The sequence below is a fragment of the Pseudarthrobacter sp. rb genome (genome assembly GCF_056389225.1).
Genome location: NZ_JBWJAR010000001.1, coordinates 113010 through 224537, shown reverse-complemented (window position 1 = coordinate 224537; position 111528 = coordinate 113010). Strand labels below are relative to the sequence as shown.

At 67.0% G+C, this 111528-nt stretch carries 104 protein-coding genes, 2 pseudogenes and 1 riboswitch (2 of these 107 running past the window's edge); of the genes and pseudogenes, 46 read left to right on the top strand and 60 right to left on the bottom strand.

What is annotated here, in order from left to right; translation table 11 throughout:
- The 9 genes from ACWRN3_RS00970 to glyA form a co-directional block, all read right to left on the bottom strand.
- Positions 1–509, bottom strand: partial view of a 2'-5' RNA ligase family protein gene (locus ACWRN3_RS00970; RefSeq protein ID WP_255174838.1) — the 5' portion only. Its footprint begins 196 nt before the window's first position; the window shows 509 of its 705 coding nt (coding positions 1–509); its start codon is at positions 507–509; its stop codon lies off the left edge, out of view.
- Between the two features lie 4 nt (positions 510–513).
- Positions 514–1557, bottom strand: a complete 1044-nt coding sequence (gene trpS / locus ACWRN3_RS00965; RefSeq protein ID WP_255174837.1) for a tryptophan--tRNA ligase — start codon at positions 1555–1557, stop codon at positions 514–516.
- 16 nt (positions 1558–1573) lie between these two features.
- Positions 1574–2407, bottom strand: coding sequence for an exodeoxyribonuclease III (locus tag ACWRN3_RS00960; RefSeq protein ID WP_324644541.1), 834 nt, complete (start codon positions 2405–2407; stop codon positions 1574–1576).
- A gap of 10 nt (positions 2408–2417) precedes the next feature.
- On the bottom strand, positions 2418–2981 hold the full coding sequence (locus tag ACWRN3_RS00955) for a hypothetical protein (RefSeq protein ID WP_255174835.1): 564 nt from the start codon (positions 2979–2981) through the stop codon (positions 2418–2420).
- 75 nt (positions 2982–3056) lie between these two features.
- On the bottom strand, positions 3057–3389 hold the full coding sequence (locus ACWRN3_RS00950; protein ID WP_476739638.1) for an SHOCT domain-containing protein: 333 nt from the start codon (positions 3387–3389) through the stop codon (positions 3057–3059).
- 151 nt (positions 3390–3540) lie between these two features.
- Positions 3541–4206 carry a response regulator gene (locus ACWRN3_RS00945; RefSeq protein WP_476739637.1) on the bottom strand — a complete coding sequence of 222 codons (666 nt, stop codon included), beginning with the start codon at positions 4204–4206 and terminating at the stop codon, positions 3541–3543.
- A complete protein-coding gene (locus ACWRN3_RS00940) occupies positions 4203–5339 on the bottom strand; it encodes a sensor histidine kinase (RefSeq protein ID WP_476739636.1) in 1137 nt (378 codons plus the stop codon). Before ACWRN3_RS00940 ends, ACWRN3_RS00945 begins: the two co-directional genes overlap by 4 nt.
- Positions 5340–5522: 183 nt before the next feature.
- Positions 5523–6425, bottom strand: coding sequence for a bifunctional methylenetetrahydrofolate dehydrogenase/methenyltetrahydrofolate cyclohydrolase (locus tag ACWRN3_RS00935; RefSeq protein ID WP_324644537.1), 903 nt, complete (start codon positions 6423–6425; stop codon positions 5523–5525).
- A gap of 3 nt (positions 6426–6428) precedes the next feature.
- Positions 6429–7727, bottom strand: coding sequence for a serine hydroxymethyltransferase (gene glyA / locus ACWRN3_RS00930; protein WP_159632581.1), 1299 nt, complete (start codon positions 7725–7727; stop codon positions 6429–6431).
- 147 nt (positions 7728–7874) lie between these two features.
- A riboswitch (ZMP/ZTP riboswitch) is annotated at positions 7875–7960 on the bottom strand.
- Positions 7961–8003: 43 nt separating this feature from the next.
- Between glyA and purU the strand changes: the two genes are divergently transcribed.
- Both purU and ACWRN3_RS00920 read left to right on the top strand, forming a co-directional pair.
- A complete protein-coding gene (purU, locus tag ACWRN3_RS00925; RefSeq protein WP_159632582.1) occupies positions 8004–8864 on the top strand; it encodes a formyltetrahydrofolate deformylase in 861 nt (286 codons plus the stop codon).
- Positions 8865–8904: 40 nt separating this feature from the next.
- Positions 8905–9426, top strand: a complete 522-nt coding sequence (locus ACWRN3_RS00920; RefSeq protein ID WP_476739635.1) for a gamma carbonic anhydrase family protein — start codon at positions 8905–8907, stop codon at positions 9424–9426.
- On the opposite strand, the gene ACWRN3_RS00915 is transcribed toward ACWRN3_RS00920, so the two are convergent.
- Both ACWRN3_RS00915 and ACWRN3_RS00910 read right to left on the bottom strand, forming a co-directional pair.
- Complete coding sequence (locus ACWRN3_RS00915; protein ID WP_255174830.1) at positions 9423–11159, bottom strand: flavin monoamine oxidase family protein; 1737 nt, start codon at positions 11157–11159, stop codon at positions 9423–9425. The genes ACWRN3_RS00920 and ACWRN3_RS00915 overlap by 4 nt on opposite strands.
- Positions 11156–12585: pseudogene (locus tag ACWRN3_RS00910) on the bottom strand (amino acid permease). Before ACWRN3_RS00910 ends, ACWRN3_RS00915 begins: the two are co-directional and overlap by 4 nt.
- A gap of 284 nt (positions 12586–12869) precedes the next feature.
- Between ACWRN3_RS00910 and ACWRN3_RS00905 the strand changes: the two are divergent.
- Positions 12870–14486 (top strand): PucR family transcriptional regulator, encoded by a 1617-nt coding sequence (locus ACWRN3_RS00905; protein ID WP_255174828.1) that lies wholly within the window; start codon positions 12870–12872, stop codon positions 14484–14486.
- A 10-nt stretch (positions 14487–14496) separates the two neighbouring features.
- On the opposite strand, the gene ACWRN3_RS00900 is transcribed toward ACWRN3_RS00905, so the two are convergent.
- Entirely contained in the window at positions 14497–15357 is an 861-nt protein-coding gene (locus ACWRN3_RS00900) for a nitrilase-related carbon-nitrogen hydrolase (RefSeq protein WP_324645226.1), read from the bottom strand.
- Between the two features lie 235 nt (positions 15358–15592).
- Here ACWRN3_RS00900 and ACWRN3_RS00895 point away from each other — a divergent pair, with 235 nt between their 5' ends.
- The 11 genes from ACWRN3_RS00895 (at position 15593) to ACWRN3_RS00845 (ending at position 29367) form a co-directional block, all read left to right on the top strand.
- On the top strand, positions 15593–16783 hold the full coding sequence (locus ACWRN3_RS00895; RefSeq protein WP_324644533.1) for an ROK family transcriptional regulator: 1191 nt from the start codon (positions 15593–15595) through the stop codon (positions 16781–16783).
- A 131-nt stretch (positions 16784–16914) separates the two neighbouring features.
- Positions 16915–18471 (top strand): multiple monosaccharide ABC transporter ATP-binding protein, encoded by a 1557-nt coding sequence (gene mmsA / locus ACWRN3_RS00890; RefSeq protein WP_255174827.1) that lies wholly within the window; start codon positions 16915–16917, stop codon positions 18469–18471.
- A gap of 45 nt (positions 18472–18516) precedes the next feature.
- On the top strand, positions 18517–19803 hold the full coding sequence (gene mmsB / locus ACWRN3_RS00885; RefSeq protein ID WP_476739634.1) for a multiple monosaccharide ABC transporter permease: 1287 nt from the start codon (positions 18517–18519) through the stop codon (positions 19801–19803).
- Between the two features lie 49 nt (positions 19804–19852).
- Positions 19853–20950, top strand: a complete 1098-nt coding sequence (locus tag ACWRN3_RS00880) for a substrate-binding domain-containing protein (RefSeq protein WP_476739633.1) — start codon at positions 19853–19855, stop codon at positions 20948–20950.
- A gap of 196 nt (positions 20951–21146) precedes the next feature.
- Positions 21147–22571 (top strand): ABC transporter permease, encoded by a 1425-nt coding sequence (locus ACWRN3_RS00875; RefSeq protein ID WP_476739632.1) that lies wholly within the window; start codon positions 21147–21149, stop codon positions 22569–22571.
- A 2-nt stretch (positions 22572–22573) separates the two neighbouring features.
- On the top strand, positions 22574–23281 hold the full coding sequence (locus ACWRN3_RS00870) for an ABC transporter ATP-binding protein (RefSeq protein WP_476739631.1): 708 nt from the start codon (positions 22574–22576) through the stop codon (positions 23279–23281).
- 144 nt (positions 23282–23425) lie between these two features.
- Entirely contained in the window at positions 23426–24496 is a 1071-nt protein-coding gene (locus ACWRN3_RS00865; RefSeq protein ID WP_476739630.1) for a Gfo/Idh/MocA family protein, read from the top strand.
- A gap of 207 nt (positions 24497–24703) precedes the next feature.
- On the top strand, positions 24704–25663 hold the full coding sequence (locus ACWRN3_RS00860; protein ID WP_476739629.1) for a hypothetical protein: 960 nt from the start codon (positions 24704–24706) through the stop codon (positions 25661–25663).
- Positions 25664–25753: 90 nt separating this feature from the next.
- The gene (locus ACWRN3_RS00855; RefSeq protein ID WP_476739628.1) at positions 25754–27268 is read left to right on the top strand and encodes a beta strand repeat-containing protein; all 1515 of its coding nucleotides are present in this window, start codon (positions 25754–25756) and stop codon (positions 27266–27268) included.
- A gap of 282 nt (positions 27269–27550) precedes the next feature.
- Positions 27551–28849 carry a serine/threonine-protein kinase gene (locus ACWRN3_RS00850; RefSeq protein WP_476739627.1) on the top strand — a complete coding sequence of 433 codons (1299 nt, stop codon included), beginning with the start codon at positions 27551–27553 and terminating at the stop codon, positions 28847–28849.
- Positions 28846–29367 (top strand): hypothetical protein, encoded by a 522-nt coding sequence (locus ACWRN3_RS00845; protein ID WP_476739626.1) that lies wholly within the window; start codon positions 28846–28848, stop codon positions 29365–29367. The genes ACWRN3_RS00850 and ACWRN3_RS00845 overlap by 4 nt, the downstream gene beginning before the upstream one ends.
- Before the next feature lie 87 nt (positions 29368–29454).
- On the opposite strand, the gene ACWRN3_RS00840 is transcribed toward ACWRN3_RS00845, so the two are convergent.
- Positions 29455–31674, bottom strand: coding sequence for an NADP-dependent isocitrate dehydrogenase (locus ACWRN3_RS00840; protein ID WP_476739625.1), 2220 nt, complete (start codon positions 31672–31674; stop codon positions 29455–29457).
- Positions 31675–32002: 328 nt separating this feature from the next.
- Between ACWRN3_RS00840 and ACWRN3_RS00835 the strand changes: the two genes are divergently transcribed.
- Together ACWRN3_RS00835 and ACWRN3_RS00830 are read left to right on the top strand one after the other, a co-directional pair.
- Positions 32003–32971, top strand: coding sequence for a trypsin-like serine peptidase (locus tag ACWRN3_RS00835; protein WP_476739624.1), 969 nt, complete (start codon positions 32003–32005; stop codon positions 32969–32971).
- Complete coding sequence (locus ACWRN3_RS00830) at positions 32955–33128, top strand: hypothetical protein (protein WP_324644519.1); 174 nt, start codon at positions 32955–32957, stop codon at positions 33126–33128. Before ACWRN3_RS00835 ends, ACWRN3_RS00830 begins: the two co-directional genes overlap by 17 nt.
- A gap of 121 nt (positions 33129–33249) precedes the next feature.
- Here the strand turns inward: ACWRN3_RS00830 and purH are convergent, their stop codons facing one another.
- On the bottom strand, positions 33250–34935 hold the full coding sequence (gene purH, locus ACWRN3_RS00825; protein WP_476739623.1) for a bifunctional phosphoribosylaminoimidazolecarboxamide formyltransferase/IMP cyclohydrolase: 1686 nt from the start codon (positions 34933–34935) through the stop codon (positions 33250–33252).
- 142 nt (positions 34936–35077) lie between these two features.
- Here purH and ACWRN3_RS00820 point away from each other — a divergent pair, with 142 nt between their 5' ends.
- Positions 35078–36430: an MFS transporter gene (locus ACWRN3_RS00820; RefSeq protein WP_255174813.1), complete on the top strand. Its 1353-nt coding sequence runs from the start codon at positions 35078–35080 to the stop codon at positions 36428–36430.
- A 7-nt stretch (positions 36431–36437) separates the two neighbouring features.
- Here the strand turns inward: ACWRN3_RS00820 and purN are convergent, their stop codons facing one another.
- Complete coding sequence (purN, locus tag ACWRN3_RS00815; RefSeq protein ID WP_255174812.1) at positions 36438–37019, bottom strand: phosphoribosylglycinamide formyltransferase; 582 nt, start codon at positions 37017–37019, stop codon at positions 36438–36440.
- 39 nt (positions 37020–37058) lie between these two features.
- On the opposite strand from purN, the gene ACWRN3_RS00810 reads away from it, so the two are divergent.
- A complete protein-coding gene (locus tag ACWRN3_RS00810; protein WP_476739622.1) occupies positions 37059–37490 on the top strand; it encodes a hypothetical protein in 432 nt (143 codons plus the stop codon).
- Between the two features lie 13 nt (positions 37491–37503).
- Here the strand turns inward: ACWRN3_RS00810 and ACWRN3_RS00805 are convergent, their stop codons facing one another.
- Together ACWRN3_RS00805 and ACWRN3_RS00800 are read right to left on the bottom strand one after the other, a co-directional pair.
- The gene (locus tag ACWRN3_RS00805; RefSeq protein ID WP_476739621.1) at positions 37504–38820 is read right to left on the bottom strand and encodes a cell division protein PerM; all 1317 of its coding nucleotides are present in this window, start codon (positions 38818–38820) and stop codon (positions 37504–37506) included.
- A gap of 438 nt (positions 38821–39258) precedes the next feature.
- Positions 39259–40116, bottom strand: a complete 858-nt coding sequence (locus ACWRN3_RS00800; protein WP_255174809.1) for a DUF2382 domain-containing protein — start codon at positions 40114–40116, stop codon at positions 39259–39261.
- Positions 40117–40374: 258 nt separating this feature from the next.
- On the opposite strand from ACWRN3_RS00800, the gene ACWRN3_RS00795 reads away from it, so the two are divergent.
- Entirely contained in the window at positions 40375–41529 is a 1155-nt protein-coding gene (locus ACWRN3_RS00795; protein ID WP_476739620.1) for a glycosyltransferase family 4 protein, read from the top strand.
- Entirely contained in the window at positions 41526–42890 is a 1365-nt protein-coding gene (locus ACWRN3_RS00790) for a UDP-glucose dehydrogenase family protein (RefSeq protein ID WP_476739619.1), read from the top strand. Before ACWRN3_RS00795 ends, ACWRN3_RS00790 begins: the two co-directional genes overlap by 4 nt.
- Positions 42891–42893: 3 nt before the next feature.
- Here ACWRN3_RS00790 and ACWRN3_RS00785 read toward each other — a convergent pair whose 3' ends face one another.
- Positions 42894–43757: an HAD hydrolase family protein gene (locus tag ACWRN3_RS00785; RefSeq protein ID WP_476739618.1), complete on the bottom strand. Its 864-nt coding sequence runs from the start codon at positions 43755–43757 to the stop codon at positions 42894–42896.
- A gap of 199 nt (positions 43758–43956) precedes the next feature.
- Between ACWRN3_RS00785 and ACWRN3_RS00780 the strand changes: the two genes are divergently transcribed.
- Together ACWRN3_RS00780 and ACWRN3_RS00775 are read left to right on the top strand one after the other, a co-directional pair.
- Complete coding sequence (locus ACWRN3_RS00780; protein WP_043452229.1) at positions 43957–44226, top strand: GlsB/YeaQ/YmgE family stress response membrane protein; 270 nt, start codon at positions 43957–43959, stop codon at positions 44224–44226.
- Between the two features lie 212 nt (positions 44227–44438).
- Positions 44439–46514, top strand: coding sequence for a putative bifunctional diguanylate cyclase/phosphodiesterase (locus tag ACWRN3_RS00775; RefSeq protein WP_476739617.1), 2076 nt, complete (start codon positions 44439–44441; stop codon positions 46512–46514).
- A 16-nt stretch (positions 46515–46530) separates the two neighbouring features.
- Here ACWRN3_RS00775 and ACWRN3_RS00770 read toward each other — a convergent pair whose 3' ends face one another.
- Complete coding sequence (locus ACWRN3_RS00770) at positions 46531–46926, bottom strand: hypothetical protein (protein WP_255174804.1); 396 nt, start codon at positions 46924–46926, stop codon at positions 46531–46533.
- Between the two features lie 222 nt (positions 46927–47148).
- Here ACWRN3_RS00770 and ACWRN3_RS00765 point away from each other — a divergent pair, with 222 nt between their 5' ends.
- Positions 47149–47703, top strand: a complete 555-nt coding sequence (locus ACWRN3_RS00765; protein WP_255174803.1) for a dihydrofolate reductase family protein — start codon at positions 47149–47151, stop codon at positions 47701–47703.
- Here ACWRN3_RS00765 and ACWRN3_RS00760 read toward each other — a convergent pair.
- Together ACWRN3_RS00760 and mmuM are read right to left on the bottom strand one after the other, a co-directional pair.
- The gene (locus ACWRN3_RS00760; RefSeq protein ID WP_324644517.1) at positions 47700–48047 is read right to left on the bottom strand and encodes a DUF3846 domain-containing protein; all 348 of its coding nucleotides are present in this window, start codon (positions 48045–48047) and stop codon (positions 47700–47702) included. The two genes, ACWRN3_RS00765 and ACWRN3_RS00760, sit on opposite strands and share 4 nt — an antisense overlap.
- Before the next feature lie 55 nt (positions 48048–48102).
- Positions 48103–49059: a homocysteine S-methyltransferase gene (gene mmuM / locus ACWRN3_RS00755; protein ID WP_255174801.1), complete on the bottom strand. Its 957-nt coding sequence runs from the start codon at positions 49057–49059 to the stop codon at positions 48103–48105.
- A gap of 100 nt (positions 49060–49159) precedes the next feature.
- On the opposite strand from mmuM, the gene ACWRN3_RS00750 reads away from it, so the two are divergent.
- Positions 49160–49921, top strand: a complete 762-nt coding sequence (locus tag ACWRN3_RS00750; protein WP_476739616.1) for an IclR family transcriptional regulator — start codon at positions 49160–49162, stop codon at positions 49919–49921.
- A 3-nt stretch (positions 49922–49924) separates the two neighbouring features.
- Here the strand turns inward: ACWRN3_RS00750 and ACWRN3_RS00745 are convergent, their stop codons facing one another.
- Entirely contained in the window at positions 49925–50686 is a 762-nt protein-coding gene (locus tag ACWRN3_RS00745) for an IclR family transcriptional regulator (protein ID WP_476739615.1), read from the bottom strand.
- A 95-nt stretch (positions 50687–50781) separates the two neighbouring features.
- On the bottom strand, positions 50782–52218 hold the full coding sequence (locus ACWRN3_RS00740) for an amino acid permease (RefSeq protein WP_476739614.1): 1437 nt from the start codon (positions 52216–52218) through the stop codon (positions 50782–50784).
- Between the two features lie 209 nt (positions 52219–52427).
- On the opposite strand from ACWRN3_RS00740, the gene rlmC reads away from it, so the two are divergent.
- Entirely contained in the window at positions 52428–53555 is a 1128-nt protein-coding gene (gene rlmC, locus ACWRN3_RS00735; RefSeq protein WP_476739613.1) for a 23S rRNA (uracil(747)-C(5))-methyltransferase RlmC, read from the top strand.
- A gap of 21 nt (positions 53556–53576) precedes the next feature.
- On the opposite strand, the gene ACWRN3_RS00730 is transcribed toward rlmC, so the two are convergent.
- Together ACWRN3_RS00730 and ACWRN3_RS00725 are read right to left on the bottom strand one after the other, a co-directional pair.
- Positions 53577–54197: an FMN-binding negative transcriptional regulator gene (locus ACWRN3_RS00730; protein WP_324644510.1), complete on the bottom strand. Its 621-nt coding sequence runs from the start codon at positions 54195–54197 to the stop codon at positions 53577–53579.
- A 20-nt stretch (positions 54198–54217) separates the two neighbouring features.
- Complete coding sequence (locus tag ACWRN3_RS00725) at positions 54218–55144, bottom strand: DMT family transporter (protein ID WP_476739612.1); 927 nt, start codon at positions 55142–55144, stop codon at positions 54218–54220.
- On the opposite strand from ACWRN3_RS00725, the gene ACWRN3_RS00720 reads away from it, so the two are divergent.
- The gene (locus ACWRN3_RS00720; protein ID WP_476739611.1) at positions 55143–56570 is read left to right on the top strand and encodes an aminotransferase-like domain-containing protein; all 1428 of its coding nucleotides are present in this window, start codon (positions 55143–55145) and stop codon (positions 56568–56570) included. The genes ACWRN3_RS00725 and ACWRN3_RS00720 overlap by 2 nt on opposite strands.
- Positions 56571–56660: 90 nt before the next feature.
- Positions 56661–57458, top strand: a complete 798-nt coding sequence (locus ACWRN3_RS00715; protein WP_476739610.1) for a hypothetical protein — start codon at positions 56661–56663, stop codon at positions 57456–57458.
- An 8-nt stretch (positions 57459–57466) separates the two neighbouring features.
- On the opposite strand, the gene ACWRN3_RS00710 is transcribed toward ACWRN3_RS00715, so the two are convergent.
- The 3 genes from ACWRN3_RS00710 to ACWRN3_RS00700 form a co-directional block, all read right to left on the bottom strand.
- Positions 57467–58273 carry an SDR family NAD(P)-dependent oxidoreductase gene (locus ACWRN3_RS00710; protein WP_476739808.1) on the bottom strand — a complete coding sequence of 269 codons (807 nt, stop codon included), beginning with the start codon at positions 58271–58273 and terminating at the stop codon, positions 57467–57469.
- A gap of 137 nt (positions 58274–58410) precedes the next feature.
- The gene (locus tag ACWRN3_RS00705) at positions 58411–59814 is read right to left on the bottom strand and encodes a GntP family permease (protein WP_476739609.1); all 1404 of its coding nucleotides are present in this window, start codon (positions 59812–59814) and stop codon (positions 58411–58413) included.
- A 36-nt stretch (positions 59815–59850) separates the two neighbouring features.
- A complete protein-coding gene (locus ACWRN3_RS00700) occupies positions 59851–60396 on the bottom strand; it encodes a gluconokinase (protein ID WP_476739608.1) in 546 nt (181 codons plus the stop codon).
- Positions 60397–60586: 190 nt separating this feature from the next.
- Here ACWRN3_RS00700 and ACWRN3_RS00695 point away from each other — a divergent pair, with 190 nt between their 5' ends.
- The gene (locus ACWRN3_RS00695) at positions 60587–61321 is read left to right on the top strand and encodes a FadR/GntR family transcriptional regulator (protein WP_476739607.1); all 735 of its coding nucleotides are present in this window, start codon (positions 60587–60589) and stop codon (positions 61319–61321) included.
- A 67-nt stretch (positions 61322–61388) separates the two neighbouring features.
- Here ACWRN3_RS00695 and ACWRN3_RS00690 read toward each other — a convergent pair whose 3' ends face one another.
- From ACWRN3_RS00690 to ACWRN3_RS00665, 6 genes are all read right to left on the bottom strand, one after another.
- Positions 61389–62342: a plastocyanin/azurin family copper-binding protein gene (locus ACWRN3_RS00690; RefSeq protein WP_324644501.1), complete on the bottom strand. Its 954-nt coding sequence runs from the start codon at positions 62340–62342 to the stop codon at positions 61389–61391.
- Positions 62343–62750: 408 nt separating this feature from the next.
- Entirely contained in the window at positions 62751–62954 is a 204-nt protein-coding gene (locus ACWRN3_RS00685; protein ID WP_015936345.1) for a cold-shock protein, read from the bottom strand.
- 203 nt (positions 62955–63157) lie between these two features.
- Positions 63158–63505: a PRC-barrel domain-containing protein gene (locus ACWRN3_RS00680; RefSeq protein ID WP_324644499.1), complete on the bottom strand. Its 348-nt coding sequence runs from the start codon at positions 63503–63505 to the stop codon at positions 63158–63160.
- Positions 63492–63902, bottom strand: a complete 411-nt coding sequence (locus ACWRN3_RS00675; RefSeq protein ID WP_255174784.1) for a hypothetical protein — start codon at positions 63900–63902, stop codon at positions 63492–63494. Before ACWRN3_RS00675 ends, ACWRN3_RS00680 begins: the two co-directional genes overlap by 14 nt.
- A complete protein-coding gene (locus ACWRN3_RS00670) occupies positions 63899–65125 on the bottom strand; it encodes an Nramp family divalent metal transporter (protein WP_476739606.1) in 1227 nt (408 codons plus the stop codon). The genes ACWRN3_RS00675 and ACWRN3_RS00670 overlap by 4 nt, the downstream gene beginning before the upstream one ends.
- Before the next feature lie 10 nt (positions 65126–65135).
- The gene (locus tag ACWRN3_RS00665) at positions 65136–65624 is read right to left on the bottom strand and encodes a hypothetical protein (RefSeq protein WP_255174783.1); all 489 of its coding nucleotides are present in this window, start codon (positions 65622–65624) and stop codon (positions 65136–65138) included.
- Between the two features lie 233 nt (positions 65625–65857).
- On the opposite strand from ACWRN3_RS00665, the gene ACWRN3_RS00660 reads away from it, so the two are divergent.
- The 4 genes from ACWRN3_RS00660 to ACWRN3_RS00645 all read left to right on the top strand — a co-directional run bounded on the left by ACWRN3_RS00660 (position 65858) and on the right by ACWRN3_RS00645 (position 69228).
- Complete coding sequence (locus ACWRN3_RS00660) at positions 65858–66268, top strand: TfoX/Sxy family protein (RefSeq protein WP_476739605.1); 411 nt, start codon at positions 65858–65860, stop codon at positions 66266–66268.
- 84 nt (positions 66269–66352) lie between these two features.
- Positions 66353–67117 carry an alpha/beta fold hydrolase gene (locus tag ACWRN3_RS00655; RefSeq protein WP_476739604.1) on the top strand — a complete coding sequence of 255 codons (765 nt, stop codon included), beginning with the start codon at positions 66353–66355 and terminating at the stop codon, positions 67115–67117.
- Positions 67118–67216: 99 nt separating this feature from the next.
- A complete protein-coding gene (locus tag ACWRN3_RS00650) occupies positions 67217–68125 on the top strand; it encodes an SRPBCC family protein (RefSeq protein ID WP_476739603.1) in 909 nt (302 codons plus the stop codon).
- Between the two features lie 20 nt (positions 68126–68145).
- Entirely contained in the window at positions 68146–69228 is a 1083-nt protein-coding gene (locus ACWRN3_RS00645; protein ID WP_476739602.1) for a tellurite resistance/C4-dicarboxylate transporter family protein, read from the top strand.
- A gap of 25 nt (positions 69229–69253) precedes the next feature.
- Here the strand turns inward: ACWRN3_RS00645 and ACWRN3_RS00640 are convergent, their stop codons facing one another.
- Complete coding sequence (locus ACWRN3_RS00640) at positions 69254–69955, bottom strand: hypothetical protein (protein WP_324644491.1); 702 nt, start codon at positions 69953–69955, stop codon at positions 69254–69256.
- Between the two features lie 312 nt (positions 69956–70267).
- Here ACWRN3_RS00640 and ACWRN3_RS00635 point away from each other — a divergent pair, with 312 nt between their 5' ends.
- The 3 genes from ACWRN3_RS00635 to ACWRN3_RS00625 all read left to right on the top strand — a co-directional run bounded on the left by ACWRN3_RS00635 (position 70268) and on the right by ACWRN3_RS00625 (position 71930).
- Positions 70268–70807 (top strand): hypothetical protein, encoded by a 540-nt coding sequence (locus ACWRN3_RS00635; protein WP_324644489.1) that lies wholly within the window; start codon positions 70268–70270, stop codon positions 70805–70807.
- A gap of 23 nt (positions 70808–70830) precedes the next feature.
- The gene (locus tag ACWRN3_RS00630; RefSeq protein WP_324644488.1) at positions 70831–71154 is read left to right on the top strand and encodes a hypothetical protein; all 324 of its coding nucleotides are present in this window, start codon (positions 70831–70833) and stop codon (positions 71152–71154) included.
- An 89-nt stretch (positions 71155–71243) separates the two neighbouring features.
- On the top strand, positions 71244–71930 hold the full coding sequence (locus ACWRN3_RS00625; RefSeq protein ID WP_476739601.1) for a response regulator: 687 nt from the start codon (positions 71244–71246) through the stop codon (positions 71928–71930).
- A 74-nt stretch (positions 71931–72004) separates the two neighbouring features.
- On the opposite strand, the gene ACWRN3_RS00620 is transcribed toward ACWRN3_RS00625, so the two are convergent.
- The 5 genes from ACWRN3_RS00620 to ACWRN3_RS00600 form a co-directional block, all read right to left on the bottom strand.
- Entirely contained in the window at positions 72005–73684 is a 1680-nt protein-coding gene (locus ACWRN3_RS00620) for a GAF domain-containing sensor histidine kinase (protein ID WP_476739600.1), read from the bottom strand.
- Between the two features lie 115 nt (positions 73685–73799).
- Entirely contained in the window at positions 73800–76526 is a 2727-nt protein-coding gene (gene mgtA, locus ACWRN3_RS00615) for a magnesium-translocating P-type ATPase (protein ID WP_476739599.1), read from the bottom strand.
- Positions 76527–76617: 91 nt separating this feature from the next.
- Complete coding sequence (locus ACWRN3_RS00610) at positions 76618–77259, bottom strand: class I SAM-dependent methyltransferase (RefSeq protein ID WP_476739598.1); 642 nt, start codon at positions 77257–77259, stop codon at positions 76618–76620.
- The gene (locus ACWRN3_RS00605) at positions 77256–77936 is read right to left on the bottom strand and encodes a CPBP family intramembrane glutamic endopeptidase (RefSeq protein ID WP_476739597.1); all 681 of its coding nucleotides are present in this window, start codon (positions 77934–77936) and stop codon (positions 77256–77258) included. The genes ACWRN3_RS00610 and ACWRN3_RS00605 overlap by 4 nt, the downstream gene beginning before the upstream one ends.
- Entirely contained in the window at positions 77936–78652 is a 717-nt protein-coding gene (locus ACWRN3_RS00600) for a hypothetical protein (protein ID WP_476739596.1), read from the bottom strand. The genes ACWRN3_RS00605 and ACWRN3_RS00600 overlap by 1 nt, the downstream gene beginning before the upstream one ends.
- Before the next feature lie 290 nt (positions 78653–78942).
- On the opposite strand from ACWRN3_RS00600, the gene ACWRN3_RS00595 reads away from it, so the two are divergent.
- Positions 78943–79398, top strand: coding sequence for a hypothetical protein (locus tag ACWRN3_RS00595; protein WP_476739595.1), 456 nt, complete (start codon positions 78943–78945; stop codon positions 79396–79398).
- Positions 79399–79482: 84 nt separating this feature from the next.
- Here ACWRN3_RS00595 and ACWRN3_RS00590 read toward each other — a convergent pair whose 3' ends face one another.
- Both ACWRN3_RS00590 and ACWRN3_RS00585 read right to left on the bottom strand, forming a co-directional pair.
- On the bottom strand, positions 79483–80538 hold the full coding sequence (locus ACWRN3_RS00590) for a 2,3-butanediol dehydrogenase (protein ID WP_476739594.1): 1056 nt from the start codon (positions 80536–80538) through the stop codon (positions 79483–79485).
- A 24-nt stretch (positions 80539–80562) separates the two neighbouring features.
- On the bottom strand, positions 80563–82353 hold the full coding sequence (locus tag ACWRN3_RS00585) for an NAD(P)-binding domain-containing protein (protein ID WP_476739593.1): 1791 nt from the start codon (positions 82351–82353) through the stop codon (positions 80563–80565).
- Between the two features lie 142 nt (positions 82354–82495).
- Between ACWRN3_RS00585 and ACWRN3_RS00580 the strand changes: the two genes are divergently transcribed.
- Positions 82496–83785: a GAF domain-containing protein gene (locus ACWRN3_RS00580; RefSeq protein WP_476739592.1), complete on the top strand. Its 1290-nt coding sequence runs from the start codon at positions 82496–82498 to the stop codon at positions 83783–83785.
- 33 nt (positions 83786–83818) lie between these two features.
- On the opposite strand, the gene ACWRN3_RS00575 is transcribed toward ACWRN3_RS00580, so the two are convergent.
- Positions 83819–84601, bottom strand: coding sequence for an SDR family oxidoreductase (locus ACWRN3_RS00575; protein WP_476739591.1), 783 nt, complete (start codon positions 84599–84601; stop codon positions 83819–83821).
- 188 nt (positions 84602–84789) lie between these two features.
- On the opposite strand from ACWRN3_RS00575, the pseudogene ACWRN3_RS00570 reads away from it, so the two are divergent.
- A pseudogene (locus tag ACWRN3_RS00570) lies at positions 84790–86380 on the top strand (alkaline phosphatase D family protein).
- 28 nt (positions 86381–86408) lie between these two features.
- Here ACWRN3_RS00570 and ACWRN3_RS00565 read toward each other — a convergent pair.
- Positions 86409–87677, bottom strand: a complete 1269-nt coding sequence (locus tag ACWRN3_RS00565; RefSeq protein ID WP_476739590.1) for a S8 family serine peptidase — start codon at positions 87675–87677, stop codon at positions 86409–86411.
- A gap of 189 nt (positions 87678–87866) precedes the next feature.
- On the opposite strand from ACWRN3_RS00565, the gene ACWRN3_RS00560 reads away from it, so the two are divergent.
- Complete coding sequence (locus tag ACWRN3_RS00560; protein ID WP_476739589.1) at positions 87867–88592, top strand: hemerythrin domain-containing protein; 726 nt, start codon at positions 87867–87869, stop codon at positions 88590–88592.
- A 299-nt stretch (positions 88593–88891) separates the two neighbouring features.
- The gene (locus ACWRN3_RS00555; protein WP_476739588.1) at positions 88892–90136 is read left to right on the top strand and encodes a hypothetical protein; all 1245 of its coding nucleotides are present in this window, start codon (positions 88892–88894) and stop codon (positions 90134–90136) included.
- 65 nt (positions 90137–90201) lie between these two features.
- Here ACWRN3_RS00555 and ACWRN3_RS00550 read toward each other — a convergent pair whose 3' ends face one another.
- Positions 90202–91476 carry a S8 family serine peptidase gene (locus ACWRN3_RS00550; RefSeq protein WP_476739587.1) on the bottom strand — a complete coding sequence of 425 codons (1275 nt, stop codon included), beginning with the start codon at positions 91474–91476 and terminating at the stop codon, positions 90202–90204.
- Between the two features lie 220 nt (positions 91477–91696).
- On the opposite strand from ACWRN3_RS00550, the gene ACWRN3_RS00545 reads away from it, so the two are divergent.
- Positions 91697–92917: an MFS transporter gene (locus tag ACWRN3_RS00545; protein WP_476739586.1), complete on the top strand. Its 1221-nt coding sequence runs from the start codon at positions 91697–91699 to the stop codon at positions 92915–92917.
- A gap of 87 nt (positions 92918–93004) precedes the next feature.
- Here the strand turns inward: ACWRN3_RS00545 and ACWRN3_RS00540 are convergent, their stop codons facing one another.
- The 10 genes from ACWRN3_RS00540 to ACWRN3_RS00495 all read right to left on the bottom strand — a co-directional run bounded on the left by ACWRN3_RS00540 (position 93005) and on the right by ACWRN3_RS00495 (position 103217).
- A complete protein-coding gene (locus ACWRN3_RS00540; RefSeq protein WP_324644469.1) occupies positions 93005–93847 on the bottom strand; it encodes an esterase/lipase family protein in 843 nt (280 codons plus the stop codon).
- Positions 93848–94242: 395 nt separating this feature from the next.
- Positions 94243–94917 (bottom strand): SDR family NAD(P)-dependent oxidoreductase, encoded by a 675-nt coding sequence (locus tag ACWRN3_RS00535; protein ID WP_476739585.1) that lies wholly within the window; start codon positions 94915–94917, stop codon positions 94243–94245.
- Positions 94914–96155 (bottom strand): sialidase family protein, encoded by a 1242-nt coding sequence (locus ACWRN3_RS00530; protein ID WP_476739584.1) that lies wholly within the window; start codon positions 96153–96155, stop codon positions 94914–94916. The genes ACWRN3_RS00535 and ACWRN3_RS00530 overlap by 4 nt, the downstream gene beginning before the upstream one ends.
- A gap of 2 nt (positions 96156–96157) precedes the next feature.
- Complete coding sequence (locus tag ACWRN3_RS00525) at positions 96158–96952, bottom strand: HpcH/HpaI aldolase family protein (protein ID WP_324644466.1); 795 nt, start codon at positions 96950–96952, stop codon at positions 96158–96160.
- Between the two features lie 51 nt (positions 96953–97003).
- On the bottom strand, positions 97004–97993 hold the full coding sequence (locus ACWRN3_RS00520) for an aldo/keto reductase (RefSeq protein WP_476739583.1): 990 nt from the start codon (positions 97991–97993) through the stop codon (positions 97004–97006).
- A gap of 44 nt (positions 97994–98037) precedes the next feature.
- A complete protein-coding gene (locus ACWRN3_RS00515) occupies positions 98038–98865 on the bottom strand; it encodes an ATP-binding cassette domain-containing protein (RefSeq protein WP_324644464.1) in 828 nt (275 codons plus the stop codon).
- Positions 98862–99776 carry an ABC transporter ATP-binding protein gene (locus tag ACWRN3_RS00510; protein ID WP_476739582.1) on the bottom strand — a complete coding sequence of 305 codons (915 nt, stop codon included), beginning with the start codon at positions 99774–99776 and terminating at the stop codon, positions 98862–98864. The genes ACWRN3_RS00515 and ACWRN3_RS00510 overlap by 4 nt, the downstream gene beginning before the upstream one ends.
- Position 99777: 1 nt before the next feature.
- Complete coding sequence (locus ACWRN3_RS00505) at positions 99778–100707, bottom strand: ABC transporter permease (RefSeq protein WP_324644462.1); 930 nt, start codon at positions 100705–100707, stop codon at positions 99778–99780.
- Entirely contained in the window at positions 100704–101639 is a 936-nt protein-coding gene (locus tag ACWRN3_RS00500) for an ABC transporter permease (protein ID WP_476739581.1), read from the bottom strand. The genes ACWRN3_RS00505 and ACWRN3_RS00500 overlap by 4 nt, the downstream gene beginning before the upstream one ends.
- A 3-nt stretch (positions 101640–101642) precedes the next feature.
- Complete coding sequence (locus ACWRN3_RS00495; RefSeq protein ID WP_476739580.1) at positions 101643–103217, bottom strand: ABC transporter substrate-binding protein; 1575 nt, start codon at positions 103215–103217, stop codon at positions 101643–101645.
- 191 nt (positions 103218–103408) lie between these two features.
- Between ACWRN3_RS00495 and pdxA the strand changes: the two genes are divergently transcribed.
- The 4 genes from pdxA to ACWRN3_RS00475 all read left to right on the top strand — a co-directional run bounded on the left by pdxA (position 103409) and on the right by ACWRN3_RS00475 (position 107795).
- Complete coding sequence (pdxA, locus tag ACWRN3_RS00490) at positions 103409–105778, top strand: 4-hydroxythreonine-4-phosphate dehydrogenase PdxA (protein WP_476739579.1); 2370 nt, start codon at positions 103409–103411, stop codon at positions 105776–105778.
- A 76-nt stretch (positions 105779–105854) separates the two neighbouring features.
- A complete protein-coding gene (locus ACWRN3_RS00485; protein ID WP_476739578.1) occupies positions 105855–106628 on the top strand; it encodes a DeoR/GlpR family DNA-binding transcription regulator in 774 nt (257 codons plus the stop codon).
- Positions 106629–106802: 174 nt separating this feature from the next.
- On the top strand, positions 106803–107309 hold the full coding sequence (locus ACWRN3_RS00480) for a hypothetical protein (protein WP_476739577.1): 507 nt from the start codon (positions 106803–106805) through the stop codon (positions 107307–107309).
- 183 nt (positions 107310–107492) lie between these two features.
- Complete coding sequence (locus ACWRN3_RS00475) at positions 107493–107795, top strand: YciI-like protein (RefSeq protein ID WP_324644456.1); 303 nt, start codon at positions 107493–107495, stop codon at positions 107793–107795.
- Between the two features lie 25 nt (positions 107796–107820).
- Here the strand turns inward: ACWRN3_RS00475 and ACWRN3_RS00470 are convergent, their stop codons facing one another.
- The 4 genes from ACWRN3_RS00470 to ACWRN3_RS00455 form a co-directional block, all read right to left on the bottom strand.
- Positions 107821–108300 carry a nucleoside deaminase gene (locus tag ACWRN3_RS00470; protein ID WP_476739576.1) on the bottom strand — a complete coding sequence of 160 codons (480 nt, stop codon included), beginning with the start codon at positions 108298–108300 and terminating at the stop codon, positions 107821–107823.
- A gap of 83 nt (positions 108301–108383) precedes the next feature.
- Positions 108384–108674: a hypothetical protein gene (locus tag ACWRN3_RS00465; protein ID WP_476739575.1), complete on the bottom strand. Its 291-nt coding sequence runs from the start codon at positions 108672–108674 to the stop codon at positions 108384–108386.
- Between the two features lie 92 nt (positions 108675–108766).
- On the bottom strand, positions 108767–109348 hold the full coding sequence (locus ACWRN3_RS00460) for an SRPBCC family protein (protein ID WP_476739574.1): 582 nt from the start codon (positions 109346–109348) through the stop codon (positions 108767–108769).
- A 20-nt stretch (positions 109349–109368) separates the two neighbouring features.
- Positions 109369–110106, bottom strand: coding sequence for a mycothiol-dependent nitroreductase Rv2466c family protein (locus ACWRN3_RS00455; RefSeq protein WP_476739573.1), 738 nt, complete (start codon positions 110104–110106; stop codon positions 109369–109371).
- Positions 110107–110488: 382 nt separating this feature from the next.
- Here ACWRN3_RS00455 and ACWRN3_RS00450 point away from each other — a divergent pair, with 382 nt between their 5' ends.
- Complete coding sequence (locus tag ACWRN3_RS00450; protein ID WP_324644447.1) at positions 110489–110902, top strand: HNH endonuclease; 414 nt, start codon at positions 110489–110491, stop codon at positions 110900–110902.
- Here ACWRN3_RS00450 and ACWRN3_RS00445 read toward each other — a convergent pair.
- A protein-coding gene (locus tag ACWRN3_RS00445) for a class I SAM-dependent methyltransferase (protein WP_476739572.1) crosses the window boundary here: on the bottom strand, positions 110899–111528 show its 3' portion. Its footprint extends 219 nt past the window's final position; the window shows 630 of its 849 coding nt (coding positions 220–849); the start codon falls outside the window, past its right edge; the stop codon is at positions 110899–110901. The genes ACWRN3_RS00450 and ACWRN3_RS00445 overlap by 4 nt on opposite strands.

The window sequence follows — 111528 nt, the reverse complement described above, 5'->3', positions numbered from 1 at the left end:
TCAGGGGCGACATCATGGGCGATGGTGACGTGGGGATGGTAGGCAAAGGGCAGTTCGCGGTGAAGGGGACCCTGCTGCAGCTTGCGGTGCAGGTCCACGCACTCCTCGAAGCCGTCCTCCACGTTGATGAACACCACCGGCGAAACCGGCCGGAAAGTTCCGGTTCCGGCGATGGTCACCATGAAGGGGCTCTGCCAGCGGGCCACCTCGCGGACATGCCGGAGCGTGGCCTCCCAGTCCTGGGTGGGAGTAGTGGTGACCAGCGTGATGTGCGCGGGCACCACCCCGGCCAGGGGATCGCCAAAGGACGCGCGCCAGCGCTGCAGTTCGTCAGCTATCTCGGCGGGGAAGCCCAGGATGACGCCCACACTGATTTCGTCGCTGCGGGCAACTTCATGGTCCGTTGCCGCGTTGTGGCCGGACTGGTCTTCGAAGCGGTCGGCCAGGGACCGCTCCGCCTGGCCGGCGGAGAAGGCACCTCCCCTGGCGGTGACGTTTCTCGAAGACATGGCGCTAGCGGACTCCTGCGAGGCTGAGGGACGGCAGGAAACCCATGCGCTGGTACACCTGGCCCAACGTGACAGAGGCAATTTCCCGGGCCCGTTCCGCACCGAGGGCCAGCAGCCGGTCAAGCTCGGCGGGATCAGCCATCAACTCGTTGGTCCGGTTTCGGAGCGGAGTGATGAAGTCCACCACCACCTCCGCAAGGTCCACCTTGAGGTGGCCGTACATCTTCCCCTGGTACTCGGCTTCGAGCTCCGCCACCGACTTCCCGGTCAGGGAAGAGTAGATGGTCAGCAGGTTGGAGACGCCGGGCTTCTCCTCGGCGTCGAAGCGGATGTCCGTGCCTGCGTCCGTCACTGCCGACTTAATGCGTTTGGCGGCGATCTTGGGATCCTCCAGCAACTGGATGGCACCGTTGGGGGACTCCCCCGTCTTGGACATCTTGGCGCTGGGGTTCTGGAGGTCGTAGATCTTGGCGCTTTCCTTGACGATTGTCGCCTCGGGAACCGTGAACGTGTGGCCAAACCGGGTGTTGAAACGTTGCGCGAGGTTCCGGGTCAGTTCCAGGTGCTGCCGCTGGTCCTCGCCCACCGGCACCAGATCGCTCTGGTACAGGAGGATATCCGCAGCCATCAGCGTGGGGTAGGCGAAAAGGCCCAGCGTTGCGGCGTCAGCGCCCGACTTCTGGGTCTTGTCCTTGAACTGCGTCATCCGGGACGCCTCACCGAAACCGGTGATGCAGTTCAGCGCCCAGGCAAGCTGTGCGTGCTCCGGGACATGGGACTGGACAAAGAAGATGCTCTTGTCCGGGTCGATGCCGGCGGCGATGTACTGCGCCGCCACAATGCGGGTGCGCTTGGCCAGTTCGGCGGGATCGAAATCCACCGTGATGGCATGCAGGTCCGGGATGAAGAAGACGGCGTCGTATTCCGCCTGCATGTCCACCCAATTGCGCACGGCGCCGATGTAATTGCCCAGGTGCAGGGAATCCGCAGTGGGCTTGGCGCCGGAAAGGATGCGCTTCTTGGCAGTGGAGGAAGTCTGGGTGGTCATGGAAAGACTTTCGGGCTTAGAGCTGGTAGTCCACTACCAGCGGGGCGTGATCGGAGAAGCGGGTATCCCACGAGGCAGCACGGTCAACAACGGCCGAAATGGCGGACGCTGCCAGTCCGGGGGTGGCCATGTGGTAGTCGATGCGCCACCCGGTGTCGTTGTCGAACGCCTTGCCGCGCCAGGACCACCACGTGTACGGCCCGTCGACGTCGCCGGCAAGGTTCCGGTGGACGTCATGCCAGCCGATTTCCTCACCAAAGAAACGGTCGAAGTAGGCGCGTTCCTCCGGCAGGTGGCCGGCCTTCTTGAGGTTGCCCTTGGAGTTCCTGATGTCCCGGGGCGTGTGGGCGACGTTCAGGTCCCCCACCACCAGCGCGTGGTCGCTGTGCTTGGTCAGCTCCGGAAGCCGCGTGCTCATGACGTCAAGGAAGCGGTACTTGTCGTCCTGCTTGGGAGTCCCTACCTCGCCGGAGTGCACGTAGGCGCTGGCAACGGTGAGCTGGACGGGGTTCCCCGCAGCGTCAGGTATGCGGAAATCAGCCTCCACCCAGCGCCCGGCCGTGGCGAAGTAGTCATCCCCAATGCCGTTCCTGGTTTCGAGCGGCTCCTGGCGGGAGGCGATGGCGACGCCGGCACGGCCTTTTGCTTCCGCCTCGGCGTGCAGGATATGCCAGCCTTCCCCGAGCAGCTCCCGGACGACGGCGTCAGGGGCGCGCACTTCCTGCAGGCAGAGGATGTCCACTTCGCGCGGCTCCAGCCACGCCGCCATGCCGTTTTTGTAGGCAGCCCGGAGGCCGTTGACGTTGACTGATGCGATGCGAAGGTGGTCCTTGTTCAATGCCGAGCTCACCCGCTCCACTCTAGTCGATGATGGTTCCGGTCACCGGCTCTCCGCTGCCGCCGGAGGACTTGATCATGTCCCGGGCATTGGTGGCCGTGATCTCGATGGTCTCGAGCGCGCGGTTGATGGTGTCCTGGTTGGCGGCGGCGCCCTTGGCCCGTTCCTCTTCCACTACGCGGATCTGTACCTGGACGATTTTGAAGGAGTGGTCCAGTTTCAGGTCGCGCACTTCGTCGGCCTCGGTGCGTTCGTACACCACCCGGGTGCCCCCATGATCGGCCGATGCCTGCACCGGGGCGCGGCCGGTTGCGGTGTGGAAGGCGCTTTGTGCCTCGGACAGCTTGGCACCGGCTTTTTTGGCGGCCCGTTGGATGCTGAAGACCACGAAGGCGGCCAGTGCCAGCCAGAACGCGGCGATGACGGCAACAACCCAGCCCACGACGTCGTTCTGGTTGGCGGCGAAGATGACGGCCACAATGAACGCCGTCACCAGGACCATCAGGCCGGGCCCGCTGATCCGGAACATCGAAAAACCGGCCCTGGCGGGTTTGGCGGATGACGAGGAGCTGCCCAAAGTTCGCATGGAGCTATTGTCTCAAACGCCGGCCTGTGCTTCGGCCGCCTTCCACCGCCGGCGAACAGCTCCGGGCGGGCCCGGTCACTTCTGCCGCCGGTCCCCGCTGCGCAGGACCTCCATCCGTTGCCGGTACTCGGTCTCGTCAACCTCGCCCCGGGCATAGCGCTCACGCAGCACTCCTTCGGCCCCCTGGGCGGCTGCCCAGTGCTGGTTGCGGCGCCAGGTCCTGCGGGCCACGAAGATGAACAGCGCGATGACCAGGATCCAGAAGAGCGGGAACAACAGGAACCAGGGGGAAAAGGCACCGTGCCAGGGTCCATAGACGACCGTATCGGCCGGCACCTGCGCAGCCGCGGACAGGGCCGCAGTGGACAGTGCGGTGGTGGACAGTGCGGTGGTCAGTGAAGCCAACATTTTTTGTTCTCCAGACTCTCTTAACCGGCCGGGGATCCGGCCTTGTATCGAGTCTCGTTGCCGCACCCCGGCCGGGGCGTCCGGCGGCGGGAGTCACCTGCACCGGGCCGCGTACTCCCCGGGGAGTCCCGCTGCTGCTTCCCGTACGGACTCAGCCTGCCCAGCCGGGCCGGACCAGGCCGGATTCGTAGGCCAGCACCACCAGCTGCGCCCTGTCCCTGACCATCAGCTTCACCATGATCCGCGACACATGCGTCTTGGCCGTGAGCGGAGTGATGAACAGGCGACCGGCGATTTCCGCATTGTTCAAACCCTCCCCCACAAGCTGGAGGACTTCCCGCTCCCGGTCGGTGATGCGGTCCAGTGCCACCGGCGGTTCGGCGGCGCGGGAGTGCCGCGCCAGCTGGGCCATGATCCGCCGCGTCACTGAGGGCGACAGCAGCGCATCGCCGTCGTGCACAATGCGGACTGCACGCAGCAGCTCGGCCGGTTCAGTGTCCTTGACCAGGAAACCGGCAGCCCCTGCCCGCACCGCCTCGGCGATGTAGTCATCCAGCTCGAAGGTGGTGAGTATGACCACCCGGGTACTTGGCAGCGCCGAGTCGGAGAGGATCTGCCGTGTTGCCTCCAGGCCGTCACCGTCCGGCATGCGGATATCCATCAGGACCACGTCGGGATGCCACTGGCGGGCCAGCCGCACCGCGTCGCGCCCGGTCCCGCATTCGGCCACGACCGTCATGTCGGCTTCGGCGTCCAGCAGCGCCCGGAAGCCCGCGCGGATCAGGTTCTGGTCATCGGCCAGCAGGATGCTGATCATCCTGGTTCCTGCCCTGCACCGGCGGCCAGAGGGAGGACCGCGCGGACCCGCCAGCCCGTACCGGACTGCGCCGGCCCCAGCTCAAGCCTGCCGCCCAAAGCTGCAACCCGCTCCCGCATGCCGGTGATGCCGTTACCTTCGGGCGCCGTGCCGGCCCCGGCGCCGTCGTCGTCAATGGCAACCAGCAACTCCCCTTTCGCCGCGTGGATGGTGATCTGGGCTGTCCGCGCTCCGGAATGCCGGACCACATTGGTCAGGGCTTCCTGCACAATCCGGTACGCCGCTTCCTGCACTGCATCGGGAACGTGTTCCAGATGCGCGCCGGTCTGGAGCCGGACATCGAGCCCGGCCCGCCGCGCGTTGTCAACGATTTCCGGGACCCGGCCCAGGCTGGGCCGGCTGGTGGGGCTCAACGGCGCATCTTCCCGGAGCACGCCCAGCAGCTGGCGGACTTCAGCCAGTGATTCCCGGCTCGCTGCCTTGATGGTTTCCAGGGCAGGGCGGAGCTGCGCTGGATCCTTCTCGCCCAGGTGCAGCGCCACCGAGGCCCGGACATTGATCAGGGACAGCGAATGGGCCACCACGTCATGGATGTCCCGTGCCAGGGCAAGCCGGTATTCGTCGCGGGCAGCCTGCTCCGCCGCGGCCTCCTGGCGGCGCCGTTCGGCCACCCGTTCGCCGCGGAACCGCACCCCTTCCCCGATCAGGACCAGGATGGCCAGCCATGAGGACCCGGCGAAGGCGCGGACGAACGCCGCTTCATCGCCGCTGCGCGCGGCGGCAAAAAACAATGCCAGGATTCCCGCCGCGGCCCCGGACCATGCCACAGCGCGCTTTCCGGCCGCCGCCGTCAGGATCAGTGCCATCGCAAAGGACAGGACCACCGGGCCCCACGCGTAGCCCAGTGCAAGGTAGGCCGCGGTGGCCCCGGCGGCAACGGGCAGCATCACCAGCGGCGCGCGCCGGCGGAAAGCCAGCGCGGCCGGCCCCAGCAGCAGCAATGCCAGCGCCAGGGGGTCCAGCGGCGCGTGTCCGGGCTGCCGCACCGACGCGAACGCCGACCCCGCCACCTGGATCACGGCGACCACCACCACGATGACGGCGGTGGGTGGTCCCCTGAAACGGCGCTGCATGGTCCGAGCCTATTCCCGCAGGCTGCGAAAGTCGTCAGATGGGCGGCGTAGCGTCCGTACTCCCCCAGGAGTAGGTGCACGGCCTCGCAGGGCTTACCCAGCGCTGCGCTTAAACGGCCGACGGCGGCCCGGTACCTTCCATGCGAAAGGTACCGTGCCGCCGTCGAGCGCTTTGGGCCGGGACTACTCCCCGACGCCTGCTGCGCGTTCCGCAGCCTCCACCACATTGGTCATCAGCAGCGCCACCGTCATGGGGCCCACCCCGCCCGGGTTCGGCGAAATCCAGCCCGCCACCTCGGCGGCGGCGGGATCGATGTCGCCATAGACGCGGCTCTTACCGGTCTCCGGATCGGTCTCGCGGGTGACGCCGACGTCCAGCAGTGCAGCGCCCGGCTTCACGTCCGTGGCCTTGACGATGTGCTTCACGCCCGCTGCACCCACAATGACGTCCGCCTGCCGCAGCAGGTCCGACAGGTTGGTGGTGCCGGTGTGGGTCAGGGTCACGGTGGCGTTGACGTCCCGCCGCGTGAGCAGCAGGCCGATCGAGCGGCCGATCGTGACGCCGCGGCCCACCACTACAACGTGCTTGCCGGCCAGGCTGTACCCGTTGCGCTCCAGCAGCTCGATGACACCCCGCGGGGTGCACGGCAGCGGCGTGGTGATCTTGTTGTTGACGTTCAACACCAGCCGGCCAAGGTTGGTGGGGTGCAGCCCGTCCGCGTCCTTGGCCGGGTCGATCCGCTCCAGGATGGCGTCTGTGTCCAGATGCTTGGGCAGCGGCAACTGCACGATGTACCCGTGGCAGGAGGGGTCTGCATTGAGTTCATCAATGAGGGCCTCCACCTGTTCCTGGGTGGCGTCCGCCGGGAGCTCGCGCTGGATGGAGTTCATGCCGATCTGCACCGACTGCTTGTGCTTCATGGAGACATACAGCTGCGAGGCAGGGTCAGCGCCCACCAGCACAGTGGCGATGCCCGGAGTGACGCCCTTGGCCTTGAGTGCGGCCACGCGTTCGGTCAGCTCGGCCTTGATGGCAGCGGCGGTGGCCTTGCCGTCAAGGATCTGTGCGGTTGTGGTTTCAGTCATTGCTTACCACTGCTCGTGCTGCGGGTAGAGCGGGAAGTCGGCCGCCAGCTTGTCCACGCGGGCCTGGAGTGCCTCGACGTCGGCGCTGCTGCCTGCCTTGAGGGCGGTAGCGATGATCTCGGCAACCTCGGTGAACTCGTTGGCACCGAAGCCGCGGGTGGCCAGGGCCGGGGTGCCGATGCGCAGGCCGGAGGTGACCATCGGCGGGCGCGGATCGAACGGCACGGCGTTGCGGTTGACGGTGATGCCGACGGAGTGCAGGAGGTCCTCGGCCTGCTGGCCGTCCAGCTGCGAGTTGCGCAGGTCAACCAGCACCAGGTGCACGTCCGTGCCACCGGTGAGGACGGAGACGCCGGCTTCGGCGACATCGGCCTGGTTCAGGCGGTCGGCGATGATCCTGGCGCCTTCCAGGACGCGCTCCTGGCGCTCCTTGAATTCCTGGGTGCCGGCGATCTTGAAGGCCACGGCCTTGGCAGCGATGACGTGCATCAGCGGGCCGCCCTGCTGGCCGGGGAAGACGCTGGAGTTCAGCTTCTTGGCCCACTGTTCCTTCGCAAGGATCACGCCCGAGCGGGGACCGGCCAGGGTCTTGTGCACGGTGGAGGTGACGACGTCGGAGTGCGGCACCGGGCTGGGGTGCAGCCCGGCTGCCACCAGGCCGGCGAAGTGGGCCATGTCGGTCCAGAGGAGCGCACCCACTTCATCGGCGATGGAGCGGAAGGCGGCGAAGTCAAGGTGGCGCGGGTAGGCGGACCAGCCGGCAATGATCACCTGGGGCTTTTCGGCGATGGCCTGCTCGCGGAGCTTGTCCATGTCGATCCGGAAGTTGTCTTCCTCCACCTGGTAGGCAGCCACGTTGTACAGCTTGCCGGAGAAGTTCAGCTTCATGCCGTGGGTCAGGTGGCCGCCGTGGGCCAGGGACAGGCCCAGGATCTTGTCGCCGGGAGTGATCATGGCGGAGAGCGCGGCGGCGTTGGCCTGCGCACCGGAGTGCGGCTGGACGTTGGCGAACTCGGCGCCGAACAGGGCCTTAACCCGGTCGATGGCCAGCTGCTCTGCAACGTCGACGTATTCGCAGCCACCGTAGTAGCGGCGGCCCGGGTAGCCCTCGGCGTACTTGTTGGTCAGGACCGAGCCCTGGGCCTCCATCACGGCGCGGGGCGCGAAGTTCTCGGAAGCAATCATTTCCAGGGTGCCGCGCTGGCGGCCCAGCTCCTGGTCAAGGACTGCGGCGATTTCGGGGTCAAGCTCAGCCAGCGGCTGGTTGCTGACGGCTGTGGTTGAGGTGGCTGTAGTAGTCACGAAGAACTCCTGGCTAGGGATACGGGCACTGCTTAGGTCAGGCTACCGGCTGGCGCGCTTTCGCACCGCGTTGATGACAGGGCGTGAAAGCCCGAACATGGTGCTGCTGTGCTGACGCAGGGGCAACCCCAATTCCGGCAAGACATGACCCTCGGCCCAGGCGTACGATCCGTGGTCTTCGTGATTGCCGCTCCCTGGTGGTTAGCCACCCAACGCCAGTTGCGACCCTTCCAGCCTACCAAAACCGGCACCCGCGGCGCGGGTAGGCTATTACGCGTGAATCAAGAGCAGCTGAACCAAGCGTACGTCGTCACCCTGTCCTGCCCGGACCGCCCCGGAATCGTGCACGCCGTGGCCGGAGCCCTGCTGGTGGCAGGGTGCAACATCATGGACTCGCAGCAGTACGGCAGCCCTTCCACCGGCAACTTCTTCATGCGCGTGGAAGTGACCACTGCGGCACCCAAGTCCGAGCTGCGGGCGGCGCTGGAGCCGGTGGCGGAAGCGTTCTCCATGCAGTGGAACCTCGACACCGTCGGCGACAAGGTGCGCACCCTGGTGATGGCCAGCACCTCGGCCCACTGCCTCAACGACCTGCTCTTCCAGCAGCGTTCCGGCACTCTTCCCATTGAAATCCCCGCCATTGTCTCCAACCACCAGGACCTGGCAGGGCTCGCCGAGTTCTACGGCATCCCGTTCCACTACATCCCCGTGACCAGGGACACCAAGGTCCAGGCCGAGGACAAGCTCCGCGCCCTCATCGCCGAGCACGACATCCAGCTGACCGTCCTGGCCCGCTACATGCAGATCCTCTCCGACGAGCTCTGCACCGACCTGACCGGCAAGGCCATCAACATCCACCATTCGTTCCTGCCGTCCTTCAAGGGTGCCAAGCCGTACCACCAGGCGCATGCCCGCGGCGTGAAGCTGATCGGAGCCACGGCACACTATGTGACCGCGGCCCTGGACGAGGGGCCGATCATCGAGCAGGAAGTCATCCGCGTGGACCATGCGCGCACGCCCGAGCAGTTCGTGCAGATGGGCCGGGACGTGGAGGGCCGCACGCTGGTGCAGGCCGTGCAGTGGCATGCCGAGCACCGGGTGCTGCTGGACGGCAACCGTACGGTGGTCTTCAACTAGGTCGCAGCGGTTGGGTGGAGGGGTGGCTTAGGGTGAAGCCATGGCTCCTCTCTACCCTTTCGCCGGCAATTCCCCGGCTGTCCATGATTCAGCGTTCGTGGCCCCGTCGGCCTCGATCATCGGCAATGCCACCCTGGGCCCGGACGCCAGCGCCTTCTACGGCGTCTCCGTCCGCGCCGACACAGCGGCCATCACCGTGGGCGCCGGAAGCAACCTGCAGGACAATGTGGTGCTGCACGCCGACCCCGGCTTCCCCTGCACGGTGGGCCAGCGGGTCAGCGTGGGGCATGCCGCCGTCGTGCATGGCTGCACGGTGGAGGACGACTGCCTGATCGGCATGGGCGCCACCATCCTCAACGGTGCCGTGATCGGCGCCGGCTCGCTGGTTGCGGCCGGCGCCGTGGTGCTGGAAGGAACAGTGGTTCCGCCCCGCTCGCTGGTGGCGGGCGTGCCCGCCAAGGTGCGCCGCGAACTCACGGATGAAGAGTTCGACGGCGTCCGCGCCAACGCGGCGCGCTACGTGGAGCTCTCGGCGAAACACCGCGAGCTCCACGCTGGCTAGTCGAGGCTGATTGGCCCGAACTGGTCCAGCAGGTCGCCCGGACCAGGGTTGCCCGGTGCCGATGACCCTCCCAGGTGTTTCACCACGCCCCACACCGCGTTCAGCCCGGTGGTCACGGCGCCCTCGGCCCAGCCGGCGGTGAAGGAGACGTCGTCGCCCGCCAGGAAAATGCCGCGCTGGGATTCCGGCAGCCTGTCCTGCTTGAAGTGCGTGAACAGCCGCTGCTGGTAGCGGTAATGCCCGGGCAGGTTCGCCTTGAAGGCGCCCATGAAGTTGGGGTCCGCCTCCCAGGACACGGTGATGGGCTGGCCCACGATGTGGCTGGCGATGTCAACGGTGGGGTAGATCTGCTCCAGCGAGTGCAGCATCAGCTCCACCCGCTCGTCGGCGTCCAGGGCCAGCCACTTAAGGGCGTCGTCATTCCAGGTGTAGGAGAGCAGGATGACGGCGGGCTGGTCCGGACCGTTGTCCAGCAGGTAGGTGGCCCGGTTGAGCCTGTCGGTCAGGGTCATCGACAGGGCCTCATGGCCCGTTGCGGGATCGATGTCCTTCCAGAAGGGCCGGTCCACCATGACGAAGGTCTTGGAGGACTGCATGTAGTGCGATTTCTCCATCGCGGTCCACAGTTCGGCGGGGAACAAGGCTTCCTCGGTGTGGATGCGGGTGGACAGCAGCCATGACTGGCAGGTGGTCACCACGGCCGGGTAGCTGGCCTCGCGGCCCCACCGTTCACGCACCCGCAGGTTTCCGTCCGGGTCCCGGCTGATCTTTCCGACCGCGCCGCGGGGCGAGCCGGAGTGCAGCGAGGCCAGGGAGGTGCCGGCGGGCCAGTGCACCATGTCCGACGGCGCGTGCTGCCACAGTGCCTCGGGCAGCCTCTGCGCTCCCCCGCGGATGAGCCGGTGCTGGTCGTCGGCATCCGTGTAGACCACGCGCAGGATTTCCAGGATGGAGTTGGGGAAATCGGTATCCCAGCCGCCGGTGCCAAACCCCACCTGGCCAAACGCCTCCCGGTGTGCGAACCCTGCCTTCTTAAAGGACTCGCTCGCGGCGATGAACCCGTAGAAGGTCTGCTCGTCCATGAGCGGGAGCAGTTCGTTCCAGAGTTCCTTGATCCTGGCCATGTTCCGGGCCTTGATGGCATCCTGCATCTCCGCGAACCTGGCGCCGTCGTTGACTGCGGCTTTCCAGGCGTCGGCCACTTCGCGGAAGAACGGCGGAAGGTCGCTTGGCTTTTCCGCGTAGTACTTCTTGCCTGCCAGTTCGATCACCGTGCTGGAAGTGGCCTCGGCAAGGGGGTTGGGGAAGTCCTGGGTCTCCAGGCCCAGCAGGTCCACGTAGTGGTAGAAAGCCTTGCCCGAGACTGGGAACCGCATCCCCCCGAGGTCAGCCACCACGCCGGGCGCTGCCGGGAAGTTGGCCGTGCGGAGCCGCCCGCCGATCTGGTCCGCTTCATAGACCACAGGCCGCAGCCCGAGTTTCATCAGTTCATAGGCGGTGACCAGCCCGGAAAGCCCGGCGCCGATCACGGCCACTTCCGTGCCGTACAGCTCCGGCGGGACTGCGCCCAGTCCGTCCGGGTGGTCGAGGTAGTGGTCGTAGCTGAACGGGAAATCGGGGTTCAACATAGTGATGGGCGCTGCCTGTCCCCCCGCGTCCCGCCCTGCCGCATCCGCCGGCGGCGTGGACGTGCTCGAGGGGTCGAAGGCGGGCAGTTCGGTGGCGATGGTCATGATTGTTCTGCTTTCACAGGTTCCTGCTGGGGGCCTTGGCGGTCAGTTCACGGTAGTCGAGCTCGCTCAGGGCCGCTACCTTGGAGTTCCGGCGTCCATAGCCGAAGTAGATGGCGATACCGACGAGCATCCAGGCACCAAACACAACCCAGGTATCGGCGCCGAGGTTGGCCATCAGGTAGGCGCACATCAGCGTGCCCAGCACGGGGGTGGCAGGGTACAGCGGCACCCGGAAGCTGCGCTTCAAGTCCGGGCGGTTGCGGCGCAGGTAGATAACGGCCACGTTGACCAGCGCGAACGCGAACAGGGTTCCGATGCTGGTGGCGTCGGCCAGGGCGCCGAGCGGCACCAGCCCTGCGGTGAGGGCGACGGCGGTGCCCACGATCAGGGTACCGGCGGCCGGGGTGCCGGTGCGGGGTGAGACGCGGCTGAAGACCGGGGGAACCAGTCCATCCCGGGACATCGACATGAGGATGCGGGTCTGCCCGTACAGGACGGTGAGCACGATGCTGGCAATGGCCAGGACGGCGCCCACCGAGAAGACCAGCGCAATCCACGGCTGGTGCGTGGTCTCCTCAAGGATCTGGACCAGGGCGGCTTCGGTTCCGTCGAACCAGCCCCACGGGCGGGCGCCGATGGCGGCAACGGCCACCAGGACGTAGATGCTGGTGACGATCACCATGGACAGCAGGATGGCGCGGGGCAGGTCGCGCTTGGGGTTCCTGGCTTCCTCGCCGGCCGTGGAGGCGGCATCAAACCCAATATAGGAGAAGAACACCCTGGAAGCGGCGGCGGATACGCCTGCGGCCCCCATGGGCATGAGCGGCTCGAAGTTTCCTGCGTTGAAGGCGGTAAAAGCCACGGCGCAGAAGAACAGCAGGATGCCTACTTTGACGACGACGATGGCCGTGTTGATCCAGGCGCTTTCCCGAGCCCCGCGGACCAGCAGGACGGTGGCGAGCACGACGATGGCCACCGCCGGGACGTTCACCAGGCCGCCGTCGCCGGGAGGCTGCGACATCGCGTCGGGCAGCACCTGCCCGAACACGGCAAGCGTTTCGTTGACGTACTGGCCCGCGCCCACGGCCACGGCGGCCACGGAAACGGCGTATTCAAGGACAAGGCACCATCCGCAGATCCAGGCCATGCCCTCTCCCATGGTGGCGTAGGAATAGGAGTAGCTCGACCCTGCGGCCGGAACCAGGCCGGCCATCTCGGCGTACGACACCGCGGAGAGCAGCGCGGCCAGGCCGGCGATGATGAATGAAATCCAGATGGCCGGCCCGGCCAGCGGAACCGATTCGCCGAGGATCACCAGGATGCCCGTCCCCAGGGTGGCACCCACGCTGATCATCGTCAGGTGCAGAACGCCGAAGCTGCGCACCAGGCCGGTTCCCGCACCGGCACCTTCGGCTTCGCTGACCATTTGGCCTATCGGTTTACGCCGGAGCAACTGGGCCCGGAGGCCAGGCCGTCCGACGCTTGGCGCAATGGGTTTTTCGGTGGTCACAGGCACAGTCACCGTTGACGTCCCTTCAGAGTAGTTGTCGGTTTCCCCTCACCAACATTGGCATGTGAGCCAACTCTCAACCCGGTGCAAAATGACTTATAGTGATCCACCGTGAGACTTTATGCACAAACACAGCGGATCCTGCAATACGGCGCCTGCGGCCCCCGGGTGCGCCGGCTGCCGGAAGCCGGCCGACGCCGGTGCTAGCCACGACCGCTGAACCCGCGGAGTCCGGACGGCTGAGCTTCGTCACCCTCCAGCAGTTCCTTGACCAGCTGCCGCCGCTGCTGAAAACGCTCCACGACGGCGGCAGCGGCGGCCGTCTCCTGCGGTGGGTTGAACCCAGCGAACTGGAGGACCCCACACCCTACCTGCCCGAGGGTGAGTTCCTGCTCACCGCCGGGCTTCCCTTCCTGGGCGACGGCGGCACGCCGGCCAGGGTGGATGGGTATGTCCAGCGGCTGGTGGAGGCCAAGGTGGCGGCCCTCGGGTTCGGGATCAGGCCCTACTTCGATGCCGTCCCGGACGTGGTGCTGGACGCGTGCCGGCGGCACAACCTCACCCTGTTCGAGGTGCCTGAGTCGCTTCCGTTCGCGGCGATCGGCCTCCAGTTCTCACAGCTCCTGGAGACCGACAATGCCCGGGTTTTCCGACAGCTGGCGGAGACCAACCGGCAACTCATGCGGGCTGTCCTCTCACCCAGACCGGAGCATGAGCTGCTGGCCGCCCTGGTCCAGCGCGTGCCCGTATGGGCGGTCATGGTGGGGGCGGACGGCCGGGTCCGGGCACGCGGCACCAGTGCCGGCGGCAGCACCGCCGTCGAACTTTCCCTGCTCGAACCCATGCTGGAACGGCTGCTGTCCGGCCGCGGCCCGCGGGTGGAGATGGACGGCTTTGACCTGCCGGGCTCGGCGCTGGTGGTGGGCCACCCGCTGCGCAGCACCAAGGACGCCAATCTTGGTGCCCTTGTTCTGGGCTCCGACGTTCCGCTGACCCCTGCGCAGAACAACGTGGTCCAGTCCGCGGTCGGGTTGCTCGAGCTGCTGGTGCGGCAACGGACCAGCGGGTCACTGGCCCCGAGCCAGCTGGCCACCGCCGTCCTGCTGCACCCCGAAAGCCTCACCACGGGCGGCACCAAGCATGTAAACGGGCTCAAGGACCTGATGGCGCAGAGCCTTTCCTCCACCCGGTCCGCGCCCATGCGGGTTGTGCAGGGCATCAACGTGGAAGCACCCCATTGGCCGGCCGGTGACGGCCCGGTCCGGGAGCTGCTGCAGTGGCGCCGGATGCTCGACACAAAACTGGTGGAGATCACTGACTACGGGTTCGCCGCCGTGACCCGGCTCAGGGTGGATGATGCCCTGCTTGCCGATGTGGAGAAGCTCGGGTGGCGCCTGGTGGTCGGCGAACCGACCGAGCTCACGGACTTGCCCGCCGCCTACCAGCGCGCTACCTCCCTGCGCAGCCAGGTCCAGAGGAGCGGAGTGAGCATCCGGGCCGATGAGGTGTCCTGGTCGGTCACCGGACTGTTGGGCCGTGACGCCGGGACACTGCTGGCCCAACGCCTCCTGCGGCCGGTCCTGGCGCTGGAGCCGGACCGGCGCCATCCGCTGCTGGCAGTCCTCCGCGGCTGGCTCAGCGAGAACGGCAGCTGGGACGCGTCCGCCAAGCTGCTGGGCCTGCACCGGAACAGCGTACGGCGGCAGATCGGCGTCCTGGGTGAACTGCTCGAGATGGACCTGAACCAGGCACAGGTGCGGGCAGAGCTGTGGATTGCGCTGCAGTATGCAGACAACCTGGCAGGCAGGGCGGACTGACGGGCAGCGGCTACTCGCCGCTGCCCCCCGGGTGGCCCGGTTCCCGCAGTAGAGCTTCCTCCCACTCCCGGTACAGTCCGGGCCGGCGTTCCCGCAGGTACGGGACCTCATTGCGTGCTGCCCGGACGGCCTCCGCGCCCACCTCGGCAAACAGCAGCGCCGGGGCGTCGCCGGCCTCGGCGAGGAGCGTCCCGTCGGGCCCCGCCACCACGCTTCCGCCACCAAAGGCGTAGGCGTCCTCGGTTCCGCAGTGGTTGGCATACGCCACAGTGAGCTGGCTTTCCAGCGCACGGGCGCGGACAAGCACCTGCGGCACTGCCTCGAAGCCGGCCGACAATGCGGTGGGCACCAGGACCAGCTCGGCGCCCCGGGAAGCAGCCGCCCGTGCGGCCTCCGGGAACTCGATGTCGTAGCAGATCAGCAGTGAGGTACGGATGCCGTGGAAATCCACGACGGCGGGAGGTTCCCCGGCTGCGACAAATGCCTCGCGTTCCTCACCGCCAAAGAGGTGCACCTTGGCGTAGTTGAGGATCTCCACGCCGTAGGCGTCCACCAGGGTGGCTGAGATGTGCCATCCGGCCGCACCGGCGGACTTCGGTTCGGCGCCCACCGGGGCGGGCAGGCTGTAGACGAGCGCGATCCTGTTCCGGCGCGCAATGTCCGCCAGGCGTCCGCGGATGGCGGGGAGGGCCGCCGGATCCAGTTCGCTGCGCAGCCGCAGCGGGGCGTAGCCCACGGGAAACAGTTCCGGCGTGAGCAGCACGTGGGCGCCGGCCTGCGCGGCCCGGCGGGCGGCATCGTCCACGATGCGCAGGTTTGCCCCAATATCCAGGACCACCGCGTTCGCCTGCAGGACGGAGAGCAGCATCATTACCACCTTCTTCATGCCCGTCCACGGGAACGTGGCTGGGCTGGACTGTTTCCGCCTACCAGCCTAGCCAGCCGCAGACGGTGGATGACGGGTCGTTTGGACCCACCCGCACGCAGGCCGGGACGGAATGCACGGGGATTCGGTCGGAGCCCTGCGTACCGTTGCCAACTGCGTCCGCCGGAGTCATGCGTTAACTTCTTGACTACAAGCGCAGCGGTAGGGCAATCTTCTTAGCATGTCCGCAACTACGCGCTCAACGAGGAGCAAACCTAAAAATCCCGGATCGCAGTCCGCCCTGCGGCAGCTGAACCAACAGCGGATTATCGAGACCCTGATGGGCGGCCCGTCCACCCAGGCGGAACTGGCCCGGCAGACGGGGCTGTCCACCGCCACGGTCTCCAACATCGTCAAGATCATGCTCAATTCGGGCCTGGCATCCACCGAGCCGATCACCAGTTCCGGGCGGCGGGCACTGAACGTGCGGCTGAACAGCAACGGCGCCGTGGCCGTGGGCATCGACTTCGGCCGGCGGCACCTGCGGGTGGTCCTCGCCTCGCTCAGCTACCACGTCATCGCCGAAGAATCGATAATGCTCCCCCTGGGCCACCAGGCGGATGACGGTATCCAGGCCGCGGTGGCGGTGCTGGAGAAACTGTTGCGGGAAAGCGGGGTGGAGCGCTCCTCGGTAGTGGGCGCCGGCGTCGGCATTCCGGGCCCCATCGACCGCCGGACCGGGACGGTGGCCCAGGGCGCAATCCTTCCCGAATGGGTGGGCATCAACATCCTCCAGCACCTTGAGGAAACCTTGAGAATTCCCGTGTTTGTTGACAATGACGCCAACCTTGGCGCCTGGTCCGAGGTGACGTGGGGGCAGCACTCCGGGGTCAGCAACCTGATGTTCATGAAAATCGGATCGGGCATCGGCGCCGGCCTGATCCTCAACGGCGCCCCCTACTACGGCAACGTGGGAATCACCGGCGAAATAGGGCACGCGACCATCCATGAGCAGGGCCTGGTGTGCCGTTGCGGCAACCGCGGCTGCCTGGAAACCATCGCCTCCACCACCACCATGATCGAGCTCCTCAGCCGCGGCGAAGACCCTCCGATGACTCCGGCTGACATTGTCCGCAAAGCCCTGAACCGGGACTCCGCCACCCTTCGCGTCGTGGACGATGCCGGACTGGCCGTGGGCCGCGCACTGGGCAACGTGGCCAACCTGATCAACCCCGAGGTCATCGTGGTGGGAGGACCCCTGGCGGGCCTTGGCGACATCCTGCTGGACCCCATCCGCAGAGGATTGATCCGCCATGCAGTGCCGGTAATCGGTGAGACGACAACCCTCACCATGTCCTCGCTCGGCGACCGTGCAGAGGCCTTGGGAGCGGCTGCCCTCGTCTTCCAGCACGCCGGCATCCGGAAGCCCTAGACCATTTCGTTATCCGGTAATTGCGTTAAAGACTTGACGACAATAGCTGTGATCCAGTTTACTTTTGGTTCAGACGGCCCTGCGCTTTGCCGGCCGGACAAAGAAGTCATTGCATTGGAGGGTTAGGGTTCATGACGTCCCAGACCACGCACACGGATCCGGTCATCCTCGAGATGCGGTCCATCACCAAGGAATTCCCCGGCGTTAAAGCCTTGTCGAATGTGAGCCTTAGGGTGAAGGCCGGCGAGATCCACGCCATCTGCGGCGAAAACGGCGCCGGCAAGTCCACGCTCATGAAGGTCCTGTCCGGCGTGTACCCGTACGGAAGCTACGACGGCGACATCGTTTACCAGGGACAGGTCCAGCAGTTCCGGGACATCCGCGCCAGCGAGCACGCGGGCATTGTGATCATCCACCAGGAACTCGCACTGATCCCCGAACTGTCCATCATGGAGAACATCTTCCTGGGCAACGAACCCACCAAGCGCGGCGTGATCGACTGGGCCGAGGCCCGGCTGCGGTCCCTGGACCTCCTGGCGCGTGTGGGCCTGCGGGACGACCCCGACACCCCCATCAAGGAAATCGGTGTCGGCAAGCAGCAGCTGGTGGAAATCGCCAAGGCCCTGAACAAGTCCGTGAAGATCCTCATCCTGGACGAGCCCACCGCGGCCCTGAACGAATCGGACTCACAGCACCTGCTGGACCTGATGCTGGGCCTAAAGGCCAAGGGCATTACCTCAATCATCATTTCCCACAAGCTCAACGAGATCGAGCAGATCGCCGACTCCATCACCATTATTCGCGACGGCCAGTCCATTGAGACCCTTGACGTCAAGGCTGACGGCGTCGACGAGGACCGGATCATCAAGGGCATGGTGGGCCGCACCCTCGAATCCCGGTTCCCGGACCACACCCCCAAAATCGGGGAAGTGTTTTTCGAGGTCAAGGACTGGACCGTGGGCCACCCGGCCGTCCAGGACCGCCTCGTGTGCAAGGGTTCCAACTTTTTCGTCCGCCGTGGCGAGATCGTGGGATTTGCCGGCCTGATGGGGGCAGGACGCACGGAATTGGCCCGATCAGTCTTCGGAAGGTCCTACGGCAGGTTCGTAAGCGGCCACATTTACAAGGACGGCCGCGAGGTCACGCTCAAGAATGTCCGCCAGGCCATCGACGCCGGGCTGGGCTACGTCACCGAGGACCGCAAGACCCTGGGCCTGAACCTGCTCGACGACATCAAGACCACCACCGTGGCGGCGAACCTGAGGAAAGTCAGCCACAACTTTGTGGTCGACGCCAACCAGGAGTTCACGGTGGCCGAGGAATACCGCAAATCCCTGCGCACCAAGACGCCCTCCGTGGAGGAAGGCGTGGCCAAACTCTCCGGCGGCAACCAGCAGAAGGTTGTGTTGGCCAAGTGGATGTTCACCGATCCCGACCTGCTGATCCTGGATGAGCCCACGCGCGGCATCGACGTCGGGGCAAAGTACGAGATCTACGGCATCATTCAGCAGCTGGCCAACCAAGGCAAGGGAGTCATCGTCATCTCCTCGGAGCTCCCCGAACTCCTGGGCCTGTCCGACCGCATCTACACGATCTTCGAAGGCGCCATCACCGGCGTCCTGAACAAAGACGAGGCCACTCAGGAAAGCCTGATGAAGCTGATGACCTCCGCCCGCAAAGCCGCCTGACCCTCTGGCCCATTCCAGAACCTTCCGGACACAAGGACTGAAACCATGAACGCCCTCAAGAAGCTTTTTGGTGGGAATACCCGCCAATTCGGCATGATCTTCGCCCTGGTGGCGCTGATCATCTTCTTCCAGATTGCCACCCAAGGCCGGACGCTTACCTCCGGCAACGTCATCAACCTCTTCAACGGCAACTCCTACATCCTCATCCTGGCCATCGGCATGGTGCTGGTGATCATTGCCGGACACATCGACCTCTCCGTCGGCTCGGTCGCGGCTTTCGTGGGCGTCACCGTGGCCCTGGCTATCCGAGACTGGGGTATTCCCTGGTACGCCGGGGTCCTGCTTGGCCTGCTCCTGGGCGCCCTGATCGGCGCCTGGCAGGGCTGGTGGACCGCGTACGTCGGAATTCCGGCGTTCATCGTGACCCTGGCAGGCATGCTCCTGTTCCGTGGCTTCAACCAGTTCGTGGGCAAGTCCAACACCATCCCGGTCCCCTCGGACTTCCAGTACCTGGGCTCCGGCTACCTGCCCGAAGTAGGACCCAACATCGGTTACAACAACCTGACCCTGCTGCTCGGCCTTGCCGCCGCTGCCTTCGTGGTTGTCAGCGAGCTGCGCTCCCGCGCCAGGGCCAAGGCACTCGGTGCCGAAGTTCCCGAAATGTGGGTCACCGTCCTCAAGCTGGTCCTCGTCTGCGCCGCCATTCTCTACGCCACGTACCTGTTCGCCACGGGCCGCCCGGGCACCTCCTTCCCCATCCCCGGCCTCATCCTGGCCGTCCTTGTCCTGATCTACGGCTTCATCTCCTCACGCACCGTCATCGGCCGCCACGTCTACGCCGTGGGTGGCAACCGCCATGCAGCAGAGCTCTCCGGCGTCCAGTCCAAGAAGGTCAACTTCCTGGTCATGATGAACATGTCCATCCTGGCCGGCCTGGCCGGCATGATCTTCGTCGGCCGGTCCACCGCCTCGGGTCCGTTCGACGGCGTCGGCTGGGAATTGGACGCCATCGCCGCAGTCTTCATCGGTGGCGCGGCCGTTACCGGCGGCGTGGGCACCGTGATCGGGTCCATCATCGGTGGCCTGGTCATGGCAGTCCTGAACAACGGCCTGCAGCTCCTCGGCGTCGGTGCAGACCTGACCCAGATCATCAAGGGCCTGGTGCTCCTGATCGCCGTCGCCTTCGACGTCTACAACAAGAGCCAGGGCAAGACGTCCATCATCGGCATGCTGACCAGGAACTTCAACCGCCCCTCCGGCGGTGGCCCGAGCAACCCGCTCCAGCCCGACGAAACCACCTCCACCAAGGAAGCGATCGCCAGGGAAGCCTGAGCTCCCGCGACCTGACCGAGTTATACACAACAAAGAAAGAGAACCAACAATGCGAATGTTTGGTAAAGCAGGAAAGGCCGCAGCGGTTGCTGCCATCGCAGCACTGGCGCTGACGGGCTGCGGCCGCTCGGAGTCCCCTTCGGGCGGAGCCAGCGGCGGCGCGGGCGGATTCCCGCAGGACTCGTCCATCGGCGTGGCACTCCCGCAGAAGACCAGTGAAAACTGGGTTCTGGCCGAAAAGCTCTTCAACGACGGCCTCAGCGGTGCAGGGTTCAAGGCTGACGTCCAGTTCGCCAATGGCGGCGTCTCTGAGCAGCAGAACCAGATCAGCGCCATGGTCACCAAGGGTGCCAAGGTCATTATCGTGGGTGCCATCGACGGTTCCCAGCTGGGAACGCAGCTGAAGCAGGCCAAGGACAGCGGCGCCACGATCATCGCCTATGACCGCCTGCTGCTGAACACCGAGAACGTGGACTACTACGTCGCTTACGACAACTTCAAGGTCGGCGTCCTCCAGGGACAGGCCCTGCTGGACGGCATGAAGGCCAAGAAGCCGACAGGCCCGTACAACATCGAGCTCTTTGCCGGCTCCCCTGACGACGCCAACGCCAAGGTGTTCTTCGACGGCGCCATGAGCGTCCTGAAGCCGAAGATCGACGACGGCACCCTCAAGGTCCTGTCCGGCCAGACCGGCTTTGAGCAGGCAGTGACCCAGGGCTGGAAGGCAGAGAACGCCCAGCGCCGTGCAGACACGCTGCTCACGGGCAGCTATGGCAGCGCAACCCTGGACGGCGTACTCTCCCCCAACGACACCCTGGCCCGCGCCGTCCTGACCTCGGTCAAGGCAGCCGGCAAGCCGATTCCTGTCATCACCGGCCAGGACTCCGAGGTTGAATCCGTCAAGTCCATCCTCGCGGGCGAGCAGTACTCCACCATCAACAAGGACACCCGCAAGCTCGTTGAGCACGCCATCACCATGGTGAAAGACCTCCAGGCAGGCAAGAAGCCCGAGGTCAACGACGACAAGTCCTACAACAACAAGGTTAAGACCGTACCGGCCTACCTGCTGGAGCCGGTCATCGTGACCGCCGCCAACGTGAAGACTGCCTACAAGGACGATCCGGTACTCGGCCCGATCACCAAGTAACACCTTTTGGAAACGGCCGGATAAAACCGGTCACCGGGAAGCCCGGTCCCTCTGGGACCGGGCTTTTCTGCGCCCTGCCTCAGGAGTACGCCTTCACAGGCCAAACACAGGTCCGGCCGGATTGCGGCACAGGATGCCCGGCGAGGGTTGGTGGGAAGCCGGCCTCCCGCGCCGGCACCTGAGCCATAGGAGTAACGTGAGCGTCCTTGCCCGAAGCGTAGGCAATGCCTTCAGAAACAAGGTCCGCACCGCAGCTGTTGTTGCGGTGCTGGCCGTCGCCATTGGCCTGGCACTGGCCATGCTGGTGGCGAACCAGGCAGTCGGGGCGAAAGTGCAGGAGCTTAACGCCTCCGTCGGCACCGGCCTGACCGTCAACCCTGCCGGCGGCCAAGGCTTCGAAGGCGGCGGCGAGCCGCTCACAGCCGACCAGGCAGCCACCGCCGCCGGCGTCCCCAACGTCAGTGCCGTCGTTGGGACCTCATCCCTGCGGCTGCGGAACACGGCTGCTGCCGCGGCACAGACGGCGCAGGCTGGACAAACCGCACCGGGCGGCCAAACCGGGCAGGCGGGCCCCGGCGGCCAGGCCGCGGCCACCCTGACCACAAGCCTCAGCGCGGCAGTGGATGCAGGCACCCTGGGCAACCGCAACCAGCAGGCCAACGGAACCACCGGGTCCACCGGAACCACACAGCAGCCGGCCCGGTCCCTGCCGATCACAGCCACCGGCATCGGCGCTGAAGTGGACACCACGGGCAAGGCGCTGAACATTACGCAGGGCACCGGGCTGGGTGATTACTCGGCAGCCGCCACCGGAGCACTGCTGGGCACCACGCTGGCGGAGAAAAACAGCCTCACCGTTGGGTCCACCTTCACCATCAACGACCAGACCTACACGGTGACGGGACTGTTCGACGCCGGCACTGCCTTCGGGAACAACGCCGTCTACGTCACGCTCCCCACCGCCCAGGCCCTCGCCGGCACACCGGGTGAACTGTCCAGCATGATCGTCACCGTCAACTCGATGGACAACGTCGCCACCGCCAAGACGGCCCTGCAGGCCGCCCTGGGCACCGGCAAGGCCGACGTCACCCAGGGGCAGAACCTGCAGACCGCGGTCAGCTCCCTGGACAGCGTCAAAAACATCTCCTTCATCGCCTTCATCGCCGCCCTCGGAACCGCCGGACTGATCATCCTGCTCATCATGGTGATGCTGGTCCGCGAGCGCCGCCGCGAAATCGGCGTCCTGAAGGCCATCGGCGCACCCAACCGCACCATCGGCCTGCAGTTCGTCCTCGAAGCCCTGGTCCTGGCGGCCCTGGGCAGCGCAGTGGGCGCAGCCATCGCATCCTTCGCCAGCGGCGGGATCGCGTCCGCCCTGATCAGCAGCAACACCACCAGAACCACTGCCACCACGGGCCGCGGGCCCGGCGGGGCAGGCGGCTTCCAGGGCGGCCCCTTGGGTGGCGCCACCCAACTGCTGAACTCGGTCACCGCGAGCGCATCACCCGGCGTCATCGCCGGTGGCATCGCCGCCGTGTTCGGCGTCGCCATCATCGGCGCCCTGGTCCCCGCGCTGCTCACCGCGCGCATCCGTCCCATCGAAGTCCTGCGAGGAGAATAGCCATGATTGAAGTCAAGAACCTCGTCCGCACCTTCAACTCCGGTGACCGCACCATCAAGCCGGTCAACGACGTCAGCTTTGTCCTGGAGCAGGGCACCCTGGCCTCCATCGTGGGCAAGAGCGGCAGCGGCAAGAGCACCCTGCTGTCCCTGCTGGGCGCGCTGGACAAACCCACCAGCGGGGACGTCGTGGTGGACGGCGTCAGCCTGGCAAGCCTGCCGGACACCAAGCTGACGGAATACCGACGCCGGGACATCGGCTTCGTGTTCCAGCAGTTCAACCTGATCCCCAACCTGTCCGCCGTGGACAACGTCATGCTGCCCATGGAGTTCGCCAGGGTCCGCAAGGCCGCCCGGCTGCAGCGCGCCAAGGACTTGCTGGAACAGGTCCAGCTTGATCCGTCCAAGCACGACCGGCGGATCAACAGGCTCTCCGGCGGCGAGCAGCAGCGCGTGGCCATTGCCCGTGCCCTGGCCAATGAGCCGAAGCTGATCCTGGCCGACGAGCCCACCGGCAACCTGGATGAGCAGACCGGCGACCACATCATCGAGCTCCTCAGCTCGCTGAGCCGCGACCACAACACCACCATCCTGGTGGTCACCCACGACAAGGTCCTGGCGAACAAGACCGACCGCCGGTTCCGCCTGCAGCAGGGCAAGCTGACGGAAGAGCCGGTCCGGGGACGGAGCGCCGTCGTCGCCACGGCCTGACCCGGAGAAACCTGGCCCGGCAGGGCCGGCGGCGGGGGGAAACGCCCAACGTATCCTCCCGCCGTCGGCCTCTTTCCGTTGCCGACCCCGCGCAGGGCGCGAAATTCCGGGGCCGTCCGGCGGCCCTGTGACAGGATTGCAGCTATGACTGCTCCGATCGCAAAGCCGTGGCTTTCCACCCAGCCCAACCAGGATCCCCGGTCCGCCACCGGGGCTCCCCTGCGCTGGGGAATCATCGCCACGGGCAGCATTGCCCGCGCCGTCTCGCAGGATCTCGCCCTGCTTGAAGATGCCGAACTGTACGCGGTCAGTTCCAGGGCGCAGGACACCGCGGACGCGTTTGCCGTGGCGTATGACTTTTCCAAGGCGTACGGGGACGACGGCGGGGTGCCCGGCTACCAGCGGCTGCTCGCCGATGACGCCGTGGATGTTGTGTACGTCGCGACGCCGCACGCGCAGCACCACGAGATGGTTCTCGCCGCACTCAACGCCGGCAAGCACGTGCTGTGCGAGAAGGCTTTCACCATCAACGCCCGGGAAGCGGCGGAACTCATCGAGGTGGCGCGCAGCCGGAAGCTTTTCCTCATGGAGGCGGTCTGGAGCCGGTTCCTGCCCTCAATGCAGCGTGCCTTCGAAATCGCTGCCTCCGGAGAGCTGGGCGACATCCACTGGGTGACCGCCGACCTTGGCTTCCCGGCACCGTACTCCCCCACCGCGAGGCTGTGGGCCCGGAAGGACGGCGGGGGCGCACTGCTGGATCTGTCCGTCTACCCGCTCCTGTGGGCGCTCGGCACGCTCGGCTTCCCGCAGACCGTCAGCGCCACGGGCTTCGTCAACGACGACGGCGTCGATGCGCAGAACGCCCTGAGCCTTGGCTACGGCCACGCCGCCCAGGTCCAGCTCACCTCCTCCCTGTTGGCCCACGGACCCCGCACCGCCACGGTGGCCGGCAGTCTGGGCTTCCTGCAAAGCGTGGGTTCCATCAACAACCCCCGCGAACTCGTCATCGCCAAGGGGTGGGAGGACCGCCGGACGGAGACCTTCGACGTCGTGGGAAAGGGCTACGCCTACGAGCTGCGCGAGGTGATGAGGTGTGTCCAGCAGGGGCTGACCGAGAGTCCGGTCATGCCGCTTGAGGACACCCTGAACACCATGCGCCTCTTCGACGGTGTGCGCGCCCAACTCGGAGTGACCTACCCCAACGACAGCCACTAGCAGGATCCTCAAAGGCGGCGTACGACGGCGGCGGGCAGCTCTTGCCCGAACGTCAAGTCACCGTGACGGCCCGGCTTTGCCATTGACAGTTTCTGCGTCCGTTACCGGCATTTGTAAATTCCCTTGAGTGAATGCTGGACTTCATGCGATAAGCAGCCTTAGCATTTAGAAAGCATCGATTGCGCCGGTCACTGGGGGGTGGTACGCATGGCTCGTAGTAGTTCTCCATGGCGTGCCCTGCGCCCGGTGCTCCTGGCAGGAGCGGCCGCGGCCACCTGGTTAACTCTTTCATCTACGGCTGCAACTGCCGATGCCGGGACCGATTCCACTTCACTGCTCGGTGGCGTTACCAGTTCGGTGTCGTCCCTGAGCCATGATCTTGCGGCTACGGTTTCACCCGTTCCTGCCGCCTCCACGACTGGACCCGCCGAATCCCCCGGGCTGCTGCAGCCTGTCGTAACGCCGGTTGCCGGCCTCGCAGACGACCTTATTGCCGCCGTTCCCGTGGTGAACCAGGTGGTTCCGGCCGGAACTGTTTCCGAGGTCTCGGCTCCCCTTGTTGAGTTGGCCGATACCGTGGCTGCCGGTGTGGCCCAGGAAGTTGCAGCCCCTGCAGCCGAGACGGTTCCGGTCCTTGAGCCGGTGCTCCAACCGGTTTCAGATCTTTTGACCGGCGCTGCCCCGTTGCCCGTCCCGCCTTTGGATGCCGTGCAAGTGGATGTCCCCACCGAAGCAGTCCCTGCTCCCGCCCAGGATCAGCCCGCAGCCGTGGAAGATGCGCCGGATGGCATGGTCACGGCCCCGGAATCTGACCAGGCTGTTGAGGCGTCATCCGCGTCACCCGCAGCCCACAACGGTACGAGCTTGGAACCCTTGGGGCCGGGCATCCTGGCCCCTACGGCGGCGCCTCAGTCCGGGGTATCCGCGACGGCTGGCTCTGTTGCGGAGCAGCCCCTGCCGGACCCCTTGCCCCTGCCTGCCCAGGCTCCCGCAGCCCCGGCGTCCGGCACGGGCAGCGGAGGATCAGCGGGCGGCACATCCCCTGCCGCCGCGTGGTTCAACCCCTTCTACTTTGACTTTGACCGGGCCGGGAGTGTTCGCGCCGACCGGTCCCCCGAGCATGCCCCTGCGCCGGTGTCATTCGACCCCGGTTCTTCCCCTGACTAGTTGAGGCCCTCTGCCCTCCCGAGGGCAGCACGCGGCTTTACGGGCAGCTGTCCAGCGCCCGGACACTCAACTATTTCAGGAGTAAACACCATGAACTGCACTCTTCGCAGAGGGCTGCTGAGCACCCTCTTTGCCGGCGGCCTCCTGGCCTTCGGCTGCGCCACCGCCAACGCGGCGGACACCACCAGCGGGACGGACCTTTCCGCCTCCGCCCTCATCTCGGCGGCGGCACCCGCTGACTCGACGTCGTTGGGCCTGCTGGGTGACCCAACGCCGTCCGGATCAACAGGTGTCGCCGCCGCAGTGGACGTCAACCTGGGGCTGGGGACTGTGGCGACTACTCATCCTGCAACCAGCGGCAGCGGAGTGACGGACGGCACCACGGCGAACCTCGCCGTCGGCGCCACCGCGGACCTCGGACTCGGGACCGTGACAGCCACCGATCCCGCCACCACCGGCACCACCGACCTGGCAGCGGCAGCAGACGTCAACCTCGGACTCGGGACTGTGGCGACTACTGATCCTGCAACCACCGGCACCGGGACTACAACAGGCACCACCGACCTGGCAGCCGCGGCAGACGTCAACCTCGGACTCGGGACCGTGACAGCCACCGATCCCGTCACCACCGGCACCACCGACCTGGCAGCGGCAGCAGACGTCAACCTCGGACTCGGGACAGTGACAGCCACCGATCCCGCCACCACCGGCACCACCGACCTGGCAGCCGCAGCAGACGTCAACCTCGGACTCGGGACAGTGACAGTCACCGATCCCGCAACCCCCGGCACCGGGACTACAACAGGCACCACCGACCTGGCAGCCGCGGCAGACGTCAACCTCGGCCTCGGCACTGTGACCATCACCGACCCCGCCACCGCCGGCACTGGTACTACGGACGGCACCACGGCAGACCTCGTGGTCGATGCAGCCGTAGGCCTGGGGCTGGGCGGCCTCACAGACGGTGACGCCACCGGAGCCGGCAGCACTGTGGACGCAGCCCTCGACATCACCCTCGGGGCTGTCACTAACGGTGACACGGCAGGAGCCATCGATGCAGCGGCAGACCTTGGTGCTGCTGTGGGCGCCGGGACTGCAGACGGCAGCGGCCTGGATGCTGTTGCCGATCTTGGCGTTGACCTCGGCATCGGGCTCGGCGGCGACAACACCACAGGCACGCCGGGAACGTCCGGTCCCGGCACCACCCCGGGTGACGGAACCACGGGCGACACCGGCACCCTTGATCCGGGAGCAGTTGATCCCGGAACAATGGATCCCGGCACCAGCACCCCGGGCTCGGACACCAGTGGCGACAACGGCGCTGGTAATGGCACCACGGACGGTGACTCCAGCGGTGGCACCGGTGATACGGGAGCAGAGGGCTTCACGGCAGCACCGGCCGGCTCAACTGCGGTGGTGGGCGGGGCAATCGCCACCGTGACGGTACCCCGCGGCACCGCGGCCGGCGGCAATGCTGCCCTTGCCAACGGAGGCGCTGCCCACACCGGCCTCGCCAACACCGGTTGGGACGGATCACTGATCCCCCTCGCCCTGCTGCTCCTGGCCGCCGGACTCCTGGCGCTCCGCAAGCGCAAGGTGTCCTAACTTCACCCGCAACAGGAAACGCCCGCAGCGAGGCGCCTGAAGCGGCAGCGCTCAGCGGGCTGACGGAAGGAGGACACCAGCCCGGAAACGAAGCGACGATACAAAACATGTCATCAGCACACATGTCCTTGTAGCCAATGGTCCGGCGGTGGAGGTAGACGCTTTCACCGCCGGGCCGTCGGCCTGCCGCCACGGGAAAGACCCCGGTCAATCGCCGGTTCCACCTCACCGCCCGTATAATTTGAGGTACGACAGTGCCGCAGTGCACCGGGAGGAACGGTCATGGTGGCGGAATCGCCTAGCTCCATCAAGAATGAAGTTGTCGGCGGTCGCTACCGGTTGGGTGATGTCATTGGCCGCGGCGGAATGTCATCGGTGTACTGTGCGCGGGACGAAAACCTGGGCCGCGATGTGGCGTTGAAGCTCTTCGCCCCGCAGGCCCCGGACGCGGAGGAACTCAAGCGCCAGGAAGCGGAAATCCAGCTCCTCGCCACACTCAACCACCCCGGCCTGGTAACCCTCTTCGACGCCGGTATCGATGACCGCATTCCGGATGAGCCCCGGCCTTTCCTGACCATGGAGCTCGTGGAGGGCCAGGACCTGCGTGCCCGTATCCGGCACAGCAGGGTACCCCTTGAAGAGCTGAGCGTCATCGGCGCAGGCATCGCCGACGCGCTGGCCTATGTGCACGGCCTGGGCATCATCCACCGCGACATCAAACCGGGCAACATCCTCCTGGTCCAGATCCGGCCAGGCGAGCCACTGCGGCCCAAGCTCACGGACTTCGGCATCGCCAGGATTGTCGATTCCACGCGGCTCACGGCCACGGGCACCATGGTGGGCACCGCCGCCTACCTCAGCCCGGAACAGGCCCTGGGCAAGCCGCTGTCGTCAGCCACGGACATCTACTCCTTCGGGCTGGTGCTGCTGGAATGCATCAAGGGCACCGTGGAATACCCCGGCAGCGCCGTGGAATCCGCGGTTGCCCGGCTTCACCGCGCCCCGGAAATTCCCGACGACGTCCCCTCCGAATGGGCCGACCTCATCCGTTCCATGACCACCATCGAGCCGCTGGAGCGGCCATCGGCCGCCGACATAGAGACCGCCCTCCGCCAGGCGTTGGTTTCCCCGGCCTCAACGCCCGGAGAACTGGCGCCGGAGACCACGCGGGTACTGCCGGCCATGCCCTTCCACCCTCCGACCATCACTGCCGAGGAATCGGTGGATGAAGTCCGGGAGGCAGCTGCGGCCACCGGGGCCATGGCTTCCGGGTCCTCTGACGATCCGTCGGCCCAGACCCCTGCAACCGCATCTGATCCTGTGCCTGAATCTGATCCTGTCCGGCAATCCGGTTCCGGGACGGCAGCCGCCCCCACGGCCAAGGCCTCCGGCAAGCCCCGCCTGTCAAGGAACCAGAGGATCTGGCTGGCCGTAGTGCTCGCTGCCCTGGTGATCGCCGCAGCCGCTGCCGCGGTGCTGATGAGCATCACCGCCCGGCCCGCCGACGTCGTCCCTTACCCCACGGTGACCGGCGTCCTGGGCGACCACCTCCAGGAACTTCAAAAGAGCGTGGCGCCGTGAGCCTGCGGCAGGGTGTGCCGGGCCGGCTGTTGCTGGCCTGCACCGCGGCCCTGCTGGCTGCCACCGTCCTCAACGCCTGCGCCGCCCCCGGGAGCGGACTGCAGCGCCAAGCGGCAACACAGCTCCAGGCACGGGTCCTTGAGGTCACCCAGGCTTCATCCCAAAACGATCCGGCAGCCGCGCTGAAGGCACTGGAGGGTCTGGAAGCGGACCTCTCAGCTGCCCAGGCAAAGGGCCAGGTCTCCGAAGAGCGCCGCCGCAGCATCACCACGGTGGCCACCGCCGTCCGGGCAGACCTCACTGAAGCGGTTGCCGCGCAGGCGGCGGCCGCGAAGGCTGCAGAAGACGCCCGCGTTGCCGCCGGCCAGGCAGCACAGGACCCCTCCCCCGCAACTGCGCCGCAGCCAGCTCCCGAAGTGGCACCGGCACCGGCACAGGCACCGGCACAGGGCAACACCGCCGGCAACGGAACGGACGGCGGAAAGAACAACGGCGACAAGGGCAAAGGCAAGAACTGAGCCCGCGCCCGCCAAGGCGACAAAGCAAAAGAAGCGGTGCTCCGGTGGAAACCGGGGCACCGCTTCTCTCTGCCTTACCAGCCGGTATTAGGCCAGGCTGGCGATGACCTTGTTCAGGGTGGCGGAAGGACGCATCACGGACGAAGCCTTGGCGTCGTCCGGGCGGTAGTAGCCCCCGATGTCCACGGGTGAGCCCTGGACCTCGGCCATCTCGCCCACGATCGTTTCCTCCTGGGAGGAAAGCTCCTTGGCGACCGAGCTGAACGCGGCGGCCAGGTCGGCGTCGTCGGTCTGCTTGGCCAGTTCCTCGGCCCAGTAGCGGGCCAGGAAGTAGTGGCTGCCACGGTTGTCGAGCTCACCGGCGCGGCGGCTCGGGGACTTGTTCTCCAGCAGGAACGTTCCGGTGGCGCGGTCCAGGGTGTCGGCCAGGACCTGGGCGCGGGCGTTGCCCGTGGTGGTGGCCAGGTGCTCGAAGCTCACGGCCAGGGCCAGGAATTCACCCAGGCTGTCCCAGCGGAGGTGGTTTTCCTTGAGCAGTTGCTGGACGTGCTTCGGGGCCGAGCCGCCGGCGCCGGTCTCGAAGAGTCCGCCGCCGTTCATCAGCGGGACCACGGAGAGCATCTTGGCGCTGGTGCCCAGTTCCAGGATGGGGAACAGGTCCGTCAGGTAGTCGCGGAGCACGTTGCCCGTGACGGAGATGGTGTCCTGGCCCTTGCGGATGCGTTCCAGGGTGAAGGCAGTGGCCTTGACCGGGGCCATGATCTGGATGTCCAGGCCCTCCGTGTCGTGGTCCTTCAGGTACTCGTTGACCTTGGCGATCAGGTTGGCGTCGTGGGCGCGTTCCTCGTCCAGCCAGAACACGGCAGGGGTCTGGGAGGCGCGGGCGCGGGTGACGGCCAGCTTGACCCAGTCGCGGATGGGGGCGTCCTTGGTCTGGCAGGCGCGCCAGATGTCGCCCTCGGAGACCTCGTGCTCGATCAGGACGTTGCCGGAGCCGTCAACGATCTGCACCTTGCCGGCTTCCTGGATCTCGAACGTCTTGTCGTGGCTGCCGTATTCCTCAGCCGCCTGTGCCATGAGACCGACGTTGGGCACGGTGCCCATGGTGGTGGGGTCGTAGGCGCCGTTGGCGCGGCAGTCATCGATGACCACCTGGTAGATGCCGGCGTAGGAGCTGTCCGGCAGGACTGCCAGGGTGTCCGCTTCCTTGCCGTCCGGGCCCCACATGTGGCCCGAGCTGCGGATCATGGCGGGCATGGAGGCGTCCACGATGACGTCGCTGGGGACGTTCAGGGTGGTGATGCCCTTGTCAGAATCCACCATGGCCAGGGCGGGGCCGTCTTCCAGGCCTTTCTTGATCAGGTTCTGCACGCCGTCGCGGACGTCTTCCGGCAGGTCCTCGAGGCTGCTGAGGATGGCGGCAAGGCCGTTGTTGGGGCTGATGCCGGCGGCGGAGAGCTGCTTGCCGTAGGTCTGGAACAGTTCCGAGAAGTAGGCCTTGACCACGTGGCCGAAGATGATGGGGTCCGAGACCTTCATCATGGTGGCCTTCAGGTGCGCGGAGAACAGCACACCTTCTTCCTTGGCACGGGCAACCTGGGCCTTCAGGAACTCGTCCAGAGCGGCGGCGCGCATCACGGTGCCGTCGATGACCTCGCCGGCCAGGACGGGGAATGCCTTCTTCAGGACCTTCACGGAGCCGTCCTCGCGGACCAGCTGGATGGCGATCGTGCCGTCTGACTCGATGACCACGGACTTCTCGTTGGAGCGGAAGTCGTCCTGGCCCATGGTGGCCACGTTGGTCTTGGAGTCAGCGGTCCAGGCGCCCATGGAGTGGGGGTTCTGGCGTGCGTAGTTCTTGACGGACAGCGGGGCGCGGCGGTCCGAGTTGCCTTCACGCAGGACCGGGTTCACGGCGGATCCCTTGATCTTGTCGTAGCGCGAGCGGACGGCGGTTTCCTCGTCGGAGGAGGGGTTGTCCGGGTAATCCGGCAGGGCGTAGCCCTGCCCCTGCAGCTCGGCGATGGCCGCCTTCAGCTGCGGGATGGAGGCGCTGATGTTGGGCAGCTTGATGATGTTGGCTTCCGGCGTCTTCGCCAGCTCACCGAGTTCAGCAAGGGCGTCACCGATCTGCTGCTCCGGGGTGAGGTAGTCACCGAACACAGCAATGATGCGGCCGGCGAGCGAAATGTCGCGGGTCTCCACCTCCACACCTGCAGTCGAAGCGAACGCCTCGATGATGGGCAGGAACGAATAGGTAGCCAGCATCGGCGCTTCGTCGGTGTGGGTGTAGATAATCTTGGACATGCGCGGGCGTCTCCCTGTGGGTCGGCTTGATTGTGAAAAATTCGGTCTATTTCACCATGTACAACTTACCCGAGGACATGGCGTTGAACCGTACCGAAGTCCCAGCGTTACCCCGGCGGTGAGCAGGATTACAGCGATAGAGAACGGCCGACGGCGGGACACGCCCGGGTGCCGGGGCCACCGTCGTCAACCAGAAGACAGCCGGGGCAGGGAAAGGGTCCTAAGCCGGTATTTGATATCTCACTACTGTGTACAAACTTGTCCCGTGGCGATAAATTCGCTAAGTCACTCCCGATCCAGGGCCAAACCCCGTTCAGACAGGACAACAATGACACGCACCAGGTCTCTGGCTTCCGGCCTCCTGACTTTCTCGGCTGCCGCCGTGCTGGCACTCACTTCGGCGGGCGGGGCCTCAGCCGCGCCGGCACCGTCGGATGGACATGAGGCACCGTCCGTGGCCGGCGTCACGCTCAATGCCGACGGCGCGGCGGACTACTGGACCCCGGAGCGTATGCAGAGCGCCGTTTCAGGTGACGCCCTGGCCGGCAAGGCGCTGGGCCGCGGCAACCGCTCCAGCGCCGCCCTTGTCGAGAAGGGCAAGCCTTCCTCCACCAAGGGGACCAAGGGCAAGCCCACCATTGCCCAGAGCGAGGATCCCGTCTCCCACATCGGCAAAGTCTTCTTCACCATGGGCGGCACCAACTATGTGTGCTCGGGCAACGCCGTCGCCTCGACCAACGGCAGCACCGTGGCTACCGCCGGTCACTGCGTGAACGAGGGCCCGGGCGCGTACGCCACCAACTTCGTCTTCGTGCCCGCCTACGACAACGGCGCGGCACCCTCCGGCAAGTGGACCGCCAGGGCCCTGTACGCGCCCACCCAATGGGCCTCCAACGGCGACATGACCTATGACACCGGCTTCGCCGTCGTGAATAAGGACAGCAACGGTGACCGGCTCACCGACGTTGTCGGCGGCTCTGGCACTGCCTTCAACCAGGCACGGGGCCTGACCTACACGTCGTACGGCTACCCGCAGGCCTCGCCGTTCAACGGCACGTCCCTGTTCAGCTGCACCGGTAGGGCCACGGATGACCCCAACAACCCCCAGTTCGGTACCCAGGGCATCCCGTGCGACATGACGGGCGGTTCATCGGGCGGACCGTGGTTCATCGGCATCGGCTCAGACGGCGTACAGAACTCCATCAACAGCTATGGCTACAACGGCTCAGCTGTGATGTACGGCCCGTACTGGGGCAAAGTCATCCAGGCAACCTTCAACAGTGCAGCAAAGTCCTAAGGCACCTGATCCGAAGGAGGATCCCGTCAGCCACGTGGACCTGAACCAGTCCCCCGAGGAAGTCCTCGAGTACTGGACAGAGGAGCGGATGGCGGCGGCGAAGCCCCGGGAGATTCAGCTCCCGGAGCCCGGACCCGGCCCCGGCGACCAGGACTGAACCAGCACAACGACGACGGCCCCCGTCCCCTGCGATGGGGACGGGCGCCGTTTCGTTAATCCGGGCCCACGCCGCCCGGGTTCCCAGGCCGAGCGCAGCGAGGTTAGGACGGCGGTGGGGATCAGTGGAAGAAGTGGCGGGCTCCGGTGAAGTACATCGTGATGCCGGCGGCGTTCGCTGCCGCGATGACTTCCTCATCCCGGACGGAACCGCCCGGCTGCACCACGGCGCGGACGCCGGCGTCGATCAGGATCTGCAGCCCGTCGGCGAACGGGAAGAACGCGTCAGAGGCGGCCACGGCACCGCGGGCACGCTCTGGTGCGCCGCTCGCGTCCGCGTTGGAAGCGCCGCCGGCACCTTCGACGTCGGACTCCACCGTGACGCCCAGGGTGTTGGCCCGTTCCACGGCCAGGCGGCAGGAGTCCAGGCGGTTGACCTGGCCCATGCCGATGCCCACAGCGGCGCCGTTCTCTGCGAGGAGGATGGCGTTGGACTTCGCGGCCCGGCAGGCGGTCCAGGCGAAGGCAAGGTCCGCGAGGGTCTTCCCGTCCGCGGCTTCACCGGCTGCGAGGGTCCAGTTGGCGGGGTTGTCGCCGTCGGCGTCCACCTTGTCGCTGACCTGGACCAGCATGCCGCCGGAGACCTGGCGGAACTCCGTGGGGTAGCGGCCGTAGCCCTCGGGCAGGGCGAGCAGGCGGATGTTCTTCTTCTTGGAGAGGATCTCCACTGCCTCGGGCTCGAAGCCGGGGGCGATGACCACCTCGGTGAAGATGTCCTTGACGGTGTTCGCCATGCCGGCAGTAACCGTGCGGTTCGCGGCGATGACGCCACCGTACGCGGAGACCGGGTCGCAGGCGTGGGCCTTGGCGTGGGCATCGGCAATGGGGTCCGCGGCGTCGGCGGACCCGACGGCCACACCGCACGGGTTGGCGTGCTTGATGATGGCGACGGCGGGCTCAGCGAAGTCGTAGGCGGCGCGCAGGGCGGCGTCGGCGTCAACGAAGTTGTTGTAGCTCATGGCCTTGCCGTGCAGCTGGTCCGCCTGGGCGATGCCCATCGGCGCAGCCTTGTCCACGTACAGGGCAGCCTGCTGGTGCGGGTTCTCGCCGTAGCGCAGGACCTCGGAACGCTCCAGGGACAGGCCGGCGTAGGCGGGCCAGTCGATGACGCCGTCGCCGTCCTCGTCCAGGAACTGGCTGGCGGTCCAGGTGGCCACCGCGTTGTCGTAGGCGGCGGTGTGGGCGAATGCCTTAGCGGCGAGGCGGCGGCGCGTCTTCAGGTCGAAGCCGCCGGCGGCGGCAGCCTCCACCACCTGGCCGTAGAAGGACGGATCCACCACGATGGCGACGGCGGCGTGGTTCTTCGCGGCCGACCGCACCATGGCGGGGCCTCCGATGTCGATCTGCTCCACGACGTCATCCTGCGCGGCACCGGACTTGACCGTTTCCACGAACGGGTAGAGGTTCACCACCACCAGGTCGAAGGCTTCGATGTCCATGCTGGCGAGGGTTTCCATGTGGGCCGGGACGCGGCGGTCCGCCAGGATTCCGCCGTGGACGCGCGGGTGCAGCGTCTTGACGCGGCCGTCCAGCATCTCGGGCGAACCGGTGACTTCCTCAACCTCCTGCACGGGAATGCCCGCGGCGGCGATCTTCTTGGCCGTGGAACCGGTGGAGACGAGCTTTACGCCCGCGGCGTGCAGGCCCGTTGCGAGCTCCTCCAGACCGGTTTTGTCGTAAACCGAGATCAGGGCCCGGCGGATGGGTACACGGTCAATGGATACGCGCTCATGCTGCGTGAAGCTCACAAATGTCTCCGTCTTATCTCGCGGAACAGGGCCGCGGTTGGTGGGGATAGGGCCAGTTTATCGCGAAGGCGCGGTTGGCCGGTGTGTCGGCCGGAGTGTGAACGCCGTGGGCGCGGGCTAGAGTTTTGAACAGGAGGCGGCGATGAACACTTACACCACTGTGCCCAGCGGCGAACAGGTGGTCCAGGAACTTCCCTGGCGATGGAAAGTCCAGGGCAGGATCTTCCTGATCGGGGGCCTCGGCTTCATGTTCGACGCCTGGGATGTGACCCTGAATGGCATCCTGATTCCATTGCTCTCCAAGCACTGGTCGCTCTCCGCCGGAGAGGCCGCCTGGGTGGGTACGGCGAACCTGATCGGCATGGCCCTGGGTGCCTTCATCTGGGGAACGATTGCGGACACCGTGGGCCGCAAGAAGGCCTTCACCGCCACCCTGCTGCTGTTCTCGGTGTTTACCGTCCTGGGCGCGTTCGCCCCCGACTTCATCTGGTTCTGTGTCTTCCGGTTCATGGCCGGGTTTGGCCTGGGTGGCTGCATTCCCGTGGATTACGCCCTGGTGGGTGAGTTCACCCCCCGGAAGCAGCGCGGCAAGGTGCTGACAGCCATGGACGGCTGGTGGCCCATCGGCGCAGCCCTGGCAGGGTTCGTCTCCGCCGGACTGGTGGCCCTCTACGGCGACTGGCGCCTGACCATGCTGGTGATGGTGCTTCCCGCCCTGCTGGTCTTCTGGATCCGGCGGAGCGTGCCGGAGTCGCCGCTGTTCCTGATCAGGAAGGGCCGGCGGGAGGAGGCCGCCACAATCATCGACGGGCTGGTGGAAGCCACCGGGGCGGAACCCCGCGCCTACAGCCTTCCCGATGCCCGGGACGTTCCACGGCTTTCCGCCGGCAGCGCCTGGACCCAGCTGCGCTCGGTGTGGCAGTTCAATTGGAAGATCACGGCTGCCGCCTGGGCCCTGTTCTTCAGCATCCTGCTGGTCTACTACCTGTCCCTGACGTGGATGCCGAGGATCCTTATCGGCGCCGGGTTCGCCGAATACAAGGCGTTCGTCACCACGGCGTCCATGGCCGCCGTCGGCTTCCTGGGCGTGGTGGTGGCGGCGCTCCTGGTGGAGCGGGTGGGGCGTAAATGGATCCTTGCCATCACCGGTCCGCTGTCCGCACTGACCCTGGTGATCGTGGCGTTCGTGGTGGACATCCCCACGGCCGCGGTGTTCTGGCTGCTGGTGTTCGGGTTCGTGGTGCAGGTGGCCATTCCGGTGCTCTATGCGTATGTCTCTGAGCTTTATCCCACCGAACTGCGCGGCACCGGGTTCGGCTGGGCGTCCACATTCTCGCGTCTCGGTGCGGGTTTTGGGCCGTTAATCTTTGCCAACTACTTCTGGCCGGAATTCGGGCTGGCCACATCCTTCGCCCTGGCCGGTGCCCTGGTGCTGGCCTCCGTGCTGTGGATGGCGTTCTTCTCCCCGGAAACCCGGCAGGCGCGCCTGCAGTAAACCCGCCCTAGGCTGCGGAGTACGCGGGGTCGGCGGCCAGGGCGGCCAGGGTGGAGACCAGCAGCCGGCGCTCAACCACCTTAATGCGCTCGTGCAGGGTTTCCTCGGTGTCGGTGTCCTCGATGGCCACGGCTTCCTGGGCAATGATGGGTCCGGTGTCCACGCCGGCGTCTGCCCAGTGCACGGTGCAGCCGGTGACCTTCACGCCGTATGCCATGGCATCGCGCACGCCGTGCGCACCGGGGAAGGCCGGGAGAAGGGCCGGGTGCGTATTGAGGTATTTGCCCTGGAAAGCGTCGATGAACTCCGGGCTGACGATCCGCATGAACCCGGAGGACACCACCACGTCCGGCTTGTAGGCGGCCACAGCCCGGGTCAGCGCCGCGTTCCAGTCTGCGCGGTCCGGGTAGGCCTTGAAGTCCACTACGAAGGTGGGGATCCCGGCGGCAGCGGAGCGCTCGACGCCGTAGGTTCCCTCGCGGTCCGCGCCCACCGCTGCGATGTCCACGTCGAGGTCCCCCGCCTTGACGGCGTCGATGACTGCCTGGAGATTGGACCCGGTTCCGGAAACGAGGACGACGATACGCATTGGTCCAGCTTAGGTGCAGGCTCGCGTACGCTGGAAAACATGAACAGCGAACCGGGCCGCAGCGGGCAGCAGCAGGTCAGGCCCCCGCTCAGCGAGGCGGCGAAAGCTTCCCTTGCCAAGACCCGCACCCTGTTCCGGATGTTCGTGGTCTCGGTCTTCGGATCGTTCTTCGTGTACCAGTTGGACGTCGGCTACCTGTGGCTGGCAACCGTGCTGACCGCCGCGGGCCTGGTCCTGGGGGTAGTCCTGCTGGTCCGGTCAATCCGCCTTAAGGAATCCAGGCTGGTTCTCCTGGGCACCATTTCAGGGCTGGTGGTGGCCGCCGTCATGGTGCTGCTGATTGTCACCACCATGGTCCTGTTTGACCAGGTGCGCGAGTACCAGGCGTGCCTGGGCCGGGCGCTGACGGACCGGGCGACCCATGCGTGCATGGCGCAGTTCCAGGACGTCCTGCCTGCCAAGGTCCGCTAGCCGCGGCCTGGTCCTAGTGGACCAGCTCCGCATCGTGTTCCGCTGCCCCGGTGTTCTCCCGCTCCAGCCACGGTCCGGCAGCGTAACCGACAACGACGCCGATGCCTACCTCGGCAGCGACCCACAGGCCGGTCCACAGGGGGTCGGGCCCAATGGCCGTCAAGCGGCCAAGGCCGGCTGACCCCCTGGCGATCCAGGCCAGGGAGGCGGTCAGCAGGCCCGCCGCCACCCCCACGAGCACGCCGAGCACCAGCGTGGAGACGGCGGCGGTGAACCAGCGGGCGTGGACCTTGATGGCGAGCCATTCGTCGAAGTGGTTTTCGCCCTCCCGCAGGAACCACCATCCCGCCATGACACCTGCCAGCACCGGAACAACCAGGGCCACGAAGGCGTAGTCCAGGGACCCCGACGGGATGGCAGCCAGGACCGGTATGGACGGAAGCGGCCCGACGGCGGTGCCCAGCGCCCCGGCCTGGGAGCCTGCCCCCATGGCAAATCCCGCGCCGGACGTCCAGGCGAGGGCGAACACCACAAGGTTGGGCAGGAAGCCCAGCTGCGCGATGGTGAGGGCGGCACCTCCTACCGGGCCGGCGTCGAGCGCTTCATAAACGGAAACCACCAGGTTCCAGTGGATGAACAGGTCTGCCGCCAGCAGCACTGCGGCCAGGGTGAGGGCGGACAGCACGGCGACGGACCCTGCTTTGGCCGCGGATGCGAAGTACGATCCGGCCCAGCGTGAGTGCTGGCTGGTGCGCGAGATCCAGTCCACGGCGTCAACGCCGATCAGCCGGCTCCAGGACCCGGCCTCCCTCCGTGCGCCAATCACCATTCCCAGCCCGAACGGGACCAGGGGAACCAGCATGGCGAACCAGAGGTTGATGCCGACGTCGGTGCTGCGGCAGACGAACCCGGTGGCAGCGCCGAACGCTGCATACACTGCCCACGAGCCCAGCAGCGCTTGCCACAGCTGGTCCGTATAGGAGGCGCGGGCCAGCCGCCGGCCGGCGCGCCAGGCCAGGAGGAACGGGATGAGGGTCAGGCCCAGGGGAATCAGGCTCAGGATGCCGGACCCGCCGTGGGTGGCAGTCCCGGGTCCTGTGCCGGCAAGTTCCAGCGGCACCCCGTGGACCAGGAGCCAGGACTGTCCGGCCAGGCGGGCCAGGACTTCGAACTGCCCGTTCTGGAATCCTGCAGTGGCCCAGACAGCGACGATGGGCGCCACGACCACCAGGGCCGAAATGATGGCCGCCTGCGCCGCTTCAAGGGCACCCTGCAGCCATAACGGCATGGGTAGGCCACGGTCTCCGGTCTGATCAGCGCGCAGTTTCATCGTGTTCCATGGTGTCACGCCGGGCGTGCCGGACCCGCGAACGACAGGCTCCAGGGCGGCACTGATCACCAATCAAGTGCCCCGGCATGCGGCGCTTTTTGCCCTGCCCCGCCGTAAAATTGGTAGAAACCAAAACCCGCCGCCCCGCTGAGGGCATGGTGCGATTTCTGCTGGCTGCCGGACGTGGACGCTGCCAGCCGTGTACCCGGATACCGTCAACCGGGAAAACAGGAGCCGCGAATGAGAGATGAACCGTAAGTTCTGAAGATATTCGTCCTACTGGCTGGTGCAGCCACCGCTTCCGGCGCGGCTGCACCAGCGTTTTAAACGGCAGCGGCGCCGGGAGCCCCCAAGGTAGCTCCCGGCGCCGTTCACCGTGTCAGGGCTGCTGATTCAATCAGCCCGCCCGCGGGACGGGGGCCGAAGCCCCCGCGCCGGTCAGCGGCGGTGATCGCCGTCTGTTTCGATGTTCTCCTTGCGGACTTCCTCGTTGACCGTGACGTCGTCGCGGACAACGTCCTTGTCCAGCCGGACCCGCTCCACCGGAACAGCTTCCTTCTCAACGACGGGGCGCTCCTCGTGGAGGATCACTTCGTGTTCTTCCTCGCTGATGTCAGGTCCGCCGAGGGCGGCACCGCGGTTTGCGTCGGTGATGGGCTCACGCTCAATCCGGACTTCTTCGCGCTCCACCGGGATGGTCTTGGTGACGTTTTCGGTGGTGACGTACTTGCGCAAACGTACCCGGCCGGTGGCCTCACGCTCCTTGCCCACGTGCAGCCTCTCCTCGGACCGGGTCATGGCGTCGTCCGTGGTGGGACCGGAGGTGTCGTGGCCAACGGCGCCCCGGGCATCCGTGTCGCGGTCGTAGGTGTCGCGGTCGGATGTGATGCCTGCCGTGGGGGTGCCGGCGTTCAGGTCGGCGTCGCCCTGCAGGTCAACATCCCTGTCGGTGCCGGTCCGGGCCTCGGTGTAGGTCCGTGCGCCACGGTCGTAGTACGTGTACAGCCGGTCCTCTTCCTCGGGGGTGAGGTGACCGTCTGCGTCCACGCGGGGAGCATCCTTGACGTGTTCCTTGGTGTAAGGCACCACCAGGTCGTCGCCCTGGTGGTGGGCGCCCTCGACCGGAATGAACGACTCCGAAGTTCCGAATAGGCCGGTCTTGACCGTGACCCATGTGGGCTCACCCGTGTCGTCGTCTGCGTACAACTGTCCGATCGAACCGATCTTGGTGCCATCGGAACCGACGACGTTGCCGCCCTTGGTGAGCAGGTTTTCAAGATTTTCCCTGTTGAGCATGACTCTCCTTGGATGTGTCTTTGCACTGGGTCTGCCAGCAATGGATGTCCTGGCGCGGGTTGTCCCCGACGTCTGGCTTCCGCCCCGGCTGCTTGAGGCTTTGCGCTGACTGCCCCACTACCGTAAGCATGCTTAGCATCAGATGCCAAGCCTACTTACTAAATAATTTGAAACTCAGGGGCAGTTGTTCATCCGGCCTTCTCCTCGGGGTAACGCTTTCTCCCCCGCCATTTCAAGGAAGGCGCCCACGGTTGAAGGGTGCGGATCGCAATTGTTGCCGAATCTTTTTTGCCATTGATGAACGGTGTCACCCACTCCATCCTGCGGGTCCTGGACCATCTGCAGGAGCGGGGCGACGAGGTCCTGGTCATAGCACCTTCCGCCCACGACGGGGAGGCAGCCGAGGTCAAAGGCGCCGAGGTCCACAGGCTCCCGGCGGTTCCGCTGGCGGGCTATGCGAACGTGCGGGTGGCGCTGGGAGGGGTGTACCGGGTCAAGCGAATCCTTGCCGAGTACGCGCCCGAGGTAGTGCATCTTGCCTCACCGTTCGTGCTGGGCTGGCGTGCGGCCCAGGCGGCCAGCCAACTGGGGATTCCCACCGTGGCGGTCTACCAGACCGAGGTCCCCAGCTACGCCGCCCGGTACGGCGTGCCCTTCCTGGAAAACTGGGCCTGGAACAGGGTGGAGAACATCCACCTGCTCTCCTCACGCACCCTGGTGCCCTCCACATTCGCGCTGAACCAGTTGCGCGGCCGGGGCATTCCGCGGGTGCGCATGTGGCGGCGCGGTGTGGACACCGCCCGGTTTTCGCCGGAAAAGCGCGACGACGGGTGGCGGGCTTCAGTGGCCCCGGGCGGGGAACGGATCATCGGCTACGTGGGCAGGCTGGCGGTCGAAAAGCAGGTGGAAGACCTTGCCGCCCTCGCCGGCATCCCCAACACCAGGCTGGTGGTTGTGGGTGACGGCCCGCAGCGGGCAGCCCTTGAGGCGGCCTTACCCGGGGCGGCGTTTACCGGCTTCCTGGGCGGTGATGACCTGGCACGGGCGGTGGCATCGTTCGACCTGTTCGTCCATCCTGGCGAGTTCGAAACCTTCTGCCAGACCATCCAGGAGGCCATGGCATCGGGCGTACCCGTGGTGGCCACGGGCCGGGGCGGCCCGTTGGATCTGGTGGAGAACTCGCGCACCGGATGGCTCTACGAACCGGGCGACTTGTCCGCCTTGCGGGCCCGGGTGCAGGACCTCGTGGGCGACGACGCCAAACGGCGGGCATTTGCGGCCGCAGCACACGCCTCGGTCCAGGACAGAACCTGGCCCGCGCTCTGCACGGAACTGGTGCAGCACTACGCGGACGTCATCGCGGGGGCGGCCGCACCCGCACAGAAGGTTTCAAAGGCAGGAGCATCATCATGAAGATATCCGTGATCGGCTGCGGCTACCTGGGCGCGGTCCACGCAGCAACCCTGGCCTCCATGGGCCACACCGTGGTGGGCATCGACGTCGACCCCGGAAAGGCGGCGCAGCTGGCACAGGGTGCCGCACCGTTCCACGAACCTGGACTGGATGAACTGCTGGAGCACGGCCGCGCCACCGGACGGCTGCGCTTCTCCACCGATCCCGCCGGGGCAGGGGACGCACAGGTGCACTTTTTGTGCGTGGGGACGCCGCAGGACAGGACGTCCGACGCCGCCGACCTCACCTTCCTGGTCTCCGCCGCGGCGGCCTTGCTGCCGCACCTGGCCGCGGGCGCCGTCGTCGTCGGTAAATCCACGGTGCCCGTTGGCACCGTGGACATGCTCCAGGACGTCCTGGCCGCACGGCCTGATGTGCTGCTCGGCTGGAATCCGGAGTTCCTCCGGCAGGGCACCGCCGTCAAAGACTCCTTGGTCCCGGACCGGCTGGTCTACGGCGTGGACGGCGGCCGGGCCGCCGCCTTCCACCCCGCCACCGGCGCGCCCCTGGGGGTGGCGGCGGCCCTGGACGCTGTCTATGAGCCGCTGCTGGCTGCCGGGATCCCGCGCCTGGTCTGCAACTTCGCCACGGCAGAACTCATCAAGTCGGCCGCGAACGCGTATCTGGCAACCAAGGTCAGCTTCATCAACGCCGTCGCTGGACTGTGCGATGCCGCGGGTGCTGATGTCACCGAACTCAGCGAGGCGATGGGGCTGGATCCGCGGATCGGTGGCCGGTACCTGCACGCGGGGCTTGGTTTCGGCGGCGGTTGCCTGCCCAAGGACATCCGCAGCTTCCGCACCCAGGCCGCCGCCCTGGGCGTGCCCGCGGTGGAGGACTGGATGCGGCTGGTGGATGCGGTGAACCTGGGCCAGCGGGAACGTACGGTGCGCCTGGCGGCGGAACTGTGTGGCGGGATGCTCGCCGGGCGTTCCATCACCGTGCTGGGTGCCTCCTTCAAACCGGATACCGACGACATCCGCGACTCCCCTGCACTGGATGTTGCGGACCGGCTGGCCGCCGCCGGTGCCCATGTGACCGTCACGGACCCCAAAGCAGTGAACCTTGCGTGGCGCCGCTACCCACGCCTGCGCTTCGAGGCCTCCGCGGCGCGGGCGCTCCAGGACGCCGAGCTGGTGCTGCTCCTCACCGAATGGGACGAGTACCGGCAGCTGTGCCCCGCCTCGGCCGGGCAGCAGGTACGACGCCGGGTGGTCCTGGACGCGCGCAATGTGCTGGATGCTGCGGCCTGGCAGGAACAGGGCTGGGTGGTGCGCGGGCTCGGGACCACCGCGGGTGCCCTGGCGGCGGCCGCATACTGAGGCTTAGCCCAGGAGCCCCAGCTCGGCGAAGGCCAGCGCAACGCCGCCACCGGCCGGCGCGGCAGTAACCCTGTCCGCTACGGCAAGAACGGAGGGATGGCCTCCTTCCACGGCGATACCCACGCCCGCGTACTCAAGCATCTCGACGTCATTGGCACTGTCGCCGATGGCCACGATGTCTGCCCGGTCCAGGCCGAGCCGGGCCTCCACCATCTGGATACCCACGGCCTTATGGGTGCCCGCCATGTAGATCTCCCCGGCACGCTCGCCCAGCGCCGACAGCGAACTGGGAATCAGCCCCACCCCGGGGCCGAAGGTTTCCATCAGGCGGCTCAGCGGCACCGGTGAATCGAAGCAGGAGATTTTGGCGTAGGACGTGGCGCGGAGGTCGTCGCTGTACTGCATGGGCCCCAGGATGTCCTCGAGCGGATCCACATCCGTGCTGAGGACGCCGTCATGCTGCGGCCGGCCGGCAAAGATGGGCCCAAGGACCTCCCGCAGCCGCCGGTCCACGCCCGTGCGGCCATGCAGGGCCTCCGGCGCTTCCAGGATGTAGGCGGCACCGTGCGCGTCGAGCGTTTCGACGATGCGTGCCGCCAGCTCCGGCTCAAAGCGGGTGTCCTTGAGGACTTCACCGCTGACCTCCACCCTGGCACCGGCTCCGGTAATGGTGCCGTCGAATCCCGCCTCGAGGATGTGCCCGGGCACCATGGACAGGGGACGTCCGGTGCAGACGAACACCAGGTGGCCCCGCTTCCGGGCGGTCCGGACGGCGTCCACATGGGCTTCCGGAGCAAGCCCGTGATCGGCGTAGGTGCCGTCGATGTCAAGGAATATGGCTCGCGGCCGCTGGGTGTGGCTGGACATGCCGGAGCTCCTTCACCAGATGCAGGGACATCCAATCCTAGCGGCAGCCGCTTTACCGGCGGAGAAATATTTCCCGAATTCGGGTCAAACTGACAGTCATCCTGTGATATTGAAAGCCTTGCAGAGTAGTAAGCCTGCTGATTGAATGAGGGAACCGGAAATGGGGGCCCGGTACAACTTACTGACAAGGAGTGGCAACATGGGCATTATTGGATTTCTCATTTTGGGCCTGATTGCTGGAGCCATTGCAAAGGCCATCCTGCCGGGACGCCAAGGCGGCGGCTGGGTGATCACGATGGTCCTCGGCGTCGTTGGGGCCATCCTGGGCGGCTGGATCGGATCACTGATCTTCGGCGGCGGACTGGCCGAATTCTTCGACATCAGGACGTGGCTGCTGGCCATCCTCGGCTCGATCATCGTGCTGCTGATCTACGGCGCCGTCACCAACCGCAGCGGCCGCCGGGTGTAGCCGCTTTCCCATATTCATCAGTAAGAGGCGCCGGACCCCATTGTGGAGTCCGGCGCTTTTTACGTCCGGGGCCAGGTTCGTGCTGGACCAACATGAAGTTAGGGTACCGGCCCAATTTCCCCCTGCGGCCTTTATGATTGCGAAGGGGTGGTGTGATGACCGGTTTTTCGGGCCGTGACAACAATGTGGCATTACAAACTTTTGGCGGTGTCATGGACGCAAGTCCGGATGCGCTTATGGCCCTGGCTGCGGACGGCACCGTCCTGGCGGTAAACGCGGCAGCGGCACGGCTGTTTGGCCTGCACCGGGACGCCTTCGCAGGCCTGGACCACCGGCTTCTGATCGGCGAGGGCTTCCGCGACGACGTGGCCCACCTGCTGCACCAGCTCCTCACCCACCGGGAAGAGCATCCACCGCCGCTGGAAATCAGCGCCCTGCGCGGGGACGGAACCGAGGTCCCCGTTGAACTGGCCGTGGCCGTCCTCCCCGGGCAGGACCCGGCCGGCGCACGGCTGCTGCTTTCGGCCCGCGGCACTGCGCACCGCAAGACGGCCGACGCCAACCTCCGCGAGGCCATGTCCCTGCTGACGGCCACCCTTGAATCAACCGCAGACGGCATCCTGGTCATCGCCACCGACGGCAGCGTGGCCGGATTCAACGACCAGTTCCTCACCATGTGGGGCATCCCTCCCGAGATGATGGAGGCCGACAGTGAGGAGCCGGCGCTGCGGCTGGTCATGGCGCAGATCGCAGATCCAGTGCCCTTCGTCGCGCGGCTGGGCGAAGTCCAGGAGGACCCGGCGGGCGAAAGCCACGACGTGGTGGAACTCCGCGACGGCCGCACCCTGGAGCGCTATTCCCGCCCGCAACGCGTAGGCGAGAAAATTGTGGGCCGCGTATGGAGCTTCCGCGACGTGACGCCGCGGCGGAGAGCTCAGGAGCAGGCACAGCAGGCCATGATGGACCTCGCCGTGCAGGCTGAGAAGCTGCGCGCCATGGCCTTCCAGGACCCGCTGACCGGGCTCGCCAACCGGGCCGTCTTCAACGATGCCCTGGCCGAATCCCTGCAGGAACCGCGGCTGAAGACGGTGGATGTCCTGCTCCTGGACCTCGACGACTTCAAGGAAGTCAACGATATCCTTGGCCACCAGGCGGGCGACGACATGCTCATCGAGGTGGCACGCCGGCTCCGCGGCTGCGTTCCCACGGCCGACGTCGTGGCCCGGCTGGGCGGCGACGAGTTTGTGGTGCTCCTGACTGCCTGCCCCGACGCCGACGCAATCGCGGCGTGCATTGTGCGCTGCCTGCACGTCCCGGTGACTATCGGCGGCACCGTCCTCCGCCCCAGCCTGAGCCTGGGGCTCGCCTCCCTGGGCCAGGACAGCGTGGGCCCTTCCGAACTGCTGCGGCATGCGGACATCGCGATGTACGCCGCCAAGGCCGCCGGCAAGAACCGGTTCCTGCGGTTCCACCCGGACATGATGCAGGCGCTGGTGCAGCGGACGCACATGGAAAGCGGGCTCCAGCTGGCCGTGCCCCGCGGTGAAATCAGCGTGGACTTCCAGCCGATCGTCTCGCACCGCATGGGGCAGGTGGTCCAAATGGAGGCGCTGGCCAGGTGGGACCGGGGCGGCGAGCGGATACCGCCGTCGATCTTTATCCCACTCGCCGAGCGCACCGGGCTGATCGGCGAGATCGGGGCCGAGGTGATGGCCACCGGAATGGTGCAGCTGGCACAGTGGCTCAGCGGGGATCCGTCACGGTCCCTGGCCGTGAACGTCTCCGGCGTGCAACTGCAGGAACCCGATTTCGCCGGGAACGTCCTGCGACTGGCGGAAGCCAGCGGTGTAGCGCCTTACCAGCTGGTTGTGGAAGTTACCGAGAGCGTGTTCTTCGACGCCGACTGCAGCCTGATCCAGCAGCTCAGTGCACTGCGGGACGCGGGTGCCCGGGTGGCGCTGGATGACTTTGGCACCGGCTACTCCTCGCTGGGCCGGCTGCAGGACCTGCCCGTGGACACCGTCAAGATCGACAAGACCTTCGTGTCCATGGTGCGGACCGGCAATGAGCGCCTGCCCATCCTCAGCTCCATGATCAACATGGCGCACAGCCTGGGCCTGACCGTGACGGCGGAGGGCATCGAGACGGCGGCGCAGGCGGACTACCTGACGGCGCTGGAGTGCGATTCACTGCAGGGGTACATGTTCTCGCTGCCGGAACCCGGCGACAGGCTGCACCAGGCTTTGCACCACGCGGAAGAGGCCCTCAACGCGCTGAAAGGCAGGTAGCCGGAAGACTCCGGGGTCAGGCTGCTTCCTGGCGGCCCGGGCGCTGCGGCTTGGCCGGCGCGGGCTGGGAGTTCTGGGACTGGGAAGCCTGGGGCTGGGCGGGCTGGCCCGATTCCCCGGCACCGGCAGGAACGTTGACCGTGCCGGCGGCCGCGGAGGGGGCCGGGACGGCAGCACGGTTGCGGCGCCAGCGCCGCACCAGGTCGGCGGCGGCCAGCAGTCCCGCGAGGGGCGTCAGCACAGCTGCGGCGTAGACGAACAGCATCCAGGTCAGGGTGGTCAACGGCGGCTGGTTGTTGTTGAGCAGCGACAGCCCGCCCAGCATGGCGACAACCCAGAACAGCAGGACGGCAGACAGCACGGCGCCGGCAGGGAAATACTGGTTGGTCACGACTTTTTTCAGGGTTTCCATGCACTTCCTCCTGCCTGGCCGGGGGACGGCGAAAGCCGTTCACTCACCAGTATGGGGCCCGGCAGGTTCGAAACTGCGCAAGACAACACGGCGAGTGATGAAGCTAACGTGACTGCCGGCGTCGTCCGGATCCGGGGGCCGAAACGACCGGCCCAAAACCCTTCCCGCACAGGACTTGGCCGAATACCGTAAGGCCTGTCCGCATATTATCTGGAGGCTCCCATGCGCAAAGTCACTGCCGGCCTGTTCCACTCCGTGGACGGGGTGGTGTCCGAACCTTTCAAGTTCCAGTTCGACAGCTTCGACGAGGAGCTCGGTACGGGCCTGGCCAGGATGATCAACACCGTGGACACCGTCATCCTGGGCCGCGTGAGCTACCAGGAGTGGGCGGATTACTGGCCCACCGCCCCGCAGGACCAGGACTTTGCCGCGTTCATCAACCCCGTGGAGAAGTTCGTTGCATCGCACACGCTGACGGGACCGCTGGAATGGCAGAACTCGCGGGTGATGGACGCGCCGCTGACGGAGTTCGTGGGCGCGTTAAGGGAACGCGACGGCGGGGAAATCGCCGTGTGCGGAAGCATCTCCGTGGTGCGGCAGCTGCTGTTCGCCGGTCTGCTGGACTCGCTGCAGCTGATGACCCACCCGGTGATCGCCGGCAGCGGCCGCCGGCTGTTCGAGGACGGCGACCCACTGACCCGCCTGGTGCTGCAGGACCAGTCGGCAACCAGCAAGGGCAACGTGCTAAGCACCTACGGGGTACGCGCCAGGGATTAGGCGGCTAATGCTCCGAAAAGCTCCTCCACGAGCCGCTCCAGGTGCTCGGGGAGGTCTGCCTCGGTGCCGTGTTCGCCACGGCCCAGGAACACTGCGGTGCCGCGGATCCCGTCAAGGTCCAGGCCGCATTCGTGCATCAGCTGCCCCGCGCGGAAGTTGACCGGCAGGAGCCTCGTGACGCTTTCCGCGTTGAGGTAGACATGCCAGTCGCCGCGGATCACCGATTCCAGCGGGCCGCCCACCAGGGCTTCAAGGGCCTTCAGGTCCGCGTCCACCTGCTCCAGGCGGATGGGCTCGGCATTGCCGGCCGGTATGACAAGTGCTGTGTAAGTTCTGGTGTCCATTGTTCGCTTCTCCACTGGGTTTAACACCCGTGGAGGCGGCAGTGTTCCCGGAACGCTACGCCTGCGCGGCCAATGCGGCGATGTCCCGGGGAGTGGTCCGGCAGCAGCCGCCCAGGATGCGTGCGCCCGCCTGCTGCCATTCACCGGCACCGGCGGCAAGGCCTGCAGGCGCCCCTCCCCCGGCCGAGCCGCCGTACCCTCCGCTTGCCTGGCTCCACGTCTTGGTTGCGGAATCGTAGGTCTCCCCCGAATTCGGGTAGGCCACCAGGGGTATCTCCGTGTGCAGGCGCAGGGCGGCGAGCGCCGGGCCTACCAGGTCAAGGGGCACGCAGTTCACTCCGACCGCCGCAACGTGCGGGTGCCCGTTCACGCGTTGCGCCACATCGGCCAGCGGCGTGCCGTCGCTGATGTGGCCGCCGTCGCGGAGGGAAAAGGAAAACCAGGTGTCGACGCCGTGTTCCCGGCTGAGTGCCAGCAGGGCCTCCGCCTCGGCGAAGGAGGGCAGCGTCTCGAAGGCGAGGAAGTCCACGCCGGCCTTGACCAGTGCCGCTACGCGGGGAGCATGGAACTCCTCGAACTCGCCGGGGGCGAGGCTGTAGTCCCCCCGGTATTCCGAGCCGTCCGCGAGGTAGGCGCCGTACGGGCCCACGGAGCCCCCCACCAGCAGCGGCCCGGCGTCCGGATGCTCCATCAGGTGCTCCCGCCGGGCTTCATCCGCCAGCCGTACGGACAGTGCAACCAGGTCAAGGGCTTCCTCCTCAGCCATGCCCCGTGCCGCAAACCCCCGGGGCGTTGCCTGGTAGCTGGCCGTGGTGGCGATGTTCGCCCCCGCCGCGAAGTAGTCGCGGTGCACGTCCCGGATAAGCCCGGGCTGCTCGAGCAGGACCTTGGCCGACCACAGAGGGTCGTCCAGGTTGCAGCCGCGCGCCTCCAGCTCGGTGGCCAGGGCGCCGTCGGCAATCAGGGTGCGACCGGATTCCAGTGCGGCGGAGAGGGAAGAAATGGGAGGCATAAGTTCACTATAGGCATGGGCTCATGCTTTTACTGAGTGTTACCGGCACCAGCAACCGGCCACACCGGAGGGCCCCTTTCGGATCGCTAGACTCACTTTTATGTCGAAGACCTCCAGCATGGGCCGCGGAATCCAGGCCCTGCTTGCCGTTGGGGAACGCCACGCACGGGGGTTTCCCGGCGGCAGCGCTGCCGAGGTCGCCGCCGATCTGGACCGGGACCGGAGCCAGGTGTCCCGCAGCCTGCGGACCGGCGGACAGGAAGGCTTCCTGGCCCGCACTGCGGCGCGCACCTACGTCCTGGACTGGTCGGTCTACACCGACGCGCAGCTCCTGACCGAACGCCGACTCCAGGCCGACGGCGCCGCCGCCCTGGACGCCCTGGCCGCCGGGACCAATGAGGCGTGCTTCCTTGGAGTGCTGCGCGGCGACAGCACGGTGACCATCGGTGAGAGCGTCCCGGCCGGCAGCAACCTGGTGGGTTCATGGCTGGGCCGCCCTTATCCTGCCTACTGCAGTGACGCCGGCCAGGCGGTCCTGTGGGAAGCACCGGAAGAGGATGTCCGGAGCGTGTTTTCAAAGGTCGCATTCACGCGCCACGGCCCCAACACGCCTGCAGGCGTGGATGAGTTCCTGGTGCGGCGGGAAACCGCGCGCGCCCGCGGATACTCGATCGTGGATGAAGAAGCCGAGCCCGGGCTGTACTCCCTGGCCGTACCGGTCCGCGACTTCAAAGGCGACGTGGTGGCGGCCCTGCAGATCGTGGGCATCAAGGACCGGCTGGAACCGCGGCGGGAATCATGCGCCGCTGCCCTGGTGGCCCAGGGATCCTGGCTCGAGTCGAGGCTCGGCTACCGGAGCTGAGTGTCAGGTTTCGGCTGCACCGAGGCGCGTGGCGGCGGACGAAAGCACAGCTGCCGCCGTGGCGAAATCAGCCCCGAACTCTCCCCGGCTGCCCAGCACGCTGAGCGCCCCCATGATGGAACCGCCGGCGTCCCGCACTGGCACGGCCAGCTCCACCACGCCGTGCTCAAACTCCTCCTCGGCGGCGATGAAGCCGGCAGTGCGGTCCCGCACCAGCAGGTCCCAGATGCCGTCGGTGGTGTGGGCAGCGCCGGGTCCGCCGATGCCGATGTAATTCACATCCGCGAGCAGTTCCGCGAGGGCGGACCGGTCGAAGTCCCACAGCAGGGCCCTCCCGGCGCCGGTGCACCAGACGGGCGTGACCATGCCGGGCACCACGAAACTGCCGGGCACGGCTTCATTGCTCGAGGCGCGGAGCAGGATGACCTGGTACCCGTCGCGGACCGAAAGCCGTGCCCGCACTCCAAGCCCGGCAACCAGCTCCTCGAGCAGCGGCTTCGCCTCCCGGACCCAGCCCGTGTTCAAGGCGGAGGCCAGGCTGAAGAAGCCGGGGCCTGTCCGGAATGGTCCGCGGTCAAAGCGTTCCAGCAGTTCCAGGCCGCACAGCTCCTGGGCCAGGCGCGACACCCGGCTCTGTTCCATGCCGAGCTCCGCGGCGAGCTGCGAAACGCCCAGCGGCGCCTGCCCCCGCTTTTCCCGTTCCACCACGTGCCGCAGGATCCGCAGTCCCTGCGCCATCGAGGACGCCTCGGCGGTTGATTCCACGCTTTCCTGCCCTCCCGGCTGCTGACAACGGCCCCATTGTTCCACGGGCGCTGCTCGTTCCACCCGCGGCGCTGCCGTCGTCGTCCGTGCCCTGCCTACCGGCCTGCCCGCGCGGCCCTGCGTCCGTGCCGGAAGTGGAAGTAGGCGTAGCAGGCGGCGACGAAGGGGATGCCGAAGTAGAGCGCCGCCGCCTGGGCCGGGTCAAGCGCGATGCCGACCAGGGAGATGACGCAGAGGGAGAACGCGAGGATGGGGACCAGCGGGAACAGCGGCGCCCGGTAGGCGAGGGTGGAGAGATCGCCGCCGTCGCGGATGAAGGCACGGCGGTGGAAGTAGTGCGAGGCGGTAATGGACATCCACACCCCCACCACGGCGAAGCCTGCCACGGAGACGAGGACCAGGTACACCGTTTCCGGGGCCACCACGCTGCTGAGCAGGGAAGCGAGGCCGCCCACCATGCTCACGGAGAGCGCAACCAGGGGGATGCCCCGGCGGCTCAGCTTCTTCAGGGCCTGTGGTGCCTGCCCTTCGTCGGCCAGCGAATACAGCATCCGGGCGCAGGAGTAGAGGCCGCTGTTTCCGGCGGACAGCAGGGCCGTGATGATGACGAAGTTCATGATGTCCGCGGCGAACGGGACGCCGATGGCGGAAAAGACAGTGACGAACGGGCTCTCATCCAGCCCCACTTCCGTGTAGGGGATGGTGGCGGCGATAACGGTAATGGCGCCCACGAAGAAGATCAGCAGCCGGATCACGGTGGTGCGCATGGCCTTGGGAATGGCGGTTGCGGGGTCCTTGGTTTCACCGGCGGCGACGCCAATAAGTTCCGACCCGGAGAAGGCATAGAAGACGGCCAGGACCGTGACCAGGATTCCGGTGAATCCGTTGGGGAAGAGTCCCGATTCCGTGGCGAAGTTCTGGAGCAGGAGCGGGTGGTTGCCGCCGCTGTTGAGCGGATGGAAGCCGAACAGCGCCGCCCCGCCCAGGACGATCAGGCCGATGATGGCGGCCACCTTAACGATGGCGAACCAGAACTCGGCCTCGCCGAAGAACCGGGAGGAGACGGCGTTGAAGCCAAAGAGGATGGCGGCAAAGACCAGGCACCAGACCCACACGTCGACGTCGGGGAACCAGCGCTGCATGAGGAGCCCGGACGCGGTGAACTCTGAGCCGATGGCCACGGCCCAGCACAGCCAGTACAGCCAGGCCGTGGCGAACCCCGTGGCCGGTCCGATGGAGCGGGTGGCGTAGATATGGAAGGCGCCGGACACGGGATAGGCGATGGCGAGTTCGCCCAGGCATGCCATGACCAGGTACACCACGAAGGCGCCCACCAGGTACGCGATGACGGCGCCAAGCGGGCCGGCCTGGGAGATGGTGTAGCCCGAGCTGACGAAGAGGCCGGAGCCGATCACCCCACCCATGGCGATCATGACCAGATGGCGCGGCCCCATGGAACGGCGGAGGGCGGACTCCACGGGCTGCGGCGCCGCAGGCCGTGGATCGAGGGTGAGCGGGGGTGTGGGTTCCACGGGTCTCCAAACGAAGAAATGCACGGTGTCAGTGCCGAAAGTAGCACGGGTGCCGAATTTAGCAGCATCAAAAGCATGGAAGCATGCTCATATTGCACGGAGTTACGTTTGGATCCCCGATGGAAGGTACGACGGCGGCACATGGCCGGGTGCCGCCGTCGCGCCTTCCCGTCCTGGCCGGGAAGGCGACCGGGTAAACTTGTGCAGTCATGCGCTGTTCCTACTTTGATGCCGGCACCTGCCGCTCCTGCACCCAGATGGGCAGGCCGTACGGCGAACAGCTCGCCGGCAAGCAGCTGCACTGCCAGGGCCTCCTGTCCGACCACGCCTCGCTGGAGTGGCTGGAGCCCGTGGCCAGCCAGGAGTCCGGCTTCCGCAACAAGGCCAAGATGGTGATCGGCGGGACGGCGCAGAACCCCACCATCGGAATCCTCGACGCCGACGGCCACGGCGTGGACCTGCGCAAGTGCGGCGTCTGCTCCCCCGGCCTGCGGGCCGTCTTCCCGGTGCTGGCCACCTACATCCGCCGCCTCCGCCTGACCCCCTACGACGTTCCACGCCGGACCGGCGAACTCAAACACGTCATCATCACCGAATCCCCGGCAGGTGACGTGATGCTCCGCCTGGTGCTTCGATCGGAACAGGTGCTGCCGCGGATCCGGAAGCACCTTCCGGAGCTCCTGGCCGACCTGCCGCAGGTCAAGGTGGTCTCCGTCAACCTGCTTCCGGAGCACAAGGCCGTACTCGAAGGCGACCGCGAGATCCTGCTGACGGAGCAGTCCACCCTGGAGATGCGGGTCAATGACATCAACCTGCACCTGAGGCCCCAGAGCTTCTTCCAGACCAACACCGGCATGGCCGCGGCCCTGTACCGGCAGGGGCGCGAGTGGGTCAACGAACTGGCGCCGGCCTCGGTGTGGGACCTGTACTGCGGCGTGGGCGGCTTCGCCCTGCACAGCGCTGCCCCGTCCCGGACGGTTACCGGCATTGAAGCCAGCAGCGAGGCCATCGTCTCGGCGCGGCTCAGCAGTGACGAGGCAGGCCTGGCGGGCATGGAGTTCCACGCCGGGGACGCCACCGCGTTCGCCCTCACCGCGGCGCAGTCGCCGGAACTGGTGATCGTGAACCCGCCGCGGCGCGGCATCGGCAAGGAGCTGTGCGGCTGGCTGGAGTCATCCGATGTCCAGCATGTGGTGTACTCCAGCTGCAACGCCCAGTCGCTGGCCCGCGACCTGGCCGCGCTCCCGTCCTTCACTGCCCGGCGGGCACGGGTCCTGGACATGTTCCCGCAGACCACCCACTACGAGGTGATGGTGCTCCTGGAACGGACGGCCTAGCGCCCGCCTGATTCCCGGGACTCAGGGGCGGACGCGTTCGACGGCGGCCGCTCCGGCTTCCCGCCCGTCGGCCCGGAGGCCCGCCGCCACCCCCGCGGCGTCGGCATCGGAGCGGTTCTGGCTCAGTTTCTCCTTCGCTTCGATCCTGGTGATCACCAGTTCCACGCCCACGATCGCGCGCAGCTGCCCGGCGATGAACTTCTCCGGGGCGTCGTCCACAGTCCACGGATCCTGCCGGCCGCCCTCGTGCAGGCCGGTCAGGTGCCGCACATGCCGTGCCAGCCAGCCGGCGTCGTCATGGACCACCAGCTCGCCGTAGACGTGGGCGGTGCTGTAGTTCCAGGTGGGGACAACGCGGCCATGCTCTGCTTTGGCGGGATACCACGACGGCGAGATGTAGTCATCCGGGCCCTGGATGATGGCGAGCGCCTCCGCGGTGGGAGCGCTGGACCACTGCGGGTTGTTCCGCGCCATGTGCGCCTGCAGTGCGCCATGCTCCCCCACCGCAGGGTTGAACGCGACGGGCAGCAGCGTTGCCAGCAGGCCGCCGTCGGTCATGGTGACGAGATTGGCGGCACCGGCGTGTGCCAGGAGGTTCCGGATGGCGCCGGGCCGGGCGGCGAAGTGGGCGGGAATGTACATGGGAGTGTCCTTTCGTGCGGCTAGGAGGTTGGTTTGAGCCGGATGCGGACGGCCGCGGCGGCGCAGAGGACGACGGCGAGGGCGCCCGCCACCGTGGTCCAGGTCAGTGCCTCGCCCAAAAGGAGCGCGGCCCAGCAGATGCTCATTACCGGCTGCAGCAGCTGGATCTGGCTCACCTGTGCCATGGGGCCGGTGGCCAGCCCGCGGTACCAGGCGAAGAAGCCAAGGAACATGCTGACCACGGCCAGATAGCCGAACGCGGCCCATTGGGTGGGAGTGGCCGACGGCGGCTGGCCCTGGACGGAGACAACGGCCAGGACCAGCATGGCCGGCGCGCCGAGGACCAGCGCCCAGGCGATGGTTTGCCAGGAGCCCAGTTCGCGGGTCAGCAGGCCACCCTCCGCGTACCCCACCGCAGCGCAGGCAACGGCGCCCAGCAGCAGGAGGTCCGCCCAGTGCAACTGTCCCGCTCCCCCGGACTGCAGGACGGCAAAGGTTATGGCTGCCAGGGAGCCAAGCACCGTCACGGCCCAGAAGAGGGCCGGTGGCCGCTCGCCTGTGCGCAGCACGGCCACGGTGGCCGTGGCGGCGGGCAGGAGTGCGATGACCACAGCGCCGTGCCCGGCCGGCACGGCGGTGAGGGCGTAGGAAGTAAGCAGCGGAAAGCCGGCGACGACGCCGCCGGCCACGAGCGCCAGGCGCAGCCAGGTCCCTGGATGGGGCAGCCGCTGGCGGGTGATGGCGAGCGCTGCGGCGGCAAGGGCAGCGGCCACCACGGCCCGGCCGGAACCGATGAACAGCGGCGGGATCCCGGCCACGGCCACGCGGGTGAAGGGAACGGTGAAGGAGAAGGCCGCGACGCCCAGCAGGCCCCACCAGATCCCGGTGGACGGCCGGGGCAGTATCACTGGGCCATCAAGGACAGTAGCGCTACTATGTTCTCTCATGAACAACGATAGCAGTTCACGGATCGCGACGGCACTCCGGCAATGGGTTGCGGGAGCGGCACCCGGCGCCAAACTGCCGTCGACCCGCTCGCTGGTGGCCGAGTACCAGGTGAGCCCGGTGACGGTCCAGAAGGCCCTGCAGGCGCTGGCCTCGCAGGGCCTGATCGAAAGCCGGCCCGGCGTCGGGACGTTTGTCCGTGCCGTCCGCACCGCACGCCCGTCGGACTATGGCTGGCAGACCGCAGCGCTGCGGTCGCCGTCATCTCCGCTGCCGCCGTCGTCGGGCACCATGCGCAGTGTCCCCGGCGAGGCCATCTGGTTCCACTCCGGCTACCCGGACCGCGAGCTGTTGCCGGAACGGCTGGTCCGGTCCGCGCTGGCCCGCGCCGCCCGCGGCGACGCCGCCCTGTCCCGGCCGCCCGCCGCCGGCATGCCCGAACTGCAGCAGTGGTTCGCCCAGGAGCTGGGCTCGGCAACCCCGGTGGGAATGACGCCCCCAACGCCAAACGACGTCATCGTCCTGCCGGGCAGCCAAAGCGGACTCAGCTCCATCTTCCGCGCACTGGTGGGCGCGGGACAGCCTCTGCTCATGGAGTCGCCGTCGTATTGGGGTGCCATCCTGGCCGCCGCCCAGACCGGGGTGCGGGTGGTCCCGGTGCCCACGGGGCCCGATGGCCCGGACCCCGCCGACGTGGACCGTGCCTTTGCCGAGACCGGGGCCCGGGCGTTCTACGTGCAGCCCAACTATGCGAATCCCACCGGGGCGCAGTGGGCGGCGGCCCGGGGCGCCGAGATCCTCGACATAGCCCGCCGGCATGGTGCCTTCCTGGTGGAGGATGACTGGGCCCACGATTTCGGCATCACCTCAAACCCCGTCCCGTTGGCCACGCAGGATGATTCCGGCCATGTGGTCTACATCAGGTCGTTGACCAAGAGCGTGTCCACGGCCATCCGCATTGCCGCCGTGATCGTGCGCGGGCCGGCGCGGGAACGCATCCTGGGCCACCGCGCCGCTGAGTCGATGTATGTCAGCGGACTCCTGCAGGCAGCGGCGTTGGACGTGGTGACGCAACCCGGATGGCAGACCCACCTGCGCAGCCTCCGCCAGCAACTGCAGTCCCGCCGGGACCTGCTGGCCGCCAGCATCCGGGAGCACGTTCCGCAGGCACACCTCGACAACCTGCCAAGGGGCGGACTGAACCTGTGGCTGCGGCTGCCGGACACAACGGACCTTCCACGGCTGGTGCGTGACTGCGGGGACGCCGGCGTGATCATCGCCGCCGGCACCGAGTGGTTTCCGGCCGAGCCCGCCGGCGCGTTCATCCGCCTCAACTACTCAGGACCGAACCCCGGCGCCTACCCGGAAGGTGCAAGAGTCATCGGGGAGGCACTGGCGAGACAAGACCAAGGGTTGCCCAAGCATTAAATCAAGATTGGCGCTTAACCCGTTCCGCCCGCGGGGCCGGGACTACGCTGGCCGTGCCACCGCATCCGGTACACGCACTTTGGGGGACACATGCCTACACTCCGCAACATTTCCGCGCGCTGCACGCTTCGCAATGAAGACGCGCCCGCTGCAGGAGCCGCCCGGCGGAAGGGCCCAAACAAAGCGCTGGGCGCCGGGGCCGCTGCCGCCGTCGTACTCCTGCTGGCCGGCTGCGGCGCACCGCAGGCGTCGCTGACCTCCGCTGCCGGGACGGCCACCGAATCCGCCACGGCAACTCCCTCTGCAAAGCCCATCGCGGACACACCCTGCACAAGCATCAACGCCCGTCAGGTCTCTGGCGGAACCACGTACGTATGCACCAAGGACGAGTCGGGCAGGCTGGTGTGGCTCGAGGCCTCAGTGTCCAGGCAGGTCACCGACAAACTGGCCGCGGCCGCCGCAAAGGCGGCGGCAGAGAAAGCCGCGGCAGATAAGGCTGCGGCAGACAAAGCGGCGGCGAACAAGGCGGCCGCGGACAAAGCCGCAGCGGACAAGGACGCCGCCGATAAGGCCGCGGCAGAGGCTGCTGCCCGGCAAGCGGCTGAGGCGAAGGCGGCCCAGGACGCGGCTGCAGCCAAGGCCGCTGCAGAGGCCGCCGCCAAGGCCGCCGCACCTCCCGCTCCTGCGCCCCTGCCTGCACCCCAGCCCGTGCCGGGAACGAACCCCGGCTGCGACCCGAACTACTCAGGCTGCGTTCCCATCGCCTCCGACGTTGACTGCGCAGGTGGAAGCGGCAACGGACCGTCCTACGTCCGTGGCCCGGTCGAGGTCATCGGCCGCGATATCTACGGACTGGATGCAGACCACGACGGCGTCGGCTGTGAGTGAAACAGCGGTCAGGCAAAGGCCTTGACCAGCTCTTCGCTCTTCTCCCACAGCCCGCGCGCCAGTCCGGCGTCGTAGGCCTGGGCGTTGGCCTTGGCCAGGGCGCGCTTGGCGTAGTAGGCGCCGGAAATCCAGTCCGTGCCGGCGGTGCCGTTGATGAGCCAAAGCATCGTGTCGGCACCCTGGTCCGGGCTGAGCATGAAGCGGTTCAGCAGGGTGGTGTAGGCGTGCCGCCACGGGCTGCCGGACTCCGCAGCGAAGTTGGTGCGGACCACGCCCGGGTGGAATGCCGCCGTCGTGATCCCCTGGTCATGGAAGCGGCGGTGCAGCTCGGAGGTGAACAGGATGTTGGCGAGCTTGCCCGTGCCGTAGGCGCGGTTGGTGCTGTACCCGTGCTCGGCGTTAAGGTCGAAGAGGTCCAGCTTGCCGAAGTTGTTGGCGGCGCTGGAGGTGTTGATCACCTTGGCGTCGCTGGCGGTGAGCGTGTCCATCAGCAGCGTGGTGAGCAGGAACGGCGCCAGGTGGTTGACCTGGAAGGTCGTCTCGTTGCCGTCCACGGTGAGCGTCCGCTTGCCCATGATCCCGCCGGCGTTGTTGGCCAGGACATCGATGCGCGGGTAGTTTGCCTTCAGTTTCTCCGCGAGGTCACGGACCTGTGAAAGGTCGGCGAAGTCGGCCAGGTAGTGGTCGGCGCCGATGTCCCCGGCCAGGGCGCGGGTCTTGCCGGCGGAACGGCCGACGACGACCACCTGCTCCCCTGCCTGGGCCAGCGTCCTTGCGGCTGCCGCGCCAATGCCGTCGCTGGCGCCGGTGATCACGATGGTGCGGGGAGTCGTCAAGGGGTGTCCTTTGGTCGGCTGGGTGGTGCACCGGCATGGCACACCAAGGGGCATAACGACGGCGGGGCGGCCGGTGTTCCCACCAGCCGCCCCGCCGTGCTCCCGGACAGGAGGGGTCAGCCCACCGCGCCGGCCACCAGGAAGATGACGGCGGCGACGGCGAAGCCCATCACGCCGATGAGGGTTTCCATGACGGTCCAGGTCTTCAGGGTGGTCTTGACGTCCATCCCGAAGAAGCGGCCCACCAGCCAGAAGCCTGAGTCGTTGACGTGGGACACCACCACGGATCCGGCGGCCACGGCGATGACCATGGCGGCGATCTGCATGCCGTTCAGGCCGCCACCCGCCACGGCGGGAGCAATCAGGCCGGCGGTGGTGGTCAGTGCGACGGTGGCTGAGCCCTGGGCAATGCGCAGGATGGCGGAGATCAGGAACCCGGCCAGGATCAGCGGGATGCCCACGTTGCCCAGCACGTCCGCCAGCGCCTTGCCGATGCCGGAGGTGCGCAGGACGCCGCCGAACATGCCGCCGGCACCGGTGATCAGGATGACGGAGCAGACCGGCCCCAGGGAGGACTCGAGCAGCTTCTCCAGGGCACCGGCGTCGCGGCCCCGTCGGGTTCCCAGCACGAACAGCGCCGCAAGCACTGCGATGAGCAGGGCTACCGGGGTTTCACCGATGGTGCGCAGGACCTGGAACCACTGTTCCTTCTTGACGGACTCATCCAGCGCACCGGAGGAAGCCAGGGTGTTCAGGCCGGTGTTGAGGAAGATCAGCACCAGCGGCAGGAGCAGCAGGCCGATGATGGTGCGGAACCGGGGAGGGTGCGCCTCGGCCTCGGCGCTGGCGTGGCCCAGGATTTCGGGGACGGGGAGGACCAGCTTCTTGCCCGTGTACAGGCCGTAGAGGTAGGCGGTGACGTACCACGTGGGGATGGCGGTGATGAGGCCGGCAATGAGCACCAGGCCGATGTTCGCGTCGAAGAAGGCGGCAGCGGAGACCGGGCCCGGGTGCGGCGGCAGGAAGATGTGCATCACCGAGAAGGCGCCGGCGGCGGGCAGGCCGTAGCGGAGTACTCCCCCGCCCAGGCGGTGGGCGACGGCGAAGACCACGGGCAGCATGACCACCAGGCCGGCGTCGAAGAAGATGGGGAAGCCGAAGATCAGTGATGCCAGCCCCAGGGCGAACGGGGCACGTTTTTCACCGAAGATGCCGATCAGGTAGTCGGCCAGGACCTTGGCGCCGCCGCTGGTTTCCACGATTCGGCCGAGCATCGCGCCCAGGCCCACCAGCAGGGCCACGGTCCCCAGGGTGGTGCCAAAGCCGTCAACCAGGACGGGTACCACCTTGTTGGCGGGGATTCCCGTGGCGAAGGCCGTGGCGAGGCTGATGAGGATCAGGGCGATCAGGGCGTGGATCCGCAGCCGGATGATCAGGAACAGCAGCACGAGAATTGCCGCCGCGGCGATGAGCAGAAGCGGACCTGCGCCCATCGTCTGGGTCCATCCTTCGATGGTCATGGTTCTCCTTTGAAACAGGGTTGGGGCTTTGGGGGGTCAGGACGCGCCGGGCGCCTGGCCGGTGGGGAGGTTGAGGGCCTGTACGACTGCGGCGACCAGCTCTTCAGGTGAGCGCGAGATGTCGAGGCGGAGACTTCCGGCGGCGATCTCTTCCTGGGTCAGCGGCTCCAGGGTGGCCAGCTGGCTGGGCAGCAGCGTGGGCGGCATGAAATGCCCTTCCCGGCCCTGCATGCGCTGGCTGATCAGGTCCGCCCCGCCGTCCAGGTGGAGGAAGACGACCCGGCCCTGGGCGCCGGACAACAGCTCGCGGTAGCCACGCTTGAGCGCGGAACAGGTAAGGACCGTGCTCTTGCCGGCGGCAGCCTGGGCAGTCATCCAGTCACGGATCTCCTCCAGCCACGGCCAGCGGTCTTCGTCCTGGAGGGGGATGCCCTGGCTCATCTTGGCGATGTTTGCGGCGGGATGGAATTCGTCCGCTTCGGCGCATGCCCAGCCCAATTGGCGGGAAAGGGCCGCGGCCAGGGTGGATTTGCCGGAACCGGCAACGCCCATGACCACAAGGTGCGTGGCTGGATACTGCATGTCATACCTCCGGAGAAGACGTCTTTGGCTTTCGAAGAAGCTCGCGGTGGACCTGTCTGAAACGGGCCAAGCGATAAGGTATCACCTTTCTTTCCGAAAGATGCTATCTATTCGTGTCACAAGTCATACCTTTGGTCCAATCCCCGGTATTCTGGGAGGGCGCAGCGGCGCGTGAGCGAACGGGGAAAGAATGTCGACGGCGACAGTCCAGGATGGCGATGAGATGCACGAGGGCGGGTCCTCCCCGGCCATGCACGAACGGGTGCTGGAAGCGGTGGGGGTCGCTGTCGCCTCCGGGCGCCTCGCGCCGGGAAGCAGGCTTACCCTTGAGGGCCTGCAGCACGACTACGGAATTTCGCGCACCGTTGCCCGGGACACCATGAAAGTCCTGGAGTCCATGAACCTGGTCTACTCCCGGCGGCGGGTGGGCATCGTGGTGCAGGACCCGTCGCTATGGAATGTCTTCGACCCGAAGCTCGTGCGGTGGCGGCTGGCCTCGGACCGGCGGGAGCTGCAGTACAGCAGCCTCACCGAGCTGCGCATCGCCGTCGAGCCCATCGCTGCCGCCGGCGCCGCACGCCGGGCCAGCGCCGCCGAACGCGCACAGCTGGTCTCCCTGGCCGGGGACCTCCGCCGGCTGGGGGAAGCCGGGGACCTGCAGGCTTTCCTTGCCGCCGACATCGCGTTCCACCAACTGCTGCTGCGCAGCTGCGGCAACGAAATGTTCCGGGCGCTGGAGGGAATGGTGGCGGAGGTCCTGACCAGCCGCACCCGGCAGGGGCTCATGCCGTTCAAGCCGCGGGCCGAGGCGCTGCAGGCACACGAGGATGTGGCAGCCGCCGTGGCCGGCGGAGACACTGCCGTGGCAGAACGCGCCATGCACCACATCCTCGACGAAGTGCGCGAGGCGATGGGGCTGCACTGACTCCGGGGACACGCAAAGCGGTCCGGCCGGGGCAACCGCCCCAACCGGACCGCGTGGAAACCAGGCGTCAGTCGACGACCTTCACCTTGCCCACCATGCCCATGTAGTCATGGAGTGCACAGATGTAATCAAAGGTGCCCTTTGTCTGGAACGTCACCGCGAACTCAGCGCCGGGCCACATGATGCCCGAGTTGAGGTTGCCCCCGGTGAAATGCGACGGATCGCCGGACGGGGCGAAAATGTTCGCCGGTTCGGTACCAAACGTAACGGTGTGGGGAGCGTCCATGCCGGTATTGGCGAACACGACGGTATCGCCCACATGCACCGTCACGGCGGGCCGCACGAAGCGCATGACCATCGCAACGCCGTCGTCACCGCCTGCGATCACCCTGTGGCTGTTGGCCTGGTCCGCCAGGTCCGCGGTGAGCTCGCGTCCGTCCCGCAGGATGGACCGCTCCTCGGCCCGCGATGACTTGTCGTAGTCTGACTGGCTGTACGGATAGTCAGTCCCCTGCTCACGGACGTGTACCGTCCCCTTCATCACCATGCCGTGGACCAGGCAGTAGTAGGTGAAGTCGCCTTCGCGCGGGAACGCCAGGCTGTAACTCCTGGCGTCCGGGAAGCCGGGCACGTCAACGTTGGCCAGGAGGCCCGAGTTGTAGTACGAATGCCCGTCGTAGCTGTCCCCTCCGCGCTTCAACAACTCATCGTTGTTGAACGGATCGAATGGCTGCAACGGCTGTCCCGACGCCAGGAACGTCACTGTGTGGATCTCCGCGGAGTTGGCCTCCCACGTAATGGTGTCCTGCTCGTTGATGAAAATCTCCGAGGGGAGGAACTGCATGCCCTGGATTGCCTGGTTGCGGGACTCAGAGCCCACCTGGACCTGCCACGTCCGGTGGCCCGATTGGCCCGCCGAGGCGGGGCCTGCTGCAGCCATTGAGGCCAGCAGCGAAAAAGCGAAGGCAACGATAAACGCCAGTGTCTTGAATCTGGAATTGCTTCCCCGACTACTCTTCATAGCAATGCTTCCTTGAACGGCAACCGGCCATCAGCCGGTATACAGCTATGGCCGATTCAAGTCACTGCTCATGGGGCCGAACCGGCCACTGATTATCGGAGTGAAAGTGCCGGCTGCCGATGCCGGGGAGCGCAGGCAGCCGGGCCGGCCGAGCATCGTGCCGGACATGCACCACCCCAACTGGTGCCGCGCTGGTTGGAGTTTTCCAAACGCCGCCGTGGGCGTGGGGTTGGCACGCTGCGTACGTACGCACTAAACAGATTGCTCCTTCAACTGAACTTTGTCGAGGAGGCAAAATCGAGGGCCTGGGAGCGGACCACAAAAGGCCCGGGTTAACAAAAAAGCAGGGCTTGCCGCGAAACGGCAAGCCCTGCTTTTGAAACCTAACGGTCCCGGATCCCTAGGAAATTAGAGAGCCTGGATGTTGGTGGCCTGGGGACCCTTGGGGCCCTGCTCGGTGTCGAAGGAAACCTTCTGGTTCTCTTCGAGGGAGCGGAAGCCGGAGGAGTTGATCGCGGAGTAGTGCGCGAAAACGTCCTGCGAGGAGTCGTCCGGGGAGATGAAGCCGAAGCCCTTTTCAGCGTTAAACCATTTGACGGTACCAGTAGCCATTATTTTTGTCCTTCGTGAAGGTGGAGGGAACGTCCCGACTTTCGGGCCCTCCGGCGTGGGGTGTTCAAAAACCGCTACTTCAGAAGAACACGGACTTTCGACCGTGCGTACTGCCTGAACTACCAACTGCATAAACACAACAACAGGGTCAACTCTACAGGAGATCCGCCGCACGCCTAATTGCAGGCCTGTTCAACTCCGTCCTATCCCTTCGCAGTGTCCTGCAGCGCCGGGCTGTAGCGGGTGAACCCGGGCCGTAGCCGGACCGAGTGTGAGCCCACCAGGGCGATGTCCTCCCACAGCACCAGGAAGGATCCGCGGTGCCGCCAGCGGAGGATCCGGGCCACCAGCCGGGGCCGCGTGAGGCCGTTCCGGTCGTAGCCCATGAAGGAGGCCGTGCTGTGCGGGCCGACGACCAGCCCCAGCAGGCGCGGCTCAGCCATCAGCTGATGCGGGGTGCCGTCCAGGACGAACCGGACATCTGCCACCCGGCCCAGCCTCCCGCCGTCGGCATCATGAACGGGGGTGCCCAGCAGGTCACCGAGGATCATGGCGGCCTCCCGGAATGCGCGCAATGATCTTGTCCCGGACCCACCGCTCCACCCAGCTCGCGTCCAGCGGCTCCCCGCTGATGCCAAGCCGCAGCACCACGCCCACCTCCGCCACGTCCTTCCACGGGATCCGGATCAGCCGGGACGACGGCGGCCTGCCGCCAAAGATGCGCGTCCCCAGCACCGACCCCGTCAGCAATGCAGTGACGACCGGCGCCGCGGTCCCCGCTTCAATCTCCACGTCCACGGCGGGCCCGCTCAGCTCGAGGTCGTCGACGGTGGTGACCGGGACGCCGTCGTGGTCCAAAACCTGCCGGTCCAGCAGGTGCAACTGGGCGTCCAGGACGCGCCCGGCCACCTGCGGGGCCGGAAGCAGCGGGTCGGGTGAGGATGTCATGAGCCGGCTCCTGTCACGATCATGAGGGGGATGGCGGCGATGGAGGCCACCAGGATGATCACCAGGTAGACCATGCCCAGGACATTGACAACCCGCCCGTTGACATGCTCGCGCATGTACTCGGGATCGTTGGCCACGATGAGGATGGGCAGGTAGGTCAGGGGCAGGGCGATGGCCGAGAACACCACCGAATATTCGGTGACCAGCACGGGATCCACGCCTGTAGCCAGGACCGCGATGCCCACCAACAGGCACACGATCATGGCCAGGTGGAAGCGGGCGGCCTCCGCGGGCCGGCGGAACTTGCCCCAGGACCAGCCAAAGAACTGGGCCAGGGTGTAGCCGCTGGAGAGCGTGGTTTCCAGCGCCGCACCGAACGTCGCCGCCACGATCCCCACCAGGACCAGCGCCAGCCCGATCTTCCCGGCGCCCTCCGCAACGGGCAGGACCACCTGGGACAGCGACGTCACCGAGATTCCGGCCGGCAGCAGGACGACGGCGGCGCACGCGGCGATGGCGACGGACAACAGGCCGCCCAGCGGGAATCCCACCAGGACGTTGATCCGCTCCTGGAGCAGGTCCTTCACCTTCCACCCCTCCTCCACGGCACCGGAGGAGAAGAAGAACACCTCATACGGGGTCATGGCCGCGCCGAACAGGGCTATGGCGTAATAGCTGTACGTCCACACCGTTTCCTGTTCCGGGACGGCAGGTGCCAGCTGTCCGGCCAGCGCCGCCCAGTCCGGCTTGAGCAGGAACAGTGCCACCGCAAAGATGATCAGGGTCAGCCCCAGCAGGCCGGTGACGTTTTCCATGATGGTGAACCGGACCCGCCAGACCACCAGCCACACTGCCAGCGCTGCCACGGGAATCCACAGCAGGTAGTACACGCTGCTGGCCAGCTGCAGGGCCAGGGCAATGCCGCCGATCTCAGCCGTCACGGTCATCAGGTTGATCAGGAACGACGCCGAAAGGTTGGCCAGCCCGGCCCGCGGTCCCAGCCGTTCGCGGATCACCTCGAACGTAGCCCGGCCGGACACCGCCGCCACCCGGCCGGACATGTTGGCGAACAGGCAGATCCCCACCACGCCCACAGCCACCACCCACACCAGGGACAGGCCGAAGCGGGATCCGACGACGGCGTTGGTCACCAGGTCCCCGATGTCCACAAACCCGCCGATGGCGGTGAGGATCCCAAGCGCGACGCCCAGGAGCCGCTTCACGGTTCAGCCTTCATTGGGACCCCACCTTGCCTTCGAGCTGCTTGAGGGCGTCCTGCGCGCCGGCGAGCGCCTTGTCCCCGTCGGACACGGAGGGGGTGCCGCCGTCGTTCGCTGCCAACGCGGCGCGTGCCGTGGCAAAGCCGGCGGCGCACTGGTCCAGCACGTCCAGCGCCTGCTTCTGGGTCTCGCGGTCCTCCTGGGTGGCCGGGGAGAGCTTCAGGACCGTGCCCCGGCTGGTCTGGATCTCCTTGAGCTCATCGTCAAGCGTGGTGGAGGTGGCGGCACGGGTCAGTTTGCCGTCCATGTCCTGGCGGAGCGCGATGCGGGCGGTGGCGACGGCGGAGGAACTGTCCTTGAGTGCCGTGGACACTGACTGGCTGGTGCCGCCGCTGCAGCCGGTGAGCAGGGTGAGCGCAGCGAGGGCCAGCCCGCCCAGGTGCTTCCGGCCCGGCCGCGTGCTGCGTCCAGCCGGGGCCGGCCCTGGAGTTGTCAGCACCATCGCCTCCAACCCTCCGGGGAAGCCCCCGGATCCTCGGAATTCGCCCTTCGCCAGGCAGCCAAATTTTAGTTGCCTACGGTTAGGTATAGCACTCAGCCGTGAAGTTTGACCTGCTCAGGGGCGGAATTCTTGCCTGCTGCACCAGGGTGGCGGCCAGCCCTCGACGGCGGCACCGAACAGGCATATCCTGCATCCAGATCTGCGGAAAAACCCTGCCACCGGAAGGTGACGCCATGGAAATGCCCAAGGCAACCGAGGAAGAAAAAGAGCGGTTCCGCCGCGTGGTCCCCAGCCATCCCGGAGTTGTGGTGAAGCCGATGTTCGGCAACCTGGGAGCGTTCGTCAACGGCAACATGTTCGCCGGGCTGTTCGGGTCCACCATTGGTGTGAAGCTCTCCCGCGAGGACAAGGAACTGCTGGAGTCCTCCGAACGGACCGTGACGTTCGGGCCGGCGGACAGGCCCATGGGTGGCTACACCGGACTGCCGGAAGTGTGGAATGAAGAGGGCGACGGCGATGACACCCGGGCGCGGGCCTGGGCAGAAAAGGCGCTGGCTTACGTCGCCACCCTGCCGCCCAAGGAGGCCAGGGAGCCCAAGGCCCGGGCCACCAAAGCCGGGGCCCGCGGAGCGGCGGCGAAGTAACCGTGTCCGCCCCTGCAGCACCCCCGAAGGAAACCAGCACATCGGCGGCGCGCCGTTACCGTGCCGCCTGAAGGAGCCCTTGCCATGGAACCGTTCCGGGTCATCCTCCTGCCCGGCAGCGTCCTCCCCGCCGGCCCCGCATACGGCGCGCTGCTGGCGGCACTGGGAGGCACCGTTGAGGCCGTGGCCAAGGACCTTGAGCTCTACGCGGGTGAAACTCCCCCGCCAGGCTGGAGCCTGGATACCGAAGCGGACGGCGTGCTCCGCGAGGCGGACGCCCGCGGCTGGGATACCTTCCATCTGCTGGGGTATTCCGGTGGTGGCGCAGCGGCCCTGGCACTCACGGCCCGGCACCCGGAACGGCTGCTGAGCCTGGCCCTGCTCGAGCCGGCCTGGGCGGGCACCTGGGACTGGAGCCCGGAGCACACGCGGCTGTGGCACCGCTATGGCGAACTGGGCGACCTGCCGCAGGAGGAATTCATGGCCGCCTTCATAAGGCTGCAGGTGAAGCCCGACGCCGTCCTGCCGCCTCCGCCGCCGGGCCCGCCGCCGCCGTGGATGGCCAAGCGCCCGGCCGGGATCAGCGCCTTCCTGCATGCGTTCAACACCTATGCCCTGGACCGTGGCCGGCTGGCTGCCTTCCATAAACCGGTGCTCTTTGTGCTGGGCGGCATGAGCAGCCCGGATGAGCAGGGGGACAACGCTGGGCGCCTGGCCCGCGTCTTCCCTGATTTCCGGCTGGAGGTGTTTCCCGGCCGGCACCATTTCGACCCGCCGCACCGTGCGGAGCCGGAGCGGGTGGCCGCGCTGCTGGGTGCGCACTGGGCACGGGCACAGGCAGCGTCGTAGCTGCCGGCTGGGACCTTTTCCTCTGTTTATGCGGCGCCCAGGGGACTGCACTGGAAGGGACAATGCAGGAATCCCGCCCTGCCGGAAAGGAGACAGGACATGACCAGGACTATTCTCCGGAGCACCGTGATCAAGGCTCCCGTGGAGACGGTCTTCACCTTCCTGAGCGACCCGACAAACTGGATGACGGCCTTCCCCGGAGACAGCGACGTCACCAACCTGGACATCAAACCCGACGGCGTGGGCACGTCCGCGCGCTGGTCCGCCAAGGCGTGGGGCATTCCCATGCACGTGACCCACGAGTACCGGGAGGTGATGCCCAACAAGCGCATCGTATCCAAGGCGTCCGTGGGGCCTGTCATCACGTTTTCGCTGGAACCGCTCAACGGAAGCGGCACCGAACTGGCCGTCGAGTCAGCCCTGGAAATCGATGCACCCCTGGTCCGGGTTCCCGCCCAGGCATTGTTTGCCAGACTGACCGAAGACGACATCCAGGGCATGGTCGCCAACGTCAAGAGCCTGCTGGAGACCGGGAAGAAGACGGTCCCGCACGCCAACGAGGCGAAGTTCAGCCAGACCCTGACCTGGTCTGACAGCGTGACCATCGCCGCCGCGGTGGAGGACGTCTTCGAGCTGGTGAAGGATCCGCGGGTCTGGCTGGGGCCGGACGTCCAGATCTCGGACCTGGTGACCACCCCCGAGGGTGTGGGGACCACGTTCCAGGCGTCGTGGAAAGTCCTTGGCATTCCGCTCAAGACCACGCACGAATACACCGAGTACGTCCCAAAGAGCCACTTCACGTCCAAGGCGGCCTTAGGCCCGGTCTTCCGGGTGGAGGTGGCGCCCGGGGACGGCGGTACCCGGCTCAGCATCCGGTCCGATACCGTCCCCCGGAACATGGCGGAGGCCGCCGTTGACGCGCTCATCATCAAGATGTCCGAGCGTGGCCAGGCCCAACAGCTGGCCGGAATCAAGGCGAAGGCGGAGCGCCGCACCGGTGCCCTCTGAGCCACCCTAAGCTTGGTGCCATGGACACCGCCACCGACGCCCGGAACTCCTTCGGCTCCCGCGCCAGCCAGGCGGTCCGGACGCTCACCCCCGGCTACTTCGCGCTCACCATGGCCAGCGGCATCATCTCCGTGGGGCTCGAGCTTGAGGGCTTCCACGCGTTGTCCATGGCGCTGCTGGTGGTGTGCGCCCTCTCCTACCTCCTGATTCTTGTGCTTAGCCTGTTCCGCCTGGCCAGGTTCGCCGCCGACGTGCGCAGCGACTTCATGGATCCCGGGCGGGCGTTTGGCTTCTTCACGTTCATCGCCGGAACAAACGTGCTGGGGACGCGCCTTGGCATGGCGGGATGGCAGGGCGCGACGGCGGTGCTGCTTGCGGTTGCGGTGCTCGCCTGGGTGGTGCTGGGCTACGTCGTGCCGTGGACGGCAGTGCTGGGAAGGTCCGAGCGGCCCGTGGTCAAGGATGCCAACGGCTCCTGGTTCATCTGGTGCGTGGCCAGCCAGTCCGTGGCGGTTGCGGCCGCATCGATCGAGCCACTCGCCGGCCCGGACTGGCGCGCGGCCCTGGCGCTCGTCGCCGTCGTCGCCTGGTCGGTGGGGCTTATCCTCTATGCCGCCGTGGGGATCTTCGTCTCGCTGCGGCTCATGACCTACCCCATCCTGCCGCAGGACCTCCGCCCCCAGTACTTCGTGGCCATGGGCGCCATGGCCATCAGCGTCCTGGCGGGAGCCCGGATCGTGGAGATGGCAGGCGCGCCCATGGTGGATGCAACGCGCGGGCTGGTGGCCGGCGCTTCCGTGGTGTTCTGGTCCTTCGCCTCATGGCTCTTCCCGGTGCTCCTTGCCGCCGGCTGGTGGCGCCACGTGCTCCACCGCGTGCCGTTGTCCTACGAGCCGGGCCTGTGGAGCGTCATCTTTCCCCTCGGCATGTCCGCCGTGGCCGGGATCTACCTGGGCCGCGCCGACCAGTTGCCCCTGGTGGCAGCCATCGGCCGGGCCGAACTGTGGCTGGCGGTTGCAGCGTTCCTCGCCACCTTCGGGGCCATGCTCTGGCACCTGTGGGCCACGCTGCTCGCACCATCCCTGCCGCGGACCGGCACCTGACGGCAGTCCCGCACAGCGTTCCGCGTCAGCCTGCCCGCGGGCCGGGGCCCTGGGCCCTCTGGCGGCCATCGCGGTGGGCAACGTAGGCGTAGACCATGAGGGCGATGCCGGCCACGATCATCACCGCAGGGAAGGCAAAATCCACCGGGATCAGCACGGCCATGGCCTGCAGCACGAAGATCAGGCCCATGACGGCAAGGATGCCCGCCGGAATCAACGGCCATTTCATCCGTTCCGTACGGTGCCCGCCCTCATCAACGCGGACCGGCACCAGGGACAGCACGCCAAAGGTGGCCGCCAGGCCAAGGAAGAGGACGGCTGCAGTGGGCGTACCCTGCAGTTCCTGCGGGAGTGCCACGATGACTGCCAGCGTGAACATGACGCCGGAAGGTATCAGCGCCCACCAATTGCCCCGTTCCCGCACGAACACGGCCCCGAACCCGGCACCCATGAAGAGGAACAGGAAGGCCGCGCCCCAGGCACCTCCGGTGAGCTCGGTGGCGATGACGACAGCTGCCAGGCCCAGGAACACGGACCCGGGAATGGCCGCCCACCAGTTCTCCCGGCGCCGGATGAACAGGGACAGGAACAACACCCCCACGGCCGCGAAAATCACCGGCGCCACGAAGGCAGCCGTGTCCATGACGCCCAGCCGGTCCAGGAGCAACAGGCCGCCCAAGGCAATGAGGATCACGCCTGCGATGATGCTTGCGTTTGCCGATTTCACCGTGTGCCTCCCGGATCCGCAGGCGGCCTTACACCGCCCTGCTTGTTTCAGGCTAGGGCGGCCCCGGACCCTGAAACAGGGCACAAAGCCCCCGGTGATCGCCGGTGGCCCGCTTCGAGGACGGGACCTTCAGCCCTATAGCGGGCGCGGGAGGCTTGGCATTCTTGTAAAGGCACCGTCCGGGTCCTCACATTGCGAGGCCGGAGCGGCTTTCCACAGTGAAACCCCCAGTGACTTTCCGCCGGAGGCACCGTCAAGGATGCCCGCCGGCATGCAGCCGCACCCAGCTTGCTGGATTTTGAAAGGGCCGACATGTCCGCTGACATCCTCACCTTCCGTCCCGCGCCCCTGTCGCAGGCGGACGCCGCACGCCGGCGGGCGATGCTTCTCCACCCGTCCAATTTCGTCCCGGCATCAGCTCCGGACGGTGACGACATGGAGAAGGCAGAAGCGCTGGCCGGCCGGTTCGACCCCCTGTACAAGGCGCTCCTGGACCGGGGACTCTCCGCAAACGGGGCCCGGACAGAGGTGGCCCGGGCGGCCGCTCGGGACATCTGGGACGATCTCACCGCCCAGCTGCGGCAGCACCGGGCAGCGGGCCAGCAAATGGATGCCAACGTCCTGGCCGTCGCCCTTGCATCGATCCAGTGCCTGAACAGCGTCCTGCCGCGCCGTCCTGAAGATCTCAAGCACGCTGTCCGCGCCGTAAGCACCGCACGCCGCCGGCTCCAATACAACGGAGGACTGCTGCACCGGCTGCATCCGCACCGCAACCCGGCCTTCCAGGACGCAGTCGCCACGCTCCAGTCGCTGGAGGTCTTCCTCGCCCGCCCACAGCAGCAGGCCGCCTGAGCCGGGGCAGAAGGGTACGGAACATGGCAACCATGGACGAGTACAAGGCAGTACACGCCGGCAAGGAACCGCCAGGCGGCCTGGAGCACGGCACCGAGCTCGGGCACGGCGGGTGCAATGTCATTTCCAAGGACAGTGGAGGGGTGGTGGGCCGCTGGGGTTCGTGGGAAACTGCCAGCGTGGCCCTGAACCGGCTCCAGAGGCTCGGAGGCCGGTATGAATACCGGCTCGAGGAGTCCCATCAATGGGTGCCGGGGCCGGAACACAGCACCATCTGCGCCGTCTGCAGCGCCCACCGGGAGGTTCCGGCTTATTCCGGGACGGCGCTGGGAATTGACTGGCCCTAAGTGCCCGATGATTAGTGAGGTTCCTTCCGGAGGGGCGGCTGCAGGGAAAGGGCAGCCGGGGAGGGCGTCGAGTTGATGAGAGCGTCTTCATGAATACACCTGCAGCACCCCCCAATGAGTCTTGGTCCGCCATCCTGCCCATCCGGGTCTTCATCCTCAATGACCACGAGATGGTCCGGAAGGGTCTCGGCGACCTGCTCGAACATGTTGGTTTCGATGTGGTGGGCGAAAGCGGTTCCGCTTCAGAAGCCCGGCGCCTGATCCACGTCCTGCAGCCGGACATCGTGGTGCTGGATGACAGGCTGCCGGACGGGACGGGCATCGAGGTGTGCCGCGACCTGCGCTCCACGGCCCCAGAGGTGCGTTGCCTGATCCTTACCGGCTGGGACGAACAGCACGCCATACGGGCAGCGGTCCTTGCGGGGGCTTCGGGCTACGTGCTCAAGCGGATCGGAGACAGCGACGCATTGATCAACTGCATCCGCAGCACCGCCGCCGGCATTTCCTCCATCGGCCCCGGGGTCAGGGAGCGGGTGGCCGACGGCCTGTACGCCACTGCTTCGGCCCCCTGGCTGAAGGCCATGACGCGGACCGAACGGAATGTACTCGCCCTCATGGCCCGCGGACTGACCAACCCCCAGATCGGGCAGGAGATGGTGCTGCCTGACGACGCCGTGGCCGCCCACGTATCTTCCGTGCTCCATAAATTGGGCTTCCGCCGGCGGGGTCACCTGATTCCCGCGCCCATCCCCCGGGCGTGGGAACTGCTGCACTGACCCCCCCTGACCGTCACCCCGGCACATGTTAAGCCGGAACCACCCTGAGCTGGCGACCCATCCCGTTAGCCCGCTCAGCCGTCAGCGGGTGCCCTCCACGTCACACTGGTGCCTTTGCCGGGGACGCTGTCGATGAGGCATTCCCCGCCCAGGCGGGCGGCGCGGTTCTTGATGTTGTTCAACCCGCTGACCCGTGCAGGGTCCTTGAACCCACGCCCGGTGTCGCGGACCGTGAGGACCACCTCTCCATCCTGCGCAGCGAGCAGGATGGAGATGTCCTCGGACCCGGAATGCCTCACGGCGTTGCTGACGCTTTCGTGCAGCACCCGCAGCAGCTGCTCGGCCACTTCATCGCCCACCACATCGTCCACTGGTCCTGAAATCTGGATCCTGGGGAGGAAACCGGCAGCGTTGGCGGCTTCCTGCACAGCGCGCAGCAGGCGGCCGCTGAGAAGTTCCTTATCGGGTGCACGTGCCTGGAGTGAGTAGATGGTGTCGCGGAGCTGATGGATGCAGTCGTCCAGCTCGGCGGTGATCCCCGCGATGCGCCGCTCATGTGCAGGCGGGTCCGCGGTGTAGCGGCGCAGGCCCTGGATGCTCAACCCGGCAGCGAAGAGACGCTGGATCACCAGGTCGTGCAGGTCCGCCGCGATCCGTTCCCGGTCAATGAACAGGGCGTGCTCTTCGCGCAACTGGTTCGCCTTGAGCAGGTCCAGCGTCAGGCCTATCCGGGATGCAAATACGGCGCTTTGCTCAACATCCACGTCCGTATACCGCGTTCCGCCAACAGCCCTGGCCAGGACCAGGACGCTGTCCCGGTGGCCGTCACTGTTGCTGCCGAGGGCGGCCACGAGGACCGGCCCAAGCTTCTCGGCCGACGTCGGATCGAACACCAGGAGGGGGTCGGTAAGGACCCTGGAATCCCCCGTCTCGAGCACCTCGGACAGGACAGCGGCGGCGGGCAGTTCCTGGCCGCCGGGCATCGCCTGGGCACCCACCGAGGTCCGGCACCTGATGGTTCCGTCCGCACCCACCGAGGCGATCAGGGACAGGACCGAGGAAGAGGCGTTAAGGGCCCGCTCGGCAATCATGTCCAGGTTCTCGGTATCGGAGCGTGGCTGGTCCTTCAGGCGGTCGCTGACCTCCATTCCCGCTTCCAGCCACCGCTGGCGGCGCCTGGTGTCATCAAACAACTTGGCGTTCTGGATGGCCACTCCGGCGGCAGCCGCCAAGGCAACAGCAAGGTCCTCGTCCTCGGCCGTGAAATCCTGCTCACCGAGCTTTTCCGTCAGGTAGAGGTTCCCAAAGACTTCGTTCCGGACCCGGACCGGTACACCCAGGAAGGTGCTCATGGGCGGGTGGTTGGAAGGAAACCCAACCGCTATGGGATGCTCGCCCAAGTCATGGAGTCGCAACGGCTTGGGTTCGCGGATCAGCTCCCCAAGCACGCCATGGCCTGTGGGCAGGTCGCCGATGACCCGGGCACCTTCTTCATCGATGCCCACGGTGATGAAGTGGCTGAGCTGCTGGTCGTCGCCGATGACGCCCAAGGCTCCATACCGTGCCCCCACAAGTTCGCACGCCGACTGCACCAACCGGTCCAGTACCGCTTCCAGGCTCAGGTCCTCTGTCATGGAGACCACTGCGCCGAGCAGCCCCTCGACATGTTCCTGTGCCCGGACAAGATCATCCGCCCGCTCTACGAACTCCCGCAGGAGTTCCCGGGTCCGCCGCCTAATTGGTTCACGCCACATGTAAAAACGCTCCGAAATCGAACGCATCCACGGCGGGCTGCATCACCCCGGATCCGATTTTTGAAAGCCCCCAGCGTCTCTTTCACCATGCTAACAACCCTCGGCGCGGCACGCCCTAAAGGTTACGGACAGGCCTCCCCCGCTGTGCCTTTCGGCCCCTCAACAGGTTTCTCCGGGCCGCAGGGACCGGAAGAGGGGGCACCTTGACGGGGATGCTGAACCGGAACGCCCGCCGGGAGATGTGGTGCGTGTCCTTCCGGCGCCGGACGGGCGGCGGCGGGGCGGGCAGCTGCTGGGCGTCGCGCGCGAAGAACCATTGCTTGGCCACCTCCACCAGCACCAGGTACACCACCACCATGCCCAGCAGGGCCAGGAAGAACGGCACCGGCAAGGGGTCGAAGCCCAGCACGGCGGCCACAGGTGACAGCGGCAGGAAAATGCCGAGGGCCACCACTCCCAGCGAGGCGGCGATGAGGCCCGCTGAGGGCCGGCTCCGCAGAAAGGGGACCCGCCGGGTGCGGATGGCGAAGATGATCAGCGTCTGGGTGGCGATGGATTCGATGAACCAGCCGGCGCGGAACTCCCCCGGCGCGGCGGTGAACACGTACAGCATCAGCGCGAACGTGGCGAAGTCGAACAGGGAACTGATCGGCCCGAACAGCAGCATGAACCGCCGGATGAAGGCAATGTCCCAGTGCGATGGCGCCCGCAACTGCTCCTTGTCCACCCGGTCCCCCGGAATGGCCAGTTGTCCGGAGTCGTAGAGCAGGTTGTTCAGCAGGATCTGGCCCGGCAGCATGGGCAGGAAACTCAGCACCACGGAGGCCACGGCCGCGCTGAACATATTGCCGAAGTTGCTGGACGTGCCCATCAGTACGTATTTGATGGTGTTGGCGAAGATCCGCCGGCCCTCCATCACGCCTTCCGCCAGAACCCCCAGGTCCTTGTCCAGGAGGACGACGTCGGCTGCGTCCTTGGCAACGTCAGTGGCGGTATCGACGGAGATGCCGATGTCCGCCTTGTGGAGTGCCAGGGCGTCGTTGACGCCGTCACCCATGAAGCCCACCGATCCGCCGCTGAGGCGCAGCAGGGCGATGATGCGTGCCTTTTGTTCGGGCGACACGCGCGCGAAGATCGTTGCCGTCCGGGCGGCGGGGGCGAGGTCGGCGTCTGACATGGCCTCCACCTGGGCGCCGGTGAGGGTGCCACCGGAGATCACGTCCAGATCCGCGCAGACTCTTTCAGCCACTTTGGCGTTGTCCCCGGTGGCGATCTTTACTGAAATTCCCAACGCCTCCAGCAGGTCCAGGGACTGCCGGGCGTTGGCTTTGGGCCGGTCCAGGAAGACGAGGAAACCGGCCAGGGTGAGGTTGCGCTCGTCCGCCGGCGCCAGCCTGTCCAGCCCGGCAGCCGGGCGGGTGGCCACGGCAACCACCCGGGACCCGGCGTCGAACTGTTCGTCCAGGAGTGCCTGAACGGCAGACGGGGTGGGTCCGCACAGGGCCAGGACGTCCTCCGGGGCGCCCTTGGTGACCAGCTGCGCGGGACCGCCGGCCTCACGGACCAGCACGCTGGTGCGGCGACGCTGGTGGTCGAAGCCGATCAGGTCCAGCCGCTCGAAGCGCCCCGGATCGAAACCGGACGCCCCGGGGCTGTCCCAGAGGGCGGCATCCAGCGGATTTTGACCGGCCCGGGAGGTTCTGCCTTCCGTGTAATCGGTCTCCGTGGCCAGCAGCCCCAGTGTGAACAGCCTGTCATCGGATGTTTCCGGCATTACCGGCAGCGCCCCGGTGAAACTGATCCTGCCCTCAGTGAGGGTGCCGGTTTTGTCCGTGACCAGGATGTCCATGTCCCCCAGGTCCTCGATGCATACCAGGCGTTTGACCAGCACCTTCCGCTTGGCCAGCTGCCGGGTGCCGGTGGCCAGGGATGTGCTGACCACGGCGGGGAGCAACTGAGGGGTGATGCCAACGGCAATTGCCAGCGAGAACAGAAGGGATTCGATGAGCGGACGTTGCAGCAGCAGGTTGGCCACGAAGATCAGCGAGGTGAGCACCATGGCTACCTGCAGCAGCAGGAAGGAGAACCGCTTGAGTCCCAGCTGGAACTCGGTCTGCGGCTGCCTCTCGCCCAGCCCGAGTGCTATGCGCCCGAATTCGGCCCGGCCGCCGGTGGCCACCACCACCCCGGTGCAGCCGCCGGACTGGACCACCGTGCCCATGAACACGCAGGAGGCGAGGTCTCCCAATGCTGAACCGGCGGCAACGGGAGCAGCTTCCTTGGCCGCAGGCTGGGACTCCCCGGTGAGGATGCTTTCATCGCAGAGAAGGTTGTTGGTGGTCAGGAGCCGGATGTCCGCCGGGATGATGGCGCCCAGGGAGAGATGGACGACGTCGCCCGGCACCAGGGCGGTAACGTCCACTTCCCTGGTGGTTCCGTCGCGGAGCACCACGGCCCGGTGCGTTACGCGGTCGTGCAGGGCTTCCGACGCCCGCTCCGCACGGTACTCATTGGTGAAGCCGAGGCCCACGCTGGCCAGCAGGATCACGCCGATGACGATGGAGTTGGTGGCGTCGCCCAGGAAGAGGGACAACCCGGCGGTGACAATCAGGAGGATGAGGATGGGGCTGGCAAACTGCCGCCCCAGTACGGCCCAGGCGTTGGCACGGTGCGTGCGGACCGCGTTGGGGCCCAACTGCTGAAGGCGGGCGGCCGCTTCCTCCCCGCTGAGGCCGCCCGGACCGGAACCCAGGTGCGCCAGCGCCTGGTCCGCCGTCAGGCTCGCGGCGTCGGTGATGGCCAACTGGAGGGAGCTGCGCTCCCGGACGTTCACGTCTGTCATGCCGGATCCGTTCGGAAAGGCGAGGCTGGGATGTTCCCTTTAGAGCACAAGGGTACGACCGCGGGACGCCGCCTGCCGCCGTCGTTCCGAATCAACGTTGCACGCTGGGACTGGTGGCCGTGCCCAGGATGTGGGCGAGGGAAGGGTTCAGCCGCTGCACCGGGAAGCCGAACCGTTCGTTGTCCTGCACACTGAATCCTGCTGCGGTGATGGCGGCAAGGGTGTCCCGGTTGAGGTGGCAGCCGCCCATGAACCGTCCCCACACCGGGGTCAGCACGTCTTCTGCCTTGGCCAGCAAAGGGTGTCCGGACCGGACGTGCTCGTAATAGGCCAGGGTTCCGCCGGGACGCAGGACACGGCGGATCTCCGCGAGTACGGCGGCCTGGTCCTTGACGCTGCAAAGGACCAGGCTGGCCACCACGGCGTCGGCGCTGCCGGTTTCCGCGGGGATGTGCTCCGCGGCCGCATCAATAACAGACACCGGAACACTGGCCGATGCTGCTGCCTGCTGCGCCACGCTCCTCAGGTAGTCATCGGGCTCAAGGGCCAGGACGCGGGTGACGGCCGGTGGGTAGAGCGGAAAAGAGGATCCGGTTCCCGCTCCAATTTCAATCACCGATCCTTCCAGCCCGGCCAGGATGCGACGGCGGTGTTCAAGGGCCCCGCGACGGTCGATGCTGCCCACGGCGCGGGCAAAAGCACGGGCGAAGATCGGGTGCTGCAGGCTGTTCAACCGGCTACCGCCCCGCCCACAGGCAACCAGATGTTCCGCGCGGCCCGGACACCACAGGAATCGGTGGCGGCGTGCGCAATGGACACGGCCAGGAGTGACCCGCTCCTTTGGGCGGCCCATCCGTACCCCAGGCCGATCAGCCCGGCACCCAGCAGCACCGGCCAGCGGCCCCGCGGATGGGGCTGAATGGACAGCGGAACCAGGTGCCATGCCGTAAAACCGAGGGCCGGCCAGAGCCAGCCAAGGACTTTCCGGTGAGGAAAGACAGCCATTGGCACGCCCCGCCAGAGCGCCTCCTCAGCCATCGCGTTAGTGACGCCGATGCCCATGGCGGCGAGCGCCGCCGTCGTACCCGCTGCCCTGGCGTTGGGGATCAATTCGGTGGTGATGGCACCCGCGGGCGGCAGGAGCAAAATGCCCCGGAATAACCCGCGCCGTTGCGTTACCGGACCGTCCGGCGTCCGCCAGAGCTCCACCAGCCGGGGCAGGCCGGCCACTGCGAGGGCCTTTCCCCAGCACAGCGTCCAGTAGGCGGCAAACCCCGCCTGGTAGCCGCGCCGGTCCCCGAACCGGCGGACCGCCTGGCGGAAGACGGGCAGCATCACGGCGGGCACTGCCGCCGGCAGGACTGCGGCCGCCAGCTGGCGCAGGGCGGAAGGACGGCTGACCGGACCCACTACTTAAGGCTCAGTACTTCGTCGATGGGGCGCCCGTTGACGAACACCTGGGCGCTGGTGGCCCCGGAGGCGGCCATGGCCGTGTATTCAAGCTGCGCCTTGGCCCGCGGGATGTCGCAGACGCCGGCCAGCATGAACTGCCCGGAGAGCCAGATAGTGATGGTGCTGCCGTTCAGCTCGCCGCCGAGGTAGGTCAGGTTCGACTGGTACAGGACGTTGATCAGCCCGGACAGGCCCACATCCCGGCTCTTATTGGCCAGCAGGGTCCCGACGCTGGGGCCCACCTGGTCCGTGAAGCGGACGGGTGCCGTGGTGGTGGCCACCAAGCTGTCACCGCACCCGATCTTCGGTCCCGAGACGCCGTTGTCGCCCACCGCCACGTAGTAGATGGTTAACGGGCCGGTTTGTTCAGGCAGACCCGTTGGGGTGGGTTCCTGTGTGGGCGGCGCGCTTGCCGGGGCGGACGACGGCGGCGCGGCCGCTGGGGTGGTGGGCGCGGCTGAGGTGCTGCCCGGCGTCGTCGCGGTCGCCGTCATGGTGGGGGCCGGAGTCGTGGTGGGGCTCGCCGTCGTGGTGGGGCCGGCGCTGCTCGCCGTGGGGCTGGGGGCCGCGGAACTGGTGGTGGGGCCCGGCGCCGGCGGGCCGAAGCAGGCGGTGAGGACCATCAGGCCGCTGAGCCCGAGAACGCTGAATGCCGAAAGCCTGGGCTTGGTCATGATGCCCCCTTGGATGCAGGTTCCGCGGCTGTGGAACCCACCCTCAAGGTACGCCTGGGGGTTACTCCACAACAGGGACTAAAGTCCAAGCCATACCTTTGGCCCCCTGGGCAGGTCTCCCCATCGCAGGCTCCCGCCCACGTGTGGAAGCATGCAGTGGGGCCTGCTTGGGCCTGGAAGTGACTGGGGGGAAAATGACGTGCAGGGCAACACCACGGCAGTACCGGCTGGCACTTGTGGCAGTACTGGGGTCGCTGGTTTCGGCGGCGTGTGCCGGTCCCAAACATCCTGTGCCCGAAAAGAGCAGTGAACCGCCGGTCACGGAATCACCAGCCCCTGTGGCGCAAAGTTTCGCCAGATACGACGGACTGCGTGCGGAGCTGATCGCCGCCCTGGAACAACAGCTCCCCGGCATCAGCTGGACCGTGCATCTGCCGGCCAGCGTGCACAAGCTGGCCGACGGCAGGTGCTTCTTCGCAACGAGGGCGATGGTCAGCAGCGCCGACGTAGTGGAGCCCTCACACCGGTTCGCGGATATTTTCTCCGCCGGCGACCCGGTCCTGGCAAAATACGGCTTTCCTGCGTTCGGAGGGACGGACCCAACACCCGGCGGCTGGACGGTGGCGCGCAGCGCGAATGCGGCCGGAGCAATCGTCAGTATCGAGTCGAAAAGCCCGGCCTACCTGTACATCGGGGCGCCTGTGGATTCAAGGACATGCGATCCGGCGGAGCTTCCCGACCCCTGACGCGGAAGCACGAGCGCCGGCCAGCTGCGGCAGCAGGAAGGCTGCGGGCTGTGAACGACGCCCCACCCCGCAGCCTCTCCGGCTTTACGGATGCACCAGCACCTTTACGGCAGTGTCCTTGTGGTTGATGAGGGTATCGAAGCCCTGCTCCACCAGGTCCTCCAGCGCGATCCTGCCCGTGATGAATGGCTTCAGGTCCACCTTGCCCTCCTGCACCATCTTGATCACGGCGGGGTGGTCGCGGACGTAGGCGATGGTGCCGCGCAGGTCGATCTCCTTGAGCACGATCTTCTGCATGTCCACCGTGGCCGGCGCGCCCCAGATGGACACGTTGACCACCACGGCCCCGGGCCGGACGGCGTCGAGCATGGTGTCCAGCACGGCGTTCACCCCCGCGCATTCGAAGGCGACGTCCGCCCCGGTGCCCCCGGTGAGCTCGCGCACCCGCGCCGGGACGTCCTCCTTGCTCGGGTCAAGGACGTGGTCCGCCACGCCGCTGGAAGTGGCCTTCTCCTTGCGGGCCTGGGTGAGCTCACTGATGATCGTGGTCACGCCCATGCCTTTGAGGACCGCCGCGGTGAGCAGGCCGATCGGCCCGGACCCGCCCACCAGCGCGGTGTCGCCGGACTTCACGCCGCTGCGGGCCACCGCGTGGTGTGCCACGGACAGCGGTTCGATCAGTGCGGCCTCGTCCAGCGGGATGTTGCCGATGGGATGCACCCACCGCTGGTCCACCACGATCTTCTCGCTCAGCCCTCCCCCGCCGCCGGCCAGCCCGATGAAGCCCATCTGCCGGCACAGGTGGTAGCTGCCTGCCTGGCACATGTCGCAGGTCCCGTCCACGAAATAGGGTTCGACGACGACGTTGTCACCGACTTCCAGCCCCTCCACGCCTTCGCCGACTTCAGCGACAGTCCCGGAGAATTCGTGCCCCAGGGTCACCGGGGATTCCTCGTGGGACAGCGGGTGCGGGTGGCCGGGAGGAGGGCAGAAGATGGGCCCTTCCAGGTACTCGTGGAGGTCGGTGCCGCAGATGCCGCACCACGCGATGTCGATCTTCACCGCCCCCGCCCGCAGCTCCGGCTCCGGGATGTCCTCGATCCGGATGTCCTTGCGGGCGTGGAAACGTGCTGCCTTCATGATTCCTCCATGCTGTAAACGCGGCTAGCGGGTGTGGTGGCTGGGCTGCAGTTCGTAGACCGGTGTGTCGAGTCCTTCCATCCGGGCCTTCAGCTGCAGCGCCAGGTAGGCGGAGTAGTGCCGGCTCTGGTGCAGGTTGCCGCCATGGATCCAGAGGTTGGGCACGTTGGTGGGCTTCCACATATTGCGCAGCTCCCCCTCCCACGGACCAGGGTCTTTTGGCGTGTCTGAGCCATATCCCCAGCATTTGCCCACCCGGTCCGCAATTTCGGGCGAGACCAGGTCCGCCAGCCACCCATTCATGGACCCGTACCCGGTGGCGTAGACAATCAGGTCCGCCTCCAGCTCAGTGCCATCGTCCATCACCACCGCGTTGCCGGTGATCTTGGTGACCTGCCCGTTCTTCAGCTTCACCCTGCCGTCGATGATCAGCTGGGAGGCGCCGACGTCGATGTAGTAGCCGGAGCCGCGCCGCAGGTACTTCACGAACAGGCCGGAGCCGTCCACGCCGAAGTCCAGGTCGAACCCGGCTGCCTCCAGCTGGGAGTAGAACCCAGCATCCCGGGAAGCCATCTCCTGGTACACCGGCACCTGGGCCCCGGGCAGAACGCGCATGGGCAGGGAGGCGAACAGCAAATCGGCCTTTTCCGTGGTCACCCCGGCCGCGAGCGCCCGCTCCGAGTACAGGTCCCCCAGCGCCAGGTCCATCAGGGACTCGCTGCGGGCAATGTGGGTGGAGGACCGCTGGACCATGGTGACGTCGGCGCCGTGCTCCCAGAGGTCGGCGCAGATATCGTGCGCCGAGTTGTTGGAGCCGATCACCACGGCCCTCTTGCCCGTCCAGTCCCCGCCGCCCGGGTGCTGGGAGGAGTGACGCTGCTCGCCCAGGAAGGACCCGGCGCCGTCAAAGGTGGGAATGTTCGGGTAGCCGGAGACGCCCAGGGCGAAGACGAGCTGCTTAGGCCGCAGGGTCACCGGTGACCCGTTGCGGAGGACGTTGACCGCCCATTCCTGGGTGCCGTCGTCGTACGCTGCCCCCACGCACTCGGTGCCGGACCAGTAGTTCAGCTCCATGATGCGGGTGTAGTGCTCCAGCCAGTCACCGATCTTGTCCTTGGCGGCGAAGACGGGCCAGTCGTCCGGGAACTTCAGGTAGGGCAGGTGGTCGTACCAGACGGGGTCGTGCAGGTGCAGGGACTTGTAGCGGTTGCGCCAGGAGTCGCCGGGGTTCTGGTTCTTCTCGACGATGATGGTGGGCACGCCAAGCCGCTTCAGCCGGGCGGCGAGGCCAATCCCGCCCTGGCCGCCGCCGATGATCACGCAGTAGGGCTGCTCCTCATAGCCCAGCCGCGCCTCCTGCTCCTCCTTGAGCTCCTTCCAGGACCGGCGCCCCCGGACAATCTCGTGGGCCACGCCCTGCTCGCGCCGCGGACCCTTCTTTTCCTCGAAGCCCTTGAGCTCCTGCATGGTGGTCAGCAGCGTCCAGCATTTGCCGTCCCTGAGCCGGAGGTGGCCGTAGCCGCGGGCCGCGCCGGTCTCGAACGTGATCCACGCTTCCGTGTTCTCCGTGTCGCCGGTGGCGTCCTCGGCGAGCGCCCAGTTGGCTGGCTGCACGCGGTCCAGGGTGGCCTCCAGCATGCGGCGGATGTCTGCCTTTCCTTCCAGCGTCCTGAGGTTCCAGGTGAACGCCACGAAGTCCCGCCAGTAGCAGTCGTCCTCGAAGAGCTCCAGCGCGGCGTCCACGTCGCGCCGCTGCAGCGCCTCATCCAGCCCGGCAAGCCAGGCCTGGGCGGCAGCCGTGGGTGTTTGGGTCATCTCCACTCCTTTGTGCTGTTTCATGGGCCCCGCCTGCCCGATATGCTGGGGCGGGCGTGAGCTGCATCACTAGTTGAACCCGGCGGGGGTAACAGCGGCGTTACACGGATCCGGCAAGGGAGCCGGCTGCGAGGAGGAAACGGTGGACTACGGCCAGAGGTTTTCGGACCCGGCGCGGTACGCACGGACGCTGCGGCGCGCGCACGAGCTGGTCATCGCCGGTGTCCCGCGGCCCGAGATCCCCACGCCGCTGGTGGAGTCGTGGCGGCGCTCCATGGCCCTGGGCATCAGCCCGGACCAGCACAGCCCGCGGCACCTGCACGAGGTATCCGAGGTCCTTGAAATGCGGCGGGAACACCGGCTGCAGCAGGTGATGCCGGCGCTCCACGACCTCCTGGCCGATGATTCCCGGTCCGGCCGCCACCTGCTGGTCCTCACTGACGCCAGCGGCGAGATCCTGTGGCGGGTGGGCAGCCCGGCCGTGCTCCGGCGGGCCGACACGCTGGAGTTCTCCGAAGGCGCGGACTGGTCCGAGGCGGGCATCGGCACCAACGCCATCAGCGAGGCCCTGGTTACCGGCAGCGCCGTGCAGCTGTTCTCCGCCGAGCACCTGGTGCGCACGCACCACGAGTGGGCCTGCACGGCGGCGCCCATTACGGACCCGGCCACGGGACGGGTGCTGGGCGTGCTGGACGTGTCCGGACCGCTGGACACCATCAGCGCGGACACCCTGCGGATGGTCCGGTGCGCCGTCCGGGTGGCGGAAGCCTTGCTGGGAACGTCAGACGGCGGCACCTCCCCGGGTGCCCGGCATTCCGTGCGTGCGTCGCGGCGGCCTGCGCCCACTGCAGCCCGGACCGTGGCGGTGGAGTCGCTGGAACTGCTCGGCGACCAGCCCACGGCGGTGTTCGCTGACGGGAGCCGCACGCCGCTGACCCTGCGCCGGGCGGAAATCCTGGCGCTGCTGGATTCGCGGTCGCAGGGCTGGTCCGCGGAGGAACTGGCCTACGAGCTGCACGGGGATGCCGGAACCCCGCAGGCCATCCGGACCGAGATGTTCCGGGTGCGGTCCATGCTGGGCGGCGCCGTGGAGTCCAACCCCTACCGCCTGGCCCCTGGCCTGGCCGGACATTCCGATTCAGGGCGGGTGCTCCGGTTGCTGCGCGACGGGCTTGTGGCGGAAGCGCTGGAAGCGTACCGGGCACCCCTGCTGCGCCGGTCGGTTGCCCTTGCGGTGCAACTGCTGCGGGACCAGCTGGACATGGCCGTTGGATCGGCCGTGCGGGCCTGCGGGGACGCTTCGCTGTTGGTTCAGTGGCTTTCCACCGACATGGGAGCTGTTGACCCGCTGGCTGTCGACGCACTGGGCCGGCTGGTGGGCCGCGGCGATCCGCGGTACCTGGCCTTTCGGGCGTCCTGCCCCGCTGGTTGAGCGTGCAAGGTGGGGCCGTTTAGAACCCATCCGTCACCAGACGGAGTCACCTCGCAGGACAGCGTCGCTGCCGCCGTCTACGTAGACAATCTGACCGCACAGGTGCGTGTTTTCGGCGCTGTTGAGCCAGGCCAGCAGGCGGGCGACCACGATGGGTTCCGCGATGCCGTTCAGCGGCATCGGGACCTGTTTCAGCAGCGCCTCGCGCTCCTGTTCTGTATCGATCAGCTCGGCGGTCATGGGCGTGGCGATGACACCGGGCGCCACGGCGTTCAGCGGGATCCCGGCCCCTGCCCACGCTGCAGTGGAAGCCTGCCGGCGGACCCACCGCGACAGCGCCAGCTTCGTGGAGCAGTAAATGAGGCCGCCGGTGGTGGCCGGTTCCTTGGCCAGGACCCCGGCCCGGGCCAAGGAACCGGGCTCGTCCCCGGCGGTGAGCATCGCCACCAGCTCATCGTCGCTGGCCATGAGGGCCGCCATGGAGGACACCACCACGGCGCGGGGCGCCTCCGCTCCGGCCAGCAACGGCCGGAGCCCATCGACCGAGGCAACCGCGCCAAAGAAGTTAACGGCCACGGTGGCGGGAGCCGCGATGGCAAGCCCGGCCACTGCGTAAATGGCATCGATCCTGCCGCCGCTGACTTTTCGTACCGCGTCCACCAGGCCGGCGCGGCCCTCTGCGGTGGAGAGATCAGCCAGCACCTCGGCATCGTGGAGATCCACTCCGATCACGCGTTCGCCCCGCTGCTCGAGCAGTTCCTTGGTTGCCTTGCCGATGCCGGAGGCGGCGCCGGTGATAACGGACGTGCGGGGCATGATGCCTTCTTTCCCTGGCCGGATGGGTCGGCCCCAACTCTGCCCGGCAGGCCCTGCGGAAGCCAGAGTCCAAAGGCCCATCCAGCGCGGGACCCAAAGCAATGGGATAACAATGCTTGTCACGCCGTTAACCGCTCATTCATATCCTCCTCAAAGCCTGTACAACGGCTGGAAATAGCGTGGGAGCCATGGACAACATCTCCCGCAGAACCCTCATCTCCGCCGGCCTCGGAGCCGGCCTCGTCGCCGCCCTGCCGAGTGCCGCCGTCGCCGTTTCCACCGCGGACGACGCCGGCCTCCGCACCGATCCCTTCATGCTCGGCATCGCATCGGGCGAGCCGTGGCCGGACGGCTTCGTGCTCTGGACGCGCCTGGCGCTGAACCCCGTGGCGGAGGACGGGCTGGGCGGCATGCCGTCGCGGCCGGTGGCGGTGCAGTGGGAGGTGGCCGAAGACCGGGGCATGCGCTACATGGTGGCCCGCGGGGTGGAGCAGGCCCGTCCTGAGGCCGCGCACTCAGTGCACGTGGAACTGCGGGGCCTGAAGGCGGGCCGCGAGTACTTCTACCGGTTCCGCGCCGGCCGGCACGTGAGCCCCTTGGGCCGGACCCTCACCAGCCGTGCGCTGCACGAGACCCCCGCCTCCCTGGCCATGGCGTTCGCCAGCTGCGCCCAGTACGGGCACGGTTACTTCACCGCCTACCGGCGCCTCGCGGAGGACCACCCGGACCTGGTGCTCCACCTTGGCGACTACCTGTACGAATACAAGAAGGGCAGCTACGTGATCGGCGGCGGCAACCCGCGGAACCACGAGGGCCCGGAAACCGTCACCCTGCAGACCTACCGGCAGCGGCACGCCCAGTACAAGGCCGACGCCGACCTGCAGGCCGCGCACGCCATCGCGCCGTGGGCAGTGGTATGGGATGACCACGAGGTGGACAACAACTGGGCGGACGACGTGCCGGAGAACAGCGACGCCGGCCAGCTCAACGACAGCACCGAGCACTTCCGGCAGCGACGCGCCGCCGCGTTCCAGGCCTACTACGAGAACAGGCTGGCCAAGGCCGTCGTCGCTGCCTGCAGGCCCGGACATGAAGATCTACCGCAGGATCCAGTGGGGCCAGCTGGCCAACTTCCACATGATGGATACCCGGCAGTACCGCGACGACCAACTCGCCGGCGACGGCTGGAAGAAGAACGTCACCGAGCGGCTGGCCGAGAGCCGGACCATCACCGGCGCGGAGCAGGAAAAGTGGCTGCTGGACGGATTCAGGAACTCCACCCAGCGGTGGGACATCCTGGGCCAGCAAATCTTCTTCGCCGAGCGCGACCGCAACAAGGCACCGGAGATCGACGACGTCTCCATGGACGGCTGGGACGGGTACGCGGCCTCCCGCCGCCGCATCACCCAGGGCTGGGTGGACGCAAACGTCCGGAACGCCGTCGTGCTCACCGGCGATGTTCACCGCAACTGGGCCAACGACGTCAAGGTGGACTACAAGGATCCCGCCTCCCCGGTGGTCGGCTCGGAGCTCGTCTGCACCTCCATCACCTCCACGGGCGACGGCACCGGTCCCACCACGGACGCCACCATGGCCTGGAACCCGCACCTGAAGTTCTACAACGACAACCGCGGCTACGTGACGACGCGCATCACCAGGAACGCCATGACCGCGGACTTCAGGGTGCTGGACCATGTCACGACGCCGGGCGCACCGGTCTCCACGAAGGCTTCCTTCGCCATCCAGGACGGAGTGCCGGGGCTGCAGCCGCGGGCCTGACCTTCCGCGGGGCTGAACGTGGCCAGGCCTACTTCACAGCAGTGGCCGCGTTCACCCGGCCGTGAGCCCAGTAGCTTTCGGCGCCCTTCTTCACCTCACCCGAGGATTCAACGTCCGCCCGAATGGCGGTGTTCGTTGCGCCTGCGTGCGAGCTCCAGGCGAGGGCGGCGGCGCCGGCAACAATGGCGGAGGACATTGAGCTGCCGTTGCCAACGTCGTAGCCCAACGCCCGGTGGTTCTGGGTGGCCAGGACGAACGGGTGGTTGGGGAAGGTGGAGAAGACGTTGACGCCGGGCGCCGCGATGTCCACCCAGCTGGAGCCGTAGGTGGAGAAGGACGCTTTGTCGTCGTTGTTGTCCGTAGCACCCACCGCGATGACATTGTCGTAGGCGCCCGGATAGATCTTGGTTTGGTTGCCGCCGTTCCCTGCCGCGGCCACCAGTACCACGCCCTTGTTCCATGCGTTGTTGACGGCTGTTTCGAGCGTTCGTGATGCCCGTACGCCCAGGCTCATGTTGATGACTTTGGCCCCGTTGCTGACTGCCCAGTCGATGCCGCTTGCCAGGCTGGAGCTGGAGCCGACGCCGCTGTCGTTGAGGACCTTCCCGGCCAGGATGCTGCAGCCCGGGCAGACGCCGGCCACCCCGATGGTGTTGTTCACGGTGGCGGCAACGCTGCCGGCCACGTGGGTGCCGTGGCCGTAGTAGTCCTCGGCGACGGGGTCGCCGGCTTTGGTGGCTGAGCTGCTGAAGTTCGCGCGGGCCACCACTTTGGACGCGATGTCCGGGTTGTCGCTGGCGACGCCGGAATCCAGGACCGCGACTTTGATGCCGTTGCCGGTAGTGGTGTTCCAGGCTTCCACGGCGTCCACGTCAGCGTCCGGGGTGCCGGCGGGGATGCTGATGGGATAGTCAGGATTGTTGTTGGTGAACGCTTGGCCGGTGTTCTGCAGGGCGTACTGGCGTGGGAAGAATTCGTCGGAGGTGGCTGAACCCACGGGCTGGTCCGGTTCGGCGTAGTCGACGGCGGGATCCCGGCTGAGGGCGTCGATGAGCTGCTGTTCAGTGCCGGCGCGGACGCTGATCAGCTGTGCTCCCGTGCTGCCGATGGCCGGCCCGTCCTCAAGGCCCTGCCGGTGGAGTGCGCCGGCGGCAGCACCGTCGTCGTGGAACTTTACGAGGATGTGGCCGGACGTGGCTTCCTGCATTCCTCCCGCGGCGCTGGCCGGGAGTGCAAGCGGGACGGGACCAAGCACTATGACGGCTGCCGCGAGACCGGCGGTAAGAAGTCTTCTCATGCCGGCCAACTTTGCCCCATGGCGGGCAGCCCGGCTAGGGGTAAAAGCCCTGAAGATTTGCGTTGGGCACACGAGCCGGATGCCGCCGTCGTAATTCTGCAGAGCCGTTGTGCGCTGTGGGGCGCGGGGCTACGATGCTCGCGGGGAGAGGTCCTTCGTCTCACTGACTGGCAAAAATAGGGGCCCACAATGACCGACTTCTTCACCATGCAGCCCGGCGAAACCGCGCCTCCCCTCCCGGCAGGACCGGTCCTGTGCACGGGGACCGCGGGCATGCGCCGCATCCACCGGTTCTTCCTTTGGGCGTATGGCGAGGCACCGGGCCTGGTCCGCTCCGCCGCGGCAGGCGACACGGACCGCACCGGTTACGTGGGCGAGGTTCTCGGAAACTTCGACAAGGTCCTCCATATCCACCATGAAGGGGAGGACCTCCTTATGTACCCGCAGCTCAAGGAGCGGGCACCGGCCTGCGCGCTGCACGTGGGGCAGATGCTGGAGCAGCATAGGCAGGTCATGCAGAGGCTCGAGGCCATTGAGCCGGTGCGCCTCAGCTGGATGCGAACGGCAAATGAGGAGTCTGCCACTGAACTCGCGGCCCGCTACGAGGACCTGTCCACTGTCCTCAACGTGCATCTGCGGCGCGAGGTCACCGAACTGATGCCGGTCGCGGACAGGCTGCTGACGGAGAAGGAAATGCAAGCGGCCGGCCAGCACGGCATCCAACAGCTCGACAAGAAATTCCTGGTGGGCTACCTCGGCATGGTGCTGGCCACCAATCCCCCGGCCGACCGGAAGGAACTGTTCAAGGAGATCCCTCCCCCGGTCCGGCTCGCGTACCGCCTGGTGGGGCGGCGGATGTACCGGAAGCAATACAGCATCCTGTTCCCGGGCCGTCCGGTGCCAGAGACGCTCTAGCTACACATTTGGCCTTTGGCTTGATGCCGGACCCTATTTGGCTCCCATTGCGACATCCGCTTCTAGCAGGCCGAGGATCTGAAGTCGATTAGGACGCGCCGCATCCAGTAAAATCTTTGGGTGGCTTTCCTCAAACCCTTAAACCGCCCTGCTGCCCTGCGCCCATTAGCACTTCTGCCGGTTGGGACGGCATGCTGATCGGGCGGCGCAGTTTTCTGCAGTGGATAGGGTTGGGCGCTTTAACCGCTGGCGTGCCGGGTGTCCTCACCCCTGCAAGCGATGCAGTCACAACCACTCCCGTGGAGCGTGACCCCTTCCTCGCCTACAGGAATGTCCGTTTCGTGGCCAGCGGAGGCAACGACGCGGACCCCGGCACAAAAGCGGCGCCCTGGCAAACCCTGGCGAGAGCCAGGGCTGCACTGGAAACCGGCGAGGTTGGCCGAGGCGACGCGGTGCTCCTGCGGCGCGGCGACGTGTTCGGGGGCTCAATCCAAATACCGGCCCCGCAGGGAACCACCGGCAGTTTCACGCTCGGCTCATACGGCAGCGGACCCTTGCCGCAGATCAACGGCTACAAGACAAGCACCGACGCGTGGACGCTGCACAGCCCCAATGTGTGGAAGCTCAACCTCACGGCCGGATCCGGACAATTCACCGGGAACACTGCCGGAACGTCGACGGATGTGGGTTTCCTCAAGGCCGGTGGCACCATCCACGGCTGGAAACGCTGGAGCCTGACCGACCTTGCACAGGACTGGGACTTCTACAGTGACGATACCTACGTCTACGTGAAAAGTGCGGCCTCCCCCGGCGCCGGCGTGGAGCTCGCCGTGAAGCAGGACGGCATCAGGCCTGCCTCCAACACCAACGTCTCGGACCTGCATGTGGTTGGCCACGGAGCGCACGGTGTCAACATCACCGCAACCCAAAACGCGCAGGTCACGGGCTGCCTGATCGAGGAGATCGGCGGGTCGCGGCTCTCGAAGACCGTCAGGTACGGGAACGGCGTCGAAATCTGGATTGGCTGTGCGAACGTCCTGGTCCAGGGCAACACGATCCGGCAGACCTATGACACCGCCACCACGATGCAGGGAAGCGTTCAGGGAAGCCACGTGGCGTGGACGGACTGCCGGTTCATCGGCAACACCATCCAGAACTGCAACCAGAGCCTTGAGATCTGGTCCAAGGGATCACCGGCACCGGGGACCGGACACATCCGGTGCGCCTTCACCGACAACGAATGCCACGACGCCGGCTTCTCCTGGGCTGCCAACATCCGGCCGGACCAGGCAGGCATGGGCACACACTTGCTGACCTATGACGTCCAGTTGCCCTGTGACGTGGAGATCACCCGGAACCGCTTCATCGGAGCAAAGGACAACTTTGTACGCTCCAGCGGCGCTGCCAGGCAGCTTCCGGCGGGTATCAAGACCCACGGGAACACCATTTCACTCAATAGCGGCCAAAAGATCGCCTTCATGAATCCGGAAACCATCGAGCAGCTTGACGCGTGGCGTTCGCGTACCGGCCGCGAACGGGTATAGCCCCCGGACGCGTCCGCTACGTCTCTTGCGCCACACCCAAGGGAGGGCAGGCCAGGCTGCCTCGCTCAGCACACGGGGGCGCCGACTGCCTTGCAGGCGTTCACCCGCCCATGGGCCCAGTAGGAACCCGTGCCGGGAATGGGGTCAGCCGAAGATTCCACTTTGGCGCGGACGGATGCGTTTGAGGTGCCCGATGGGGTGCTCCACACAAGTGCGGCAGTGGCAGCGGCAATGGGCGCGGCCATTGACGTGCCGCTGAGGATGTCGTAGCCCGGCGAAAGCTTGTTCTGCGTACCAAGGACGGACGTGTAGTTCGGGAGGGTCGAGTAGACCCGGACCCCCGGGGCAGCGACGTCCACCCACTTGCCGTACGTGGAGAAGGATGCCTTGGCGTCATTGTTGTCGGTTGCTGCTACTGCGATGACGTTCGGATAGGCGCCCGGGTAGACCTGGGCCTGGGTACCGGCGTTGCCGGCCGCGGCTACGATTACCACTCCCTGGTTCCAGGCGTTGTTCACGGCAGCTTCGAGGGTCCGTGACGACACCCGCTGGCCCAGGCTCATGTTGATGACCTTGGCACCCTTGCCGACGGCCCAGTCGATGCCCTTGGCAATGCCCGAGGAAGAGCCGGACCCGCTGCTGTTGAGGACTTTGGCGTCCAGGATGGAGCAGCCCGGGCATACACCTGCCACGCCCAGGGAGTTGTCCGCCGTGGCCGCCACGATGCCGGCCACGTGGGTGCCGTGGCCGTACTGGTCGTAATCCTCCGGGGCGAGGATCTGGGTGTCGCTGAAGTTTGCCCGGTCCACCACCTTGGATGAGATGTCCTCGTGGTTGATGGCAACCCCGGAATCGATGATGGCCACCCGGACGCCGGTTCCGTTGGTGACAGCCCACGCCTCGACGGCGTCCACATCGGCGTCGTTGGTGCCCGCGGCGACGGTTACCGTTCCGTCGGTGTTCGTGAAGGATTGGCCCGTGTTCTGCAGGGCGTACTGGCGGTCGAAGTACGGGTCGGCCGTGGCGGCGGTAACCAATTCGTCCGGTTCGGCGTACTCAACGGCGGAACTGCGGCCGAGCGCAGCCACGAGCTGCAGTTCCCTGCCCGCCGGCACTGTGATGAGGTGGGCGCCGGTGCTGCCTACCGCCGGGCCGTCCGTGAGCCCATGCTGGCCAAGGACCCCTGCAGCGGCGCTGTTGTCCCGGAATTTGACCAGGATTTGTCCCGGTACTGGCGAGGACGGCGAGGACGGCGCGGCGGCGTTCCCCGGGGCAGCCGCCGTTACGGCGCTGAGGACCAGGACCATCGCAGCCAGGGCTGCGGTAAGCATCTTTTTCATGGCTTATCTTGCGCCCCACGGGCCCCACCTGAATAGGCCTTGCCATAAGCAACTCTGGTAAGAGGAGTTTCGCCACCCGGTGTTCGCTAATCGAACATTTGTACGTTTAATGAACTTAACGGTAGCCTCCCTTCAGAAAGCATGCCGTGGATCACTCCCCCTGGTGACCGGGCTCGCATCGCGGCGTGCTGCTCCCGCTTCCCTGATCAAAGAGGATTACATGACTACGTCTCCTTCCACCCGCGCGTCACGCTGGCCGGTCTGGCTTTGCTGGCTGGCCATGGTCCTGGACGGCTTCGACCTGGTGGTGCTTGGCACCGTCATTCCCACACTCATCAAAACCGGCGAACTCGGCTTCGACGCGGTCGGCGCCACCCTGGCCGCAACCATCTCCCTCGTCGGCGTCGGGCTCGGCGCACTGTTCATTGCCCCGCTGTCGGACCGGTTCGGGCACCGCAAGCTGCTGGTTGCCTGCGTTCTGTGGTTCTCCATCTTCACCATCGCGGTGGTGTGGGCTCCCAACGTGGCTGTCTTCAGCACGTTCCGGCTGCTGGCCGGCCTGGGGCTGGGCGCCTGCCTTCCTGTCGCCCTGGCCTACATGAACGATTACGCACCCGCCGGATCTGCCGGCAAGTCGACCACCCGGACCATGACCGGCTACCACGCAGGTGCGGTGGCCACGGCCTTCCTGGCGCTGATGGTCATCCCGGACTGGCGCACTATGTTCGTGGTGGGCGGCATCGCGGGCCTGGCCCTGGTGCCCCTCCTCTGGTTCAAGCTCCCCGAGACCCTGCCGGCGGAGCGGAACGCCAAGCGGCAGGAGAAGGCCGGTGTCCGCGACCTGGCCAAGAAGCCGTATCCCCTGGTGGCCCTGGCCATCGCTGCCGCCTCGTTCATGGGGCTCCTGCTGGTCTACGGCCTGAACACCTGGCTGCCGCAGCTCATGGCTTCCGCCGGCTATCCCGTCAGCGCAGGCATCTCACTGCTCCTGGTGCTGAACCTTGGCGCCGTTGCCGGCCTCATCATCGCCGGCATCCTGGCGGACAAGCACGGCACCAAGCGGATCGTGCTGCTCTGGTTCGGCCTGTCCGCCGTCTGCCTTGCCCTCCTCAGCGTCAAGGTTGACAACGCCATCCTGCTCAACGCCCTGGTCTTCGTCACGGGAGTGTTCGTCTTCAGCTCCCAGGTGCTCGTGTATGCCTGGGTCAGCCAGCTGTTCCCGGCCCGGCTGCGCGCCACCGCCCTCGGTTTCGCCGCCGGCGTGGGCCGCGTGGGAGCCATCGCCGGACCTGCCGTGACCGGCGGCCTGGTTGCCGCCGGCATCGCCTACCCGTGGGGCTTCTACGCGTTCGCCGCCGCCGGCGCGCTGGCCGTCGTGGCGCTCGTGACGGTACCGCACACCATTGCCGCCACGCAGCCGATGCAGGAGCGCAGCAACTGACGCCACCTGCCCGGCGCCTCAGACAATGACGACGGCGGGAGGCCGACTCTGGAAGCCGGCCTCCCGCCGTCGTACTGCTTTTACGTCCTAAATGCAGGCGGGCTGGTAGGCGGGATCCGCCGGACCCGACGCCTGGGCCAGGGCGTTACCCACAAGCTGGTGCACCACGGGATCGTTCGGCGTCTGGTCGTGCTCGAAGACGTCGGCCGGGCACTTGTCCTGGATGGTGATGTTGGTGACCTGCCGTGCGGAGCCGTTCAGGAACTGGCTGTTGTACGGGATTACCACCTCATCGTGGATGGTGGAGATGACCGTGTAGGCCGGGCCGGCGACAGTATCGCCGATGGAGTTGAGCTCCTGCATGAAGGGCGAACCGGCCTGCTGGTCCGCGCAGGCCGCACAGCCTGCCGCGGTGTAGTCGGGCGTGGGAAGCAGGTCCGGCGGCGGAAGGATCACGCCTTCGGTGCCGTGGTTGGACGGTGCGATGCCGACAAGCTGATGGACGTACTTGGCCCCGCCCAGGAAGCCCATGTAGTAGCGGGGCATCATGCCGCCCTGGCTGTGGCCCACCAGGTTCACCTGCTTGGCACCGGTGGCGCCACGGACAGCATCAACGAACGGGGCCAGCTCCTTCGCGGAATCCTTGACCGGCGCCGTGGCGTACACCCCGTTCGTTTCGCCGTAGTTGAGGGCGAAGACGCAGTACCCCTGGCTCTTGAGGTACGGCGACAGCGTGGACCAGTTCTTCTCCATGCTCTCGAAAGTCCCCGGCACCAGGACCACCGGATACGGGTGCTCGGCCGACGGCTTGCAGGACCAGTCGTTGGCTCCGGGTGGGGACACGTCGACGGCCTGGGCGGGAGCGGCCATCAATGAGGAGGCGAGGACTGCGGCAGCGGATATGGACAGGGCCCGGCTAAGGAATGACATGGAAACCTCTTTGTTCGACTGTCTATGGGAAGCCGGGGCTGATGGCCTTGGGGGTGACCATCAGTTCCGGCCGAGGTTTCCATGCTGGCAGTGCTGCTGCTCCAGCGCAGCGGAAGTGCACGAACGTGCGGCCAAAACCCGGGCTCAACAGCACGAGCCGCCGCGGCAACTGTGACGCACGGCACACTCGTTGTTACTGGTGAGTAGCAAATTCTGGGCCTCCCGGCGGCGGGACAAGCGATCACGGGTGTTTGCACGAACGTGCAGTTTCGCCGGCGACGCCGAAGACGCCGGAACGGTGCCGGATCGCCGCTCCGTTCCGGCGTCCCGGCACCGTTCCGGCGTCCCGGCACCGTTCCGGCGAACTCGGGGGCTCCCGGGGTCACGAGGGAGCTTCAGAGGGAGGCGCCGCCGCAGATCACGTAGTTCTGGCCCGTGATGGACTTGCCGTGCGGGCCCAGCAGGAACGCGGCCAGGGCGGCCACGTCCTCCGGGTCCACCAACGCACCGAGGGCCGGCAGCTTCACCGGCGTGGCGGCCCGGCCGGGGTCGTTCAGCATCGGGGTGTCGGTGGGTCCCGGGGAGAGGACGTTGACCGTGATCCCCCGCGGTGCCAGTTCCTGTGCCCACGTCCGGCCCAGTCCCATCAGCGCAGCCTTCGTCGCCGCGTAGTGGCTCTTGCCCGTCATGCCCGTGGAGGTGCGGCTGCCCAGCAGGACGATCCGGCCGCCGTCGGGCATGGTGGGCACCAACTCGTTGGCCAGCACGGAGGCCGCCGCCACGTGGACGGTGAACATGCCCTGCAGTGCCGCCGTATCGAGGTCACCCAGGTGCGCGGTCCGCTGGAATCCGGCTGCGTGGACCAGGGCGTCGGCTGGCTCCAGCCCGGAAACCAGCGCAGCGAGCGAGTCCGGCTCAGACAGGTCGGCATGCAGCCACTCGAATTTCCCCTCTAAAGAAGACTCGGTGCGGCTCAGCCCTGTCACGCGCCATCCGTCGGCCAGCAGCCGCACAGCGATGGCTTTGCCGATCCCCGAACTCGTGCCGGTGACCACCGCGTGCTTGGTCATGCGTCCCCGCCGGGAGTGGTGCTGCCCTCGTACGCCCACTGCGGGTCAACCCGGACGAACTTGATGGCCTGCCGGAAATACGTGTACGCGATGTTCAGTGCACCGTCGGGGCCCTGGTGGATGGACGGGTAGGAGTATTCGCGGTTGAGCCCGTCGCGGGAGTTGTTGGACAGGCAGTACCCGTCCCCCACGTCCAGGTTGCGGCGGATGGGCCAGGAGCGGCCCGAGTCCTCGGAGATGGCCAGGGTCATCGGCGAGCGCGGCGTGCCCCAGAAGGCGCGTTTGACGCCGTCGTCCGCGGGGAAAGCGGAGGCGTCCGGTTCGGCCACCTGCCCTTGTTCGTCGGCCAGGCCGTCGTCGTCAATCTCGTCGTACAGCGACAGGCGGCGTTCGGTGCCCTCCGACGCCCGGCTGTGGTTGTAGACCAGGGCCAGGCGGCCGTCCGTCAAAGCAACAAACTGGATGGACGAGTTGTTGTTGGGCAGCTCGGTGGGGACGGGCTCGCTCCAGGTGGAGCCGTCGTCGGTGGAGCGGGACTCGTAGATGGAATCGGCCCAGCGGCTGCGGAACAGGGCCAGCAGCGAGCCGTCGGCCACGGGCTGGATGTTCATGTGGACGCAGCCCAGGCTGCCGGGCAGGACGTGCTCGGTCCAGGTGGCGCCGGCGTCGTCAGAGATCATCACGGCGCTGTCGTCGCTGTTGCCCACCCACTTCTCCCCCGGCGTGGTGATGCAGCGGAAGATGGGGATGATCAGCCGGCCGGACGGGAGCACCACGGGCAGCTGGCGGACGAACACGCCGCCGGTCTCGTTGGCGGGAAACAGCGCTTCGACGTCGCCCCAGGTGCGGCCGCTGTCCAGGGACATACGACGGCGGACCTCGGCCGTGTCCTGGTTGCCCGCCTTCTGCGCGGTGTACAGCAGCCACAGGGCCCCATCGGTGTTGGTGAAGAGGATAGGGTTCTGCTCGGAGCGGGTCGAGTCGTCCGAAAGCTGGACGGCGTCCGACCACTGCGTGCTGCCAGGTTCCAGGGTGGAGAACCAAATGGAGATGTCCGGCACGCCTTCCTGGGTGCCGCCGAACCAGACGCAGCCCAGCCGGCCGTCCGGGAGGGTGAGCAGGTTGGCGGCATGGCTCTGCACGGTGGGCGCGGGCAGGTAGGCGAAGTCGGCGCCGTCGGCCGTCTTGACCACCCCGTCCGGGGTGATGGTGCTGTAGATGTCCGTGGTGGTGGTCATGGTTACTGGCCTTCCTTGGTTCCGGCAGCGGAGCGGGCGGCGTCGAGGTGGGACTTGGCGATCTGTTCCAGGTGCGTCAGGTCCGAGGCGACCGTGGTGAACGTGTAGCCCTGCTTCAGGCGCTGCGCCGCGACGGTCCCGGCGGGTGTGTGGATGCCGGCGGCGATTCCAGCGGAAGCGGCGGCCTCGGCGACCGTTTCCAGCGCGGCGTTGAATTCGGCGTCGACGGCGGGATCCCCGGGGAACGCTCCGCCCACCGCGATGCAGAGGTCGGAGGGGCCGACGTAGATGCCGTCCAGGCCGGGCGTGGCGCAGATTTCCTTGACGTTGGCCAGCCCCTCGGGCGTCTCGATCATGGCGAACACCAGGGTGGCGGCGTTGGCCTCGGCGGGGACGGGGCCGATCCGCAAGGCAGAGCGCATCGGGCCGTAAGAGCGGCCGCCCAGCGGCGGATATTTTGCGGCGGCCACGGCGGCGGCGGCGTCCTCAGCGTTGTTGATGAGCGGGACGATGACACCCACCGCCCCGGCGTCCAAAGCCTTGCCGACGGCGGTGAAGTCGTTGGCTTCCACCCGGACCATGCCGACGGCGGTGTGCCCGGCGTCGATGGCCATCAACCCGTTGAGGACGCCCGAGTAGCCCAGCAGGCCGTGCTGCGCGTCCAAAGCAACGTAGTCGTAGCCAAGCCGGCCGATGCGTTCAGTGGCCACGGGAGCGTCCAGCACCGCCCAGTAGCCCACCGCCTGCTCACGGGCGCGGATCTTGCGGGCGAATTCGAGGGCCAGTTGGGAAGTCATCAGGGTCCTTCAGGTGTCGGTTCAGTCAGTCGGTTCAGGTAACGAGTACGGTCAGCGGTTGTAGGCGGGCATCGGGCCGCGCAGCGAGGTGCCCACGGCGTCGCAGGCTTCCACGACGTCGGCCGGCAGCGGTCCATTGGCCACGGCGGCGATGTTGGCACGCAGCTGTTCCACCTTGGACCCGCCCAGCAGCATCGAGCCCACGCCGTCCCGGTAGGCGAGCCAGCGCAGGGACAGTTCCGCCAGGGAAAACCCAGCGTCAGAGGCGATGCGGGAGAGCTCGCCGATCGCGTCGAACAGCTGCTTGTCCCAGTACCGCTGCGTGTACATGGCGGCCAGCTTGGAGTCGCCGTAGCGGCCCTCGGTGGGCTTGGCGTCGAAGCTGTGCTTGCCGGTGAGCAGGCCGCCACCGAGCGGGTTGTATACCATGGTGTGCACGTTGTGGGTGGCGGCGAACTCGAGGTATTCCTCCTCCAGCCGGCGGGCCACCAGGTTGTAGAGCTGCTGCGCGACGACGGGCCGCGGCGCCCCCACGTCACGCGCGGTGTGGATGACGTCGGCGATCTGCCAGGCAGCGAAGTTGGACACGCCCAGCGCGCCGATCTTCCCTTCTTCAACCAGCGAGGCAACGGTGGACAGCGTTTCGGCAAGCGGGGTGGCCCGGTCCGGCTGGTGCAGGTAGAACAGGTCGATGCTGTCCACGCCCAACCTGCGCAGGCTGCCCTCCACGCTGGCCCGCAGGCCAGCCGCTGACAACGGCGCATTGGAGCCGTGGTCTGCGTGCGGCATGCCGGCTTTGGAAGCCAGGATGACGTCGTCGCGCTTTCCCTTCAAAAGCCGGGAGAGCATCTCCTCGGTGACTCCCCCGACGTAGGCGTTGGCGGTGTCGATGGTGGTGATGCCGGCGGCGAGCGCTTCCTCGACCATCCGCCCGGCGGTGGCCTCGTCCGCGGTGTCGCCGAAGGTCATGGTTCCCAGGACCAGCCGGGAGATGGGGAGTTTTAGGCCGTCCACCTGGGTGCCTTGGGGCTGCGTGCTCATGCGTTGGTTCCTCGTGGTTGCGTTCGTCATTGAGTCAGGAAGAATCAGGAGTTGGACAGGGCCAGGGAGCGGACGATGTGCCGCGGCTTCAGGCCGGTCATGGTGGAGGGGTCCAGGGCCGCGCGGCGAAGCTTGCGGGTGTAGTCCTCCTTGGGGGCAGTCAGGACGGACGCGGTGGTGCCGTGTTCCACCAGCTTGCCGCGCTGCATCACCATGACGGTATCGCTGATCTCCTGCACCACACCAAGGTTGTGCGAGATGAACACGTAGGTGATGCCGGTGTCATCCTGGATGGACTTCAGCAGCCGCAGCACCTGCGCCTGCACGGAGACGTCCAGGGCGCTGGTGGCTTCGTCGCAGACCAGCAGTTCGGGCTTGGAGGCGAGCGCCCGGGCAATCCCGATGCGCTGGCGCTGGCCGCCGGAGAACTCCCCCGGGTGCTTGTCCAGGGACCGGACGGGCAGGCCCACCTGGTCGATCAGCGTGGCGGCCGCCTTGTGCCGTTCGGCCTTGGAGCGGATGCCCTGCAGCTTGAGGGGTTCGGCCACGATTTCCTGTGCGGTCATGTGCGGGTCCAGCGAGCCGTACGGGTCCTGGAACACCATCTGGAACTTGGAGCGCAGGGGCCGGAGCTTGGCCTCGCTCATGGACGCGATGTCCGTGCCGTCCAGGTTGATGGAGCCGCTGGTGGGGGTCACCAGCCGCATGAGCGCCTTGGCAATGGTGGATTTGCCACAGCCGGATTCACCCACGACGGCGATCGTCTTGCCTTTGTCCACAGAGAAGGAGACGTCGTCCACGGCCCGGAACGTGCCGCCGGGGACGTGGTAGTCCACCACCAGGTGGTCGACGGCGAGGAACGGCTCGGTCATGGCTTTGCTCCGGTCTGGGTGAGGGCTGGGTCAGGGGTGGCTGGGGAATTGCCCGCGGCGCGGCGGCCGGTGGTTGCGGGCGTCTCGTCCCACGGCCCCAGCACCGGTACGGCGGCCAGCAGGGTCTGCGTGTATTCGGTGGCGGGGTGGTCCACGATCTGCTGGACCTCGCCGGATTCCACGAACGAGCCGTCCTTCATCACGTGGATGCGGTCCGAGATGAGCCGGGCCACGCCGAGGTCGTGCGTGATCATCAGGATGCCGATGCCTCGCTGTTCCTGCAGTTCCAGCAGCAGGTCCAGGATGCCGCCCTGCACGGTGACGTCCAGGGCCGACGTCGGCTCGTCCGCCACGAGCAGCTGCGGCTCGCTGGCCAGCGCGATGGCGATCAGCACGCGCTGGAGCATGCCGCCGGAGAGCTGGTGCGGGTACTTCTTCAGCTGCTTCTCCGGCGTGGGGATGTGCACCTGTTCCAGCAGCCGCACGGCCCGGGCCTGCAGCGCGCCCTTGTCCTTGGCGGACGCGGCACCGGCGATCCGGATTGCCTCGAACAGCTGGCTGCCGATCGAGTGGACCGGGCTCAGCGCCGTCATCGGGTCCTGCGGGATCAGCGCCAGGGTCTTGCCGCGCACCTTGTCGATGGCTTTGGGGTCAGCGGAGATGTCGACGCCGTCAATCAGCACGGTGCCGGACAGCACCGCCAGGTCCTCGGGCAGCAGGCGGAGGATGCCCATCGCCGTCGTCGACTTTCCTGAACCTGACTCGCCGATGATGGTGACCGTTTCGCCCCGGTGGATGCTGAAGCTGACGGAGTTAACGGCCCGGATGATGCCGGCGTCGGTGATCAGCTCCACCTGGAAGTCGCGGACCTCCAGCAGCGGCTGCTCGGTGAATGTGGGGGAAGCAGACATGTCAGGCACCCTTCTTCTTGCGGCGGGGACGGTCGCGGAGGCCGTCGCCCAGCAGGTTGACGCCCACCACCATGAGCACGATCACCAGGCCGGGCAGGGTGACCATCCACCAGGAGGTAGTGATGTAGGCCTGGCCGTCGGAGATGATGCGGCCCCAGGTGGCGAAGGGCCGCTGCGGGCCGGCGCCCAGGAAGGACAGCGCGGATTCGAGCAGCACGGCCTGGGCCAGCAGGAGCAGCACCACCAGGGTTGCCTGCTTGATGACGTTGGGGATGATGTGCTGGATCAGAATCTGGATGCGGTGCAGGCCCAGGATCCGGGCGGCGGAGACGTACGGCTTTTCGCGTTCCACCAGCACCATGGAGCGGGTGAGGCGGGCAACTTCGGGCCATTGGGCGATGGCGATCACGAAGGTGATGACGGGGATGGACGGGCCGAAAAGGGCCACCACCAGCAGCAGCATCATCAGCAGCGGCAGGGACATCTGGGCTTCGAGGAGGCGGGAGATGATGGTGTCCACCCAGCCGCCGAAGTAGCCGGCGGCGGAGCCCAGGATGACGCCGATGGCGCCGGAGACCAGGACGGCCAGCAGGCCGATGGTCAGCGAGACCTGGCCGCCGTGCAGCACGCGGGAGAGCAGGTCGCGGCCCAGCTGGTCGGTGCCGAACAGGTGCCCGTCGGTAAGCGGCGGCAGGCGCCGGGCGGCGAGGTCCTGGAAGTTGGCGTCCGGCAGCGGGAGCACGTTGGCCAGGATGATCGGGATGATCACCAGCAGGGTGCAGATGGTGCCGACGATCAGCTTCCACTGGGCTGCTTTGCGGCGGCGGGTGGCGCCTGCCTTGGCGATGTCCGCCTTGGTGACGGCGGAGGGGCTGGGCTGCTTTGCTTGCGCGCCGGAAGACGCTGCGGGGGTTGCGGTGTCGAGGCTCATGCTGTGGCCGCCTTTCCAAGACGAACGCGGGGATCAAGGAGCGGGTAGGCGAGGTCGATGAGCAGCTGGACTGCCACGGCCAGCAGCGCGGTGATGAGGACGGTTGCCTGGATGAGGGGGTAGTCGCGGGTTTCGAGGGCCCGCACGATCAGGGAGCCGACGCCGGGCCAGGCGAACACCACTTCCACCACCACCACGCCGTTGAGCATCGCGGCGAACCGGGTGCCCAGGGCGGTGAAGACGGGGATGGCGGAGTTGCCCATGGCGTAGCGCCAGGTGAGGACGGAGTTGCGGACGCCGCGGGAGCGGGCCACCGTGAGGTACGGGGCGGCGAAGTTGGCGGTCATTTCGCGCCGGACCATGCGGGAGATCAGGGCGATCTGCAGGATGGCGATGGTGACCGTGGGCAGGACCAGGCCGCCCCAGGTGGCGAAGCCGGAGGCCGGGAAGATGGGGATCAGCACGGCGAAGCCGGTGAGCAGCATGATGCCGGTCCAGAAGTCGGGCATGGACTGCCCGGCGATGGTGAGCACGTTGACGCCGAATTCGCGGCCGGTGTCCGGGCGGCGGGCCATCCACACACCCAGCGGGATGGCGACGACGGCGGTCAGCAGGATTGCCGAGGTTGCCAGGGTCAGGGTGTAGGGCAGCCGTTCGAAGACCACCTGCATGGCGGGGGCCTGGAAGGAGTAGGACTGGCCCAGGTTGCCGGTGAACAGCTGCTGGAGGAAGATCCAGTACTGCTCCAGCAGGGGCTTGTCCAGGCCGAACTGTTCGCGCACCTTGGCGAGCTGTTCGGTGGTGGCCAGGGGCCCGGCGTAGGAGACGGCGGGGTCGCCCGGGGCCATGCGGATGAGGATGAACACGGTGGACACCGTAAGGAACACGGTCAGCAGGCCCTGTCCCACGCGTTTGAGGATGTAGTTCGTCATGGCTTAGGCCTCCAGCCGGACATCAACGAGGGGGTAGGAGTTGGTGGGTGCCAGGTTGATCCCGGACACCCGGTTCCGGTGGGCCAGGACGGACTTGGGGACAAACGCCCAGGCGCAGGGCCAGGTGTCCCAGACCGCCTGTTGGGCGTCGTTCAGCAGTTGCGTCCTTCGGACCGGGTCCGCTTCGGCGGACGCTGCCTGGATCTTGGCGGCCACCTCGGGAATCACGTAGCCCTGGTAGGTGTCGCGGGTGGCTTCCTTTTCGGGGGTGCCCGCGTACATGCCCTGCAGCATGGTGATGGCCAGGCCGGTGGGGCTGGGGTAGCCGTTGGCCAGCAGGTCCCAGTCGCCCTGTTTGCCCTGGCGCCAGGCCATGATGTTGCCGCCGGGTTCGAACTGCTGCAGCTCGGCCTTGACGCCGATCTTGGCGAACATTTCCACCAGGGCTTCCATCACGGAGGTGTCGGAGGCGAACTCGCCGGTTTCCCAGATGATCTTGATGGTCAGGTCCTTGACGCCGAGTTCGGCGAGGGTGGACTTGGCCTTTTCGGGATCGTAAACGTACTCGCCGGTCTTGTGGTATCCGGTGAGGCTGGACGGGGTGACACCTTCGGCCTGGGTGACCGAGTCCACCAGCACGTCCTTGACCAGGGACTTGCCGTCGATGGCCATGCTGAGGGCCTGGCGCACGCGCGGATCGGCCAGCGGGTGGCCGGCGGGCTTGCGGAAGTTGAAGAAGATCTGGTTCAGGCGGAGGCTGGACGCTTCCTGGAGCGTGACGCCGGGAAGTCCCGCGAGCTGCGAGCGGGAGTCCGGGGTGATGGAGTCGATGACGTCCACCTCGCCGCTGCGCAGGGCGATGACGCGGCTGGATTCCTCGGGGAGGAACCGGACTTCCACGTTGTCGATGTGCGGTGCGGGGCCCCAGTAGTTCTTGTTGCGTTCCAGGCTGTAGGTGCCGGCGCCGCGGTTGTACTTGGTGACCATGTAGGGGCCGGTGCCCAGGCCTTCCTGCAGTTCCTCCGGCTTGTTCTGCGCGGCCGGGGTTATCAGGATCATGCTCATGAGCGAGTCCAGGATGGGGACGGGCTTCTTGGTGACCATCCTGAAGGTGCGCTCGTCCACGGGGACAACCTCGGGGAATTCGGGGAAGAAGCCGGCCACGAACGAGCCCTGCACCTGCTTGTACATCTTCAGGGCGGTGGCTACGTCGTCGATCTTCACGGGGCTGTTGTCCGAGTAGCGGATGCCCTCGCGGAGGCGGACGGTCCATTCGGTGGGGCCGGTCATTTCGAAGCGTTCGGCCAGGACCAGGACGGGCTTGGTTTCGGGTCCGATGGCGGTGAGTCCCTGGCGGACGGAGCGCTGCACGGTGACGGCGGCGTCGAACTGGTTGAGCTTGTTGTCCAGGCTGACCAGTGAGCGGTTGAGGGCCAGGGTCAGGGTGCTGGGGCCCGGGAGGCCGGTGGGTCCGGCGCAGCCGGCCAGGCTTCCGGTGCCCAGCAAGAACCCGGCGGCCGCGCCGAACTGCAGCAGGCGGCGGCGGGAAATCTCACTTCCTTGAGGAAGAACGGTCATCGTTGACCTCTCGGTAGGTTGGGGTGGCGGGCGGCCGGAGTGGCTGCGCCGAATGTTGTGTCCATCACTTTGCCACTCCTGCGCAATTCGCGCAACCCCTCTAGCGTGATTCGCGCAATCGTGTCATGATGTTGGAAAGCTTCCCGCACTTGCCGCGGGATTCCAGCCGACTACCGAGCGAGAGGAGCAACGTGGCTTCCGTATTTGTGCAGGCCGACGATTTCTCCGGCGCCGCCGAGGTTGGCTACTGCTTTGTGGAGCACGGACTGTCCGCGCAGCTCCTCTTGGGCACGGGTACTGCTGCGGGAACGCACGACGGCGGCGCCTCCTGTGCGGCGCAGGCCACCGACGTAGTGGTCGCTGATACCCACACCCGGGGACTGTCGGCGGCCTCGGCCGGGGCACTGGTCGAGGATGCCTTCTCCAGTACCGACGCCGTGGGCGCTCACGTGATGTTCAAGAAGATGGACTCCCTGTGGCGCGGCAACATCAGCGCTGAGACCGCCGCGCTGGCGGGCCTCGGCTTCCACGTTGTAGTTGCCGGGGCACTCCCCCAGCTGCAGCGCACAGTGCGCGCCGGCCGTCCTTGCGTTGCCGGCTCTCCCCTGGCGGAAACGGACCTGTGGCAGGCGGAGGCCTCGGCCCCGCCGGCGGACGTACCGTCGCTGCTCCGCCCGGAGGACCCGGAGACCGTGCAGTCCCTGGACCTGATGGCGGTGCGGTCAAGCAGAGTGCTGTCCCGCCTGTCCGCACTGCTGGACGGCCGGCCCGCGCTGGTGGTGGCCGACGGTGAAACCACCGCGGACCTGGAGCACGTGGTCGACGCGCTCCTGGAGCTGGACTTCCAGGCCGGCGGCCGCCGCATCGTGCTGGTGGGAACCGGCGGGGCGGCTGATGTCCTGGCGCGGCGCCTCGGAGCTCAACTTGCGCGGAATGCGCAAGTTGTGGCAACGGCTGGCGGAACCACCGCGGAACCGCTGGATGCCGCACGGCCGGTGCTCGCCGTCGTCGGCTCCGCTTCCAGGACTGCGCAGGCGCAGCTGGCCAAGCTTGAGGCGCGCGGCTTTGAAGTGGTCCGGCTCCATCCCCTGTATGCAGGTGCTTCCGGCGCCTATGCGACGCAGCTCGAGGAAACCACGGAGGCGCTCAGGGCCGGCCGGAACGTGGCCGTCACCCTGGCCGCCGCCAAGGTGGACCCCGCGAAAGCCCTGACCATTGTGCAGGCCCTGTCCACCTTCGCCAAGCAGGCCGCGAAGGCCGCCCCGGCTGACCTGATCCTCACCGGCGGTGAGACGGCGCGGGAAGTCCTGGACGCCGTCGGCCGCTCCAGCCTGGTGCCGCTCGCAGCGGTGCAGCACGGGGCCGTGCTGAGCCGGGCCGACGACGGGACGCTGGTGGGCACCAAGCCCGGCAGCTTCGGCGATGACCTGGCCCTCCTGCAGCTGTATGACGAAATCCGGGAGCGCCGCGGCCACGCCGCACCGGCTCCCGCCCCCACCCTTCCCCGCACGACTTCCGAAGAATCTGGAGCAACAATGACTGACTCAGCAACCAACCAGCCACTCCCCTACGTGGCCGTGACCATGGGCGACGGCGCCGGGGTGGGCCCGGAGGTGGTGGTGGCCGCGGTGCTGGATCCGCAGAGCAACGCCGAGTGCCGGCCCGTGGTGATCGGTGATGCGCTGCGGCTGCGGCAGGCTGCGGACATCCTGGGGATCGACGCGGACATCCGGGCGATCGAGGACGTGGAGGACGCGGTGTTCTCGCCGGGCCGGGTGAACGTGATCGACCTGGCGCTGCTGCCGGAGGACCTGCCGTGGGGGCAGCTCTCCCCCGTGGCCGGGCACGCCGCCTACGAGTACATCCGGGTGGCCAGCGAGCTGGCGATGGCCGGGAAGGTGCAGGCCATCTGCACCGCGCCGCTGAACAAGGAGGCGCTGCACGCCGCGGGGCACATCTTCCCCGGGCACACCGAGCTGCTCGCGCACCTGACGGGCACCGACGAAGTGTCCATGATGCTGTCCACGCCCAAGATCCGGGTGATCCACGTGACCACGCACATCGGACTGATGGACGCGATCCGGAAGATCAACCCGGACCTGGTGGAGCGGACCATCCGCCGCGGCCATGAGGCGCTGGTGCGGGCGGGCATCCCCAACCCGAAGATCGGGGTGTGCGCCATCAACCCGCACGCGGGCGAGAACGGGCTGTTCGGGCAGGGCGAGGAAGCGGAGAAGATCGAGCCGGGCGTGAAGGCGGCGCAGGCGGACGGGATCAACGCGGTGGGCCCGCTGCCGGCGGACACGCTGTTCTTCCTGGCCGGCCGGGGCGATTACGACCTGGTGGTGGCCATGTACCACGACCAGGGGCACGGGCCGGTGAAGGTGCTGGGCATCGAGGCCGGCGTGAACATCACGGTGGGCCTGCCCGTGATCCGCACGTCCGTGGACCATGGCACCGCGTTCGACATTGCCGGCAAGGCCATCGCCGATTCCCGGTCCATGGTGGAGGCGCTGCACCAGGCGGCGGAGATGGCCACCCGGCCGTCCGTGGCCGTGTAGGTCACGGGTTTGCTTGGGGGCCGGAACTAGCATGGGTAGCACTGCCACCGCCATGCCCACGGGAAGGAGACCGGGAATGCTCAGCGCAAACGCGCGGCGCGAGGAGATCTACCACCTTGCCGTGACCACCGGCCTGGCCTCCGTGGAAGAACTCTCCGCCAAGTTCGAGGTGACGGCCTCCACCATCCGGCGGGACCTGGCGCTGCTGAATTCGCAGGGCCGGCTGGCGCGGACGTACGGCGGGGCGATGGCCATGGGCGCGCACCCGGAGGCGTCGCTGCGGCAGCGCACCGGGGAAGCGTTCGAGCAGAAGCATGCGATCGCCCGGTGGGCGGCGTCGGTGATCCAGCCCGGGGAGAGCATCCTGCTCGACGCCGGTTCCACGGCGGGTGCCCTGGCGCACGAGCTGCGGGGGTTTGATCGGCTGTCCGTGACGACGCCTGGTCTGAATACCCTGCAGGAGCTGGCCGATTCCGAGGGCATCGAGGTGGACTGCCTAGGCGGCCGGCTCCGCGGTGTGTCGCAGAGTTTCGTGGGGCCGCTGGCCGAGGCGGCACTGGAGCGGATGAGCTTTGACCGGGTGTTCCTGGGCGCCGACGCCGTCACCGCCGAGGACGGCATCTGCGAGGCCGACCACGCCCAGACCCGGCTCAAGGAGCTCATGGCCCGGCGCGGCCGCGGCGTCTATGTCCTGGCGGACTCGTCAAAGTTGGGGCTTCGGCCGTTCCACGCGTGGGCCCGCCTGGCGCTCCCCTGGACCCTGGTGACGGACGACGGCGCCGACCCCGCCCAGGTGCAAAAGTTCCGGGACGCGGGGGTACAGGTTGAGGTGGCGGCGGTTGCGCCCTAGTTTTCGGAGAGCGCACTACGAATTAGGGAAAAATACGCGGGTAACCCCTAACTATCAAATGTGAGTATCAATTACTCGTGATGGCTTTGAAACCCCTACATAAACTCCAAGTCCTTGCAGTCAGGGACTTGTCCCGTTTGGGGAACTATTCAAAAGCTACAACGGAGTACTTCAATGAAGAACTGGCTCACTCGCATCGCCATGCCCGTTACCGTCGCAGCAACAGCAGCACTCGCCGGAATAGCCGGCCCCGCTGCTGCCGCACCACCCACACCAAATCCCACCGACCCCTTCGTTATCCAGGACTTCTTCGGAACCGACTGTCCCGGCTTCGAGGTGACGGCCCAACTGACTGGTAAATCGAAAGAGATATCCCAAGGGAACGGCGGGGTCATAGCGATCTCGCCGGGTATGACCATTACGTTGAGCGCCAACGGCAAGACCCTGACGTACCTGATCACCGGTACGACCCACACACAGACCTTGGCCGACGGCAGCAAGGAGGTCGTCTCGGTAGGGAAGAATCTCCTCATCGTTCCCAAGGTAAAGGGCCAGCATGAGGAAGGGCTTTACTACACGACAGGAAACGTCAATTACGCCCTCACCCCAACTGGAGGGGAAGGAAGACTGTTCTCGGGACCAGGCCAAGTGGTGGACGTCTGCGCCTTACTGGCACCTTAAAGTTCATCTTTGGGGCAAGCCGCTTCCGGACAATCGGGAGCGGCTTGTCGTTTTAATGTGTTCTTCCAGCGGACTCCATTGGAATGCGGGGATGCAGCGTAAGGTGGCTGTGGTGCGTGCCAACTCCTGCTGGGTACGCTGCTTTTACACCGAACGAAACCACTAACCGGACTGGAGACACGCATGCACGCCGTACTTGAATACACCTACGCGGACGACTACCTCGAAAGCCGCGGGCAGTACCGCGCGGACCACCTCAGGGCGGGGTGGGAAGCAGTCGAACGCGGCGAGCTCCTGCTCGGCGGTGCAATCGGCGAAGGACCCTTCAAAGGGCTGCTGATCTTCACCGGCGAGAACCCGCTCGAGGCTGCAAAAGCCTTCGCAGCCGCAGACCCCTACGTCATCAACGGCGTGGTGACATCGTGGACTGCCAGCCCGTGGACCACGGTGCTGGGTAACGAGGCCGCCACACCGGTGCGCCCCTAAGCGTCACAGCAGCACTGGACCGGCGCTACTCGGCGATGTCCTCCGCCCACAGCTCCGGCTTGTCCGCCTGGAACGCAGCCATCATGTCCACGCAACGCTGATCATCCAGCACCACCACCTCAACCCCGCGTGACCGCAAAAGCTCCAGTTCGCCGTCGAACGTCCTCGCCTCCCCCACCACCACGCGGGGGATCTTGAACTGAATGATGGTTCCGGCGCACATGGCACACGGTGCCAGGGTGGTGTACAGCGTGGTGTCCCGGTAGCTCCTCTGCCGGCCGGCGATGCGGAGTGCGGACATTTCCCCGTGCGCGATCGGATCCGCGTTCTGGACCCGTTCGTTGTGTCCGCTCGCAATCACCACGCCGCCCCGCGCGATCGAGGCCCCGATGGGGATGCCGCCTTCGGCCAGGCCTTTTTGCGCGGCGTTATAGGCGGCTTCGAATGCGGGAAGGTCGGCGCTGTCCAGTTCCGGCGCAAGGAATTGAGGCTGCTCGTGAGTCATGGCGTCATTGTTGCATGCGGTTTCCCTAGGGCCGCGCCTGCCCGGCGGGTCGACCCAGGCACGGCAGAAAGGACGACGGCGGCTCAAGCCTTAAGGCTGCTGGCGGTAACTTCGAATTCCTCCACCGAGACGATTTGGGTCCTGTCCGCCTGGCTGCTTTCCTCCCGGATCCTGCTGGCTGCCTGCCGACTGGCCATCATCGATTCCTCTGTGTCCCAAAGCGTGATGGACAGGGCGTTGTCCGTGTCCTTCCCGTTCAGGTAGTAGACGCCTTTGCATCCCGGGAGCTGGAGCACGCTGTTCACGACGTCGTCGCGGGGGTTATCCCTGCGGGTGTCGGGGCCGGTCTTGTAGGTGCTGATTCTGGCGAACATGGTCTTTCTCCCTCAGGGCGTCGATGGGGCGGCGGGAATCCACCCCTCCCTTAGTAATGAAGCTTCGCCGGGGCACAGACAAGGGCCAAAAGTCAGGCTTGTTTCAGGGCCGCCGAACGGCGGGTCCAATCACCGGCGCGTCCAATCACCGGGACGGACGACGGCGGGTCCGTGCCTAGGCGCGCCCCGTCCCCGTTGGCGTCTGCGGACTCGGCAATCCGCTTGATCGCGGCGAGCGTTTTCGGGATGCCGTCGAGGGCCTGCTGGGTGCGCTCGGCGATCTGGGCGTCGGCCTCATCGCCGTATTTCTCCCTGAACATCGCGATCCCTTCGGGCAGGAACTCCCACGACTCGGTCAGCCTCGTCCCATTATCTGCCGGGGTCAGAGTGAAACCCCAACGGACAAAGCGGCCGCCCACCACCCAGGCGAACTCGCGGCCGCGCTCGGCAGCCACCACCAGCGACCGGGTCTCCCAGGTCCGCCCCGGGATCTCGTTGTGGCCGGTGAACCAGGCGCCGGGCTGGCCCGCGCTGGCCTCGTCGTCCCACCAGCACGATGTACAGACCGGGCTCCACTCGCCGGTGCGGGTGACATCGGAGACCAGGTCGTAGAGCGTCTCGGCTGAGACCTGGACCGTGACGGGTTCCTGGTGTTGGCCGGTGTTTGTCTTCATCGATCCATCCTCTATTGACGTCACTTCTTCTGCCGCCGGCTGCCGCCGTGCCAGTCCTCCTGCTGGCCGACGGTATCGGCATCGACGCCGAAGGCAGCAAGCTGCGGCTGCTCGCGAAGGCTCCGCTTGAGTTCGGCAAACCCGGGGAAGCGCGCCAGTCCCACCACGTGGTCCCACAGCTCGGCGGCGGAGTCGTCGTCCGGCAGCCGGCTGATCACCGGACCGAAGAAGGCCACCCCGGCCGGTGGCTCGAAGTGGATGATGGGCGTGCCCACGTCCTTGCCCGTCAGCGCCAGTGCCTCATCCGTCTCCTGGCGGATCTCGCGGTCCCAGGACTCGTCGTCGAGAGCCTCCGCCAGTGCCAGGGGCAAGCCTGCGTCGGCGAGGATCGGCTCCACGAACTCACGTGTTCCGCGCCGCTCACGGATTTCGCCCTCGGTGCGCTGTTCGGCCGGGTCCGGGGCGGTGTCGAAGATGTGTTTGCCGAACGCCTCATAGAGCCTGGCTATCGACTCGCGGCCATGCTCCGCGCGGGCCTGCGCCGCCACCCGCAGAAGCCGGAGCCCGGCGGTGTGCCCGGCCTCGTACTCCGGCGGGAATTGCGCGTCGTAGTCCACATTGGAGTTGATCAGCCGCAGCGAGATGAACCGCCAGTCCACGGTGTAGTCGCGCTGCGCCTGCACCTGCCGCACCCACTTGCTCGTCATCCAGGCGAAGGGGCAGACGGGGTCAAAGTAGAAGTTGATGTCGGCATCCATCCGACCACCCTTGCACCTGGTGGTGACGTACGTCTATTCGATGAATCAGCAGCCGGAGCACGGACGACGGCGGTCGGCCACAGCCGGTGGCCAGCCATGGCCCGGCGCGGAAGCTCGGCAAAAACTGAGCTGAACCTGGGGCTTCGGCCTGCACTCGGACTATAGGCTTTCCTGGGCATTCGGGAGCATGGACGCCGCGCGAATAGTAATTGGGGGATCAATGCCGGAACTCGGCCGCATCTATTGGACCCGGCAAGGGCTTCGTTTGGCGTACTCGGCGGTGCTGTTATGGCTCGCCGCCTCGGTGATGAGGGCTGTCATGGCAAGGGCAGCTCCGGTTTCCGGAGCGGGGCCATCCGCCGCCGGTGAGGTGATGCGCGGCATGTTTGACCGAGTTGTCTCTGCTGCCGCGTTCCCCCTTGTGGTCGTAGTCGTGCTTGGCATCGCCGCAGCCGTCATTACCAGGCAGGATGTGCGACGCCGGGACCCGGTACGCCGCTTCACCCGCCAGCAGCGCCGCGAAGGGATGGCACGGGCTAACGGCCTGTGCGAGCTGGAAGCCGGCTTCGGTCGTCGCTGTGGCCGTCCGGCGGAGCATGGCGACCACTTTTATCCGTGGTCCAAGGGCGGCTCCACCAGTCTGCAGAACTTCGTTGCCGCCTGCGCCAGGTGCAACCGCGCCAAGCGCGGCAGCATCCCGTCTCCCGGCCAGCAGCGCCGGATGGAACGGCGACGGCGGGAGTACCTGCCGCCGTCGTCCTCCGTCAGCGTGGGCGAACGTCAGCCGCTGTCCTAAATCGCGGTCTCCATAGCCTTCGTCAGCGTGAAGATTCCGTAGCGCATGGCGCCGGTGCGGTAGGCCACGATGAGGCGGGGAATGCTGAGGATGGAGTTACGATGGCGTGCGCCAAGGGCGAGGCGGCGTGTCTTGGGATCGAGGAGCATGGCCTTCACAAGCCGGCCAGCGCAGATCATCCACGTCCGGGCAACGCGGCTGCTGACATCCTCATAGCCTGTGACCGTAAAGCCTGCCGCCGTTGCCATCTCCTCGTACTCCTCGCGGGTGCCCATGGAGGGCAGGCGCCCTTCGCGGCAGATCGGCTCGAGCAGGTGGCGGACCTTCCACCGGCCGGTGTCGGTCTCGGCGAGCCATGCGCAGGTGACGAAGCGGCCGCCCGGGACCAGCACGCGGTGCGCCTCCGCGAAGAACCTGGGCTTGTCCACCATGTGCTCGCTCGACTCGATCGCCCACGCAGCCTCGGCCGAGGCCTCGGGCAGCCCATTGGTGAGCCAGTCGCCGACCTGAATATCCACGTCCGGAACAGGATGCACGGCGGCGTAGTGGGCCTGCTCGCCGGAAAGCGTGATGCCGGTGACGCGGACCCCTCGTGTCGCCGCGAGCCGCCGTGCGGTGGAGCCGTA

Excerpts from the sequence above, each read along its gene's own strand:
- ACWRN3_RS00520 (WP_476739583.1), bottom strand. The coding sequence starts at position 97,993 with ATGAGCACGCAGCCCCAAGGCACCCAGGTGGACGGCCTAAAACTCCCC.
- ACWRN3_RS00655 (WP_476739604.1), top strand. The coding sequence starts at position 66,353 with ATGGAACCGTTCCGGGTCATCCTCCTGCCCGGCAGCGTCCTCCCCGCC.
- ACWRN3_RS00600 (WP_476739596.1), bottom strand. The coding sequence starts at position 78,652 with ATGACCAAGCCCAGGCTTTCGGCATTCAGCGTTCTCGGGCTCAGCGGC.
- ACWRN3_RS00865 (WP_476739630.1), top strand. The coding sequence starts at position 23,426 with ATGACTGCTCCGATCGCAAAGCCGTGGCTTTCCACCCAGCCCAACCAG.
- rlmC (WP_476739613.1), top strand. The coding sequence starts at position 52,428 with ATGCGCTGTTCCTACTTTGATGCCGGCACCTGCCGCTCCTGCACCCAG.
- ACWRN3_RS00635 (WP_324644489.1), top strand. The coding sequence starts at position 70,268 with ATGTCCGCTGACATCCTCACCTTCCGTCCCGCGCCCCTGTCGCAGGCG.
- ACWRN3_RS00660 (WP_476739605.1), top strand. The coding sequence starts at position 65,858 with ATGGAAATGCCCAAGGCAACCGAGGAAGAAAAAGAGCGGTTCCGCCGC.
- ACWRN3_RS00510 (WP_476739582.1), bottom strand. The coding sequence starts at position 99,776 with ATGTCTGCTTCCCCCACATTCACCGAGCAGCCGCTGCTGGAGGTCCGC.
- ACWRN3_RS00785 (WP_476739618.1), bottom strand. The coding sequence starts at position 43,757 with ATGTCCAGCCACACCCAGCGGCCGCGAGCCATATTCCTTGACATCGAC.
- ACWRN3_RS00715 (WP_476739610.1), top strand. The coding sequence starts at position 56,661 with ATGCCTACACTCCGCAACATTTCCGCGCGCTGCACGCTTCGCAATGAA.
- ACWRN3_RS00945 (WP_476739637.1), bottom strand. The coding sequence starts at position 4,206 with ATGATCAGCATCCTGCTGGCCGATGACCAGAACCTGATCCGCGCGGGC.
- ACWRN3_RS00775 (WP_476739617.1), top strand. The coding sequence starts at position 44,439 with ATGGACGCAAGTCCGGATGCGCTTATGGCCCTGGCTGCGGACGGCACC.
- ACWRN3_RS00450 (WP_324644447.1), top strand. The coding sequence starts at position 110,489 with ATGTTTGACCGAGTTGTCTCTGCTGCCGCGTTCCCCCTTGTGGTCGTA.
- ACWRN3_RS00790 (WP_476739619.1), top strand. The coding sequence starts at position 41,526 with ATGAAGATATCCGTGATCGGCTGCGGCTACCTGGGCGCGGTCCACGCA.
- ACWRN3_RS00705 (WP_476739609.1), bottom strand. The coding sequence starts at position 59,814 with ATGACCATCGAAGGATGGACCCAGACGATGGGCGCAGGTCCGCTTCTG.
- ACWRN3_RS00480 (WP_476739577.1), top strand. The coding sequence starts at position 106,803 with ATGAAGAACTGGCTCACTCGCATCGCCATGCCCGTTACCGTCGCAGCA.
- ACWRN3_RS00545 (WP_476739586.1), top strand. The coding sequence starts at position 91,697 with ATGACTACGTCTCCTTCCACCCGCGCGTCACGCTGGCCGGTCTGGCTT.
- ACWRN3_RS00760 (WP_324644517.1), bottom strand. The coding sequence starts at position 48,047 with ATGGACACCAGAACTTACACAGCACTTGTCATACCGGCCGGCAATGCC.
- ACWRN3_RS00485 (WP_476739578.1), top strand. The coding sequence starts at position 105,855 with ATGCTCAGCGCAAACGCGCGGCGCGAGGAGATCTACCACCTTGCCGTG.
- ACWRN3_RS00695 (WP_476739607.1), top strand. The coding sequence starts at position 60,587 with ATGTCGACGGCGACAGTCCAGGATGGCGATGAGATGCACGAGGGCGGG.
- ACWRN3_RS00870 (WP_476739631.1), top strand. The coding sequence starts at position 22,574 with ATGATTGAAGTCAAGAACCTCGTCCGCACCTTCAACTCCGGTGACCGC.
- ACWRN3_RS00955 (WP_255174835.1), bottom strand. The coding sequence starts at position 2,981 with ATGCGAACTTTGGGCAGCTCCTCGTCATCCGCCAAACCCGCCAGGGCC.
- ACWRN3_RS00855 (WP_476739628.1), top strand. The coding sequence starts at position 25,754 with ATGAACTGCACTCTTCGCAGAGGGCTGCTGAGCACCCTCTTTGCCGGC.
- ACWRN3_RS00950 (WP_476739638.1), bottom strand. The coding sequence starts at position 3,389 with ATGTTGGCTTCACTGACCACCGCACTGTCCACCACCGCACTGTCCACT.
- ACWRN3_RS00465 (WP_476739575.1), bottom strand. The coding sequence starts at position 108,674 with ATGTTCGCCAGAATCAGCACCTACAAGACCGGCCCCGACACCCGCAGG.
- ACWRN3_RS00730 (WP_324644510.1), bottom strand. The coding sequence starts at position 54,197 with ATGTACATTCCCGCCCACTTCGCCGCCCGGCCCGGCGCCATCCGGAAC.
- ACWRN3_RS00455 (WP_476739573.1), bottom strand. The coding sequence starts at position 110,106 with ATGGATGCCGACATCAACTTCTACTTTGACCCCGTCTGCCCCTTCGCC.
- ACWRN3_RS00565 (WP_476739590.1), bottom strand. The coding sequence starts at position 87,677 with ATGAGAAGACTTCTTACCGCCGGTCTCGCGGCAGCCGTCATAGTGCTT.
- ACWRN3_RS00770 (WP_255174804.1), bottom strand. The coding sequence starts at position 46,926 with ATGGAAACCCTGAAAAAAGTCGTGACCAACCAGTATTTCCCTGCCGGC.
- ACWRN3_RS00895 (WP_324644533.1), top strand. The coding sequence starts at position 15,593 with ATGTCCGCAACTACGCGCTCAACGAGGAGCAAACCTAAAAATCCCGGA.
- ACWRN3_RS00530 (WP_476739584.1), bottom strand. The coding sequence starts at position 96,155 with ATGACCACCACCACGGACATCTACAGCACCATCACCCCGGACGGGGTG.
- ACWRN3_RS00680 (WP_324644499.1), bottom strand. The coding sequence starts at position 63,505 with ATGATCCTCGGTGACCTGCTGGGCACCCCCGTTCATGATGCCGACGGC.
- ACWRN3_RS00835 (WP_476739624.1), top strand. The coding sequence starts at position 32,003 with ATGACACGCACCAGGTCTCTGGCTTCCGGCCTCCTGACTTTCTCGGCT.
- ACWRN3_RS00880 (WP_476739633.1), top strand. The coding sequence starts at position 19,853 with ATGCGAATGTTTGGTAAAGCAGGAAAGGCCGCAGCGGTTGCTGCCATC.
- ACWRN3_RS00900 (WP_324645226.1), bottom strand. The coding sequence starts at position 15,357 with ATGATGCTGCTCTCCGTCCTGCAGGCGAACGCGGTGGTCCTGGATATT.
- ACWRN3_RS00590 (WP_476739594.1), bottom strand. The coding sequence starts at position 80,538 with ATGAAGGCAGCACGTTTCCACGCCCGCAAGGACATCCGGATCGAGGAC.
- ACWRN3_RS00750 (WP_476739616.1), top strand. The coding sequence starts at position 49,160 with ATGTCGAAGACCTCCAGCATGGGCCGCGGAATCCAGGCCCTGCTTGCC.
- ACWRN3_RS00550 (WP_476739587.1), bottom strand. The coding sequence starts at position 91,476 with ATGAAAAAGATGCTTACCGCAGCCCTGGCTGCGATGGTCCTGGTCCTC.
- ACWRN3_RS00920 (WP_476739635.1), top strand. The coding sequence starts at position 8,905 with ATGGCTCCTCTCTACCCTTTCGCCGGCAATTCCCCGGCTGTCCATGAT.
- ACWRN3_RS00470 (WP_476739576.1), bottom strand. The coding sequence starts at position 108,300 with ATGACTCACGAGCAGCCTCAATTCCTTGCGCCGGAACTGGACAGCGCC.
- ACWRN3_RS00700 (WP_476739608.1), bottom strand. The coding sequence starts at position 60,396 with ATGCAGTATCCAGCCACGCACCTTGTGGTCATGGGCGTTGCCGGTTCC.
- mgtA (WP_476739599.1), bottom strand. The coding sequence starts at position 76,526 with ATGACAGACGTGAACGTCCGGGAGCGCAGCTCCCTCCAGTTGGCCATC.
- mmsA (WP_255174827.1), top strand. The coding sequence starts at position 16,915 with ATGACGTCCCAGACCACGCACACGGATCCGGTCATCCTCGAGATGCGG.
- ACWRN3_RS00780 (WP_043452229.1), top strand. The coding sequence starts at position 43,957 with ATGGGCATTATTGGATTTCTCATTTTGGGCCTGATTGCTGGAGCCATT.
- purN (WP_255174812.1), bottom strand. The coding sequence starts at position 37,019 with ATGCGTATCGTCGTCCTCGTTTCCGGAACCGGGTCCAATCTCCAGGCA.
- ACWRN3_RS00915 (WP_255174830.1), bottom strand. The coding sequence starts at position 11,159 with ATGACCATCGCCACCGAACTGCCCGCCTTCGACCCCTCGAGCACGTCC.
- ACWRN3_RS00650 (WP_476739603.1), top strand. The coding sequence starts at position 67,217 with ATGACCAGGACTATTCTCCGGAGCACCGTGATCAAGGCTCCCGTGGAG.
- ACWRN3_RS00725 (WP_476739612.1), bottom strand. The coding sequence starts at position 55,144 with ATGAGAGAACATAGTAGCGCTACTGTCCTTGATGGCCCAGTGATACTG.
- ACWRN3_RS00630 (WP_324644488.1), top strand. The coding sequence starts at position 70,831 with ATGGCAACCATGGACGAGTACAAGGCAGTACACGCCGGCAAGGAACCG.
- ACWRN3_RS00935 (WP_324644537.1), bottom strand. The coding sequence starts at position 6,425 with ATGACTGAAACCACAACCGCACAGATCCTTGACGGCAAGGCCACCGCC.
- ACWRN3_RS00525 (WP_324644466.1), bottom strand. The coding sequence starts at position 96,952 with ATGACTTCCCAACTGGCCCTCGAATTCGCCCGCAAGATCCGCGCCCGT.
- mmsB (WP_476739634.1), top strand. The coding sequence starts at position 18,517 with ATGAACGCCCTCAAGAAGCTTTTTGGTGGGAATACCCGCCAATTCGGC.
- ACWRN3_RS00495 (WP_476739580.1), bottom strand. The coding sequence starts at position 103,217 with ATGACCGTTCTTCCTCAAGGAAGTGAGATTTCCCGCCGCCGCCTGCTG.
- ACWRN3_RS00860 (WP_476739629.1), top strand. The coding sequence starts at position 24,704 with ATGGCTCGTAGTAGTTCTCCATGGCGTGCCCTGCGCCCGGTGCTCCTG.
- ACWRN3_RS00850 (WP_476739627.1), top strand. The coding sequence starts at position 27,551 with ATGGTGGCGGAATCGCCTAGCTCCATCAAGAATGAAGTTGTCGGCGGT.
- ACWRN3_RS00690 (WP_324644501.1), bottom strand. The coding sequence starts at position 62,342 with ATGAAGAGTAGTCGGGGAAGCAATTCCAGATTCAAGACACTGGCGTTT.
- ACWRN3_RS00475 (WP_324644456.1), top strand. The coding sequence starts at position 107,493 with ATGCACGCCGTACTTGAATACACCTACGCGGACGACTACCTCGAAAGC.
- ACWRN3_RS00820 (WP_255174813.1), top strand. The coding sequence starts at position 35,078 with ATGAACACTTACACCACTGTGCCCAGCGGCGAACAGGTGGTCCAGGAA.
- ACWRN3_RS00800 (WP_255174809.1), bottom strand. The coding sequence starts at position 40,116 with ATGCTCAACAGGGAAAATCTTGAAAACCTGCTCACCAAGGGCGGCAAC.
- ACWRN3_RS00560 (WP_476739589.1), top strand. The coding sequence starts at position 87,867 with ATGACCGACTTCTTCACCATGCAGCCCGGCGAAACCGCGCCTCCCCTC.
- ACWRN3_RS00585 (WP_476739593.1), bottom strand. The coding sequence starts at position 82,353 with ATGACCCAAACACCCACGGCTGCCGCCCAGGCCTGGCTTGCCGGGCTG.
- ACWRN3_RS00540 (WP_324644469.1), bottom strand. The coding sequence starts at position 93,847 with ATGTCATTCCTTAGCCGGGCCCTGTCCATATCCGCTGCCGCAGTCCTC.
- ACWRN3_RS00505 (WP_324644462.1), bottom strand. The coding sequence starts at position 100,707 with ATGAGCCTCGACACCGCAACCCCCGCAGCGTCTTCCGGCGCGCAAGCA.
- mmuM (WP_255174801.1), bottom strand. The coding sequence starts at position 49,059 with ATGCCTCCCATTTCTTCCCTCTCCGCCGCACTGGAATCCGGTCGCACC.
- ACWRN3_RS00720 (WP_476739611.1), top strand. The coding sequence starts at position 55,143 with ATGAACAACGATAGCAGTTCACGGATCGCGACGGCACTCCGGCAATGG.
- ACWRN3_RS00675 (WP_255174784.1), bottom strand. The coding sequence starts at position 63,902 with ATGACATCCTCACCCGACCCGCTGCTTCCGGCCCCGCAGGTGGCCGGG.
- ACWRN3_RS00840 (WP_476739625.1), bottom strand. The coding sequence starts at position 31,674 with ATGTCCAAGATTATCTACACCCACACCGACGAAGCGCCGATGCTGGCT.
- ACWRN3_RS00685 (WP_015936345.1), bottom strand. The coding sequence starts at position 62,954 with ATGGCTACTGGTACCGTCAAATGGTTTAACGCTGAAAAGGGCTTCGGC.
- ACWRN3_RS00645 (WP_476739602.1), top strand. The coding sequence starts at position 68,146 with ATGGACACCGCCACCGACGCCCGGAACTCCTTCGGCTCCCGCGCCAGC.
- ACWRN3_RS00765 (WP_255174803.1), top strand. The coding sequence starts at position 47,149 with ATGCGCAAAGTCACTGCCGGCCTGTTCCACTCCGTGGACGGGGTGGTG.
- ACWRN3_RS00535 (WP_476739585.1), bottom strand. The coding sequence starts at position 94,917 with ATGACCAAGCACGCGGTGGTCACCGGCACGAGTTCGGGGATCGGCAAA.
- ACWRN3_RS00805 (WP_476739621.1), bottom strand. The coding sequence starts at position 38,820 with ATGAAACTGCGCGCTGATCAGACCGGAGACCGTGGCCTACCCATGCCG.
- ACWRN3_RS00460 (WP_476739574.1), bottom strand. The coding sequence starts at position 109,348 with ATGAAGACAAACACCGGCCAACACCAGGAACCCGTCACGGTCCAGGTC.
- ACWRN3_RS00665 (WP_255174783.1), bottom strand. The coding sequence starts at position 65,624 with ATGGTGCTGACAACTCCAGGGCCGGCCCCGGCTGGACGCAGCACGCGG.
- ACWRN3_RS00500 (WP_476739581.1), bottom strand. The coding sequence starts at position 101,639 with ATGACGAACTACATCCTCAAACGCGTGGGACAGGGCCTGCTGACCGTG.
- ACWRN3_RS00575 (WP_476739591.1), bottom strand. The coding sequence starts at position 84,601 with ATGCCCCGCACGTCCGTTATCACCGGCGCCGCCTCCGGCATCGGCAAG.
- ACWRN3_RS00940 (WP_476739636.1), bottom strand. The coding sequence starts at position 5,339 with ATGCAGCGCCGTTTCAGGGGACCACCCACCGCCGTCATCGTGGTGGTG.
- ACWRN3_RS00810 (WP_476739622.1), top strand. The coding sequence starts at position 37,059 with ATGAACAGCGAACCGGGCCGCAGCGGGCAGCAGCAGGTCAGGCCCCCG.
- ACWRN3_RS00620 (WP_476739600.1), bottom strand. The coding sequence starts at position 73,684 with ATGTGGCGTGAACCAATTAGGCGGCGGACCCGGGAACTCCTGCGGGAG.
- ACWRN3_RS00515 (WP_324644464.1), bottom strand. The coding sequence starts at position 98,865 with ATGACCGAGCCGTTCCTCGCCGTCGACCACCTGGTGGTGGACTACCAC.
- ACWRN3_RS00625 (WP_476739601.1), top strand. The coding sequence starts at position 71,244 with ATGAATACACCTGCAGCACCCCCCAATGAGTCTTGGTCCGCCATCCTG.
- trpS (WP_255174837.1), bottom strand. The coding sequence starts at position 1,557 with ATGACCACCCAGACTTCCTCCACTGCCAAGAAGCGCATCCTTTCCGGC.